Origin of the sequence: Bianquea renquensis (assembly GCF_014384895.1) — a bacterium.
GTDB lineage: Bacteria > Bacillota > Clostridia > Lachnospirales > Bianqueaceae > Bianquea > Bianquea renquensis.
Genome location: NZ_JACRSQ010000008.1, coordinates 1 through 115,343 on the forward strand (window position 1 = coordinate 1; position 115,343 = coordinate 115,343).

Annotated in this window: 123 protein-coding genes, 1 tRNA gene and 1 other annotated feature (1 of these 125 running past the window's edge); of the genes, 113 read left to right on the forward strand and 11 right to left on the reverse strand. The window is 51.2% G+C overall.

Annotated features, from left to right (window positions below; all coding sequences use genetic code 11):
- Positions 1-141: helix-turn-helix domain-containing protein (locus H8730_RS17575; RefSeq protein ID WP_249289791.1), on the reverse strand; the 141-nt coding region annotated here is incomplete at its 3' end.
- 245 nt (positions 142-386) lie between these two features.
- Here H8730_RS17575 and rpmG point away from each other — a divergent pair.
- The 14 genes from rpmG (at position 387) to H8730_RS06815 (ending at position 17,723) form a co-directional block, all read left to right on the forward strand.
- Positions 387-551 carry a 50S ribosomal protein L33 gene (gene rpmG / locus H8730_RS06750; RefSeq protein ID WP_283243887.1) on the forward strand — a complete coding sequence of 55 codons (165 nt, stop codon included), beginning with the start codon at positions 387-389 and terminating at the stop codon, positions 549-551.
- 53 nt (positions 552-604) lie between these two features.
- Positions 605-790 (forward strand): preprotein translocase subunit SecE, encoded by a 186-nt coding sequence (gene secE, locus H8730_RS06755; protein WP_177714826.1) that lies wholly within the window; start codon positions 605-607, stop codon positions 788-790.
- A 3-nt stretch (positions 791-793) separates the two neighbouring features.
- The gene (gene nusG, locus H8730_RS06760; protein WP_177714824.1) at positions 794-1,321 is read left to right on the forward strand and encodes a transcription termination/antitermination protein NusG; all 528 of its coding nucleotides are present in this window, start codon (positions 794-796) and stop codon (positions 1,319-1,321) included.
- Positions 1,322-1,351: 30 nt separating this feature from the next.
- Positions 1,352-1,777, forward strand: a complete 426-nt coding sequence (rplK, locus tag H8730_RS06765) for a 50S ribosomal protein L11 (RefSeq protein ID WP_177714822.1) — start codon at positions 1,352-1,354, stop codon at positions 1,775-1,777.
- A gap of 113 nt (positions 1,778-1,890) precedes the next feature.
- Positions 1,891-2,586, forward strand: coding sequence for a 50S ribosomal protein L1 (gene rplA, locus H8730_RS06770; RefSeq protein ID WP_177714820.1), 696 nt, complete (start codon positions 1,891-1,893; stop codon positions 2,584-2,586).
- Between the two features lie 78 nt (positions 2,587-2,664).
- Positions 2,665-2,806: a sequence feature (ribosomal protein L10 leader region), on the forward strand.
- Between the two features lie 86 nt (positions 2,807-2,892).
- Positions 2,893-3,432 (forward strand): 50S ribosomal protein L10, encoded by a 540-nt coding sequence (gene rplJ / locus H8730_RS06775; protein ID WP_177714818.1) that lies wholly within the window; start codon positions 2,893-2,895, stop codon positions 3,430-3,432.
- A 59-nt stretch (positions 3,433-3,491) separates the two neighbouring features.
- A complete protein-coding gene (gene rplL, locus H8730_RS06780; RefSeq protein WP_177714816.1) occupies positions 3,492-3,863 on the forward strand; it encodes a 50S ribosomal protein L7/L12 in 372 nt (123 codons plus the stop codon).
- Between the two features lie 566 nt (positions 3,864-4,429).
- Positions 4,430-8,308 (forward strand): DNA-directed RNA polymerase subunit beta, encoded by a 3,879-nt coding sequence (gene rpoB, locus H8730_RS06785; protein ID WP_177714814.1) that lies wholly within the window; start codon positions 4,430-4,432, stop codon positions 8,306-8,308.
- 20 nt (positions 8,309-8,328) lie between these two features.
- Positions 8,329-12,012, forward strand: a complete 3,684-nt coding sequence (rpoC, locus tag H8730_RS06790) for a DNA-directed RNA polymerase subunit beta' (protein WP_177714812.1) — start codon at positions 8,329-8,331, stop codon at positions 12,010-12,012.
- Positions 12,013-12,230: 218 nt separating this feature from the next.
- Positions 12,231-12,644 (forward strand): 30S ribosomal protein S12, encoded by a 414-nt coding sequence (gene rpsL, locus H8730_RS06795; RefSeq protein ID WP_177714810.1) that lies wholly within the window; start codon positions 12,231-12,233, stop codon positions 12,642-12,644.
- Positions 12,645-12,788: 144 nt separating this feature from the next.
- Positions 12,789-13,259 carry a 30S ribosomal protein S7 gene (gene rpsG, locus H8730_RS06800; protein ID WP_177714808.1) on the forward strand — a complete coding sequence of 157 codons (471 nt, stop codon included), beginning with the start codon at positions 12,789-12,791 and terminating at the stop codon, positions 13,257-13,259.
- 20 nt (positions 13,260-13,279) lie between these two features.
- A complete protein-coding gene (gene fusA, locus H8730_RS06805; RefSeq protein ID WP_283243890.1) occupies positions 13,280-15,367 on the forward strand; it encodes an elongation factor G in 2,088 nt (695 codons plus the stop codon).
- Between the two features lie 137 nt (positions 15,368-15,504).
- Positions 15,505-16,698, forward strand: a complete 1,194-nt coding sequence (tuf, locus tag H8730_RS06810) for an elongation factor Tu (RefSeq protein ID WP_177714806.1) — start codon at positions 15,505-15,507, stop codon at positions 16,696-16,698.
- A 140-nt stretch (positions 16,699-16,838) separates the two neighbouring features.
- Positions 16,839-17,723: a dihydrodipicolinate synthase family protein gene (locus H8730_RS06815; protein ID WP_177714804.1), complete on the forward strand. Its 885-nt coding sequence runs from the start codon at positions 16,839-16,841 to the stop codon at positions 17,721-17,723.
- A 23-nt stretch (positions 17,724-17,746) separates the two neighbouring features.
- Here H8730_RS06815 and H8730_RS06820 read toward each other — a convergent pair whose 3' ends face one another.
- Both H8730_RS06820 and H8730_RS06825 read right to left on the reverse strand, forming a co-directional pair.
- A complete protein-coding gene (locus H8730_RS06820) occupies positions 17,747-18,550 on the reverse strand; it encodes an amidohydrolase family protein (RefSeq protein WP_177714802.1) in 804 nt (267 codons plus the stop codon).
- A gap of 24 nt (positions 18,551-18,574) precedes the next feature.
- Complete coding sequence (locus H8730_RS06825; RefSeq protein ID WP_177714800.1) at positions 18,575-19,405, reverse strand: DUF368 domain-containing protein; 831 nt, start codon at positions 19,403-19,405, stop codon at positions 18,575-18,577.
- A 446-nt stretch (positions 19,406-19,851) separates the two neighbouring features.
- Between H8730_RS06825 and rpsJ the strand changes: the two genes are divergently transcribed.
- From rpsJ to H8730_RS07020, 39 genes are all read left to right on the forward strand, one after another.
- Positions 19,852-20,169, forward strand: a complete 318-nt coding sequence (rpsJ, locus tag H8730_RS06830; protein WP_177714798.1) for a 30S ribosomal protein S10 — start codon at positions 19,852-19,854, stop codon at positions 20,167-20,169.
- A gap of 245 nt (positions 20,170-20,414) precedes the next feature.
- Positions 20,415-21,047 (forward strand): 50S ribosomal protein L3, encoded by a 633-nt coding sequence (gene rplC / locus H8730_RS06835; protein WP_177714796.1) that lies wholly within the window; start codon positions 20,415-20,417, stop codon positions 21,045-21,047.
- A 24-nt stretch (positions 21,048-21,071) separates the two neighbouring features.
- Positions 21,072-21,692 (forward strand): 50S ribosomal protein L4, encoded by a 621-nt coding sequence (gene rplD / locus H8730_RS06840; protein ID WP_177714794.1) that lies wholly within the window; start codon positions 21,072-21,074, stop codon positions 21,690-21,692.
- Positions 21,692-21,991, forward strand: coding sequence for a 50S ribosomal protein L23 (gene rplW / locus H8730_RS06845; protein WP_177714792.1), 300 nt, complete (start codon positions 21,692-21,694; stop codon positions 21,989-21,991). The genes rplD and rplW overlap by 1 nt, the downstream gene beginning before the upstream one ends.
- A 33-nt stretch (positions 21,992-22,024) precedes the next feature.
- Positions 22,025-22,864, forward strand: a complete 840-nt coding sequence (gene rplB, locus H8730_RS06850) for a 50S ribosomal protein L2 (protein ID WP_177714790.1) — start codon at positions 22,025-22,027, stop codon at positions 22,862-22,864.
- Between the two features lie 14 nt (positions 22,865-22,878).
- The gene (gene rpsS / locus H8730_RS06855; protein ID WP_177714788.1) at positions 22,879-23,160 is read left to right on the forward strand and encodes a 30S ribosomal protein S19; all 282 of its coding nucleotides are present in this window, start codon (positions 22,879-22,881) and stop codon (positions 23,158-23,160) included.
- A gap of 30 nt (positions 23,161-23,190) precedes the next feature.
- A complete protein-coding gene (gene rplV / locus H8730_RS06860; RefSeq protein WP_177714786.1) occupies positions 23,191-23,592 on the forward strand; it encodes a 50S ribosomal protein L22 in 402 nt (133 codons plus the stop codon).
- Positions 23,593-23,603: 11 nt separating this feature from the next.
- Positions 23,604-24,263: a 30S ribosomal protein S3 gene (gene rpsC / locus H8730_RS06865; protein ID WP_177714785.1), complete on the forward strand. Its 660-nt coding sequence runs from the start codon at positions 23,604-23,606 to the stop codon at positions 24,261-24,263.
- Positions 24,263-24,703, forward strand: coding sequence for a 50S ribosomal protein L16 (gene rplP, locus H8730_RS06870; RefSeq protein ID WP_177714783.1), 441 nt, complete (start codon positions 24,263-24,265; stop codon positions 24,701-24,703). The genes rpsC and rplP overlap by 1 nt, the downstream gene beginning before the upstream one ends.
- 33 nt (positions 24,704-24,736) lie before the next feature.
- The gene (rpmC, locus tag H8730_RS06875) at positions 24,737-24,940 is read left to right on the forward strand and encodes a 50S ribosomal protein L29 (protein WP_177714781.1); all 204 of its coding nucleotides are present in this window, start codon (positions 24,737-24,739) and stop codon (positions 24,938-24,940) included.
- A gap of 20 nt (positions 24,941-24,960) precedes the next feature.
- The gene (gene rpsQ / locus H8730_RS06880; protein ID WP_177714779.1) at positions 24,961-25,218 is read left to right on the forward strand and encodes a 30S ribosomal protein S17; all 258 of its coding nucleotides are present in this window, start codon (positions 24,961-24,963) and stop codon (positions 25,216-25,218) included.
- A 14-nt stretch (positions 25,219-25,232) separates the two neighbouring features.
- On the forward strand, positions 25,233-25,601 hold the full coding sequence (gene rplN, locus H8730_RS06885) for a 50S ribosomal protein L14 (RefSeq protein ID WP_177714777.1): 369 nt from the start codon (positions 25,233-25,235) through the stop codon (positions 25,599-25,601).
- Positions 25,602-25,616: 15 nt separating this feature from the next.
- Complete coding sequence (gene rplX / locus H8730_RS06890) at positions 25,617-25,952, forward strand: 50S ribosomal protein L24 (protein WP_249289597.1); 336 nt, start codon at positions 25,617-25,619, stop codon at positions 25,950-25,952.
- A 29-nt stretch (positions 25,953-25,981) separates the two neighbouring features.
- Complete coding sequence (rplE, locus tag H8730_RS06895) at positions 25,982-26,524, forward strand: 50S ribosomal protein L5 (protein ID WP_488153847.1); 543 nt, start codon at positions 25,982-25,984, stop codon at positions 26,522-26,524.
- 25 nt (positions 26,525-26,549) lie between these two features.
- Positions 26,550-26,744 carry a type Z 30S ribosomal protein S14 gene (locus H8730_RS06900; RefSeq protein WP_177714773.1) on the forward strand — a complete coding sequence of 65 codons (195 nt, stop codon included), beginning with the start codon at positions 26,550-26,552 and terminating at the stop codon, positions 26,742-26,744.
- Positions 26,745-26,781: 37 nt separating this feature from the next.
- Positions 26,782-27,183 carry a 30S ribosomal protein S8 gene (rpsH, locus tag H8730_RS06905; protein WP_177714771.1) on the forward strand — a complete coding sequence of 134 codons (402 nt, stop codon included), beginning with the start codon at positions 26,782-26,784 and terminating at the stop codon, positions 27,181-27,183.
- A gap of 35 nt (positions 27,184-27,218) precedes the next feature.
- Positions 27,219-27,758: a 50S ribosomal protein L6 gene (gene rplF / locus H8730_RS06910; RefSeq protein ID WP_177714769.1), complete on the forward strand. Its 540-nt coding sequence runs from the start codon at positions 27,219-27,221 to the stop codon at positions 27,756-27,758.
- An 18-nt stretch (positions 27,759-27,776) separates the two neighbouring features.
- Positions 27,777-28,145, forward strand: a complete 369-nt coding sequence (gene rplR, locus H8730_RS06915; RefSeq protein WP_177714767.1) for a 50S ribosomal protein L18 — start codon at positions 27,777-27,779, stop codon at positions 28,143-28,145.
- 18 nt (positions 28,146-28,163) lie between these two features.
- On the forward strand, positions 28,164-28,676 hold the full coding sequence (rpsE, locus tag H8730_RS06920; RefSeq protein ID WP_177714765.1) for a 30S ribosomal protein S5: 513 nt from the start codon (positions 28,164-28,166) through the stop codon (positions 28,674-28,676).
- Between the two features lie 13 nt (positions 28,677-28,689).
- The gene (gene rpmD, locus H8730_RS06925; protein WP_177714763.1) at positions 28,690-28,875 is read left to right on the forward strand and encodes a 50S ribosomal protein L30; all 186 of its coding nucleotides are present in this window, start codon (positions 28,690-28,692) and stop codon (positions 28,873-28,875) included.
- Between the two features lie 12 nt (positions 28,876-28,887).
- Positions 28,888-29,328: a 50S ribosomal protein L15 gene (rplO, locus tag H8730_RS06930; protein ID WP_177714761.1), complete on the forward strand. Its 441-nt coding sequence runs from the start codon at positions 28,888-28,890 to the stop codon at positions 29,326-29,328.
- Between the two features lie 35 nt (positions 29,329-29,363).
- Positions 29,364-30,626 (forward strand): preprotein translocase subunit SecY, encoded by a 1,263-nt coding sequence (gene secY, locus H8730_RS06935; protein ID WP_177714759.1) that lies wholly within the window; start codon positions 29,364-29,366, stop codon positions 30,624-30,626.
- A gap of 29 nt (positions 30,627-30,655) precedes the next feature.
- Positions 30,656-31,288: an adenylate kinase gene (locus H8730_RS06940; RefSeq protein ID WP_177714757.1), complete on the forward strand. Its 633-nt coding sequence runs from the start codon at positions 30,656-30,658 to the stop codon at positions 31,286-31,288.
- 1 nt (position 31,289) lies between these two features.
- Positions 31,290-32,042: a type I methionyl aminopeptidase gene (gene map / locus H8730_RS06945; protein WP_177714755.1), complete on the forward strand. Its 753-nt coding sequence runs from the start codon at positions 31,290-31,292 to the stop codon at positions 32,040-32,042.
- Between the two features lie 28 nt (positions 32,043-32,070).
- Complete coding sequence (gene infA / locus H8730_RS06950; protein ID WP_177714753.1) at positions 32,071-32,289, forward strand: translation initiation factor IF-1; 219 nt, start codon at positions 32,071-32,073, stop codon at positions 32,287-32,289.
- A 40-nt stretch (positions 32,290-32,329) separates the two neighbouring features.
- Positions 32,330-32,443 carry a 50S ribosomal protein L36 gene (gene rpmJ, locus H8730_RS06955; protein ID WP_177714751.1) on the forward strand — a complete coding sequence of 38 codons (114 nt, stop codon included), beginning with the start codon at positions 32,330-32,332 and terminating at the stop codon, positions 32,441-32,443.
- 307 nt (positions 32,444-32,750) lie between these two features.
- Positions 32,751-33,119 (forward strand): 30S ribosomal protein S13, encoded by a 369-nt coding sequence (rpsM, locus tag H8730_RS06960; RefSeq protein ID WP_177714749.1) that lies wholly within the window; start codon positions 32,751-32,753, stop codon positions 33,117-33,119.
- Between the two features lie 16 nt (positions 33,120-33,135).
- Positions 33,136-33,537 carry a 30S ribosomal protein S11 gene (rpsK, locus tag H8730_RS06965; RefSeq protein ID WP_177714747.1) on the forward strand — a complete coding sequence of 134 codons (402 nt, stop codon included), beginning with the start codon at positions 33,136-33,138 and terminating at the stop codon, positions 33,535-33,537.
- 22 nt (positions 33,538-33,559) lie between these two features.
- On the forward strand, positions 33,560-34,186 hold the full coding sequence (gene rpsD, locus H8730_RS06970) for a 30S ribosomal protein S4 (protein WP_177714745.1): 627 nt from the start codon (positions 33,560-33,562) through the stop codon (positions 34,184-34,186).
- Between the two features lie 28 nt (positions 34,187-34,214).
- Complete coding sequence (locus H8730_RS06975; protein WP_177714735.1) at positions 34,215-35,174, forward strand: DNA-directed RNA polymerase subunit alpha; 960 nt, start codon at positions 34,215-34,217, stop codon at positions 35,172-35,174.
- Between the two features lie 171 nt (positions 35,175-35,345).
- Entirely contained in the window at positions 35,346-35,882 is a 537-nt protein-coding gene (locus H8730_RS06980; protein WP_177714733.1) for a bL17 family ribosomal protein, read from the forward strand.
- A 95-nt stretch (positions 35,883-35,977) separates the two neighbouring features.
- Positions 35,978-36,829 carry an energy-coupling factor transporter ATPase gene (locus H8730_RS06985; protein ID WP_177714731.1) on the forward strand — a complete coding sequence of 284 codons (852 nt, stop codon included), beginning with the start codon at positions 35,978-35,980 and terminating at the stop codon, positions 36,827-36,829.
- Positions 36,814-37,662 (forward strand): energy-coupling factor transporter ATPase, encoded by an 849-nt coding sequence (locus H8730_RS06990; RefSeq protein WP_177714729.1) that lies wholly within the window; start codon positions 36,814-36,816, stop codon positions 37,660-37,662. Before H8730_RS06985 ends, H8730_RS06990 begins: the two co-directional genes overlap by 16 nt.
- A gap of 10 nt (positions 37,663-37,672) precedes the next feature.
- On the forward strand, positions 37,673-38,503 hold the full coding sequence (locus H8730_RS06995; protein ID WP_177714727.1) for an energy-coupling factor transporter transmembrane component T family protein: 831 nt from the start codon (positions 37,673-37,675) through the stop codon (positions 38,501-38,503).
- 12 nt (positions 38,504-38,515) lie between these two features.
- Positions 38,516-39,268: a tRNA pseudouridine(38-40) synthase TruA gene (gene truA / locus H8730_RS07000; RefSeq protein WP_177714725.1), complete on the forward strand. Its 753-nt coding sequence runs from the start codon at positions 38,516-38,518 to the stop codon at positions 39,266-39,268.
- A gap of 424 nt (positions 39,269-39,692) precedes the next feature.
- Positions 39,693-40,061 (forward strand): immunoglobulin-like domain-containing protein, encoded by a 369-nt coding sequence (locus H8730_RS07005; protein WP_177714723.1) that lies wholly within the window; start codon positions 39,693-39,695, stop codon positions 40,059-40,061.
- Between the two features lie 188 nt (positions 40,062-40,249).
- The gene (rplM, locus tag H8730_RS07010; protein WP_177714721.1) at positions 40,250-40,684 is read left to right on the forward strand and encodes a 50S ribosomal protein L13; all 435 of its coding nucleotides are present in this window, start codon (positions 40,250-40,252) and stop codon (positions 40,682-40,684) included.
- A 23-nt stretch (positions 40,685-40,707) separates the two neighbouring features.
- On the forward strand, positions 40,708-41,100 hold the full coding sequence (gene rpsI / locus H8730_RS07015) for a 30S ribosomal protein S9 (RefSeq protein WP_177714719.1): 393 nt from the start codon (positions 40,708-40,710) through the stop codon (positions 41,098-41,100).
- Positions 41,101-41,266: 166 nt separating this feature from the next.
- Positions 41,267-43,075, forward strand: a complete 1,809-nt coding sequence (locus tag H8730_RS07020) for a hypothetical protein (RefSeq protein WP_177714717.1) — start codon at positions 41,267-41,269, stop codon at positions 43,073-43,075.
- A 58-nt stretch (positions 43,076-43,133) separates the two neighbouring features.
- Here the strand turns inward: H8730_RS07020 and H8730_RS07025 are convergent, their stop codons facing one another.
- Positions 43,134-43,877, reverse strand: a complete 744-nt coding sequence (locus H8730_RS07025; protein ID WP_177714715.1) for an SDR family NAD(P)-dependent oxidoreductase — start codon at positions 43,875-43,877, stop codon at positions 43,134-43,136.
- A gap of 185 nt (positions 43,878-44,062) precedes the next feature.
- Between H8730_RS07025 and H8730_RS07030 the strand changes: the two genes are divergently transcribed.
- The 10 genes from H8730_RS07030 (at position 44,063) to H8730_RS07075 (ending at position 55,255) form a co-directional block, all read left to right on the forward strand.
- Complete coding sequence (locus H8730_RS07030) at positions 44,063-45,196, forward strand: LCP family protein (RefSeq protein ID WP_177714713.1); 1,134 nt, start codon at positions 44,063-44,065, stop codon at positions 45,194-45,196.
- Between the two features lie 18 nt (positions 45,197-45,214).
- Positions 45,215-46,105: a YitT family protein gene (locus tag H8730_RS07035; protein ID WP_177714711.1), complete on the forward strand. Its 891-nt coding sequence runs from the start codon at positions 45,215-45,217 to the stop codon at positions 46,103-46,105.
- Positions 46,106-46,277: 172 nt separating this feature from the next.
- Positions 46,278-47,390: an ABC transporter ATP-binding protein gene (locus H8730_RS07040; protein WP_177714709.1), complete on the forward strand. Its 1,113-nt coding sequence runs from the start codon at positions 46,278-46,280 to the stop codon at positions 47,388-47,390.
- A gap of 230 nt (positions 47,391-47,620) precedes the next feature.
- A complete protein-coding gene (locus H8730_RS07045; RefSeq protein ID WP_177714706.1) occupies positions 47,621-48,718 on the forward strand; it encodes a PucR family transcriptional regulator in 1,098 nt (365 codons plus the stop codon).
- 32 nt (positions 48,719-48,750) lie between these two features.
- The gene (gene ftsE, locus H8730_RS07050; protein WP_177714704.1) at positions 48,751-49,437 is read left to right on the forward strand and encodes a cell division ATP-binding protein FtsE; all 687 of its coding nucleotides are present in this window, start codon (positions 48,751-48,753) and stop codon (positions 49,435-49,437) included.
- The gene (ftsX, locus tag H8730_RS07055; protein ID WP_177714702.1) at positions 49,427-50,344 is read left to right on the forward strand and encodes a permease-like cell division protein FtsX; all 918 of its coding nucleotides are present in this window, start codon (positions 49,427-49,429) and stop codon (positions 50,342-50,344) included. Before ftsE ends, ftsX begins: the two co-directional genes overlap by 11 nt.
- An 83-nt stretch (positions 50,345-50,427) precedes the next feature.
- Entirely contained in the window at positions 50,428-51,702 is a 1,275-nt protein-coding gene (locus H8730_RS17855) for a peptidoglycan DD-metalloendopeptidase family protein (protein ID WP_177714700.1), read from the forward strand.
- Between the two features lie 284 nt (positions 51,703-51,986).
- Positions 51,987-53,222: a S41 family peptidase gene (locus H8730_RS07065; protein WP_177719574.1), complete on the forward strand. Its 1,236-nt coding sequence runs from the start codon at positions 51,987-51,989 to the stop codon at positions 53,220-53,222.
- 14 nt (positions 53,223-53,236) lie between these two features.
- Positions 53,237-54,115 (forward strand): hypothetical protein, encoded by an 879-nt coding sequence (locus H8730_RS07070; RefSeq protein WP_177719575.1) that lies wholly within the window; start codon positions 53,237-53,239, stop codon positions 54,113-54,115.
- A 168-nt stretch (positions 54,116-54,283) separates the two neighbouring features.
- Positions 54,284-55,255, forward strand: a complete 972-nt coding sequence (locus H8730_RS07075) for an LCP family glycopolymer transferase (protein WP_177719576.1) — start codon at positions 54,284-54,286, stop codon at positions 55,253-55,255.
- Here H8730_RS07075 and H8730_RS07080 read toward each other — a convergent pair.
- Positions 55,252-56,064 (reverse strand): L,D-transpeptidase family protein, encoded by an 813-nt coding sequence (locus tag H8730_RS07080; RefSeq protein ID WP_249289598.1) that lies wholly within the window; start codon positions 56,062-56,064, stop codon positions 55,252-55,254. The two genes, H8730_RS07075 and H8730_RS07080, sit on opposite strands and share 4 nt — an antisense overlap.
- A 53-nt stretch (positions 56,065-56,117) precedes the next feature.
- Here H8730_RS07080 and H8730_RS07085 point away from each other — a divergent pair, with 53 nt between their 5' ends.
- From H8730_RS07085 to H8730_RS07100, 4 genes are read left to right on the forward strand one after another with little or no spacing between them, the layout of a single operon-like run.
- Positions 56,118-58,016, forward strand: a complete 1,899-nt coding sequence (locus tag H8730_RS07085; RefSeq protein WP_177719577.1) for a B12-binding domain-containing radical SAM protein — start codon at positions 56,118-56,120, stop codon at positions 58,014-58,016.
- Positions 57,952-58,602 carry an endonuclease III gene (gene nth, locus H8730_RS07090; RefSeq protein WP_177719578.1) on the forward strand — a complete coding sequence of 217 codons (651 nt, stop codon included), beginning with the start codon at positions 57,952-57,954 and terminating at the stop codon, positions 58,600-58,602. Before H8730_RS07085 ends, nth begins: the two co-directional genes overlap by 65 nt.
- 3 nt (positions 58,603-58,605) lie before the next feature.
- Positions 58,606-59,889 (forward strand): M18 family aminopeptidase, encoded by a 1,284-nt coding sequence (locus H8730_RS07095; protein ID WP_177719579.1) that lies wholly within the window; start codon positions 58,606-58,608, stop codon positions 59,887-59,889.
- Positions 59,890-59,939: 50 nt separating this feature from the next.
- Complete coding sequence (locus tag H8730_RS07100) at positions 59,940-60,479, forward strand: DUF6106 family protein (RefSeq protein WP_177719580.1); 540 nt, start codon at positions 59,940-59,942, stop codon at positions 60,477-60,479.
- Positions 60,480-60,838: 359 nt separating this feature from the next.
- Here the strand turns inward: H8730_RS07100 and H8730_RS07105 are convergent, their stop codons facing one another.
- The 3 genes from H8730_RS07105 to H8730_RS07115 all read right to left on the reverse strand — a co-directional run bounded on the left by H8730_RS07105 (position 60,839) and on the right by H8730_RS07115 (position 61,971).
- Complete coding sequence (locus H8730_RS07105) at positions 60,839-61,345, reverse strand: hypothetical protein (protein ID WP_249289599.1); 507 nt, start codon at positions 61,343-61,345, stop codon at positions 60,839-60,841.
- A 92-nt stretch (positions 61,346-61,437) separates the two neighbouring features.
- Positions 61,438-61,668 (reverse strand): hypothetical protein, encoded by a 231-nt coding sequence (locus H8730_RS07110; protein WP_249289600.1) that lies wholly within the window; start codon positions 61,666-61,668, stop codon positions 61,438-61,440.
- A gap of 39 nt (positions 61,669-61,707) precedes the next feature.
- On the reverse strand, positions 61,708-61,971 hold the full coding sequence (locus H8730_RS07115; RefSeq protein WP_249289601.1) for a hypothetical protein: 264 nt from the start codon (positions 61,969-61,971) through the stop codon (positions 61,708-61,710).
- Positions 61,972-62,540: 569 nt separating this feature from the next.
- Here H8730_RS07115 and H8730_RS07120 point away from each other — a divergent pair.
- From H8730_RS07120 to H8730_RS07150, 7 genes are read left to right on the forward strand one after another with little or no spacing between them, the layout of a single operon-like run.
- Entirely contained in the window at positions 62,541-63,452 is a 912-nt protein-coding gene (locus tag H8730_RS07120) for a phosphate ABC transporter substrate-binding protein (protein ID WP_249289602.1), read from the forward strand.
- Positions 63,453-63,475: 23 nt separating this feature from the next.
- Positions 63,476-64,384 (forward strand): phosphate ABC transporter permease subunit PstC, encoded by a 909-nt coding sequence (gene pstC, locus H8730_RS07125; protein WP_177719498.1) that lies wholly within the window; start codon positions 63,476-63,478, stop codon positions 64,382-64,384.
- Positions 64,371-65,462 carry a phosphate ABC transporter permease PstA gene (gene pstA / locus H8730_RS07130; protein WP_249289603.1) on the forward strand — a complete coding sequence of 364 codons (1,092 nt, stop codon included), beginning with the start codon at positions 64,371-64,373 and terminating at the stop codon, positions 65,460-65,462. Before pstC ends, pstA begins: the two co-directional genes overlap by 14 nt.
- A gap of 27 nt (positions 65,463-65,489) precedes the next feature.
- Complete coding sequence (gene pstB, locus H8730_RS07135; protein WP_177719499.1) at positions 65,490-66,239, forward strand: phosphate ABC transporter ATP-binding protein PstB; 750 nt, start codon at positions 65,490-65,492, stop codon at positions 66,237-66,239.
- Between the two features lie 3 nt (positions 66,240-66,242).
- Positions 66,243-66,926, forward strand: coding sequence for a phosphate signaling complex protein PhoU (phoU, locus tag H8730_RS07140; RefSeq protein ID WP_177719500.1), 684 nt, complete (start codon positions 66,243-66,245; stop codon positions 66,924-66,926).
- A 39-nt stretch (positions 66,927-66,965) separates the two neighbouring features.
- On the forward strand, positions 66,966-67,679 hold the full coding sequence (locus H8730_RS07145) for a response regulator (RefSeq protein WP_177719501.1): 714 nt from the start codon (positions 66,966-66,968) through the stop codon (positions 67,677-67,679).
- Between the two features lie 24 nt (positions 67,680-67,703).
- Positions 67,704-69,485 carry an ATP-binding protein gene (locus tag H8730_RS07150; protein ID WP_177719502.1) on the forward strand — a complete coding sequence of 594 codons (1,782 nt, stop codon included), beginning with the start codon at positions 67,704-67,706 and terminating at the stop codon, positions 69,483-69,485.
- A gap of 40 nt (positions 69,486-69,525) precedes the next feature.
- Here the strand turns inward: H8730_RS07150 and H8730_RS07155 are convergent, their stop codons facing one another.
- The gene (locus H8730_RS07155) at positions 69,526-70,677 is read right to left on the reverse strand and encodes a uroporphyrinogen decarboxylase family protein (RefSeq protein ID WP_249289604.1); all 1,152 of its coding nucleotides are present in this window, start codon (positions 70,675-70,677) and stop codon (positions 69,526-69,528) included.
- Between the two features lie 231 nt (positions 70,678-70,908).
- Between H8730_RS07155 and H8730_RS07160 the strand changes: the two genes are divergently transcribed.
- The 15 genes from H8730_RS07160 to H8730_RS07230 all read left to right on the forward strand — a co-directional run bounded on the left by H8730_RS07160 (position 70,909) and on the right by H8730_RS07230 (position 86,104).
- Positions 70,909-71,769 (forward strand): AraC family transcriptional regulator, encoded by an 861-nt coding sequence (locus tag H8730_RS07160; protein ID WP_177719023.1) that lies wholly within the window; start codon positions 70,909-70,911, stop codon positions 71,767-71,769.
- Positions 71,770-71,807: 38 nt separating this feature from the next.
- Positions 71,808-71,889 (forward strand) — tRNA-Tyr (locus H8730_RS07165).
- A gap of 230 nt (positions 71,890-72,119) precedes the next feature.
- Positions 72,120-72,410 carry a hypothetical protein gene (locus tag H8730_RS07170; RefSeq protein WP_177719024.1) on the forward strand — a complete coding sequence of 97 codons (291 nt, stop codon included), beginning with the start codon at positions 72,120-72,122 and terminating at the stop codon, positions 72,408-72,410.
- Between the two features lie 141 nt (positions 72,411-72,551).
- Positions 72,552-73,682, forward strand: a complete 1,131-nt coding sequence (locus tag H8730_RS07175) for a hypothetical protein (RefSeq protein ID WP_177719025.1) — start codon at positions 72,552-72,554, stop codon at positions 73,680-73,682.
- 241 nt (positions 73,683-73,923) lie between these two features.
- Positions 73,924-74,664 carry an AzlC family ABC transporter permease gene (locus H8730_RS07180; RefSeq protein ID WP_177719026.1) on the forward strand — a complete coding sequence of 247 codons (741 nt, stop codon included), beginning with the start codon at positions 73,924-73,926 and terminating at the stop codon, positions 74,662-74,664.
- Entirely contained in the window at positions 74,661-74,981 is a 321-nt protein-coding gene (locus tag H8730_RS07185) for an AzlD domain-containing protein (RefSeq protein ID WP_177719027.1), read from the forward strand. Before H8730_RS07180 ends, H8730_RS07185 begins: the two co-directional genes overlap by 4 nt.
- A 67-nt stretch (positions 74,982-75,048) precedes the next feature.
- The gene (uppP, locus tag H8730_RS07190; protein ID WP_177719028.1) at positions 75,049-75,909 is read left to right on the forward strand and encodes an undecaprenyl-diphosphatase UppP; all 861 of its coding nucleotides are present in this window, start codon (positions 75,049-75,051) and stop codon (positions 75,907-75,909) included.
- A gap of 40 nt (positions 75,910-75,949) precedes the next feature.
- Positions 75,950-78,421 (forward strand): DNA translocase FtsK, encoded by a 2,472-nt coding sequence (locus H8730_RS07195; protein WP_249289605.1) that lies wholly within the window; start codon positions 75,950-75,952, stop codon positions 78,419-78,421.
- Positions 78,422-78,460: 39 nt separating this feature from the next.
- Positions 78,461-80,140, forward strand: coding sequence for a formate--tetrahydrofolate ligase (locus H8730_RS07200; RefSeq protein WP_249289606.1), 1,680 nt, complete (start codon positions 78,461-78,463; stop codon positions 80,138-80,140).
- A gap of 36 nt (positions 80,141-80,176) precedes the next feature.
- Positions 80,177-81,040, forward strand: a complete 864-nt coding sequence (folD, locus tag H8730_RS07205; protein WP_177718160.1) for a bifunctional methylenetetrahydrofolate dehydrogenase/methenyltetrahydrofolate cyclohydrolase FolD — start codon at positions 80,177-80,179, stop codon at positions 81,038-81,040.
- Between the two features lie 17 nt (positions 81,041-81,057).
- Complete coding sequence (gene rimO, locus H8730_RS07210) at positions 81,058-82,419, forward strand: 30S ribosomal protein S12 methylthiotransferase RimO (RefSeq protein WP_346726564.1); 1,362 nt, start codon at positions 81,058-81,060, stop codon at positions 82,417-82,419.
- Complete coding sequence (gene pgsA, locus H8730_RS07215; protein WP_177718182.1) at positions 82,403-82,948, forward strand: CDP-diacylglycerol--glycerol-3-phosphate 3-phosphatidyltransferase; 546 nt, start codon at positions 82,403-82,405, stop codon at positions 82,946-82,948. The genes rimO and pgsA overlap by 17 nt, the downstream gene beginning before the upstream one ends.
- 83 nt (positions 82,949-83,031) lie before the next feature.
- On the forward strand, positions 83,032-84,273 hold the full coding sequence (locus H8730_RS07220) for a competence/damage-inducible protein A (RefSeq protein ID WP_177718184.1): 1,242 nt from the start codon (positions 83,032-83,034) through the stop codon (positions 84,271-84,273).
- 248 nt (positions 84,274-84,521) lie between these two features.
- Complete coding sequence (gene recA / locus H8730_RS07225) at positions 84,522-85,580, forward strand: recombinase RecA (protein ID WP_430385378.1); 1,059 nt, start codon at positions 84,522-84,524, stop codon at positions 85,578-85,580.
- Between the two features lie 14 nt (positions 85,581-85,594).
- Entirely contained in the window at positions 85,595-86,104 is a 510-nt protein-coding gene (locus H8730_RS07230) for a regulatory protein RecX (protein WP_177718166.1), read from the forward strand.
- A gap of 161 nt (positions 86,105-86,265) precedes the next feature.
- On the opposite strand, the gene H8730_RS07235 is transcribed toward H8730_RS07230, so the two are convergent.
- Positions 86,266-87,162: a LysR family transcriptional regulator gene (locus H8730_RS07235; protein ID WP_177718168.1), complete on the reverse strand. Its 897-nt coding sequence runs from the start codon at positions 87,160-87,162 to the stop codon at positions 86,266-86,268.
- Between the two features lie 129 nt (positions 87,163-87,291).
- Here H8730_RS07235 and H8730_RS07240 point away from each other — a divergent pair, with 129 nt between their 5' ends.
- From H8730_RS07240 to H8730_RS07325, 17 genes are all read left to right on the forward strand, one after another.
- Positions 87,292-87,810 carry a flavodoxin gene (locus tag H8730_RS07240; RefSeq protein ID WP_177718170.1) on the forward strand — a complete coding sequence of 173 codons (519 nt, stop codon included), beginning with the start codon at positions 87,292-87,294 and terminating at the stop codon, positions 87,808-87,810.
- Positions 87,807-88,214 (forward strand): cupin domain-containing protein, encoded by a 408-nt coding sequence (locus H8730_RS07245; protein WP_177718172.1) that lies wholly within the window; start codon positions 87,807-87,809, stop codon positions 88,212-88,214. The genes H8730_RS07240 and H8730_RS07245 overlap by 4 nt, the downstream gene beginning before the upstream one ends.
- Before the next feature lie 364 nt (positions 88,215-88,578).
- Positions 88,579-89,466, forward strand: a complete 888-nt coding sequence (locus H8730_RS07255; RefSeq protein ID WP_177718174.1) for an aldo/keto reductase — start codon at positions 88,579-88,581, stop codon at positions 89,464-89,466.
- A gap of 27 nt (positions 89,467-89,493) precedes the next feature.
- Entirely contained in the window at positions 89,494-90,483 is a 990-nt protein-coding gene (locus tag H8730_RS07260; protein WP_177718176.1) for an alpha/beta hydrolase, read from the forward strand.
- 56 nt (positions 90,484-90,539) lie between these two features.
- A complete protein-coding gene (locus H8730_RS07265) occupies positions 90,540-91,217 on the forward strand; it encodes a flavodoxin (protein WP_177718178.1) in 678 nt (225 codons plus the stop codon).
- Between the two features lie 290 nt (positions 91,218-91,507).
- A complete protein-coding gene (locus tag H8730_RS07270) occupies positions 91,508-93,880 on the forward strand; it encodes a winged helix-turn-helix domain-containing protein (protein WP_249289608.1) in 2,373 nt (790 codons plus the stop codon).
- Positions 93,881-93,933: 53 nt separating this feature from the next.
- Positions 93,934-100,392 (forward strand): MBG domain-containing protein, encoded by a 6,459-nt coding sequence (locus H8730_RS07275; protein ID WP_249289609.1) that lies wholly within the window; start codon positions 93,934-93,936, stop codon positions 100,390-100,392.
- Positions 100,393-100,467: 75 nt separating this feature from the next.
- A complete protein-coding gene (locus H8730_RS07280) occupies positions 100,468-101,499 on the forward strand; it encodes a hypothetical protein (protein ID WP_249289610.1) in 1,032 nt (343 codons plus the stop codon).
- A gap of 329 nt (positions 101,500-101,828) precedes the next feature.
- Positions 101,829-103,370: a ribonuclease Y gene (rny, locus tag H8730_RS07285; protein WP_177716027.1), complete on the forward strand. Its 1,542-nt coding sequence runs from the start codon at positions 101,829-101,831 to the stop codon at positions 103,368-103,370.
- Positions 103,371-103,382: 12 nt separating this feature from the next.
- Positions 103,383-103,643: a stage V sporulation protein S gene (locus tag H8730_RS07290; RefSeq protein WP_177716025.1), complete on the forward strand. Its 261-nt coding sequence runs from the start codon at positions 103,383-103,385 to the stop codon at positions 103,641-103,643.
- A 114-nt stretch (positions 103,644-103,757) separates the two neighbouring features.
- Positions 103,758-105,188 carry an adenylosuccinate lyase gene (purB, locus tag H8730_RS07295; protein ID WP_249289611.1) on the forward strand — a complete coding sequence of 477 codons (1,431 nt, stop codon included), beginning with the start codon at positions 103,758-103,760 and terminating at the stop codon, positions 105,186-105,188.
- Between the two features lie 24 nt (positions 105,189-105,212).
- Positions 105,213-106,016, forward strand: coding sequence for a pyrroline-5-carboxylate reductase (gene proC / locus H8730_RS07300; RefSeq protein ID WP_249289612.1), 804 nt, complete (start codon positions 105,213-105,215; stop codon positions 106,014-106,016).
- A gap of 48 nt (positions 106,017-106,064) precedes the next feature.
- The gene (locus H8730_RS07305; RefSeq protein WP_177716018.1) at positions 106,065-106,592 is read left to right on the forward strand and encodes an NUDIX hydrolase; all 528 of its coding nucleotides are present in this window, start codon (positions 106,065-106,067) and stop codon (positions 106,590-106,592) included.
- An 89-nt stretch (positions 106,593-106,681) separates the two neighbouring features.
- The gene (locus tag H8730_RS07310; protein WP_177716016.1) at positions 106,682-107,332 is read left to right on the forward strand and encodes a stage II sporulation protein M; all 651 of its coding nucleotides are present in this window, start codon (positions 106,682-106,684) and stop codon (positions 107,330-107,332) included.
- Between the two features lie 13 nt (positions 107,333-107,345).
- Positions 107,346-107,624, forward strand: coding sequence for a YabP/YqfC family sporulation protein (locus tag H8730_RS07315; protein WP_177716015.1), 279 nt, complete (start codon positions 107,346-107,348; stop codon positions 107,622-107,624).
- A gap of 44 nt (positions 107,625-107,668) precedes the next feature.
- Positions 107,669-108,922 (forward strand): sporulation protein YqfD, encoded by a 1,254-nt coding sequence (locus H8730_RS07320; RefSeq protein WP_177716013.1) that lies wholly within the window; start codon positions 107,669-107,671, stop codon positions 108,920-108,922.
- 11 nt (positions 108,923-108,933) lie between these two features.
- Positions 108,934-109,077: a TnpV protein gene (locus H8730_RS07325; protein WP_430385374.1), complete on the forward strand. Its 144-nt coding sequence runs from the start codon at positions 108,934-108,936 to the stop codon at positions 109,075-109,077.
- A 139-nt stretch (positions 109,078-109,216) separates the two neighbouring features.
- Here the strand turns inward: H8730_RS07325 and H8730_RS07330 are convergent, their stop codons facing one another.
- Positions 109,217-109,489, reverse strand: a complete 273-nt coding sequence (locus H8730_RS07330) for a DUF6429 family protein (RefSeq protein ID WP_177716009.1) — start codon at positions 109,487-109,489, stop codon at positions 109,217-109,219.
- A 340-nt stretch (positions 109,490-109,829) separates the two neighbouring features.
- Between H8730_RS07330 and H8730_RS07335 the strand changes: the two genes are divergently transcribed.
- The 7 genes in view from H8730_RS07335 to H8730_RS07365 are tightly spaced (at most 60 nt apart) and all read left to right on the forward strand, a layout consistent with a single transcriptional unit that may run on beyond the window.
- Positions 109,830-110,831 carry a PhoH family protein gene (locus tag H8730_RS07335; protein ID WP_177716007.1) on the forward strand — a complete coding sequence of 334 codons (1,002 nt, stop codon included), beginning with the start codon at positions 109,830-109,832 and terminating at the stop codon, positions 110,829-110,831.
- Entirely contained in the window at positions 110,828-111,328 is a 501-nt protein-coding gene (gene ybeY / locus H8730_RS07340) for an rRNA maturation RNase YbeY (protein WP_177716005.1), read from the forward strand. The genes H8730_RS07335 and ybeY overlap by 4 nt, the downstream gene beginning before the upstream one ends.
- Before the next feature lie 13 nt (positions 111,329-111,341).
- Positions 111,342-112,499, forward strand: a complete 1,158-nt coding sequence (locus H8730_RS07345; protein WP_177716003.1) for a DUF3048 domain-containing protein — start codon at positions 111,342-111,344, stop codon at positions 112,497-112,499.
- Entirely contained in the window at positions 112,496-112,903 is a 408-nt protein-coding gene (locus tag H8730_RS07350; protein WP_430385375.1) for a cytidine deaminase, read from the forward strand. Before H8730_RS07345 ends, H8730_RS07350 begins: the two co-directional genes overlap by 4 nt.
- A 29-nt stretch (positions 112,904-112,932) precedes the next feature.
- On the forward strand, positions 112,933-114,525 hold the full coding sequence (locus H8730_RS07355) for a putative polysaccharide biosynthesis protein (RefSeq protein ID WP_177716001.1): 1,593 nt from the start codon (positions 112,933-112,935) through the stop codon (positions 114,523-114,525).
- 60 nt (positions 114,526-114,585) lie between these two features.
- Positions 114,586-115,011, forward strand: a complete 426-nt coding sequence (locus tag H8730_RS07360; RefSeq protein WP_177715999.1) for a hypothetical protein — start codon at positions 114,586-114,588, stop codon at positions 115,009-115,011.
- A gap of 30 nt (positions 115,012-115,041) precedes the next feature.
- Positions 115,042-115,343: the 5' end (the start) of an AEC family transporter gene (locus H8730_RS07365; protein WP_177715997.1), read on the forward strand. It continues 628 nt past the right edge of the window; 302 of the gene's 930 nt are visible here — the first part of the coding sequence; its start codon is at positions 115,042-115,044; its stop codon lies beyond the right edge, outside the window.

The window sequence follows — 115,343 nt, forward strand, 5'->3', positions numbered from 1 at the left end:
GTAAGAGATGGTGGTGGGGTCTTTCTGGACGAGTTGGGAAATGGCCTTGAAGGTCATGCGCTTTCCGAGGCAGTCCTCAATCACCTTGCGCTCCTCCAAAGTAAGATGTTTGTTTTTTCTTGGGTTCGATTTTTTAGCCATATGTGTGGCCTCCTTTCTGAGAAATAATTTCCCAGATTCAATTCAACCACAAATGACGTATCAAAGTAAATCCCATTTTAAATCCCACTGTGGCACTTACTTTGGGAATTTACATATAAAAAATAAAATCGTAGATTTTCCTCCATCCTATTGACTTTTACGGGCAACTGTGCTAAAGTAAATGAGTAAATCTAAGGGTTCTTTTTTTTTGTGCTTTTTTGCAAGCCCTTGTTTGAAACAAACCAATGGAGGTGGAAGTTGTGCGTACCAGGATTACCTTAGAATGCACAGAGTGTAAACAGCGGAACTATAACACGACGAAAGACAAAAAGACACACCCCGACAGAATGGAAACCAAGAAATACTGCCGTTTCTGTCAGCGCCACACCCTTCACAAAGAAACCCGGTAAGGGTCCGGAGGAAGGGAGCTTTGGATCCCGAGAATGAGGAGGAATAAAGAGCTATGTTCAGCTTAAAAGAGCTTAAGAGCGAGTGGAAGAAGATTGTCTGGCCCGGAAAGAAGGAACTTGCTCAAAAGACGGGCATCGTCATCATCGTGTGCGCTATTTTTACTGCCATTATCAGCGTTTATGACCTGGTTTTCTTCAAGATTCGAACCTTGCTGGAAAATTTATTAATTAAGAAGTAGGGGATGAGCACAGTGGCAGAAGAAGCAAAGTGGTATGTGGTGCACACCTATTCCGGTTATGAAAATAAGGTTAAGGCCAACATCGAGAAGCTGGTCGGCAATCGAGGTATGCAGGATCAGATTTTTGAGGTAGCGGTCCCTCTGGAAGACTGCGTGGAAGATAAGAATGGCAAGCAGGTTGTCGTGCAGAGAAAAGTATTTCCCGGTTATGTGCTGGTCAATATGATTATGAATGACAATACCTGGTATGTCGTGCGCAACACCCGCGGCGTGACAGGGTTTGTGGGGCCAGGTTCCAAACCGGTCGCTTTATCGGAGGAAGAAGTCAACAAGCTCGGTATTCAGCTTCAGAAATCCAAAATCGACGTGGAGCTCGGAGAAACGGTTCAGGTTATCGATGGACCCTTTGAAGGCTCCGTAGGAAATGTAACAGAGATTCTCGAGCCCACAGAAACCGTGATCGTCACGCTGTCCATATTCGGGCGGGAGACTCCGGTGGAGCTGAGCTCAACACAAATCAAAAAGATTTAGTCGTTTCATACTTTGGAGGTGTAACGTAACATGGCAAAGAAAATCACAGGATATATTAAGTTGCAGATCCCGGCTGGCAAAGCGACCCCAGCTCCTCCGGTAGGTCCTGCTCTGGGTCAGCACGGTGTCAATATCCAAGCGTTTACAAAGGAATTCAATGCGAGAACGGCCAATGAAGCGGGCATGATCATCCCCGTCGTCATTACCGTTTATCAGGACAGAAGCTTTACATTTGTCACCAAGACTCCCCCGGCAGCAATGCTGATCAAGAAAGCTTGCAATATCAAGTCCGGTTCCGGAAGCCCGAAGGCGAAGAAGGTCGCTGTTCTGAAGAAGGCGCAGCTGAAGGAAATTGCGGAACTGAAAATGCCGGATCTCAATGCCGCCAGCCTCGAGGCAGCAATGAGCATGATCGCAGGGACGGCCAGAAGCATGGGCGTGACGGTAGAAGAATAGTCGTTTGTAGAAAATACACTCAGAATTGGGACAAGGATGCCGCTGATCCGAATCCCGTGCAACAAAAATTGTGGGAGGGAAACTCCCCGCTACGACCACAAGGAGGTTACGTTATGAAAAGAGGTAAGAAATATCTGGCTGCGGTCAAGGAATATGATAAGGCCGCGCAGTACGCTCCCGCAGAGGCCATCGAGAATGTGTTGAAGATGGCCAGTGCGAAGTTTGATGAGACCGTAGAAGTACACGTGAGATTGGGAGTTGACGGACGTCACGCCGATCAGCAAGTCCGCGGAGCTGTCGTTTTGCCCCATGGAACAGGCAAAACCGTTCGAGTCCTTGTCTTTGCAAAAGGTGACAAGGCCAAGGAAGCGGAGGAAGCTGGCGCTGATTTTGTTGGAGCCGAGGATCTCGTCTCCAAGATCCAGGGCGAAGGCTGGTTTGATTTTGATGTTGTCGTGGCAACTCCGGATATGATGGGCGTTGTAGGACGTCTGGGCCGTGTTCTTGGACCGAAGGGATTGATGCCGAATCCGAAGTCCGGTACCGTGACGATGGATGTAACCCGCGCCATCTCTGAAATCAAAGCTGGTAAGGTTGAGTATCGGCTGGACAAGACGAACATCATACACGTGCCGGTTGGAAAGGTGTCGTTCGGCAAAGACAAGCTGGTCGACAATTTCCGCACTCTGATTGGTGCAATTATAAAAGCGAAGCCATCCGCCGCCAAGGGTCAATACCTGCGCAGCATCTCCATGAGCTCCACCATGGGACCTGGCGTTAAGATCAACCCTCTTCGCGCGGAGGAATAAGGGTGGCGTAGAGCAGAATCAGAAATTTTAGCTTGACACAGGACAGTCTCTTTGGTATAATAGGCAATGTCTTGTGTGATCAATTCAATAAGACAGCCGGAGACAGCAGGTGGCGATGTGCCGTAACAGAGAAGGGCCTGCCGAGGTGAATTGTTTCTTTTGAAGAAGTTTTGTCAAGAGAGTAAAAGCCCTTCCGCGGAAGGGCTTTTGTTATCCTATAGGAAAGTCTTCCGCAAGGCAGACTTTTTATAGCGAGATTCGTCGCGAGAGAGCATCCGGTAGTATCGTTCCAGGAGGTGAATGAAAGTGCCAAAGATCGAAGCAAAGCAGAAGGTTGTCAATGAGATCAAGGAAAAGCTTGAGAGGGCTAGTTCCGTCGTTTTGGTAGACGCCAGAGGGCTGACGGTAGAGCAGGACACGAAAATGCGTAAGGCTCTGCGCGAAGCAGGAGTGGACTACAAGGTCTATAAGAACACGATGGTAAACTTCGCCATCAAGGGAACAGAGTTCGAGGCTCTGGCTCCTCACTTGGAGGGGCCCACGTCCGTAGCAATCAGCTATGACGATGCCACCGCCGCAGCTAGAAATCTGGATTCCTTCGTCAACGATTTTGAACCTTTGGAATTCAAGGCTGGTGTTGTCGATAGCGTGTACTACGATGCATCGAATATCGTCAAGATTGCCAAGATTCCTCCGAGAGAAGAACTTCTCTCCAGACTGTTGGGCAGCTTCAAATCGCCCATGGCTTCCTTTGCCCGCGTGATCAACGAGATCGTCAAGAAAGGCGGAGAGGCAGCGCCCGCAGAAACCCCAGCAGAAGCAGCTGCGGAAGATTCTGCGGAGTAAACCCTTTACGGGGGTAAGCCCCCAATCTAACAGACAAATGACTATGGAGGTGTACTGTAATGGCTAAATTAAGCGTACAGGAGATCATTGACGCCGTCAAAGAACTGACGGTATTAGAATTGAATGAATTAGTAACCGCTGCGGAAGAGGCCTTTGGCGTTTCCGCTGCCGCCGGTGTAATGGTAGCGGCGGGACCGGCTGCCGCTGTTGAGGAGGAGAAGACCGAGTTTGATGTTGAGCTGACCGATGCAGGCGCTCAGAAGATCAAGGTTATCAAGGTCGTCCGCGAAGTGACGGGTCTTGGCTTGAAGGAAGCGAAAGATTTCGTTGAGGCTGTTCCGAAAGTCCTCAAGGAAGCCCTTCCGAAGGAAGAAGCTGACGAGCTGAAGGCGAAGCTGGAAGAGGCTGGCGCCAAAGTTACCATTAAATAATCAACGGAGCAGGAACAGAAAACTCTATGCGGGTGGGTTAAACCATCTGTGTAGAGTTTTTTTTACCTCCAGGAAGCGGACGCAATTTGAGTTCGCGAAGCGAACTTATTTACCTCCAGTAAGCCGCGAAGCGGATAAAATTTGAAGAACCGAAGGTTCTTCCAAAGTTCGCGAAGCGAACTTATTTACCTCCAGCAGAACAGACAAGCAAAAAGAGCGAGAGGAAATAAAATCCTGCTCGCTCTTTCATTTTCGTGACAAAGAAAAAAGAGATATATAGTAAAATAAAGCTCGCAATCAAGCAAAAAGAAGTAGAATCTTCCAAATAAAGGGACAAAACTTCGATAAAACACCTTGACATATGAAGAAAAACATGATAATATTATAAATTGCATCATATTGTCTATTTTTATATTCTCTAATATGATACCATAAACCAAGATAAAAATCAAGATCTATTCAAAAAGTTGTGTAAAGCCTCCAAATCCTGGAAAAAATGGGATAGAAAGGCTTTTCACTGCTGTTTAATATCGGTCTACAAATCTGTCAAGGGGTGAAACGTATTTATGGAAAAAAATCGGATCCATCCGCAGAAATTCGGAAACCGGATTAGGATGACGTACGCCAGAGAAAAGGAAGTTCTCGGCATGCCGAATCTCCTGGATGTTCAAAAGGACTCTTACAAGTGGTTCATCGACGAAGGGCTCAGGGAAGTCTTTGAGGACATCAATCCGATCACGGATTTTAGCGGCAATTTGTCTCTGGAATTTATTGATTTCAATTTGACCGGGGACCCGAAGTACACCATTGAGGAAGCGAAGGAGAGAGACGCCACATATTCAGCGCCGTTGAAAGTCAAAGTCCGACTGACCAACGAGGAGACAAAGGAGAAGCAGGAACATGAGATCTTCATGGGCGACTTCCCTTTGATGACGGAGACAGGAACTTTTATCATTAACGGAGCTGAGCGAGTTATCGTCAGCCAGTTAGTACGCTCCCCCGGCATTTACTATGCAAAGACCATTGACAAGACAGGTAAGCCCCTCTTTTCATCAACTGTGATCCCCAACAGAGGGGCATGGTTAGAATATGAGACGGATTCCAACGATATTTTTTACGTCCGTGTAGACCGGACGCGTAAGATACCGGTAACAGTTCTGATTCGCGCCCTAGGGGTTGGCACTGACTCCGAGATTCTTGAACTGTTCGGAGAGGATCCCAAGCTTTTGGCTACGATTGAGAGAGACAACTCCAAATCCGTTGAGGAAGGGTTAATCGAGATCTATAAGCGCATACGCCCAGGCGAGCCGCCGACGGTGGAGAGCTCACAGAGCCTATTATACTCCATGTTCTACGATAATAAACGGTATAATCTGGCAAGAGTCGGACGCTATAAATTTAACAAAAAACTAGCGCTGCGAAATCGCGTCAATGGCTTGACATTGGCTGAGGATGTGGTGGATGCTTCCACAGGAGAGCTCCTTGCCACCGCCGGCACCAGAATCGACATGTCTCTTGCCGACACGATTCAGAACGCGGGTATCTCCTATATATGGGTTACGAAAGAGGACCAAAAGATTAAGATTCTCAGCAACCTGGCTGTGGATATTCACGCCCATCTGGACCTGACCGAGGAGGAACTTTATGAGGCGGGGATCGGAGAGCTGGTTTACTATCCCGTTCTAGAAGAAATTCTGGATATGCAGCTGGAATGGAATGAGTTGAAGGCGATGTTGAAGAAGGAGTCCTACCGGTTAGTTCCGCGGCATATCACCTTCGAAGACATTATGGCCTCTATCAACTATAATCTCCATTTGGACTACGGGATTGGAAATGTGGACGACATTGACCACCTGGGCAACCGCCGGATTCGCTGCGTAGGAGAGCTTTTGCAGAATCAATTCCGCATTGGACTGGCCCGTTTGGAGCGCGTTGTGCGGGAGCGCATGACGACCCAAGATCTGGAAGTGGTGACGCCCCAGGCGCTTATCAACATTCGCCCCGTTACGGCGGCAGTCAAGGAGTTCTTTGGAAGCTCACAGCTGTCGCAGTTTATGGACCAGAATAACCCGCTGGCTGAGTTGACGCACAAGAGGCGTCTGTCAGCCCTTGGACCGGGCGGCCTCTCCCGTGAACGGGCTGGGTTTGAAGTTCGAGACGTCCATCACTCCCATTATGGAAGAATGTGCCCTATTGAGACGCCAGAAGGTCCCAATATCGGATTGATCAACTCATTGGCCACCTACGCCCGCATCAATAAATATGGATTTATCGAGGCGCCTTACCGAAAGATCGACAAATCAGGCGATGTCCCCGTTGTAACCGATGAAGTTGTCTATATTACAGCGGACGAAGAAGAAAATTACCGCGTTGCCCAGGCCAATGAGGCGCTGGACAGTGAAGGACATTTCAAGAAACAGCGCGTTACAGGGCGTTACCGCGATGACAATATTGAGATGGACGACATGGAGATCGACTTGATGGACGTGTCGCCTAAGCAGGTATTCTCCGTTGCCACGTCCCTGATTCCTTTCCTCGAAAATGACGATGCGAACCGGGCTCTGATGGGTTCCAACATGCAGCGCCAGGCGGTTCCTCTTCTCGTGACGGAAGCGCCTGTCGTGGGAACCGGTATGGAATACAAGTCAGCGGTGGACTCTGGCTCCTGTATCTTAGCTAAACATGCGGGGGTTGTGGAATCCGTGTCCGCTGTGAAAATTGTGATCCGCTGCGACGATGGCACGAAGGACACGTATAAATTGTTAAAGTTTAAAAGGCAAAACCAGAGCACTTGCTTTAACCAGAGACCTCTTGTCCGAAAGGGCCAGCGGGTTGAAGAGGGCGAGGCCATCTCCGATGGGCCGTCAACCGACAACGGCGAGCTTTCTTTGGGAAAGAACGCCCTGATCGGTTTTATGACCTGGGAGGGATATAACTATGAGGACGCAGTTTTGCTGAGTGAGCGGCTTGTGGCGGAGGATGTCTATACGTCTCTTCACATAGAAGAATACGAGACAGAGGCACGGGATACGAAGCTCGGACCGGAGGAGATCACACGGGATATCCCCAATGTGGGCGACGACGCTCTGAAAGATTTGGACGAGCGCGGAATCATCCGCATCGGTGCGGAGGTTCATGCGGGCGATATCCTTGTGGGAAAGGTGACCCCAAAGGGTGAGACGGAACTAACAGCGGAGGAGCGTCTTCTCCGGGCAATATTTGGAGAAAAAGCCAGAGAGGTCCGAGACACGTCCCTGCGGGTTCCCCACGGTGAAGAGGGAATCATCGTGGATATGAAGATCTTCACGAGAGAAAATGGGGATGAGATGTCACCGGGCGTCAATCAGCTGGTTCGCGTGTATATCGCCCATAAGAGAAAGATCTCCGTCGGTGACAAGATGGCTGGACGTCACGGGAATAAGGGTGTCGTATCCAGAATTCTTCCCGTGGAGGATATGCCGTTTCTACCAAATGGCCGACCCCTGGATATCGTTTTGAATCCTCTGGGCGTTCCCTCGCGTATGAATATTGGGCAGGTCCTTGAGGTTCACTTAGGGCTTGCGGCGAAAGCACTCGGCATCCGCATTGCGACTCCTGTCTTTGATGGCGCCAATGAGTTTGACATCATGGATACCCTTGAGATGGCGGATGACTATGTCAATAAGTCCTGGGATGAATTTGTGGATAAGTATCATGATATTCTGCATCCGGACGTCGTCGAATATCTCCATGAGAACTACGATAACAGGGAAGAATGGGCGGGCGTTCCCATCAACCGAAACGGAAAAATTCCCCTTCGAGATGGCCGGACGGGAGAATACTTTGATAATCACGTCACGGTGGGCTATATGTACTATCTAAAATTGCATCACCTGGTTGACGATAAGATCCATGCCCGCTCGACGGGACCGTACTCTCTGGTTACACAGCAGCCGCTGGGTGGAAAAGCGCAGTTCGGCGGTCAGCGCTTCGGAGAGATGGAAGTGTGGGCGTTGGAAGCCTATGGAGCGGCATACACTCTCCAAGAGATTTTGACGGTGAAGTCCGACGACATTGTGGGGCGAGTCAAAACCTACGAGGCCATTGTCAAGGGTGAGAACATTCCGGAGCCCGGTGTGCCAGAATCCTTTAAGGTTCTACTCAAAGAATTGCAGTCTCTGGGGCTGGATATCCGCGTGTTGACGGAAGACGCCCAGGAGGTCGAGATTCAAGAGGATATCGACGATGAGGTACAGGAGCTGAATGTCAACCTGGAAGGCCTGGAAGACGTGGATCATGCACCTGGTTACGCGGGAGGCGACGCCCCGGCGGATGATTTTGATTCGGATTTGGATGATTTGGCATTGGAAGAGCTAGATTTTGAGAATCCAAATTTTGAGGATTCGGGATTCCAGATAGCCGATGCGGATTCGTTGGATGAGTCGCTATTTGAGGATGAAAAATAAGAAAGGGGCGCTGCTTCGCTATGGCTGTAAACACCAGCGATAAATCGATACAATTTGACGCGATCAAAATTGGCCTTGCTTCACCTGAAAAGATCCGCGAGTGGTCCCACGGGGAAGTGAAAAAGCCGGAGACAATCAACTACAGAACATTGAAGCCGGAGCGCGACGGTTTATTCTGTGAGCGCATTTTTGGCCCCAACAAGGACTGGGAATGCCACTGTGGCAAGTATAAGAGAATCCGCTATAAAGGCGTTATCTGTGACCGGTGCGGCGTCGAGGTCACCAAGTCGAAAGTCCGGCGCGAGCGGATGGGACATATTGAGCTGGCGGCTCCCGTATCCCATATCTGGTACTTTAAAGGGATTCCCAGCCGGATGGGACTCATCCTGGATATTCCGCCCCGTGCGCTGGAAAAAGTGCTTTACTTTGCCTCGTACATCGTCCTCGATGCAAAAGATACAGGTCTTGCCCATAAGCAGCTTCTGACGGAGAGAGAATACCGGGAAGCCTATGATAAATATGGAGACGGATTCCGAGCCGGGATGGGGGCGGAGGCGATCAAAGAACTGCTGGAAGCCATCGACCTGGAAAAAGAGACGGCCATGCTGAAGGAAGAGTTGGCCAATACCTCCGGGCAGAAGAGAATCCGAATCATCAAGCGGTTGGAAGTACTGGAGTCTTTCTTGCAATCGGGAAACCGGCCTGAGTGGATGATCCTGGACGCGGTGCCGGTTATTCCTCCGGACCTGCGCCCAATGGTACAGCTGGACGGCGGCCGGTTCGCCACGTCGGACCTGAACGATCTGTACCGCCGGGTCATCAACCGAAATAACCGTCTCCGCCGGCTGCTGAATCTTGGCGCCCCGGATATCATTGTGCGCAATGAAAAGCGGATGCTGCAGGAAGCAGTTGACGCTCTTATTGACAACGGCCGCCGCGGCCGCCCGGTGACGGGACCTGGCAATCGCGCCTTGAAATCCCTGTCCGACATGCTGCGCGGTAAGCAGGGGCGGTTCCGGCAAAATCTACTGGGCAAACGTGTTGACTATTCTGGGCGGTCCGTTATCGTCGTAGGCCCGGAGCTTAAGATCTATCAGTGCGGTCTGCCGAAGGAAATGGCCATCGAATTGTTTAAACCCTTTGTCATGAAGAAGCTGGTCGAAAAAGAGCTGGCCCACAATATCAAGTCGGCGAAGCGGATGGTGGAGCGCCTTCAGTCTGAGGTATGGGACGTACTGGAGGATGTCATCAAAGAACATCCGGTTATGTTAAACCGCGCCCCAACACTGCATCGTCTGGGAATTCAGGCCTTTGAACCGACGCTGGTCGAGGGCAAAGCCATCAAGCTTCATCCCCTGGTCTGTACCGCGTATAACGCAGACTTTGACGGAGACCAGATGGCAGTTCACGTTCCGCTGTCGGTGGAAGCGCAGGCGGAGTGCCGTTTCATGTTGCTATCCACCAACAACCTGTTAAAGCCGTCGGATGGCGCTCCGGTTACGGTTCCGTCCCAGGATATGGTATTAGGGATCTATTATCTCACCATGGAGAGGGAGACGGACAAGGGGAGCGGCCGCATGTTCAAGGATAAGAATGAGGCCATCCTCGCCTACGACAATGGAGAGCTGACCCTGCACGCCCCGGTTACCATCCGCCGGACGATCATGGTAGAGGGAGTCAAAGTCACGGGAATGTTGAAGACCACAGTGGGAAGAATCATTCTGAATGAGCGGATTCCCCAGGATCTGGGCTATGTGGAGCGGGATATCAAGCGGCCGGAGAGTTTCATAGACTATGAGGTCAACTTCCTGGTGGGTAAAAAACAGTTACAGAAGATACTGCAGAAGTGTATCGATGTCCACGGTATCACAGAAACAGCTACGATCCTGGATGATATCAAATCACTGGGATTCCGGTATTCCACGAAGGGCGCGATTACAGTTTCCGTATCGGATATGGTGGTTCCGGAAAAGAAACCGGAATTGATTTCAGCGGCGGAAAAAGAAGTTGAGCGGACGCTGAAAAACTTTAAACGAGGATTCCTCACGGACGAGGAGCGCCATGACCGGATTATCAACATCTGGACAGAGACAATCCGCAAGATTACCGACATGCTGTTGGATGGATTGGGCAAAGACAATAACATCTTTATGATGGTGGATTCCGGAGCCCGAGGATCCAATGACCAGTTGAAACAGTTGGCTGGAATGCGGGGCCTTATGGCGAATCCATCGGGAGACATCATTGAGCTGCCGATCAAGTCCAATTTCCGAGAGGGCCTTGATGTGCTGGAGTACTTTATTTCAGCCCATGGAGCGAGAAAGGGGCTGGCGGATACTGCGCTGCGCACAGCTGACTCTGGATATCTGACCAGACGTCTGGTGGATGTATCCCAGGATATTATCATCCGCGCGGAGGACTGCTGCCACGACCATGAAAAGCCAGAGGGTGTATGGGTAGCGGCCTTTATGGATGGAGATGAGGTTATTGAGCCTCTGGAAGAGAGAATCACGGGCCGTTGGTCCATCGATGAGATTCGCCATCCGGAGACGGGGGAAGTCCTGGTGGAAGAGGACACCATGATCACGGTGCGGCAGGCGCAAAAGATCATTGACGCGGGAATTAAAAAGGTTCACATCCGAAACATGTTGAGCTGTAAACAGAAGTTAGGCGTCTGCGCCAAATGCTACGGCGCCGATATGTCCACCGGCCGCCCTGTCCGTATGGGAGAAGCAGTGGGAATTGTTGCTGCACAGTCCATCGGAGAGCCTGGCACGCAGCTGACCATGCGGACCTTCCACACCGGCGGTATCGCGGGCGATGATATCACCCAAGGTCTTCCCCGTGTGCAGGAGCTCTTTGAAGCCAGAAAACCCCGCGGTCTCGCCATTATTTCTGAGTTTGGCGGCGAGATTACGGAGAACATGACCCGCAAAAAACGGGAAATCGTCGTGACGAACCCGGAGACAAAGGAATCGAAAGCCTACATGATTCCCTACGGCGCACGCCTCAAAGTCAGAGACGGACAGTTTGTGGAAGCGGGTGACGAGTTAACGGAAGGTTCCGTCAATCCCCACGACATTCTAAAGATCAAAGGGCTTGAAGCGGTCCAGGATTATCTGATTCAGGAAGTCCAGCGAGTGTACCGTTTGCAGGGCGTTGATATCAACGACAAGCATGTGGAAATCATCGTGCGGCAGATGCTGAAACGAATCAAAATAGAGGAAAACGGCGGGACCAATCTGCTGCCCGGCAGCCTGGTGGATTACCTGGAATTTGAGGAAAAGAACGCGGAAGCCATAGAAAATGGTTTGGAACCGGCAAAGGGCGAGCGGATTCTGCTGGGAATCACGAAGGCATCCCTGGCGACGGATTCCTTCTTGTCGGCGGCCTCCTTCCAGGAGACAACCAGGGTTTTGACGGAGGCGGCGATCAAGGGCAAGGTCGATCCTCTTGTGGGATTGAAAGAAAATGTCATTATTGGTAAACTGATACCGGCCGGAACAGGAATGAGCCAGTATCAGCGCGCGGAATTTGTCAAGAGCGTCGATGACGCGGACCTATATCCTCCCATCCAGGAGGAGAAGGAACCGGTCAAGCTGCCCGAATTTGATGATGTAGATGACGCCTTTGACGACGAGCTGGCGGATGAACTGGATGAGTATATGGAGGATGATGGGGAGGAATCCGATCTCTTCACGTAATTTGTCAAAATAATCGTTGACAAATGAAACCCATCATGATATACTGGATCAGTATGCGATATGGCTAGACGGATGAAAACCGGAGGATATCCGGTTTTTTTCCAGTAGAGGATTCGGGTGTCAAAAGCGCCTGCGATGCTGTCCGCATGCGATATTTGCGATTTATTGCCGCTGCAACACGACAATGGACGCTCAAAATCTAGACAGGAGGTGCAAGTATGCCTACTTTTAACCAATTGGTAAGAAAGGGAAGACAAGTCGCGGAAAAGAAGTCCACTGCTCCCGCTCTGCAGAAGGGATGGAACTCTTTGCAGAAGAGAAGCACAGATCTCTCCGCTCCCCAGAAACGCGGTGTTTGTACGGCTGTTAAGACGGATACGCCCAAGAAGCCGAACTCGGCTTTGCGCAAGATCGCCCGTGTGCGTTTGAGCAATGGTATTGAAGTGACGGCGTATATTCCGGGTGAGGGCCATAACCTTCAGGAACACAGCGTTGTGCTGATCCGTGGCGGCCGTGTCAAGGATATGCCTGGTGTTCGTTATCATATCGTCCGCGGTACGTTGGATACGGCTGGCGTTGCCAATCGCAAGCAGGCCCGTTCTAAGTACGGTGCCAAGCGCCCGAAGAAATAAGTCTTATCCCTGTTTTCAAAAGTATGTGCTTAGTACCTACGTCCAAACTCATGTTGCAGTGTTTTGATCGAGGCTGTACTTTGCACGACACACAGACGAAGTGAGTACCGATGATTTAATTGATTGATTAAGGAGGGAAGAATCGTGCCTAGAAGAGGACATATCACCAAAAGAGAAGTACTGCCAGATCCTTTATATAACAGCAAGGTTGTGACCAAGTTGGTGAACAACATCATGCTGGATGGTAAAAAGGGAGTTGCGCAGAAAATCGTGTATGGCGCCTTTGACCGGATCGCGGAAAAGACTGGCAAGGATGCTCTTGAGGTTTTCGAAGCAGCGATGAACAATATCATGCCTGTCTTAGAAGTTAAGGCAAGGCGAGTCGGCGGTGCAACCTATCAGGTCCCGATGGAGGTGCGGCCGGAGCGCCGCCAGACATTAGGTCTGCGCTGGTTGACACTGTATGCAAGAAACCGTGGCGAGAAGACCATGGAAGAAAGATTAGCCAATGAGCTTATGGATGCGGCCAACAATACAGGTGCTTCTGTCAAGAAGAAGGAAGATACCCACAAGATGGCGGAGGCCAACAAGGCATTTGCTCATTTCCGCTGGTAGTTTAAGAGGAGGAACAAACATTGCCTAGAGAATATTCGCTCCAGGACACGCGTAATATTGGGATTATGGCGCACATTGACGCCGGTAAGACCACGCTGACGGAACGTATTCTGTTCTATACCGGTAAGACCCATAAGATCGGCGATACCCATGAAGGAACCGCCCAGATGGACTGGATGGAGCAGGAGCAGGAGCGCGGTATCACCATTACGTCCGCTGCGACCACCTGTTTTTGGAAGGAAAACCGCATCAATATCATTGATACGCCGGGACACGTTGATTTTACCGTTGAGGTAGAGCGCTCCCTGCGCGTTTTGGACGGAGCGGTGGGTGTCTTCTGTGCCAAAGGCGGCGTGGAGCCACAGTCTGAAAATGTGTGGCGCCAGGCTGACCAATACCACGTTCCCAGGATGGCCTTCGTCAATAAGATGGACATCATGGGAGCTAACTTTTACAATGCCGTACAGATGATGAAAGACCGTCTGAATGCCAATGCGGTTCCGATTCAGCTGCCGATTGGCAAGGAAGACGAATTTAAGGGCGTCGTTGATTTGATGACCATGAAGGCTTTCATTTACAATGACGACCTCGGCGAAGATATCACAGAAACGGACATTCCGGAGGATATGCAGGAGATGGCGGAAGAGTACCACAATGCCATGATTGAATCCATCTGTGAGACCGATGATGAGCTGATGATGCTCTATCTGGAGGGGGAGGAGATCTCCCTTGACCAGTTGAAAGAGACTCTGCGAAAAGGCGTGTGCAACGTACAGATCATCCCTGTGCTCTGTGGAACAGCCTATCGCAATAAGGGTGTTCAGAAGTTGCTGGACGCGGTTATCGAGTATATGCCCTCTCCGCTGGACATCCCCCCTATCGAGGGAACGCTGCCGGATTCTGAGGCGACAGATGTGCGCCATGCGTCGGATGAAGAGCCGTTTTCGGCTCTGGCGTTCAAGATCATGGTGGACCCCTTTGTCGGGAAGCTGGCCTTCTTCCGGGTTTATTCCGGAACCATCAATTCCGGCTCCTATGTCTTGAACTCGACGAAGAACAAAAAGGAAAGAATCGGTCGAATCCTTCAGATGCACGCCAACAAGAGGCAGGAGCTGGACAAGGTATACTCCGGGGACATCGCAGCGGCCGTCGGCCTGAAGGTGACCACCACAGGCGACACTCTGTGCGATGAACAGCATCCCATCATCCTGGAGTCCATGGTATTCCCGGAACCCGTTATCTCCGTGGCCATCGAGCCAAAAACCAAGGCAGGGCAGGAAAAGATGGGCATTGCGCTGGCGAAGCTGGCTGAGGAGGATCCCACCTTTAAGACCTACACCAATCCTGAGACGGGTCAGACGATCATCTCCGGTATGGGTGAGCTTCACCTGGAGATCATCGTGGACCGTCTCCTGCGTGAGTTCAAGGTGGAGGCCAATGTCGGTGCTCCTCAGGTCGCCTACAAAGAGGCGATCACCAAGGAGGTTGACGTGGAGGGCAAATTCGTCAGACAGTCTGGTGGCCGCGGACAGTATGGTCACTGTAGAGTCCGTTTCTCCCCCACAGACGCCAACGCGGAGAATCTGTATGAGTTCGTCAACGCCATCGTCGGCGGCGCGATTCCAAAGGAATATATTCCCGCAGTCGACAGCGGTATTCAGGAAGCGATGCAGAGTGGAATTTTGGCCGGATATCCGGTTCTTGGTATCAAGGCGGAACTGTACGACGGTTCTTACCACGATGTCGACTCCTCCGAGATGGCCTTCAAGATCGCAGGCTCTATGGCCTTCAAGGAGGCCATGCGCAAAGGCGCTCCGATTTTGCTGGAGCCCATCATGCGCGTGGACGTCACTGTGCCCGAGGATTATATGGGAGACGTCATCGGAGATATCAATTCCCGCCGTGGACGGATTGAGGGGATGGAAGCGGTCAACGGCGCCCAGATCATTCACGGGTTTGTGCCGCTGTCCGATATGTTTGGGTATGCCACAGACCTGCGCTCCAAGACCCAGGGTCGCGGTGTGTACTCGATGTTCTTCGATCACTATGATCCCGTGCCCAAGAGCGTTCAGGAGAAAATTCTGTCGAATAAGGGGAAGGAAGATTGATTCATCGCCCTGCAAGCTAATTCTTTTCATATTTTTTAGAAAAACACTTGCAAAAACCCATGGTTTTCACTATAATGAAACAAGACGCAGTCTATTTGAACCAGTATCGCGAATAATTATTAAGGAGGAATTCAATAATGTCCAAAGCTAAATACGAAAGAACCAAACCCCATGTTAACATTGGCACCATTGGTCACGTTGACCATGGCAAGACCACGTTGACGGCGGCGATCACCTACACGCTCCACCAGAGATTGGGCACCGGCGAAGCGGTCGCTTTTGATAACATCGACAAGGCTCCGGAAGAGAGAGAGCGTGGAATCACGATTTCCACAGCGCACGTTGAGTATGAGACTGAGAAGCGCCACTACGCCCATGTCGACTGCCCCGGCCATGCCGACTACGTTAAGAACATGATCACGGGTGCTGCCCAGATGGACGGTGCCATCCTGGTCGTAGCAGCCACCGATGGCCCTATGGCCCAGACGAGAGAGCACATCCTGCTTTCCCGCCAGGTTGGCGTTCCCTATATCGTCGTTTTCATGAATAAGTGCGATATGGTTGACGATGAAGAACTTCTTGAACTGGTTGAGATGGAGATCCGTGAACTTCTGTCCAGCTATGACTTCCCGGGCGATGACATTCCGGTTATCCAGGGTTCCGCTCTGCAGGCTCTGAATGATCCCACCGGCCCCTGGGGCGACAAGATCATGGAGCTCATGGACGCCGTAGATGAGTATATCCCGGCTCCTGTCAGAGACACCGACAAGCCTTTCCTTATGCCTGTTGAGGATGTATTCTCCATCACCGGTCGCGGTACCGTTGCGACAGGCCGTGTTGAGCGTGGGGTTCTGCATGTATCCGATGAGGTGCAGCTGGTTGGTCTTCACAGCGAGTCCAAGAAGTATGTTGTGACAGGTATCGAAATGTTCCACAAGCTGTTGGATGAGGCCCAAGCCGGCGATAACATCGGTGCGCTTCTCCGCGGTATTCAGAGAACGGAGATCGAGAGAGGGCAGGTTCTGGCGAAGCCCGGTTCCGTTACACCTCACCACAAGATCAAGGGTCAGGTTTACGTTCTGAAGAAGGAAGAGGGCGGACGTCACACTCCGTTCCTGACCAACTATCGTCCTCAGTTCTATTTCAGAACCACCGACGTTACGGGTGTCATCACGCTTCCCGAGGGAGTGGAAATGTGCATGCCTGGCGATAACGTTGAGATGGGCATCGAGCTGATCTACCCCGTCGCGATGGAAAAAGGACTTCGGTTCTCCATCCGTGAAGGCGGACGTACAGTTGGTGCTGGTTCCATCACGGAAATCATTGAATAAGCACAGTAAAAGCTGCCTTTGGAGAGGGGCATATCCTCTCCAAGGGCAGCTTTTTGTCTTATAGGAAAATCCAAAGAACCGAAGAGACTTCCAAAGTTCGCATTCCGCGAACTTTTCGTATAAGAAAGGAACAAGGAGAAATGAAGACACAATTTTACAGGGGGATTCTTCCAGCGCTTGTCACGCCACTTGAGGACACTGGCGCGCTTCGGGAGCAGGCCACGCGAGATCTTATGGAATGGGAGCTGCAACAGGGGGCGGATGGCTTTTACATTTGCGGCGGTACAGGTGAGGGGCTTGTCCTCCAAAAGCACACGCGTATGGCGATGTGTGAAGTATGTGTTGACCAGATTCACGGCCGCGCGCCGGTCATCGATCATATTGCCGCTATGAATGCCGGTGATAGCATTGAGCTAGCCAAACACGCGGAGAAAGCTGGAGTCGATGCAGTCGCCTCCATTCCTCCATTTTATTTTGCCTACTCGGAAGAGGATATCTACCAGTATTACAAGGCCCTGGCTGCTGCGGTGGATATCCCTGTCATGGTTTATTTTTTGCCGAGCGGCGGCGTCTCCATGTCGCCGGAGTTGATTGCCCGGATCTTTACGATAGAGAACGTCACAGCGGTCAAGTGGTCTAGCTCCGACTATTTTCAGATGATACGGTTGCTGGATATGACGAACGGCGAGATTAACCTCATCAACGGGCCGGATGAAACACTGCTCTGCGGACTGGCGGCGGGAGCCCACGCGGGCATCGGATCCACATACAATATCATGTTGCCAGATTTCAAAGCCATGTACACCGCATTTCAAGAGGGCAGGATGGAGGAGGCGAGGGCGATTCAGTACCGCATTAGCCGGATCATTGCGGTTCTGTGCCAGTACAAAGTCATCCCTTCCGTCAAACAGCTCCTTGAGGTAAAAGGGTTTCCTGTGGGAAACGCTACCTTTCCCATGCGGCGGTTCACCGAGGGAGAAGCGAGACAACTGTTGGAGGATGTCCAGCAATGCGGATGGCGGTGACGCTCAGCCACAGGGACACGGTATCACAGGGAAAGCTTTAACAACGACGCGGCGTTGCGCCACAGAATCGCATCTTGATCCTCATTGGACAAGGGGAGAGAGCAGAGGGAATCTACATCCAGCTTCTGGCTGTGCCAGGGAGAATCGGTTGCGAACAATATTTTATCAGCGCCGTGAGCGGCCACGATGCGGAGAAAATCATCCGGTGGGATCTGATGATTCAGACAGTAGGCGGCATCCAGATAGACAGGCGCCCCGGCGAGATCACGGATGACATCCTCCTGATACTGATATCCGCCCATATGGGCGAGAACGATGGGCGCGCCCTCGAAATGAGGGAGAAAACGCAAAACCCGCTGGGGGGTGCAATGATGGATATCCGGATATCCAATGTCCAAGCCGGCGTGAAAGACGAGAATCAGATTTTCCTCGAAAATTGCCTCATACATGGGATATAAGCGCTCTTCATCCACATAAAAATTTTGATAGTCGGGATGGAGCTTGATCCCCTTTAGGCCGTCTCGGGCAATCTGTCGTATCTCATCCCGCCAGTGCTCACTGTCTGGGTGAAAGCTGCCGAAGGAGATAAACTCAGGGTTGTCTTCCGCCACCGCAAGGGCAAACCGATGAACGTTGGCAAATTGCTTTGGCTTCGTTACAATGTGCAAAAGGACGCTTTTATCGATGCCGCCCTCAAGCATTGACGCTTTGAGATCCGCGGCAGTGCCGCCGCGGTACGGCGTCGCATGAGAGCGCTCTGCAAGAGACTGTATGGCGGGACCTGCGATGGCATCAGGGAAAATATGAGTGTGAAAATCGATGATCAACGATATCACTTCTTTCCTAGAGAATTAAGACGCCGATTTGTCCCGGCCGAGGATGAGGGCGAGGAAAAAACCGACGATGAACGTAATGACAGACACAATAACGGAAGGGACGTTGACGCCGCTGGCGTAGGTCGCAGGATCAGCCGCGATGGAGTAGAGGGAGCCGATGATCAAACCGAGGATTGCAAAATATGTTACGGAATACGCCTTCTCCATGAGGATGGAGATGAGTTTGCTGATCAGGAGAACGCCGATGACAATTCCGATTCCTAGAGACAGCAGAAGCGGAATATTGAAAGTGTTAAGCGCCTTCAGGACAGAGGGGTAGATGCCAAGGAGGACAAGGACAAACGATCCGCTGATCCCTGGAATTACCATGGCGGCAGCCGCTACGGCACCGGCGCCCAGAAAGATGGCTGCGTTTGTGACGGACATCTCCGCAAAGTTGGCAGAGGCCCCCGGGTCCTTCAACAGGGAAAAGAGGACCACCACGGCAAAGGCAATAACAGCAGGGATGATGTATGTGGGTTTAATTCCTTTGTAACTAGCCTTGCGGTAGATCAAGGGAATGCTTCCGGCAACTAGGCCGACAAAAAAATAATTCGTCGGAAAGGAATAGGTTTTGTAACAGAATTCGAGAAGGTGGCTAAGGGCCAATATGCCTACCACAGCCCCCAGTCCGATGGGTAGCAGGTATAGAAAACTTTTCTTAAAGTCGGTGAACAGAGAATTGATGGAGGAGATCAGACGGTCAAAGATCCCCAGGATGACCGCGATGGTTCCACCGCTCACACCAGGAATAATGTTTGCCACCCCGACAAAGATCCCCTTAATAAAATTGAGCAAAAAATTCATGAATCAGCCTCTTTTCTGTGTCAAAATAAATTTTAGTAATGCGCCATTATCATATCACAGACAGGCTAAGATTTCAAGAAAACCCAGAAAATTTCGGTCCAGGAGAATCTGCGATAAATTTGTATGAAAAAACAGCAAAAAACCTGAGAAAAAGCTTGATTTTTTTGCAAGACTATAGTATACTGGTAAATGTTGTGGCATTGATAGTGTAGATCCGGGAGGTTGCATCAGAATGCTATCCGAGATAGGTTCTGAGGGATTTCCGGGGAGCGAATGTCAAGTTCAAGAAACTGACGGCAAGGTCACTGTACAATCTATCGAACGTTGTGGATATTCGAGTTTGCTTGTTTATAAGAATAGGACACACACGGGTAAGTGTACAGTCGCTAGTTTGTCGTACGACTCCCCCATATGGGAACATAGTGCGAAAAGGAGGCTGTTTTTTTATGGCAAACCAAAAGATCAGAATTAGTTTAAAGGCATATGATCATCAGCTGATTGATCAGTCTGCTCAGAAGATTGTCGAGACGGCGAAGAGAACCGGGGCACAGGTCAGTGGACCGATTCCTATGCCGACACGCAAAGAGGTCGTGACGATTCTCCGCGCGGTACACAAATACAAGGATTCCAGAGAGCAGTTTGAGCAGAGAACCCACAAGAGACTGATCGACATCCTGATGCCGACCAATAAGACGGTGGAAGCGCTGATGCGCCTTGATCTGCCTGCTGGCGTTGATATCAAAGTCGACGTTAAGAACAACTAAGTCGCGATATAGGGCGGCTAAAATCGTATGCCGCGCCAAGGAGCAGTATAAACAAGCAAAAAGTAGAAGGTTATTCAAGTTGATATAAATCAACGCCCGGCATGAACAAGAGTCCGCTGCCGGGGGCGCCTGCTGATCGAGAATCCAGCGATAGGCGGCAGGCACTAATGACCTAGGATGACCCCCTAAACAAGCTTTCTGAGACGAAGGCAAGGGTCCGCTGTAGATTATTAGGAGGTGTAGGTATGAAGAAAGCCATCATGGCCAAAAAGATCGGAATGACGCAGATTTTCGATCAGGAAACTGGCGACATGATTCCGGTAACCGTATTGGAAGCCGGCCCCTGCGTGGTGACGCAGGTCAAGACTGTGGAACACGATGGATATAGCGCCATCCAGGTTGGATTTGGCGAAATCCGTGAGAAACTTGTCAATAAACCTTTGAAAGGGCATTTTGACAAAGCGGGAGTGGAATATAAGAGACATCTTGAAGAATTCCGCATCGACGGCGCGGAGGACTACGCGGTCGGAAGCGAGATCAAAGCGGATGTGTTTGAAGTTGGAGACAAGGTCGATGTGACAGGTATCTCCAAAGGTAAGGGATATCAAGGCGCGATCAAGCGCCATGGCTTCTCCAGAGGACCGATGGAACACGGTTCCAAGTATCACCGTCATGCTGGTTCCATGGGTGCTGCCACGTCCCCTGGGCGAGTTTTCAAAGGAAAGAAGCTGCCCGGACATATGGGCAATGTACAGATCACCGTTCAGAACCTGGAAATCGTGAGAGTGGATGCGGAGCAGAATTTGCTGTTGGTAAAGGGTTCTGTGCCGGGACCGAAGAAAGCTGTCATCACCATTTTTGACAGTGTGAAGGCGTAAGCTTGAAAGGAGGTAAAGAATCACATGGCGAAAGTAGCTTTATATAATATGGACGGCAAAGAGTGCGGACAGATCGAACTGAAAGATGAGATCTTCAATGTGGAGGTCAACACTGTGGTCATGCACGAAGTTGTGGTAGCACATCTTGCGAATCGCCGTCAGGGCACTCAGAGTGCAAAAACCCGCGCTGAAGTTCGGGGCGGTGGAAGAAAGCCGTACCGTCAGAAGGGAACGGGACGAGCTCGTCAGGGAAGTATCCGTTCTCCCCAGTGGGTCGGCGGCGGTGTCGTTTTCGCGCCCAAACCGAGAGATTATTCCAAGAAGGTCAACAAGAAGGTTCGCAGGATCGCCCTGAAGTCTGCCCTCACATCCAGAGTGCAGGAAGATAAGCTGATCGTTCTGGAAAACCTGAATCTTGAGGAGATCAAGACGAAGGCGATGGTGGGCGTGTTGAATAACTTCAACGTGGAGAAGGCATTGGTCGTTCTCGACGGGGACAATCAGAACGTTGTCCTTTCCGCCCGCAATATTCCCAATGTCAAGACGGTTCGCGCGGATATGCTGAACGTTTATGACATTCTGAAGTATGAGACCTTTGTCGCTACGAAGGACGCTGTAGCGAAGATTGAGGAGGTATACGCATAATGGCTGATATTAAATATTATGACGTATTGTTAAAGCCCGTGGTGACAGAAAAAAGTATGAGACTCATGGGTGAGAAGAAATATACGTTCCTAGTGCATCCGGAGGCGAACAAGATCCAGATCCGCGAGGCGGTGGAAAAAATGTTCGAGGGCGCCAAGGTTGCGAAGGTGAACACCATGAATATTCAGGGAAAGAAGAGACGCAGAGGCATGACCGTTGGCCGGACAGCGAAGAAAAAGAAGGCCATCGTCACGCTGACGGAAGACAGCAAAGATATCGAATTCTTCGAGGGAATGTAATCGATAGTTATTTCTTGAAAAGGAGTGAATGGAATGGCGATCAAAACCTACAAGCCATATACCCCTTCCAGACGAAACATGACCAGCTCTGCTTTTGACGAAGTGACCAAAAGCACGCCGGAAAAGTCTCTGGTTGTACGGGTTAAAAATAACGCGGGCCGCAATAACAATGGCAAGATCACAGTGCGTCACCGCGGCGGTGGAAGCAAGACCAAATATCGTATCATTGATTTCAAGAGAAATAAAGATGGAGTGCCTGCAAAAGTAGCGGGAATCGAGTACGATCCCAATCGCAGCGCTAACATCGCGCTCCTGCACTACGCAGACGGCGAGAAGCGGTATATTCTGGCGCCCCTTGGCCTGAAGGACGGGGACATTCTCATGAGCGGGGAGAATGCGGAGATTAAAGTCGGCAACTGCCTGCCGCTCAAGAATATTCCGGTGGGCTCCAACATTCACAATATTGAGCTGGTTCCGGGCAAAGGTGGACAGATGGTTCGCTCCGCTGGAAATGTTGCGCAGCTCATGGCCAAGGAAGGGAAATATGCGACGCTTCGTCTTCCCTCCGGCGAGATGAGACTGGTTCCCATCAACTGCCGCGCCACCATCGGCCAGGTCGGAAACGCAGATCATGAACTGATTAAGATCGGTAAAGCAGGCCGCAAGCGCCATATGGGCATTCGCCCGACAGTCCGCGGTTCGGTTATGAACCCCAACGACCATCCTCATGGCGGTGGTGAGGGGCGTTCCCCCATCGGCCGTCCGAGTCCCATGACCCCGTGGGGCAAGCCAGCTCTCGGGTATAAGACTCGCAACAAGAAGAAGAAGTCCAACAAATATATTGTGCGCAGCCGCGCGATGAACAAGAAATAAAGGAGGAAAGACCTATGGCGCGTTCTTTAAAGAAAGGTCCCTTCGCGGACGACCATCTGCTGAAGAAAATCGATGCGTATAATGCGTCTGGAGATAAACAGGTCATCAAGACCTGGTCCCGCAGATCCACTATTTTCCCGAGTTTTGTCGGACACACCATTGCGGTTCACGATGGAAGAAAACATGTCCCGGTGTATGTGACGGAGGACATGGTAGGACACAAACTTGGAGAGTTCGTCTTGACAAGAACTTACCGTGGACACGGCAAAGATGAAAAGAAAGGCAAAGTACGTTAATCCAAGTACTCTTGAAAGGAGGATCCCAACATGGCAAAAGGTCATAGAAGTCAGATTAAGAGAGAGCGCAATGCGCAGAAGGATCTGAGGCCGAGAGCAAAAGTATCCTACGCTAGAATCTCACCCTCCAAAGCGAAGATCGTTTTGGATACCATAAAAGGCAAAGATATTCGTCTTGCCTCCGCAATACTGGCGGCGACTCCGAGAGAAGGCGCCCGCATCATCGAGAAGGTGCTGGACTCCGCTGTAGCCAACGCAGAGTATGCATCGGCTGAGCGTGATATGGATATCGACGTTTCCAAACTCTACGTGCAGGAAGCGTACGCCAATCAGGGCTCTGTCATGAAGAGAATTCGCCCTCGCGCACAGGGTCGTGCCGATCGAATCCTTAAGAAGACAAGTCATATCACGATTATTCTGAATGAGAGATAAGGAGGAAGCCCATGGGACAGAAAGTAAATCCCCACGGCCTTAGGGTCGGCATCATCAAAGACTGGGGCGCAAAATGGTACGCCGACGATAAACAGTTCGGCGATCTGTTGGTGGAAGACAATAAAATTCGCAAATATCTGAAAGATAAGTTGTATGCGTCGGGCATCTCCAAGATTGATATCGAGAGAGCCTCCAACCGCATCAAGGTTACAATCTACACTGCGAAACCCGGTATTGTAATCGGTAAGGGCGGAGCCGCCATCGAGACGTTGAAGGCAGAAGTTCAGGCGCTGACAGAATACAAAGTGGCGCTGAATATTATGGAGATCAAACGCCCGGAGCGCGATGCACAGCTGACAGCTGAGAATATCGCACAGCAGTTGGAAAATCGTATCTCCTTCCGCCGTGCCATGAAGCAAGCCATGGGCCGTACCATGAAGGCCGGCGCAAAGGGAATCAAGACCATGGTGGCAGGCCGTGTTGGCGGAGCCGAGATCGCGAGGACAGAGTCCTACAGTGAGGGAAATATCCCGTTGCAGACCCTTCGCGCGGACATCGATTATGGATTCGCTGAAGCAAATACCGCCTATGGAAAGATCGGCGTGAAAGTATGGATCAATAATGGAGAGATTCTTCCTGTGAAAGAAAATAAGGAAGGGAGCGAGCAATAATGTTAATGCCCAAAAGAGTGAAATATCGTAAGCAATTCCGCGGCACCATGTCCGGAAAAGCGCTCCGTGGCAACCGTATCAATTACGGAGACTACGGTTTGATCTCCCTTGAGCCAGCCTGGATTACCTCGAATCAGATCGAGGCAGCCCGTGTTGCCATGACCCGTTATATCAAGCGTGGCGGTCAGGTGTGGATCAAGATTTTCCCCGATAAGCCTGTGACAGCGAAGCCGGCGGAGACTCGAATGGGTTCCGGTAAAGGCTCTCCGGAATACTGGGTGGCGGTCGTAAAGCCAGGCCGTGTTATGTTTGAAATCGCCGGTGTGACCGAGGATATAGCAAAAGAAGCGCTTCGCCTTGCCATGCATAAACTTCCTGTCAAGTGTCGGATTGCCTCTCGTGCAGAATTGGATGCGGAGCTGGATGCTGCCGAGCAATGATGCCGGACAAATGGATGAGGATGGTGAATAGAGTTGAAGAAAACTAATTATTTAGACGAATTGAGAGCAAAAAATACGGAGCAATTGGAAATGGAATTGGTTTCCGCAAAGAAAGAGCTTTTCAATCTCCGTTTTCAGAATGCCACCAATCAGTTAAATAACACGGCCCGGATCAAGGAAGTCAGAAAGAATATCGCCAGGATCCAGACCGTACTTACGCAGAAGGCTGCGCAGTAGGCGGAAAAGGAGGAAGTATCGTGGAAGAAAGAAATATGAGAAAAACCATGGTTGGCGTTGTTTCCAGCGATAAGATGGACAAGACGATTGTTGTATCCGTTGTGGATAACGTCAAGCATCCTGTATATAAGAAGATCGTCAAGAAGACCTACAAATTGAAGGCCCATGATGAGAAGAATGAGTGCCGCATCGGAGACCGTGTCCGCGTTATGGAGACTAGACCTCTGTCCAAGGACAAAAGATGGCGGTTGGTCGAGATCGTAGAAAAAGCGAAATAAGGAGGTAGTCAGCCATGATACAGCAGGAAAGTAGGCTGAAAGTTGCAGATAATACCGGTGCAAGGGAACTGCTCTGCATTCGGGTTCTGGGAGGCTCTACCCGCAGGTATGCATCCGTTGGTGATGTGATCATCGCTTCGGTCAAAGATGCAACACCAGGCGGCGTTGTAAAGAAAGGCGATGTGGTTCGCGCCGTTGTTGTACGGACAAAGAGACCTGTTCGCCGTAAAAATGGTTCCTATATCAGGTTTGATGAAAATGCAGCCGTTATCATTAAAGAAGACCAAAACCCCAGAGGAACCCGTATTTTTGGCCCAGTCGCCAGAGAGCTTCGCGAGAAGAAGTTCATGAGAATTCTATCTCTGGCCCCGGAAGTACTCTAATAGGAGGTGCCGCAAGTGTCGAAATTGAAGATTAAGAAGGGCGATACCGTCCGCGTAATCGCCGGCAAAGATAAAGGAAAAGAAGGAAAAATCCTCGTTGTGGATAGAAAGACGGACCGCGTTATCGTAGAGGGCGTCAATATGGCTACAAAGCATGTAAAACCCCGCGGAGGAGTCCAGCAGGGGGGAATCGTTCACCAGGAAGCTCCTATTCATGTGTCCAACGTGATGTACCTGCATGAGGGCAAACCCACCAGGCTGGGAATCAAGTCTGAGGTCAAAGTTGTCGACGGCAAAGAAGTGACGGTTCGGTCCAGATTCGTGAAATCCACAGGCGACGTGATTGACTAAAGACGGAAGAGCCTTAAAAGGAGGTAAATATAGTGAGCAGAATGAAAGACTTCTATCTAAGCGAAGTAGTTCCAGCGATGATCAAGAAATTCCAATATAAGAATCCTATGGAAGTGCCGAAGCTTGAAAAGATTGTAATCAACATGGGCGTGGGGGAGGCAAGAGAAAATCCCAAGGCTCTGGAGAGTGCCGTATCCGATATGACGATCATCTCCGGACAGAAACCCATCATCACCAAGGCAAAAAAGTCCATTGCGAACTTCAAACTTCGTGAGGGAATGCCCATTGGCTGTAAAGTCACCCTTCGCGGACCCAAGATGTACGATTTTGCGGACCGCCTGATCAGCCTGGCGCTGCCCCGTGTCCGCGATTTCCGCGGAGTGAACGCCAACGCCTTCGATGGCAGGGGAAATTACGCTCTTGGAATCAAGGAGCAGCTGATCTTTCCGGAAATCTCCTATGACAAGATTGATAAGGTCAGAGGAATGGATGTTATCTTTGTAACCACCGCCAAAACAGACGAAGAGGCGAGAGAACTGCTGACCCTTCTGGGAATGCCCTTCGCGAAGTAATCAGCATAAGTTAGGGAGGTTAATAATGGCTAAGAAATCCATGAAAATAAAGCAGCAGCGCCAGAATGCAAAGCCGAAATTCTCCACACGGGCTTATACTCGCTGCAAGATCTGCGGACGCCCTCATTCTGTCCTTAGGAAATACGGAATCTGCCGTATCTGCTTCCGGGAATTAGCATATAAAGGCGAAATCCCAGGTGTAAAGAAAGCCAGCTGGTAAGGCCTGGCGTCGAATGTAAAAAAAGGAGGTCAATCCAATGACGATGAGCGATCCTATTGCCGATATGCTGACTCGTATCCGGAACGGAAATGTCGCAAAGCACGACACTGTGGATGTTCCGGCATCCAAGATGAAGCAGGCGATTGCTGATATTCTGGTAAGAGAAGGATATATAAAGAAATATGAAGTCGTAAGCGACGGAAATGTGAAGAATCTTCGTATCTATATGAAATATGGGAAAGACAAGAGCGAGAAGGTCATCACCGGTATCAAAAGAATTTCTAAGCCCGGGCTGCGGGTGTATGCTGGAAAAGATGATATGCCAAGAGTGCTTGGCGGTTTGGGAACTGCTATTATTTCAACCAACAAGGGTATCGTGACCGACAAGGAAGCAAGAGCGATGAACGTCGGCGGCGAAGTGCTGGCTTTTGTTTGGTAGTCTAAGGGCGGAAATTTTTTAGGAGGTGTAACACCATGTCTCGAATCGGGAGAATGCCCGTACAAATTCCTGCCGGTGTGGAAGTCAAAATCGCGGAGGGCAATGTGGTTACGGTCAAAGGGCCAAAGGGAACTCTGGAAAAACAATTGCCGCAGGAAATGAGCATTACACAGGAAGAGGGAGCGATCATCGTGAAGCGCCCCAACGATTTGAAGAAATTTAAATCGCTGCACGGCTTGACGAGAAGCTTAATAAATAATATGGTCATCGGAGTGACGGACGGCTTCGAGAAGACGCTGGAGATCAACGGCGTTGGATACAGAGCGCAGAAGCAAGGAAAGAAGTTGGTTCTATCTCTGGGATATTCCCACCCGGTGGAAATGGAAGATCCGGATGGATTGGAAGCCGTTGTGGATGGACAGAACAAGATCATCGTCCGAGGGATTGACAAGGAAAAAGTCGGTCAGTATGCGGCGGAGATTCGCTTCAAGCGCCAGCCTGAACCTTATAAAGGAAAGGGTATCAAGTACTCGGATGAAGTGATTCGCCGCAAAGAAGGAAAGACCGGTAAATAATAAAGGGGTGAAGTCCAAATGATTAAAAAACCTTCCAGCAGTAAAAATCGTGCGATTAAGCACTACAGATTGCGCAAGGATCTCAATGGGACGGCAGATCGCCCCCGTTTGAGCGTGTATCGCAGCAATCTTCATATGTATGCACAGCTGATTGATGATGTTCAGGGGTGCACCTTGGCCAGCGCGTCCACCGTGGAAAAGGAAGTGCGTCAGAATCTAGACTGCACATCCGATGTAAACGCTGCCAAGGCAGTTGGCGAGCTGATTGCAAAGCGGGCATTGGAAAAGGGAATTACAAGCGTTATTTTTGACCGCGGCGGATTCCTGTATCATGGAAAAATTCAGGCTTTGGCCGATGCTGCCAGAGAAGCCGGTTTGCAATTCTAAAGGATAGGAGGCAGGTTCATGAAAAAGGAAAAGATTGATCCCAATTCTCTGGGTGAATTACAGTCCAAGGTCGTCACCATCAAGCGCGTCACCAAAGTTGTAAAAGGCGGCCGGAATTTCCGTTTTACGGCCCTGGTGGTCGTGGGCGATGGAAATGGCCATATTGGATTCGGACTTGGGAAGGCAATGGAAATTCCGGAAGCCATCCGCAAGGGCGAGGAAGCCGCGAAGAAAGATATGATTGCGGTGGCCAGAAACGATGTGGATTCGATTCCCCATGACATCGTCGGCAAGTTCGGGAGCGCCCAGGTGCTGCTGAAGTCTGCGGCCGAGGGAACCGGCGTTATCGCTGGCGGACCGGCGCGTGCGGTGCTGGAACTCTGCGGGATTCGCAATGTCCGTACGAAGTCGCTGGGATCCAATAACAAGAACAATGTTGTGGCCGCTACCTTTGAGGGGCTTCGCGGCATCAAGACGCCGGAAGAAGTGGCGCAGATCCGCGGCAAGTCTGTAGCGGAAATTATAGGGTGAGGAGGGCTTTTATATGGCACAGCTTAAGATTACGTTGGCGAAATCAACCATAGGAGCCATTCCCAAGCACAAGAAGACAGCGATTGCCCTTGGTCTTACCAAGACGCAGAAGACGGTGATCAAGCCGGATAACGCTGCCATTCGTGGTATGATTCGTTCCATTGAACATCTCGTGAAAGTTGAAGAAATTCAGGATTAAGGAGGCGCACCAATGAATTTACAAGATTTAAAGCCGGCTGAAGGCTCAAAGCGAAGCGCATTCCGCGTCGGCAGAGGCCACGGTTCCGGAAACGGAAAGACCGCGGGCCGCGGCCACAAGGGACAGAAAGCTCGTTCCGGCGGCGGCGTCCGTCCTGGTTTTGAAGGCGGCCAGATGCCGTTGTATAGGCGGATCCCAAAGCGGGGATTCACCAATCGCAATTCCAAAGAGATTATCGCGATTAATGTTGACCGCTTGAATTGCTTTGATGATGGAGCTGAAGTAACGATTGAAGCCCTCCAGGCGGCGGGCATCATCAAAAACCCTATGGATGGAGTCAAGCTTTTGGGGAATGGCGATCTTACCAAAAAGCTGAGTGTCAAGGTCAACGGGTACAGCCAGAGCGCAAAAGAGAAAATTGAGGCGGCAGGCGGTACAGCAGAACTAGTATAATGCTTTGCCAAATTGGTTAGAGGAGGGCGGTTGATTTGTTTAAATCCGTAAGAGATGCTTTTAAAATTCCGGATCTGCGGCGAAGGATTTTGTATACGCTGTTGATGCTGGCTATCGTCCGCATCGGATCCGTTATGCCAAGCCCTTTGATCGAAGCTGACGCAATTCAAGAGTATTTTAGTCAGGCGAGCGGTGTCATGGCTCTGTTTGATGCCATGTCCGGCGGCGCCTTTAGCCAGATGAATTTGTTTGCTATGGGTATCACGCCGTATATCAATTCGTCCATTATTATAAGCCTTCTGACCATTGCGATTCCACGCCTGGAAGAGCTGCAGAAGGATGGGGAGTCAGGGCGAAAGAAGATTGCGCAGTATACCCGCTATCTGACGGTTGTGTTGGCGTTAGTTCAAGCTTTCGGCATATCCTACAGCCTGCGCTCGGTATTTTCGGATGCGTTTCCGACAGCGTGGTCGATTATCCTATCCATCGCTGTGTTTACAGCAGGAACGGCTTTTGTCATGTGGGTCGGAGAGAATATCACCTCCAAAGGTATCGGAAATGGAATCTCCCTGATTATCTTTATCAACATCCTATCCCGGATTCCATCTACAATATCCACCCTGGGAAGTCAGGAAAATAAATGGATGATCGTGATCATCGTCATCGCTGCGGTCATTATCACTGCCTTCGTCGTAGCGCTACAGTTGGCGGAGCGCCGGATTCCCGTACAGTATGCGAAGAAAGTTCAAGGAAGAAAGACCTATGGCGGGCAGTCGACGCATATCCCGATCAAAGTCAACCTGGCAGGTGTGATTCCCATCATCTTTGCCATCTCGCTGTTGAGTTTCCCCCAGATCATCACAGGGTTCGTAACGGCGACTCCTACTGGATGGTGGGCGACGGTGCTTCGGTATTTGAGCACTTCGCACCCGGTTGGCGCTTGTCTGTATGTGTTGCTCATCATTTTCTTCACCTATTTCTACTCTTCGATCACCTTCAACCCCATGGAGATCGCGGAGAATATGAAGAAGAGCGGAGGCTTCATCCCTGGAATCCGTCCGGGAAAGCCAACGTATGACTATCTGAAAAAGGTATCAAAGTATGTGATTTTCATTGGCGCCATCGGATTGGCCATCGTGGCCAGCTTGCCGGTGATCATGTCCGCTGTCACCAATATCGACGGCCTCAACATCGGCGGCTCATCGCTCTTGATCGTTGTCGGCGTTGCGCTGGAGACGGTGAAAGCGGTAGAAAGCCAGATGGTCATGCGCCATTATAAAGGCTTTTTGAGCAAATAGACCTGGTCTGTATGAAAGGAGCCAATGGATTGAAACTTATATTATTGGGCGCCCCAGGCGCCGGCAAAGGAACGCAGGCTTCACGTCTGGCGGAGCTCTACGCCATCCCCCATATATCCACCGGAGATATCTTCCGAGCTAACCTGAAGGAAGAGACGCCTTTAGGGCTAAAGGCGAAGGAGTATATGGATCAGGGGTTGCTGGTGCCAGACGAATTGACGGTGGATCTCGTCATGGATCGACTGAAGAAGGATGACTGCGCAGGAGGCTATATACTGGATGGATTTCCAAGAACGATCGTACAGGCAACGGCCTTGGATGAAAAAGAAGAGGTGGATGCGGCGATCAATGTGGAGGTCCCAGATGTGTCGATTATCCGGCGCATGGCTGGACGTCGCGTGTGTCCCGCCTGCGGAGAGCCCTATCATACGGAATACAAGATACCGTCCCGGGACGGAGTCTGCGACCGCTGCGGCGCAGAGCTGATCATCCGAAAGGATGATGAGGCGGAGACGGTCAGGAAGCGGTTGACGGTCTATCATGATCAGACAGCTCCTCTGATTTCTCACTATGAGGCGGCAGGTAAGCTTATCACCGTCGATGGAACTGAGTCGGTAGAAGCGGTCACAGAGGCCATCGTAAAGGCTCTGAAGGAGCGGTAGAATGGCGATAGCAGTCAAGAACCCGGAGGCAATCGAGAAGATGCGAAGAGCATGCCGCATCGTGGCTCTGGTCCATAAGACGATGGAGCAGGAGATACGGCCGGGTATTTCAACCGCCTATTTGGACCGGGTTGCGGAGGAAGTGATCCGTTCGGAGAAAGCAACGCCCTCCTTTAAGGGATACAGAGGATTTCCTGGAGCCATCTGCGCGTCCGTGGACGATGAGGTGATTCACGGCATTCCCAGCGAGAAAAGGGTTCTGCATGAGGGCAGTATCATCAGCATTGATGTGGGAGCCTATATCGACGGATACCACGGCGATGGCGCGAGGACCTTTCCGGTTGGCGTGATTTCTGACGAGGCAAGGGCATTGATTGAAGGGACGAGAGAAAGTTTCTTCGAGGGTATGAAGTATGCCAAAGATGGGAATCATTTACATGAAATATCGGCGGCCATCCAGAAAAAGGCAGAGAGCTATGGATACGGAGTTGTTCGGGAGTTCGTCGGTCATGGCGTCGGCAAGAAGCTGCACGAGGACCCGTCGATTCCGAACTTCAAGCCAATTGGGCGTGGGCCGAGGCTCGTGGCGGGCATGACCCTTGCAGTGGAGCCTATGATCAATGCGGGGCGTCCGGAAGTGCGGGTACTGGAAGATGATTGGACGACCGTTACCCGCGATGGCTCATTATCGGCTCATTATGAAAATACCATTTTAATAACCAAGACAGGATATGAGATTCTGACCAAGCTTTAGCGGTCAGCAAGGGTAGGAGGTTTAAGATTTGTCGAAAAGTGATGTTGTAGAGTTTGAAGGAACCGTAGTGGAAAAGCTGCCCAATGCCATGTTTTTGGTGGAGTTAGAAAATGGTCATCAGGTTTTGAGTCATATCAGCGGAAAGCTACGGATGAATTTCATTAAAATATTACCGGGAGATAAAGTGACCATTGAATTATCCCCCTATGATTTGACGAAGGGCCGCATTATCTGGCGTGCGAAATAGCAGCAAGGCGCGCTGCGGGATTTAGAAAGGAGCGACTAGGATGAAGGTTCGTTCATCAGTAAAGCCAATTTGCGAAAAATGCAAGGTAATCAAGAGAAAAGGCAAGATCATGATTATCTGTGAAAATCCGAAGCACAAACAAAAGCAGGGTTGATCGCGCGTAGATTTGTATCATAATCCCACGAGATTCCGGCGGTGGAGAGCGATGCTTTGTGCATATTCGCCGGGTTTGGCGGAAGGCAGATGGCAAAAATTTGCTTGCAAAACCGGAAATTCTGCGATATAATTAAACTTCGGGAAACTATATTTTGACGCGGCTGCAATGAAAGCGTTTGGCAAACGCCCATTGCTGATGGAAATACAATCGGTGGATTCCCCACGGGATTCATCAACCAGGCTGTAGCCAAGGGCAAGGTCTGGCAGGTTTTTAGGAAGTAGAAATCTAGGAGGTGCACGATTACATGGCACGTATTGCTGGTGTAGATTTACCCAACGAGAAGCGAGTTGAGATTGGCCTTACCTACATTTATGGTATCGGTCGCGCCAGTTCCAATCGTATCTTACAGGAAGCCGGTATCAACCCTGATACCCGTGTGCGCGATCTGACGGACGACGAGACGAACAAGATTCGTGAGATCATCGAGGCCACACAGGTTGTCGAAGGTGATTTGCGCAGAGAGACGGCTCTCAACATTAAGAGATTGACGGAAATCGGATGCTATCGCGGCATTCGTCACAGAAAGAGCCTTCCCGTTCGCGGTCAGAATACGAAAACCAATGCTCGGACTCGCAAAGGACCAAAGAGAACCGTGGCCAATAAGAAGAAATAAGTAGGAGGTCAGGAAGTTGGCAGCTAAGAAAGTAGCGAAGAAAACAACGACGCGTCGCCGTGTCCGCAAGAATGTGGATAAGGGACAGGCGCATATTCAGTCTACGTTTAATAATACAATCGTAACGCTCACCGATACGGCGGGCAACGCCCTTTCCTGGGCAAGCGCCGGCGGTCTGGGATTCCGTGGATCCCGCAAGAATACCCCCTATGCCGCACAGATGGCCGCGGAGACAGCCGCCAAGGCTGCTATGGAGCATGGCCTGAAGTCTGTCGAAGTCATGGTGAAGGGACCGGGAGCTGGCCGTGAAGCCGCCATTCGCGCTCTTCAGGCAGCCGGATTGGAAGTAACCATGATCAAGGATGTGACGCCCGTTCCCCACAACGGCTGCCGTCCTCCGAAGCGCAGAAGAGTGTAATCTCAGGAGGTGAAATAAGACTATGGCTAGATATTCAGGACCGGTATGCAGACTATGCCGGAGAGAAGGACAGAAATTATTTTTGAAGGGTGACCGCTGCTACACAGGCAAATGCTCCGTCGATCGCCGCACCTATGCGCCCGGTATGCATGGACAGAATCGCAAGAAGCAGTCCGAGTACGGATTGCAGCTCCGTGAGAAGCAGAAGGCAAAGCGCATTTACGGCATTTTGGAGACGCAGTTCCACAATTATTTTGAGAAGGCGTCACAGCAAAAGGGAATCACAGGTGAGAACCTGCTGCGCCTGTTGGAGATCCGTCTGGATAACGTCGTCTACCGCGCAGGGTTTGGGCGCTCACGCACAGAGGCGCGTCAGGTGGTGCGCCACAACCATATCGAAGTCAACGGAAAAAAGGTAAACATTCCCTCCTATCAGGTCAAGGTCGGGGATGTGATCACGATCAAGGAGCAGTCCAAGGGGATTCAAAGATTCAAGGATATCTTTGAGACGGCATCCTCCAGAACCGCCCCCCAGTGGATGGATGTGAACTTTGATCAGGCTCAGATCACCGTTACTGCGCTGCCAGCGCGTGATCAGATCGATATCCCGGTTGAAGAGACACTTATCGTCGAGTTGTATTCTAAATAATAGAAAGAGTTAGTGAAGGAGGGCCCCTGTGTTAGAATTTGAGAAACCACGCATAGAAGTGATGGATATCAGTGAGGACGGTACCTACGGCAAGTTTGTTGTTGAGCCTTTAGAGAGGGGTTATGGTACCACATTAGGAAATTCTCTGCGCAGGATTATGCTGTCTTCTCTGCCCGGCGCGGCCGTTTCCAGCATCAAGATCGAGGGAGTTCTGCACGAATTCTCGACAGTTCCTGGTGTCAAGGAGGACGTGTCGGAAATCATTCTGAACCTGAAGAACCTTGCGATAAAATGTCACGGGGAAAGCAATGAAGCTCGCAACGCTTATATTGAATTTGAGGGCGAGGGAGTCATTCATGCTGGGGATATTAAAGTAGACCAGGATATTGAAATCATCAATCCGGACCTTGTCATTGCAACGCTCAGCGGAGGTACGGATTCCAGATTGTTCATGGAGATGAGCGTCACGAAAGGGCGGGGCTATGTGGGCGCCGACAAGAACAAGAGTGACGACCAATCCATCGGGATCATACCCATCGATTCACTCTATACTCCGGTACAGCGGGTCAACTTTATTGTTGAGAATACTCGAGTCGGACAGATTACCGACTTCGATAAGTTGACGATGGAAGTGTGGACCAACGGCACGCTGCAGCCCGATGAAGCGGTGAGTCTGGCGGCAAAGGTATTGAACGATCATTTGGCATTGTTTATCGATTTGTCTGATAGTGCGAAGAACGCAGAAATCATGGTGGAGAAGGAAGAGGATCAGAAGGAGAAGGTTTTGGAGATGACCATCGAAGAGCTGGATCTTTCGGTTCGCTCCTACAACTGCCTGAAGAGAGCGGGAATCAACACAGTAGAGGATTTGACAAACCGGACGGAAGAGGAAATGATGAAGGTCCGAAATCTCGGCAGAAAATCCCTGGATGAGGTGCTGGGCAAACTGGAAGAGCTTGGGTTGGCGCTGAAACCGGGCGATGACTGATCAGGAGTTGGCAGGACATAGCGTCCATAATAGGTAAAGGGGCTTTATTCCCGCGGGGATAGAGCGACGGCGTCTGCGGCTGCCTGTAGTGGAGCATGGCAGATACCGGGGACCGCGTCAAATCTTTATAGGCCGCGGTCTTTTAGTGGAATACGGACTAGGAGGTTCATTATGGCTGGATATAGAAAGCTTGGCAGGACATCGTCCCAGCGCAAGGCGCTGCTTCGGAACCAGGTTACAAATCTGCTTTACAGAGGGAGAATCACGACGACGGTGACGAAGGCCAAGGAGATTCGCAAGATTGCAGAACATCTGATTACGCTTGCCGTGCGGGAGAAGGATAATTTTGAGACCGTTACGGTGACCCAGAAGGTGCCGAAGAAGACGGCGGACGGAAGACGCGTGAAGGAGACTGTGGATGGCAAGAAAGTGACGGTCTACGAGGAAATCACAAAGACCATCAAGAAAGACAAGCCCTCCCGTCTGCATGCGAGACGGCAGATGCTGAAGGTCTTCTATCCTGTCACGGAGGCGCCGGCCGATGGGGTCAAGATGAGAACCCAGAGCAAAAAGGTGGATATGGCGGCGAAGATGTTTGATGAGATAGCGCCCAAGTATGAGAACCGCAAAGGCGGATATACCCGCATCATCAAGGTCGGCCCTAGAAAAGGCGATGGCGCGGAAGTTGCCATCATTGAGTTGGTATAAGAGCTATTGTAGCTGGGAGACGAAACTAGGTTAGGCGCTTGTCTAACCTTTTTCTATATCTGAATATGAAATGCGGAGCGGGAGGAGGAGCGCCAATGGATATGGTGCGGTCAGAGGGCTTGATGCATGAGTATGCGGTCCGAGGAGATGACGGCGAGGTCACCCAGCGAATCCGTGCGCTGGATCATGTCGATCTCTCAGTGCAGGCGGGCGAGTTTATCGCGGTTTTGGGACACAATGGTTCCGGCAAATCCACCTTTGCGAAGCATGTCAACGCGCTTTTGTTCCCCGATGGGGGTACGCTCTGGGTTGATGGGATGGACACAAAAGAGGAAGATCGAGTGTGGGAGATCCGGCAAAAGGCTGGGATGGTGTTCCAGAATCCTGATAACCAGATCATTGCCTCCGTGGTGGAGGAGGATGTGGCCTTTGGACCGGAGAATCTCGGGGTGGAACCCACTAAGATCCGCACGGATGTGGAGGATTCTCTGCGTGCTGTCAATATGCTGGATTACCGCAGCCATTCCCCGAATAAGCTCTCCGGCGGCCAAAAGCAACGGGTTGCCATTGCCGGTGTTTTAGCCATGAAGCCGAAATGCATTGTGCTGGACGAGCCGACCGCTATGTTGGATCCCTCCGGACGGCAGGAAGTTATGCGGACGATACAGCGGCTGAACAAGGAGGACAATATTACCATCCTGCATATCACCCATTATATGGAGGAAGCGGTGCAGGCCGACAGGGTTGTCGTCATGGACCACGGAAAGGTAGTCCTGAACGGAACGCCTCGGGAGGTATTCTCACAGGTGGAAACCATAAAGGAAATTGGGCTGGATGTACCGCAGATGACAGAATTGGCCTACCGTCTGCGCCAGGAGGGACTGGAAGTTCCAGCTGACATTTTAACAGTCGAGGAAATGGTGGATGCGCTATGTCGATTGAAGTAAGAGACGTCAGCTACGTCTATGAGGAGGGCTCCCCCCACAGCAAAGCGGCGTTGGACCATGTGAGTCTGACCATCGAAAAGGGAGAGTTCATCGGAATCATTGGACACACGGGGTCTGGAAAATCAACACTGATTCAGCATTTGAACGGACTTTTAAAGCCCTCCCACGGTGAGATCCTATATGACGATGTCAATATATTAGAACATAAGGAGAATTTGAGACAGCTCCGGCAAAAAGTTGGACTGGTCTTTCAATATCCGGAGCATCAGCTCTTTGAGATGACCATCTGGAAGGACGTGGCCTTCGGCCCGACCAATATGCGGTTGCCGCAGGACGAAATCAACCGGCGGGTAGAAAATGCGCTGTCCATGGTGGGGATCAGCTCTGATTTCTACCAGAAATCACCCTTTGAGTTATCCGGCGGTCAAAAGCGCAGAGTTGCTATTGCCGGGGTGCTGGCCATGGAGCCGGACTATCTGATTTTGGACGAGCCAACGGCGGGCTTGGACCCGATGGGCCGAGACGCTATCTTGGGGAAGGTCATGGAGTTGCACAGGGAACTGGGCATGACGGTGGTGCTTGTGTCCCACAGTATGGAGGACGTGGCGCGGTATGTCAACCGGATTATAGTCATGGACGAGGGGACAGTCAAATTTGACGGGGAGCCGAGGGCGGTATTCTCTCACAGGGATGAACTGGAAGCCATGGGGTTGGGGGTACCGCAGGTGACCAAACTGGGGAGCTTGCTGCAAAACCGTGGGTTTCGGATGGAGGATACAGTCCTGACGGTTGACCAGATGGTCGGGCAGATTCGCGCAAATTTCCAAAGTTAGGGGGAATACGATGCTTCGAGATATTACCATTGGGCAGTACTATCCCGTGGATTCTGTGATCCATCGACTGGACCCCCGCACGAAGATCATCGGCACCATTGTCTATATCATAGCGCTGTTTTTGGTGAAAAACCTTCTCGGCTTTGGCATTGCGATCATCGCTCTGGCGGCATTGATTTCCCTATCCAAGGTGCCCTTTCGCTATATTGTGCGCGGTCTCAAAACGATTGTCATCATTTTGCTATTTACGGTGCTGCTTAATATGTTCTTGACCAAGGGAGATCCGCTGATCCATTTCTGGATCTTTACGATCACACGGCAGGGGATCTATACGGCGGGATTTATGGGCCTTCGGTTGATTTTGCTCATCATCGGCTCATCGCTCATGACCTTGACGACAACGCCGATTCAGCTCACGGACGGAATTGAAAGCCTTTTGAGGCCTCTGAAAAAGATCAAAGTTCCCGCCCACGACATTGCGATGATGATGAGCATTGCCCTGCGCTTTATCCCAATCCTGTTGGAGGAGACGGATAAGATCATGAAAGCGCAGATGGCGAGAGGTGCCGACTTTGAGAGCGGCAATCTTCTGCAGAGAGCGAAGAGCATGGTTCCCATTCTCGTTCCACTCTTCATCTCCGCCTTTCGCCGGGCCGATGAATTGGCCACGGCTATGGAGGCCCGGTGTTATCGTGGGGATGTGGGAAGGACACGGATGAAGGAACTGCACTATGGGCGCCGGGATGCGGTCGCATACCTGATTTTGTTGCTGTTTGTGGGAGGTCTCTATGCGTCCCGGTATTTACCGGCCGTTTCCCAGTTGCTCCACATGATTTTATAGAGGGTGAGAATCGTGCGGCGAATATGTATCACCATCAGCTATGATGGAACGGAGTATGCGGGGTGGCAGCGGCAGCACAACGCTCTCGGCATTCAACAGGTTTTAGAGGATACCTTGGAGGCTTTGTTTGGCCGGTCTGCTCACGTGGTGGCGTCGGGCCGAACCGACACAGGGGTACACGCATGGGGGCAGGTGGCGTCCTTTGATTTGGAGCACGAGATCGCGCCAGGCCAGCTGAAAAAGGCGATGAATTCAAGACTGCCCGATGATATTCGGGTTATGGATGCATCGGAAGTGGGATTGGACTTCCATCCGCGATTTGATGCGAAGGAAAAGACCTACTGTTATTCCGTCTACTGCGGGGATACAATGCCTCCCCTGTACAGGCGGTATATGGTGCTGGAGAGTAGGCCTTTAGATCGAGACCGCATCCGGGAGGCTCTGGCGCTCCTGGTGGGCCGCCATGACTTCAAAGCGTTTCAATCCACAGGTAGCCCGACCAATACGACAATTCGAACCTTATATGGCGCGGAGATGAAGGTGGACCCCGCGGATCCCCATATCCTTCGGTTTTATTTTACAGGGGATGGATTCCTGTACAACATGGTGCGCATTATGGCCGGGACGTTGCTCCAGGTTGGATATGGAAGGTTCCTGCCCGGACAGGTTGAGCAAGCGCTGCGGACAGGGAGGCGCGAGCTGGCAGGCCCTACAGCGCCGGCCCATGGATTGGCGCTAATGTCGGTGCGCTATCCGGGTCGATAAGGGAAGACTCTCGTTTGATCCCCTGTCAGCCGAAATATGACAAGAGCCAATGGGAATGTAAAAAAACAGCCAGCAAAAAACGGAGAAATCCAGAAAAGGGTTCCTCCGTTTTTTGCGGCGTATTGGGTCTGTGGAAAAAATCAGGGAGTCATCTATGGGGCAGAAGGTCATAGCTTTTGAACATATCGACAGTATTGATATGGATGTATTGACTATTATATTAAAATTGTTTATAATAGAAAAAGATAAAAGTGGTATCGTGATATTGCTTTATAAATAGTAGAAATGAACAAAACACACTGTATAAATGGGTAAGAGTGGAGGTGGTCCTATTAGAAAAAGATGGACGTTCTCAATCATCACAATTTTGATAATAGTAAGTATTTGTATTGTCATAGGCGTTGTAGGGCGAAATAGCTCCAAGGTGTTACATCCGTCGAACTATGAAATATACACGGCTGACACGATTAAAATGGAGGCAGAAGAACAGGCATACTCTAGTAACATTGCATCGATTAAAACGATTGTAACGTCCAGTGTAGAATTGGGTTATGGGATGGACTTTGAACTGGAGTTCTGTAAGGATGGCAGGTGGTATACCATGGAGATGAAAGATACCTCCTTTATTTCGCTCACCGGTATCATCGCCGCCGGCACGCCTCACGAGATTGACTATCACATCCACGACCACTACCGGACGCCCCTCAAGGCGGGGAGGTATCGTATTGTGCAAGAATTCAGTTCTGAAGAGCTGGGAATCTGCTATTGCGCAGCCGAATTTGTTATCCAGTGATAAACAGGATTCTTGCGGGAAAATAAGTTAGAAAAAATCCTTGACTTACCACGAATCTTGTAATATAATATATGCGTTATGCACCTCGGATAATCTTGGTGCCATATGCTATGCGAAGGAATTAATCCACTAGCCCCGGATTCCGATTTCGAGCTGTATAGTAAATACTAAGGAGTGACGATAGTTCCATGAAAACGTATATGCCCAGCGCAAAAAATATCGATAGAAAGTGGTATATTGTTGATGCAACAGGACAGACGTTAGGACGCCTTGCTTCCCAGGTGGCTTCTGTGCTGCGCGGTAAGAACAAACCACAGTTTACACCCTTCATGGATATGGGGGACTTTGTGATTATTATCAACGCGGATAAAGTGAAACTGACAGGCAAAAAGCTGGAGCAGAAAGTATATTCTACACATACGGGACAGCCCGGCGGCTTGAAGGAGACCAAATATAAACTGATGATGCAGACGAAGCCCGAATTGGTTGTCAAGAAAGCCATCAAGGGGATGCTGCCCAAGAATTCTTTAGGCAGAGACATGATCAAAAAACTCAAGGTATACGCCGGAGGCGAGCACAATCATCAGGCGCAGAAACCAGAAGTTTTAGAGATTAAGGCTTAAGGAAAGGAAGGAGAGCGTAAGTTATGGCGAATATACAGTATTATGGCACAGGGAGAAGAAAATCCAGCGTGGCCAGAGTATTTTTGAGACCCGGAACGGGCAAGATTACAATCAACAAGCGCGATATCGACGATTATTTTGGGATGGAAACGCTCAAGACCATCGTGCGTCAGCCTTTAGCGGCGACAGAGAGTGTCGACAAATTCGACGCAATGATCACCGTGCGCGGTGGCGGATTCACCGGCCAAGCCGGCGCGATCAAACATGGTATCGCAAGGGCGCTCCTGCAGGCGGATGCAGAGTTCCGCCCTGTTCTGAAGAGAGCGGGGTATCTGACTCGTGATCCCAGAATGAAGGAGAGAAAGAAGTACGGACTGAAGGCCGCCCGCCGTGCGCCGCAGTTCTCCAAGAGATAAGGACGCGATTGGAATTTCGAGTTTGCGTGAAGCAAACTTGTGGAATGAGGGACAAAGGGGAAGACGCCTTTGTCCTTTTTCTATTCAGGAAAGATGTGACAATATATTACAGAGAACTGAGAAAATCAGCACGAATCGACAGGTTCGCACAGAAGGAGGCTGAGATATGGAAAGACCCATTACAGTGCATCCGAGGCGTAAACGAATCCTCGTCATCCTGGGGATCACACTGGCGGGGATTCTGGCAGCGGCGGTGATGGCGGTCATGATCCTCTATATCTATGTCCGCAAACATGAATTCTCATATCAGTATAGGGAAGTGGATATTGAAGAATATCTGAAAGAAACAGGCATTGAGGCTCTGTCGCTGGATATGGAGAGCCAGACGATCACCGTAGCGCTGCCGGAGGATGCGTTCAATACGGCGATAAATCAATTTCTGGAGGAGCAGGGGAAATCTTTGGATGGCGTTTCAATACTCCACATGGTATTTCGCCAGGCGGATGGCCGCGTGTATATGCAGATCAAGAAGGATGGGCTTATACTGCCTGTGGCGGCGAAGGTGACCATGGCGGTGGAGGGAGAGGCGCTTCAGTTAGGCCTTCAGGATTTCGTTTTGGGGACCATGGAATGGAGGCTTCCCAAGAAATTTTTACAGGGGCAGATGCAGTGGAGTATACCACTGGATGAACTTCCAGGGCCGGATTGGGTTTCCTTGACAGGTCTCAGCTGGGACGAGGAGGAAATCCGAGCACAGATGAAAATCGATATACCCAAGCTGATATCAATTTTTCAGGGGTTTTTATCGGGGATTGAAGAGAACTATCTAGATATGATGCTGGCCAAGGAGGATCACGGGGCGCTGCTGGATCGAATTCAGGCGATCTATGGCGGAGCGGCCATGACGGGAGACGATGCACTGGCGATCCTACAGGACTTTTTTCATACGCAATCTCAACTATTTCCCATGCTCTCTATATTAGATGAGGCCACGTCGGAACAGATTCTACAGAGATATGCATATTTAGTTCGTCCAGGGACTGATTATCAAGCATATTCAGAGCTTCGCGCCGAGCTGTCATTGCAGATGAAAGCCACGGTGGCAGGGTATGTTGAACGAGGACTGTATTCTATGCTCGGCAAGACAGTGGGAGAGCCGCTAACCCTCTATTCCATCAAGGGGACTCCCTATGATCCCTCCTATGGAACGCTGTACAATCTTGAGACAGTGCTTGCCGCAAATCCGGTGGAAGATCGGTATAAACCCATGTTGGAAGGGATGCGGCTGTATTATCGAATCGAGGATGGCAGCTGTAGCGTTTTGACAGAAGCCAACAGCGAGGGCCAAATTCTGGTTGTCTCCAATGGGAGTTATGTCGTCGTCAGCGAGGAAGAGGCGGATTCACAGTTCCCCTATCGGGAGGAGGAGGCCAGCGTTGCCCAGATCCTGCCCCGGGGGGATGCCACTAGGCAAGAAATTGAAGCGTCTGCGGCTGCCAGTCTTGGAATCGGAGATATCAAAACGCGATATATCGCAGCTTCCGAAGACAGTGCCTTTGGCGTCTTCACCGACGGTATGTCCCACACTCTCATGGCAGCCACCCTGGAGCAGATAGACGGAAGCTGGCAACTGAAAGACTCCGATGTTACAGAGTATTGGGCGTATAATCGGGACAACCCTGATTTCAATGCGAGCGTCTTCCCTCTGAATACAGTCAATGATGTCAGCATCAAGTCCATCTCTCAGGCTGGGCAGAGCGCGGTTCTGACCAAAGCGAGAGCCAGCGGCTACGCGTCGGGCAAGGACACCATCCAGTTTTCCTGCTTTATTGGTTCCCATATTTATGTCAGCTTCTCAGGAGGCGGTGAGTGTGTGATCCACGTCAACTCATTGGGAGTGCTGGATGATTGTACCTCAGTGGAGGATGCAAGAGCAAACTGGAGCTTGCCGCCATTTCTAACAGTGCAACCGTAAAGCTCTGCTGCGAAATTTCTATAATGGAATACCCCGTATACCGCTCTGGGCATACGGGTTACAGAAAACAACCATCCATCGTGATGATTTGGCCATTGATGTAGGAGCTGTCAGGGCTCGCAAGGAAGGTTAAGAGGGCAGCGGCCTCCTCAGCGGTTCCAAAGCGTCCCACCCCGATGGCCTCTTCCAGTTCGTGGCGTTCTCCTTCCGCAAGGGATTGGTTCATGGCCGTATCGATACAGCCGAAGGCCGCGGCGTTGACCCGAATGCCCGAGGGAGCTAGTTCTCTCGCCAGTGCCTGAGTGAAGGCGTTAACCGCGCCTTTGGAGGCGGAATAGGCAACCTCACAGGAAGCCCCCCGCACGCCCCAGATCGAGGAGACATTTAGGATCGTTCCCTCATGGGCTTGAACCATAGGAGCGATAGCCAGTTTCGAACAGATATAGACGGATTTTAGATTGACATTCAGCACCTGATCCCAGGCATCCTCCGGCATATCCTGAAGAAGGCCTGAGTAGGAGATTCCGGCGTTGTTCACTAGGACATGGAGGCGTGGAACCCGAGTATAGATTTCCTTGCGAAAAGCCTCCTCCATTGAGGGATAGTCCGATACGTCAGCGGCAATCACGTGGCAGGGAACGCGGTAGCAATCCTGTATCTGCGCCTGGAGCTCATATAGTGCAGTCCCCGGGGGACGGCCGTTAATAAATACCTGATAGCCCTGCCGGGCAAAGGATAGTGCGGCCGCCCGGCCGATTCCCCTGGAGGAACCGGTGATTAACACTGCGGGGTACGAGTTCATAGGGATCCTCCTTTCCAATACATATCAATAATATTCACAACGAATGATGCTATTGTATCAGATTTCGCACCAAAAAGAAATACAAATTTTATTGATTTGTAATGAAAACATAAAAGACATATGGTACACTAAGAGATGCATGAACGCGGCATTGGCCCGCACGGAAAAAAGAGGGAGAAAGAGGAATGAGCAAAAGAAGAAAAAGGTTGACGCCTAGTCAGAAGGTATTACGAGTTTTGGTATTTGTTCTGCTTCCCTGTGTCATCGTCGGAGTTGCAGGGGTGGGGATTTACGCAGCTCTGAACCCAGGAGGAGACTCCTCAGGGGACATAGCCCAGGAATCGTCGAGAGAGATGAGCTCTGGCGTGCAGCCCAGTCAGTCGGAGTCCAGAGAGACGTCAGAGGAATCCAGCTTAAGTCAAGAAGAGAGAGAGTTTCTGGAATGGATGGGGCAGAAGCCCAATCAGGAGAATGTCACCGCCCTGCTAATTGGAATGGACCTGGAGGAAGTCCACACGGACGTCATCATGCTCTGCAATTTCAATAAAGAGACAAAGACGACATCCATCATCTCCATTCCCAGGGACACGTATATCAAGCTGACAGACGAAGAGTACAAAGAACTGCGCAAACTAAACAAATATGCATATCGGGAGATGAAGCTCACAGAACTCCACGCCTTTGCGTACGGGGACCACGCCACCGATTGGACCGTGGACATGGTAGAAAAGATTTTGGATATCGACGTGGATTTCTATGTCTCCGTCAACTTCGAAGGGTTTCGACAAGTGGTGGATGCCATCGGCGGCGTGGAGTTCGACGTGCCGAAGACGATTACCACGTGGAACGACGATTACCAGCGGAATGTCACGGTAGAGGCCGGTCCGCAGGTGTTGGACGGCGAGCAGGCGGAAGCCGTAGTCCGACACCGCAAAACATATTCTGAAGCTGATCTACAGCGGGTCCAAGTTCAACAGGAGTTTATGAAGGCCGCTGCGAAACAGCTGCTTCAGGGAAAGAACATCTTAAAGATTCCCGAACTGATTCGAATTTGTTATAAATATGTGAATACGGACCTAGGGGTAGGGGATATACTAAAATATGCCGCTATCGCTGGGGATGTGGACCTGGACAACCTGGTGACGGGGACCCTGCCAGGTGGGACAGAGGATGTGGGCGACCGCAACTATTTTGTCATGGACAGTGCGAAAACAAAGGAATTGATGGCCAGCATTTTTACCCCCAGCAAGTATCAGGAGTGGCAGCAACAGAATTCTTCTGACAGCGCCGGCTCTTCAGAGGATTCAAGGGTGCGATAATCGCGAGAAGGTGGAGAAATGGCAAAAGACCGGAAACGAGCTGCCAGCAGGGGGAAAGCTGTGCTGGATATGGGAAAGATCACCGCTGGGACTTTCCTTCTGGCCGCGGCATTGAATATTTTCTTTGAGCCCCACGGCATCATTACGGGGGGAGTCACGGGCATCGGAATCCTCCTTAAGGAACTCTCTGAGCGGTTTTTGCCGGTCTCGATCCCACTGTATCTTTCCAATTTTGTCATCAACATTCCACTTTTAATCATTGCACTTGTCATAAAGGGCAGAGCTTTCCTTGGAAGAACGTGTGTTGCAACGATTCTGCTCTCCTTGTTTTTATTTTTGACACAGAAATGGGCCTATGATTCCGGGGATATGATCCTAAATATCCTGTACGGTGGAATCTTGAGTGGAGCGGGTATCGGCTTAGTTTTTACGGCTTCCGCAACAACGGGCGGCACGGACCTTATCGCTGCAATCATCAGCCATTATCACAGTCATCTTTCCATACCCTATTTGCTGTTCTTTGTCGACGCGGTTATTGTTCTAAGCGGCATTTTTGTCTTTGATGTCTCGAAAGCCATGTACGCTGTGGTGGGCATCTTTCTGACTTCCCACATGGCAAACCGAGTCATGGAGGGGTTCCACTATTCCAAAGCCATTTTCATCATCTCCGACTGCTGGGAGGTATTGGCAGATACCATATTAAAAGAATTACAGCGCGGTGTGACGGGCTTATCCAGCCAGGGGATGTACACTCGAAAGGACAGGAAGATGTTGTTTTGTGTAGTTTCCTCGAAAGAAATTGTTCGAATCAAGGAAATTGTTGCACAAAAAGACGCCGGAGCGTTTCTTATTGTGACAGATGTTCGGGAAGTGTTCGGCGAGGGCTTTGTTGAATACAGCAATTCCTGAGGCAATTCTTGGATAAAATTGCAACTATTCTAAGAAAATGCATAGTTTGTATGCAAAGTAACCAAATTGTAAAATACGGATTTGTCTATTTAATCAATAGCCGAAAAGTGAAAAATGGTGTATTATTTGTAATAGAGTTTTAACAATGAAAATTTTTAAGGAGGCTGTTCCAATGGCTAGTTTGCAGTTAAAGAACATTAAAAAGACCTATGGCAACGGTATTACAGCGGTCAATGACTTTAATCTTGATATTGAAGATAAAGAATTTATCATCTTTGTAGGTCCGTCAGGATGTGGTAAGTCCACAACGCTTCGTATGATCGCAGGGTTGGAGGAAATTACAGAAGGTGAGCTGTATATTGGCGATAAATTGATGAACGATGTTGCGCCCAAGGATCGAGACATCGCCATGGTTTTCCAGAACTACGCTCTGTATCCCCATATGACCGTGTATGACAACATGGCCTTCGGCTTGAAATTGCGCAAGACGCCGAAAGCTGAAATTGAAGCCAAAGTTAAGGAAGCAGCCAGAATTCTTGAGATTGAGCATCTTCTTGACAGAAAACCGAAAGCTCTTTCCGGTGGACAGAGACAGCGTGTTGCGATGGGCCGTGCCATTGTCCGTGAACCTAAGGTATTCCTCATGGATGAACCTCTCTCCAACTTGGATGCGAAACTCCGTGTCCAGATGCGTGTTGAGATCGCAAAGCTGCATCAGAGACTGCAGGCGACGATCATCTATGTTACCCATGACCAGGTTGAGGCTATGACCCTTGGAACAAGGATCGTCGTTATGAAAGACGGCATCATGCAGCAGGTTGACTCTCCTGTTAAGCTATACAATGAACCCCAGAATCTGTTTGTCGCAGGTTTCATTGGCTCTCCCCAGATGAACTTCATCGACGCAGTTGCCCAGAAGGAAGGCAGCGATGTATACCTGGCGTTCCACGGTCAGAAGGTAAAATTGCCTGCTGAGAAGGCGAAGACCGTTGAGGATGGCGGTTACATAGGCAAGGAAGTGATTATGGGTATCCGCCCTGAGGATATTCATGAGACAGAAGCTGCGCTGAAGCAGTTTGCTGACTCCTCCATCGTAGCCGATGTAAACGTGACAGAGCTTCTCGGAGCGGAGATGCACCTGTACCTGTCCATTGAGGACACAGACTTGATCGCCACAGTGAATCCTCGTATTCAGGTTAAGTCCGGCGACCGCCTGAAGCTGGCGATGGATCCTTCTAGAATCCACGTGTTTGACAAGGAAACGGAACTCACCATCACCAACTGAGAAATAGCCGCAAAAACATCGTCAAAATAGATAAATTGTGGACTATAAAAGAAAAAGAAGAGGGAAAAACAAACAAAAATGTATTTTCTCTCTTTTTTTTTTTCCCAAAATGCGATATAGTATAGATACGCACAAGTTTTAACCATAATAACTTGAATCAATGCGGAAAGTCCGGTTTAAGCCAATATAGACAATATATCAAAACAGAAGGCATAGGAGAGTGGACATTTATGATTTCAAACCAGATTCTTCAGAGCACCATTGATGGCCTCAAAGGCATCACCAAGCGGGACATCACCGTTATGGACGTTGAAGGAAGCGTTTTAGCAACGACGGAAGATATTGATATCGGAAGCCAGGTCCCTACCGTTCCCGATCTTATTCACTCTAAGGCAGAGAGCATGTTGATTCAGGGATATCAGTATTTTAAAGTGTTCGATGAGCATACCGTAGAATATGTCGTGTCGATCAAGGGAGAAGACGAAGACGTTTACAAAGTGGGGAAGATTACGGCTTTTCAGATTCAAAATCTTTTGGTTGCGTATAAAGAGCGGTTTGACAAGGATAACTTCATTAAGAATTTGCTGCTGGACAACATGCTGTTGGTTGACATCTATACGAGAGCGAAGAAGCTTCATATCGAAAATAATATCAATCGGATTGTATTTTTGATTGAGTCCAACAACGACCGGGATACCAATAGCTCTGTCATGGATATCATCCGCAGTCTGTTTCCTGCCAAAACCAGAGATTTCATCACGGCGGTGGATGAGAACAATATTATCCTGGTGAAGGATGTCAGCGAAGATTCTCAGCGCGGCGTTATGGAGAAGACGGCTAAGAGCATCGTCGATACGCTGAGCAGTGAAGCCATGGGCCGGGTGCGGGTCGCGCTGGGGTCGGTTGTCAACGATCTGAAAGATATCTCTCGCTCTTACAAGGAAGCGAAGATGGCGTTGGAGGTCGGAAAGATCTTTTATGAAGATAAGTTGATTATCAATTACAACCGTCTCGGCATCGGCCGCCTGATCTACCAGCTGCCGCTATCCCTCTGCAAGATGTACATCGATGAGATCTTTAAGGATATCAAGGTTGGCGATTTTGATGAGGAGACGCTGAACACCATAAATAAATTCTTTGAGAACAGTTTGAATGTCTCCGAGACATCGAGACAGCTGTATATCCATCGAAATACGCTGGTATACCGGCTGGACAAGCTCCAGAAGAACACGGGGCTGGATATTCGCACTTTTGAGGATGCCATTACGTTTAAGATCGCGCTGATGGTGGCGAAGTATATGAATTATATGGAGAAGAGCGGATATTGATCCGCCTTGGCTTTGAATAGGAGAGACTTGTTTTGATTGAGTTGAGCAATGTGAGCAAAATATATGACAATGATGTAACGGGAGTCAAAGAACTTAATTTGACAATTCAAGATGGCGAATTTGTCTTTCTCGTCGGGGAGAGCGGTTCCGGAAAAAGCACGCTGTTAAAGCTGCTGATGAAGGAGCTCGACCCGACGGAAGGCGCGATCACCATAGACGGCGAGGACGTGACGCATCTAAAGAGAAAAAATGTATCAGCGCTCCGCCGCAGAATGGGGATCGTCTTTCAGGATTACCGCCTTCTCACGAAAAAGACTGTGTATGAAAATGTGGCCTTTGCGCTGGAAGTTATCGAGGAGTCCAGTCGAAAGATTCGGCGCAGTGTACCGTTGGCTTTAAATATGGTAGGACTTGCGCACAAATCGAAATACTTGCCCGGCGAGATTTCAGGGGGCGAGCAGCAGAGGACGGCGATTGCAAGGGCAATTGTCAACAATCCTCCGATTTTGCTGGCCGATGAGCCCACCGGCAATCTGGACCCTAAGAATTCAAAAGAGATTATTGAGCTGATTGAACGAATCAACAAGAGGGGAACGACGGTTATCATCGCGACCCATGATCGAGCCATCGTCGATACGATGCAGAAGCGGGTGATCCATCTGGAGAAGGGTGAGATTGTCCGAGATTCTGAAAAAGGCGGGTACGACGATGAGGATTAGAACGATAAAAGTATGTCTAAAAGATGGCTGTAAGGGGATTCTCAGGAATGGCCTTATGTCCTTGGCGTCCATCGGGACCATTGCTGCCTGCCTGTTTATTCTCGGACTTACATTTTGCATCGTCCGCAATGTTCAGCAATTTACAAACGATCTTGGAAATTCCCTGGGGATTGTTGTGTTTTTGAAGGAGGGCGTTACAGAGGAGCAAGGCAGAAACCTGGCGGAAGAGCTGAATGCCAGGGATGAGGTGAAGGGCGCCCGGTACATATCGCCCGACGAGGCGTGGATGAACTTTAAACAGACGCTGGAGAAGGAGACGGGGCTAAATTCCGATATCCTCAGCGAGCTGGACCAGGATAACCCGCTGGCGAATTGTGCAAACATTGAAGTCTATCTATACGATGCACAGTCGCAGGCGAGTTTTGTCGAGTATCTGGAGACAAGCTCCGATGTGCGGAGCGTCAAGTATTCCAATGAGGCGGCGGATATGCTATCTTCCTTCAGCAAATTGGTTACCTATGTGGGATTGGCCCTGATCGCCATCCTGGTTTTCATTGCGGTGTTGCTCATTGTCAATACGATTAAACTCTCCGTGTACATCCGCCGCTATGAGATCAATATTATGAAATATATCGGGGCACGGGATTCTTTTGTCAAGCTTCCCTTTATTGTGGAAGGCGTAATTATCGGGCTGATCGGGGCCGTCGTGCCTGGATGTCTGATTTATTTTGCGTATTACTACGTGGTGGAGATTATCAATGAGCGATTCTCATCGGTCAGCTATCTATTTAATTTTCTCAGCGTCAATACCATTATGCAGACGCTGATCCCTCTATTTTTGATCTTAGGGGTCTTGGTGGGAATCATCGGCAGCTCAATTTCAATCCGAAAACATTTGAAGGTATAACAGGTTAACTCGGGGATGACTTGTACTCTGTGGCTGAGCCGCGGAATGAGTGGGCATTGTAAACGAAAGTGGAGGGACACAACGTGAAAAAAAGACTACGATCCTTTGCCACCCTTGGTATTGTGGCACTTCTGTTGGCGGTTATCGCGCTGTCACCGGTTTTAGCTGATGAAGTGGATGATCTAAAAGGACAGCAGAGCGACATCCAGAATGAGCAGGAGAATACCCAGGATCAGTTAGCGAAGACGCAGCAGAAGATTGACGAAGTCAATGCGACAGTACAAAAGCTTGATGAACAGATTGTGGAATATAGCATGGAGATCGACCGGCTGACGCAGGAGATTACCGATCAGGAAGCGCTCCTGGTTAAGACGCAGGAGGAGCTGGAAGAGGCGAAGAAGGAAGAGACACGATATTATGCCGCTCTGAAACAGCGGATTCAGATGATGTATGAGACTGGCGATGTGAACTACATAGAGGTCTTGCTTCGCGCAGAGAGTGTGTCCGATTTCTTTACCCGCATGGAATACACGAAACAGCTGGTGGAATACGACCGCAGCATTATGGACAATCTTGTGGAATCCAGAGAGGCGGTTGAGGAGAAGGAAACCCTGATCGAGGAGACGAAGGCAGGGCTTGAGGCTGATAAGCAGGAACAGGAAGTGCAGAAAGCCAATCTGGAAGCATCCAAGGAACAGAAGTCGGTAGAACTCTCTTCCTTAAAGAAAAATGAGGACGAGCTCACTGCATACATAGCCGAATTGGACAAGCAGGAGGCTGAGATTGAGGCGCAGATTAAAGCGGCGGAGGAAGAACTGCGGCGCCAAGAGGAAGAGCGGAAGCGTCAAGAGGAGGAAGAGAGGAGGCGCCAAGAAGAGGAGGAGCGGCGCCGGCAAGAAGAACAAAATAGCTCGAGCCAGCCCCAGGAACCAAGCACTGAGGAGCCAAGCGGCGGGGGAACTACATCGAACAGCACGCTGTCATGGCCGCTTCCTGGATATACCCGCGTCTCCTCTGGATATGGGGATCGAGAACATCCCATCTATGGAGGACAGCGCTTCCACACGGGTCTGGATATTCCGGCTCCTCAAGGGACGAGCATCAAGGCGGCGGCGGGGGGAACGGTTATCACATCCCAGTACAACAGAAGCTACGGGTACTATGTGGTCATCAGCCACGGAAATGGGCTATCAACTCTGTATGCCCACTGCTCGCAGCTGTTCGTCTCCGTTGGGGATACGGTGTCGCAGGGAGAGACCATAGCAGCGGTTGGCAGTACGGGAGATTCAACGGGAAATCATCTCCATTTTGAGGTGCGGGTCAACGGATCTCATACGAATCCCTGGAACTACGTATAAGAGCATGGATACCGGGGCAACCGCCTTCTGAAAAAAACACCCGCAGGGTGTTTTTTTCATCTGGGAAAACCGCCGCAAGGCGGACATAATCTAAAGTTTGCGGAACGCAAACTTTTTCATCCAAAAGGAAAAACCGCCGCAAGGCGGATATAATCTAAAGTTTGCGGAACGCAAACTTTTTCATGGAACAGGGCATAATGAATACCATGGTTGAATAGCCTGTAAGAAAGAGAACGTACCGATCAACGGAATGTTCGCGATTTGATGGAAATGGGAGGCGCGGCATGTTTTGGAATAAAGAGAATCGAGAGGATACAAAATCATTTATCTCCGGATTTGTGTGTGGGCTTTTGCTTATGGGGGCTGTTGTATTTGGGGTATTCGCATATACGCACAGTTATCTGTTGACGGCGATGAAATCCGATGGCTTGACGGTAAAGCAAGCACTTCAGCTGGTCAAGAAAGCGGATGCCATTGTGCGGACACTGGATAGCTTGTATTTAGGGGAATATGACACGGAGGCGCTTCTGGACGGGGCGTACGAAGGTATGGCGGAGGCGGTTGGCGATCCCTACACGCGGTATTACACACAAGAACAGTATGAAAAATTTCAGGTAAGCACCACAGGGACCTACGGGGGACTTGGCGTCACCATCGTAAAAAATGACGCAACTGGGCGAATCCGCGTAGTAAGCGTCTATGAAGGCGGTCCGAGCGAGGCTGCTGGGGTACAGCAAGGCGATGAGTTTATGAAAGTGGAGGGGGAGGATGTGACCGGTCTAACGACAGATGAGTTGGCGGCCAAATTAAAAGGGCCCATCGATACGGCGGTGACAATCACCTTCTATCGCCCGGCAACGGATTCGGAAGTGGAGATTGAGATCACACGCAAGAAAATAGAAGTGCCCACTGTCGAGCATGAGATGTTGGAGGATGGCGTCGGGTACATTGCCATCTCAAGCTTTGATGAGATCACGCCCAACCAATTCGATGCAGCGTTGGAAGAACTACGAGGGCAAGGCTTGCGAGGTCTGATCCTTGACCTTCGGGACAACCTGGGGGGACGAGTCGACGCTGTTGAAAAAATTGCGGATGCTCTGCTTCCGGAGGGGATCATAACCTACACCGTGGACAAAAACGGAGAGAAGATAACATACAATTCTGACGCAGAACATTCCCTGGGACTTCCACTGACGGTGTTAGTCAATGAAAATTCAGCCAGCGCCTCTGAGATTTTAGCCGGCGCCATTCAGGATCACGGTGTTGGGACCCTGGTTGGCACAAGAACCTACGGCAAAGGGCTGGTACAGCGGACAGTGCCCTTTCAGGATGACACAGCACTAAAAGTTACCATGGCCAAATACTATACCCCCAATGGCAACTACATCCACGGTGTCGGAATTGAGCCGGACATCGTGATCGATCTGCCTACCGGCGTCAGCTATCAGTCTCTGGCATCTCACCAGGAGGATATCCAATTTCTGACAGCCTATGAGGCGCTACAGACCATGCTGGATTAAGCTGGAGAGATGGGATGGATTTAAGTCAGATCCTGTACCTTTGTCTCCATGGAGCGGCGAAGAATTGTTTGAACCCTATATTTTGGATTGCAGTCTTAGTCTGCTGGCAGCTATATAGAAAAAATGGCGCGAGCGCAGCATTCGCCCGCCGAATCACACTGTACTCCGCCTTGGAGGGGGTGGTGGCTGGACTTGTGGCCGTGTCCGTCATGGTCGTGCTCGGCCTGTCGATTCAACCGGGGATCTATCTGATCCTCCTATTTCCTGTCGCCCTTCTGCTCTCCCTAATTCATCCTCGATTTCTCTGCTTTTCCTACAGTGCCGCCCTTATAACCGCAGTATCGCGGATTCTGCATCCCTGGCTGAATTTGCAGGCAGATGCCGCGGGCCTGATGGCCGTCATTGCCGTGTTACATTTTATGGAGGCGATTTTGGTTCTAGTAGGCGGAGACCGTCAAAAGCAGGCGATCCTGGCAGAAACCGATTTAGGACTTCGTCCAGGATGGAGCATGAATCGCTACTGGCCTGTGTCGCTGGGCTTGCTGCTTGTGACGGCAAGCGGAATGAAGGCGGCGCGGATGCCAGAGTGGTGGCCGCTGCTGGCGGGAGGGGAAAGTCTAATCTACGGATTGTTACCCATGACCGCCATGTTAGGCTATTCCAATCTTGCGGTGAAGCACTCTCCCAGGATGAAATGCCTGCGGAGCGGGGGAAAGCTTGTGGCGTACGGTGGAATTCTACTGTTGCTAAGCTTGTGGCAAAATGGAAACAGCATAAGGGAGGGAGTGGGACTTCTCTTTCAGGTGCTAGGACACGAGTGGATTCTCCAATCCGAAGAACGCGCAGAAAAAAATTTGGCTGCACCGCTGTTAAAGCGGATTCAGGGCAGATGAGAGAAGAAATATTTGATTTTTACATAAGAGTATGATATACTGGACGAAATACGATGGAACATGATTTCGCCGCGGACCAATCAGGCATTTGATTCGCCAGATCCGCGGCGTATTTACGGGTGTGCCGACGGGCACATGTCCATACAGATTCAGGTAAGGAGAATGTCGATGAGCAAAAAGATGTCCAAGAAAAAGAAGAAAAAAGTCTTGATTATATCCTGTTTTTCCGTTATCATGCTCTGCATAGTTGGGGTTGGGGGCATGGTGTTAAAGGCCATGATTGATGTCAATACTGCAATGGGCACTATGTACGCGCCTGTCAAAACGGACAACCTTCGAGTGGATTCAGGTGACTCAGGTGAGATCACCCATGATGATTTGATCAAGGCTCAAAAACCATTTTCTGTTCTGTTGCTGGGTACCGATACGGGGGATTTTGGCAGGACAGAGACAAGAGGGCGGAGCGATACGATTATCGTCTGCACCATCAATCCGGGGGAAGGCTCCGTGAAAATGTTGAGCATTCCCAGAGATACCAGGACAGAAATTGTGGGTAGAGGGACGATGGACAAGATCAACCATGCCTACGCCTTTGGCGGCGCTGAGATGAGCATCAACACCGTGCAGAAATTCCTGGGGATCCCCATTGACGCCTATGCGGTTGTGAATTTTGCGGGATTTCAGAAGATCGTGGATGCGGTTGGGGGGATCACCGTCGAGAATACACTGGACTTTTCCATTGACGGATATTCTTTCACAAAAGGAACTACGGAGCTGGACGGGGCCAGAGCTTTGGCGTACTGTAGGATGCGCTACGATGATCCCAATGGAGATTTTGGCCGCAGCGAGAGACAGCGGCAAGTCATTGTTGCCATCGCCAAAAAGGCCTTGTCCTTCAACAGCGTGGCCAACTATAAGCAGATTCTCGATTCCGTGGCCGACAGCGTCCTGACCGACATGGACTTTGAAACGCTGCTGAGCCTGGCTACCAATTACAGCCAGTGCGTGAATAATGTGACCCAACTTCCGACGCTCAAGGGACAGGGGACGAAGATCGATGGGATCTACTATTATATCGCGGACGAAGCGGCTCTGGCGGAGACGGTAGCTGAGCTGAAGGCCCATCTGGAGATTGATTAGGGCAGGAGGCTTTGATCAAATATACTCTCGGCGGGATGGATAATCACCATCGTCCCGTCTGGGACCATACGATACAACCATTCGGCATCTTTGTCAAGCAAACGGATACATCCGTGGCTGGCAGGGGCGCCGATTTTATCTTCCTCAGCCTTGATGATGTTGCCATCTTCATCCCGGGGTACACTGTGAAACAGGTATTGTTTGTGGATGCGAATCCAATAGCGGGCGCCTTCCTGAAAACGGGGAGAGTAGAAGTCGTCCCCTCTTTCCTGAAGTGTAAACGTCCCCATGATAGTGGGGGATTCTTCCGTCCCGCCGGAGCAAGGCATGACGCGGCTGAGATTTCCATTGGTCCAGATCCGAACTTCCTGAACGTCGCTCAGCAGAACTTCAACCCAAAGACTGGGCATCGGGGAAGAGAGGGTCGAAAAATTACTACTCACAGTATATGTATGGCCATCGGCATTGCGGATGGTTCCCTCTAGCCGGTAGGACGTTCCAGGGGAGAGAAGGTCGTACGGATAGAAGCGCACGCTGTCCTCGTCCAGCTGTGTTTCACCATCGATCTTCACTCCGTCCCCATCTTGCAGCGTCAGGGTCGCGCCTTTGGCCGGAGATGTTGTCACAATCTGCAAAATTGGATAGAGCAGCACATCGTTTGTCCCATCTGCTGGAAGGATGCTCGGGGAATCAGAGGAGGGCTTTGTCGTGGCGGGAAGGCTCTGCGTCCAGGGAAATACCTGGTAGGCTATGATACAAAATGTCAGTAAAATGAGCCAGGAAAGAAGTTTTTTCGCTCTTGAAACCATAATGTCCTCCGTCAGCAGGCTTTTCTTTTATTGTATGACGGAGAATAAGAAATATGACCGATCCAGTGGGACAGAGAATACGGGTCAAAGTTATCGAAAGGACCGAATCACAGATGAAGACATTGCTGGCCACGCTCAATGCGAAGTACACCCACACCTCCCTGGCGTTAAATTGTCTGTCCTCCTATGTCCGCAAGCGGGGGTGGGAGGTGGAGAGAGAAGAGTATACGATTAATCAGCCACGAGATGGGATCGTGCGGGAACTATGTCTGAAATCGCCGGATATCTTGGGTATGTCCCTCTATATATGGAACATTGAAAAGAGTCTTTCGATTTTGTCGGATATACACCTCCTTCTGCCGGAGACCATCTTAATACTGGGAGGGCCAGAAGCGTCCGATGGTTTGCTGGAATCCTTGCCGGAAACCTTGCAGTCCTGTGCCATTCTTGTGAGGGGAGAGGGGGAGGAATCTCTATGCCAGGTTTTAAAGGCGCTGGACCTGCCATCGGGCTGCCGCGACGGAGGAGCGTGGTCGAGGGAAGCGCTGGATGGCTTGAAGTCTGTGGCAGGAATCAGCTTTTTTTGTAAAGGAAGTCTGATCCACATGCCAGAGCAGGCGCCTTTAGCGCTAGACTCTCTCTCGTTTCCCTATGGGAAAGAGGAATTGACGGCGCAGAAGGATGGAAAAATCTTCTACTATGAGGCGTCCCGCGGATGCCCTTTCCGATGCGGATATTGTTTGTCATCCCTGGAAAAGACGCTCCGCTATAAGCCCCTCGCCATGGTGCTGGAGGAATTGTCCGTCTTTTTGGAAGCAGGCGTTCGGCAAGTAAAGTTCGTCGACCGAACGTTCAATTGTGACAAAGCCTTCGCAATGGGGATCTGGAAGTTCTTAATCGAGAAGGATAATCATACGACAAATTTCCATTTTGAAGCGTCGGCGGATCTCCTGGATGAGGATATGTTGAATTTGCTAGAACAAGCGCGCCCCGGCCTCTTTCAGCTGGAAATCGGTATTCAGTCAACCAAGAAAGAGACGCTGGAGGCTGTAAACCGGCACACCAATGTGGCGCAGGCGTTCAAGGCGATCCGCAGGATTTTAGAGGCAGGAAATATTCATGTGCATCTGGATCTGATCGCAGGGCTGCCGCTGGAGGGGTATGAGGATTTTCAGCGCTCTTTCAATGATGTGTATGCCCTTGGGCCGCATCAGTTGCAGTTAGGTTTTTTAAAGCTTCTTCGCGGAACCATGTTGGAAAGAGAAAAGGGGCGATGGGGATTGAAAGCTAGCGCCGCCGCTCCCTATGAAGTTTTGGAGACGGATTCCATGCCGTTTGCGGATTTCTGCCGGCTCAAAAATGTGGAAGAGATGGTGGAAGGATACTACAATCGGGGACAGTTCCGATATTCTCTGGCTTGGGCGCAGACAGTTTTCCCTACCGCTTTTGCCCTCTATGAAGCGCTGGGACAGTATTGGAGAGAGCGGATCGAGGGGAGCAGGCAGGTTCGCTTCACCGAGTATTACACGATTTTCCGGGAGTGCATGGCGGACTACATGTCAGATGGGCAGAGAACCCGTCTGGACTGGCTGTTGAAGTTGGACCTGTACTGCCGGGATAAGGCTAAGAGCCTGCCGGATTGGATGGCGGGGCTTGACGTAAACAAAACCTATGAGGAAGAAATCCGGCGTTTCTACCGGCGATTGCCGTGCCCGGACGGCTCTCCAAGTCCCGTGAGACCATCGGACCCCCGCACGCATCTGGAGATTCTGCCCTTTGACCCGTCAGGGCAAGGGGAAAGGGCGGTTGTGTTGCTGCTGTACCGCCAGCGTGACCTCTGGGGTAACGCTCGGCAAGTTTGGATACCATGGAAGGAGTTTATAGACGATGACAAAGAAAACGGAGCGTATTCTTCAAGGGCTGCGAGAGGCATACCCAGACGTGCGCTGTGAGCTGAATTTTGAGACGCCCTTACAGCTTCTGACAGCGACAGTCCTCTCCGCCCAGACCACGGACCGGCAGGTCAATAAAGTGACAGAAGTTCTGTTCCGGGATTGCCCAGGACTGGAAGCATTGTTGGCTTTGTCGGAGGAAGAGATTGCCCAATATATCCACACCCTGGGATTCTATAATACGAAGGCTAGGAACCTGTTTAGGCTATTTCGGCAGCTGGCGGATCAATTTGGGGGAGAAGTTCCAAGGACCATGGAAGAGTTGACCACTCTTCCGGGGGTTGGCAGAAAGACTGCCAACGTGGTCATGTCCAACGCCTTCGGCATACCGGCCATTGCGGTGGATACCCATGTATTTCGGGTCTCGAACCGAATTGGGCTGGCCAATGCCACAACGGTTGAGGAGACGGAAAAGCAACTGCAAAAGGCGATCCGTAAGGATCTGTGGTCTTTAAGCCATCACCTTTTGATTTTTCATGGGAGGCGCTGTTGTAGTGCGAGAGGACCAAAATGTGAGGAATGTGGTATTTCGCAGGACTGCCGGCAACGGCAGGACGAGATGACGGGAAGAGGAGAGGAGCGGTAGTCGATGCATTCATTGATGAATTTTTTACAGGGATCCCCCAATGCCATGTTTGCAGTTCACAATATGGCGAAGCAGCTGCTGGACGGCGGGTACGAAGAATTGCCGTTGCGGGGAGCATGGACGGTCCACTGGGGAGGTCGGTATTTCGTTAGAATTAATGATTCTGCGCTGATCGCCTTTGCTTTGCCGGAACAGATGCCCGATGAGGACTGTCCCTTTTATCGGATTATATCCGCGCACACGGATCAACCATGCCTGCGAATCAAGCCCTCCCCTCAGATGAAGGTGCAGGGGTATGGTAAGTTGAACGCCGAAGTCTATGGAGGGCCGATTTATTCCACCTGGTTGGATCGCCCCTTATCTCTGGCTGGGCGGTTGACCCTGCGGAGCAAAGACCCCTTTTACCCAGAAGTGCGGCTCATCGATTTTCAGGAGCCAATTCTGATTATTCCCAATATGGCGATCCATCTCAATCGCGAGGTCAACAGCGGTTACGCATTGAATCCTCAGGTGGATCTGCTTCCGGTGGGAGCCTGTGTATCAGAATTGGAGACGGAATCGGATTTCTTTTGGGATGCTGTCAAGTCTCAGTTTGGAATTTCGCCGGCCCAAATTCTCGACTTTGATCTCTTTACCTATGTGACGGAGCCGCCACAGCTAGTGGGATTTGAGAGAGAGTTTCTATCGGCGTCCAGGCTGGATGATCTATCCCTTGTCTGGGCTGGAGTGTCTGCGCTTATGGAGGCGACGCCTCAAACGGGGGTTAATGTACTGGCGGCCCTGGATCATGAGGAAGTGGGCAGCCGGACGCCTCAAGGAGCCGCATCAGCTATGTTCGGGATGATCATGGAAAAAATGTCGGCGGCTCTGGGGAGAATTCGGACAGAGTATATGGACGACTTGGTGGGCTCCTTTATGATCTCGGCGGATGTGGCCCATGCGGTCCATCCCAACCATCCAGAGAAACATGACCCTGTCTGCCGCCCGGTTCTCAATGGTGGGCCGGTCATCAAGCTGGCGGCGGGGCAAAGCTATATGACCCAGAGCAACGAGTATGCAGTCTATCAGTCGATCTGTGAGGATTTGCACATTCCAGTGCAGAAATTTGTCAACCGTTCCGATATGCGGGGCGGCTCCACTCTAGGGCCTGTCATGGCAGCCAATTTTCCGTGTCGCATTCTGGATATGGGGATTCCCATACTATCTATGCATTCGGCACGGGAACTGATGGGCGTGCAAGACTTCAAATTTACAAAAAGTTCATTTATAGGGTTTTACAACCTCTAGAAAGTGTGCTACAATAAAAGAAATGACGTCCTACAGAAAGGGAGAACGAAATGGATAATACATTTATTGAACAGATGGTGAAACAGGAAAATAAGTCGAAAAATATTCTCATAAAAATTGGACTCATCGTGTTGGCCATTGTGCTCAGTATCGCAGGGCTTTTTATTCTTAAGACCTTCTTCCCCGTCGTCTTTGTTGTCATTTGTTTTGGCACGTGGTTTTTGATCCGCCGAATCGATAAGGAATATGAGTATATTTATACCGATGGTAATTTGGATATCGATTGTATCTATCACCGCAGCATGCGGAAGAGAATGGTATCGCTGGACTGCAAATTGTTCCAAATCATTGCCCGGGCGGATGAGCCGCAGTATCAGGCGAAGTTCAATGCGAAATATGATAAGGTCTTGAACGCGGGCAGCGGCGCCGTCAATTCCAAGACATTTATCGGGATCGCAAAGAAGGATGAGAAGACTTTGAAGTTGATCTTTGAGCCAGACGAGCGAATTTTAGAAAGTATGAAGAAGTATATACCTCGAACGCTAGTCTGGAAAAAACCCATTTCTGACAGCCTGAAAGACGTCCGGTAGAGCTGGAGCACGACAGTAACGAGGGTGTCCTAAAAGTATGAATTCAAGCGTTCATACATTTGGGACACCTTTTTGAGTCTTTCTGTACATGAGAATTGGTCTTTACTAGAGGGAAAATACAACAGTATCCGCCAACTCCTGGAGGAGTATGAGAGGGAACAGGAAAATAGCAGCTACGGCAGCAGTGAACGTCTGAAAGCGGCTTCCCGTAAACGGAACAGTGGGCACAGCGTATTTCCCAGTGCTATATAATGCAGTGGCTGAATGCTCAATAGAGGGCATTCAGCCCAGTCATTACCATAGAAGATCAGTGTTTACAGATTTTATCCACACTCTTGACGGACGATGCTCTAGATGCATCAGTCATTGTGAATCGATAGATTTTGTCTACGATACGGGAGTCTATACCGACATGTCCTTTGCTTCCAGTTGCCGCGTCGGCTGGCTCGCCATATCTGGTGGAGAGTTGGGTTGCCATTGCACGCCGGAGGCGATCGAAGCAGGCAAGCCCCGGCGTGCATTTTTCTACCGGTTGTCACACAGGATCGCACCCCTCCGCCATAAACGGGGGGATTTGGGTTGCTGTTGCACGCCGGGGACGGTCGAAGCAGGCAAGCCCCGGCGTGCATTTTTCTACCGGTTGCCACACAGGATCGCACATCCCCGCCATAACCGGGGGAGAGTTGGATTACCATTGCACGCCGGAGGCGTTCAAAATAGGCAAGCCCCGGCGTGCATTTTTCTACCGGTTGCCATACAGGATCGCACCCCCCGCCATAACCGGAGGAGATATGGATTGCTATTGCACGCCGGAGGCGTTCAAAATAGGCAAGCCCCGGCGTGCATTTTTCTACCGGTCGCCACACAGGATCACACATCCCCGCCATAACCGGAGGAGAATTGGATTGCTGTTGCACGCCGGAGGCGTTCAAAACAGGCAAGCCCGGCGTGCATTTTTTTACCGGTTGTTACATAGGGTCGCCCCCCTGCCATAACCGGAAGAGAATTGGATTGCTATTGCACGCCGGAGGCGTTCAAAATAGGCAAGCCCCGGCGTGCATTTTTCTACCGGTTGCCATACAGGATCGCACCCCCCGCCATAACCGGGGGAGATATGGATTGTCATTGCACGCCGGAGGCGTTCAAAATAGGCAAGCCCCGGCGTGCATTTTTCTGCCGGTTGCCACACAGGATCGCACATCCCCGCCATAACCGGGGGAGAGTTGGATTACCATTGCACGCCGGAGGCGTTCAAAATAGGCAAGCCCGGCGTGCATTTTTCTACCGGTTGCCATACAGGATCGCACCCCCCGCCATAACCGGAGGAGATATGGATTGCTATTGCACGCCGAAGGCGGTCAAAGCAGGCAAGCCCCGGCGTGCATTTTTCTACCGGTTGCCATACAGGATCGCACCCCCCGCCATAACTGGAAGAAATATGGATTGTCATTGCACGCCGGAGGCGGTCGAAGCAGGCAAGCCCGGCGTGCATTTTCTACCGGTCGCCACACAGGATCGCACACCCCCGCCATAACCGGGGGAGATATGGATTGCCATTGCACGCCGGAGAGGGTCGAAGCAGGCAAGCCCGGCGTGCATTTTTCTACCGGTTGTCACATAGGGTCGCACCCCTCGCCATAACCGGAAGAGAATTGGATTGCCATTGCACGCCGGAGAGGGTCGAAGCAGGCAAGCCCGGCGTGCATTTTTCTACCGGCTGCCACACCCCGCCTCCTCCGGCACAAGACTGCTTGCAATCATCCATTATATCATTAATAGAGCATTGGCAAGCTAATCCCAACAATGCTATCTAGCTAAGGAAATAAAAGTTTTCCACAAAGAAGCGGATGTCACTTCCTATGAATTCATACTTTTGGGCTCCCCTCGTTTTTCATATGCAGACCTGGTCCTAAAGGCGGCCATAAGGGGACTTGATATAAGCTTTCGGAATGCGAACTTTTTTACATAGACTTTACATAGACATGATACTCGTTTTACATTCAGGTGCTATGATGATATCCGTAAAAGAAAAGCAATCAATCTATATTGGAGGAATTGACAATGAAAAAAATAATGGCGTGTGCCATGATTCTGACGCTGTCCCTATCATTGATGGCATGTGGTGGAAACGGGGACAATAGCAGTCAGGCGAATAGCAGCAAACAAGAAAACAGTAGCAAACAGGAAGAGAGCAGCCAGGAAACCAGCGGCCAGGAAACCAGCAGCACAACGGCGAAGATCACTGGAACAGCAACAGGAAGCGGGTCCACGTCGGTAGAACCCATCATACAGCAGCTTAAGGATGAATTTGAGGCGAAGAATCCAGGGACCACCATTGAATATGAGGGAAACAGCTCTGGCTCTGGAATTACGGCGGCCAACGAGAACGTCAGCATGTTCGGATGCGCCTCCCGAGAATTGAAGGAGGAGGAGAAAGCCTTCGGCATGACGGTGGAAACCTTTGCCTATGATGGAATTGCCGCTATCGTTCACCCGGACAACACGGTTTCCGACATTTCCATGGAGGATCTCAAAAAGATTTACACCGGCGAAGTCACCAATTGGAAGGAACTCGGCGGAAATGACGCCCCCATCGTCGTCGTATCCAGAGAAAATGGATCTGGAACAAAATCAGCCTTTGAAGAGCTAGTGGGCTTTGAGGATGCCCTTGTCTCCGACGCCACCATTGCAGAGGGAAATGGCAATGTGCAGTCCACAGTGGCCAGCAATCCCAACGCCATTGGCTATGTATCCTTTACCTACATTGACGAGACAGTAAAAGCCCTGACAGTGGAGGGCGTGGAGGCAACGGACGCGAATGTAAAAAACAGCACATACAAGATTTCTCGTCCCTTCCTGATCTTCTGGCATGAGGAAAATATGAATGAGGTGGCGAAAGCCTTCGTCGAGTTTATGATGAGTGCGGAAGGACAGGCCATCGTCGCGGAAAAAGCAATCCCCGTAACGGACTAAGGGACGGAGGAGAGGAGGAAGAAATGGGTCAGCAGCATCGAAATGAAAAGATTGCCAAAATCTTCTTCCTTATTACAGGGTTAATCGCGGTTGCAAGCGTTCTGCTCATTACATTCTTCGTATTTTTTCAGGGCTTGCAGCCCTTTTTCCCATTTAATAAGGAAGGGCGGTATAGTTTTTGGAAATTCATCAGTGGCCTCCAGTGGAAACCCAATGATGAGGTGGCAAAAGCCTCCTATGGGATTTTATACATGATCGTGGGTTCCCTATTTTCCACTTTAGGAGCTGTCATTTTGGCGGTCCCCATTGGCATTTTAACAGCCGTGTACATAGCGGAGTTAGCGCCTCGATTTGTGGTCAAAATCTTGCAGCCGGCGGTGGAGCTTTTGTCGGGGATTCCCTCCGTTTTATTTGGCGTGTTCGGATTAGGATTTATCGTTCCCATCATTATGAAGACATCTCCATATGCCAGGGGACAATCCTTGCTGGCGGTTATTCTTGTCTTGGCGGTCATGATTCTGCCCATTATCGTGTCTCTGTCGGTAACAGCGTTGCAGGCTGTGCCCCATGCGTACCGCGAAGGGTCTTACGCTCTGGGGGCATCCAAAATCCATACGATTTTTCATCTTGTCATTCCCGCAGCGAGGTCCGGTTTGTTGGCGGGGATCGTGCTGGGGACTGGCCGTGGAATCGGGGAGACGATGGCAGTCATGATGGTGGCGGGAAATTCGGGGGGAGGGATCCCCACATCCCTCTGGCAGCAGATCCGTCCACTGACGGTCAATATTGCCATGGAGATGGGGTATTCCAGTGGCCTGCACCAGGAAATGCTGTTTGCAACGGCCGTCATCCTATTCTTGTTTATTTTCGGGATTAACCTGATTCTGACCAAAATTACAGCGAAATTGGGTGATGTGGATGTCAAATTTTAAAATCAAAAATCGAGTGAAGGACGGAGCGCTGCGCGGGCTAATCTATCTGTGTACCGGTCTGACTGTTGGAAGTCTTCTTCTCATACTGGGCTATATCTTTGTAAAAGGTGTGCCGGGACTGAGCGTGGACTTTTTCATCCGAGACTTCAATGATAAGACAGCCTATGTGACATTGCAGGAGACGGACGACCTGGGGGTGCAGGTAGAGGCGAGGGACGATGGATTTTATATTACCTCCATGGAGAAAGGCTCACCCTTCGCCTCGGCGGTGAATCAAAACGGAGACCGCCAGAAGTTGACGAAGGGAGATCAGATTGTTTCCATTGGAGACACAAAGCTGACAGCAGAGAACTGTGGGGATTTGAACGCCTTACTGCCGGACACGGGGCAGGTTCAGGCGAAGGTAGTCAGGGTAGGAGGCGGGATCTTTCCTTTGCTGGTGACAACGCTGATGATCATAGGCCTTTCCCTGCTCATTGCCCTGCCCATCGGCATTTCCGCCGCCGTCTATTTGAATGAATATGCCAAACCGGGAAAGATACTGCGCAGCATCCGGTTCTGCATTGAAATCTTGGCAGGGATTCCATCCATCATCTATGGCCTCTTTGGAATGCTGCTATTCGTGCGGTTTATGGGGATGGGTTTTTCCGTTCTTGCTGGAGCGTGTACAGTGGCGATTATTCTGCTGCCCACGATTATCCGGACGACGGAGGAAACGCTCAAGACGGTCCCTGAGAGCTACAGGGAAGGCTCCTTGGGGCTGGGGGCGACGAAGATACAGACGATCGTAAAGATTGTGATTCCCGCCTCCGCGCCGGGCATTTTGACGGCTGTGATTCTCTGTATCGGGCGGATTATCGGGGAATCGGCGGCATTGCTTTTCACATCCGGGACACAGGCAAGAATTCCAGGAAATCTGTTGGAGTCCGGGGCATCGCTTACGGTGCAAGCCTATCTTGCGGCGAAAGAAAAGGGGGACCTTTCCATGGCCTGTTCCATCGGTGTGGTGGTCATCCTCGTTGTGATCCTGCTCAACTTTTTATCCCGAAAAGTCGGAAAACTCATGACAAAGTTCTGAGAGTCTTGTATAATGGAGAGGTATAGCATGGATAAATTTATTGTGGAGTCAATGAATTTTTATTATGGCGATTTTCATGCTCTAAAAAATATTAATATGAAGCTGGCTGGCAATCGGATTACAGCGTTTATTGGGCCGTCGGGTTGTGGAAAGTCCACCTTTTTAAAGACTCTCAATCGCATGAATGATCTGGTGGAGGGAAGCCGTGTGGAGGGGACGATTCTTCTCGACGGGGACGATATCTATCGAGAGATGGATCTCATCGATCTGCGAACAAAGGTGGGCATGGTCTTCCAGAAACCCAACCCCTTTCCCATGAGCATTTACGATAATATTGCCTACGGCCCTCGCGTCCACGGGATCAAGAAGAAGGCGGAGCTGGACGCATTGGTGGAGACGAGCCTCCGACAGGCGGCCATCTGGGAGGAAGTGAAGGACGACCTAAAGAAAAGCGCGCTGAGTCTATCTGGCGGACAGCAGCAGCGTTTATGCATCGCCCGGGCGTTGGCGACGAAACCGGAAGTTCTGCTCATGGATGAGCCCACCTCTGCGCTGGACCCCATCTCTACGTTGAAGATTGAGGATCTCATTCTGGAGCTGAAGCAGGAGTATACAATCCTGATTGTGACGCACAATATGCAGCAGGCAGCCAGAGTATCGGATTATACAGCCTTTTTCTTGTTGGGGGATGTGGTCGAGTACGGCGATACGGAGACGCTGTTTAGCACTCCGGCCAACAAGAAGACGGAAGACTACATTACAGGCAGGTTCGGATAATAGGTGGAGAAGAAGGGAGCGGGCAGTGACATGAATCTGCGGATCGAATATCGGGAAGAAATGAAGGGCCTTCAGAAGGATATCGCGCGAATGGGAGCGATCATCGAAAAGGCGCTGGATAATGTGATGAAAGCCATGGTCAGTCAGGACGAGGAGCTGGCACGGCAGACCATAACCATGGATGACGACGTGGACGCCATGGAGGCGAGCATCGAGAAGCGCTGCATTCACTTGCTCCTGCGACAGTCGCCGGCGGCAGGAGAACTGCGCGACGTGCTTTCCATTTTAAAGATCATTACGGATCTGGAGCGGATTGGCGATCACTGTGAGGACATCTGCGAATGGATCTTGAAGATCAACCCTCCCATGTTGCCTTCCAGTGTGAAGCAATTGCCGGAGATTGCACAGAAGGTTAAGGAGATGCTCAAGGCCACCATCGATAGTTTTGTCGAGCGGGACGCGGCCAAAGCCATGGAGGTATGCCGCTGGGACGACGCAGTGGATGAGCTGTACGATCAGTTGATTCTGGACCAGGAGAAGGAGATGCGGGAAAAGCCTGAATATGTGCATAACGGCGTTGTCATGATCTCCATCGCCAAATATCTGGAGAGGATGGCGGATCATGCCACCAACATATGCGAGTGGATTCTGTACGATGTAACAGGCAGACATGAGATCTACAATTAAATATAAAAAAATGACCGCAGCAAGCCGGGAGGGAGCCCATTGGAGTTTACAAACATTTTAGTGGTGGATGATGAGGAAAACATTTTAGAATTGCTCATCTATAATCTAGAAAAGAATGGATACCATGTGTATTCCAGCGATACAGGGGAAAAAGCACTGCAAATTTTGAATGAATACAGCATTGACCTGGCGGTCTTGGATCTGATGCTGCCTGGGATCGATGGCCTGGAAATATTAAAATATATTCGCGGAAATGAAAGATTAAAGGATCTCCCTGTCATCCTATTGACGGCTAAAAACGAAGAGGTCCATAAAGTGATTGGGCTGGAGCTGGGAGCAGACGACTATATGGGGAAGCCCTTTGGGGTGAGCGAGCTACTTGCGCGAATCAAAGCTCTTCTCCGGCGAATTCATTTAGATCGGGATTATAACAAAACAGGCGACAGCCAGGAAGAGAAGATTCACGTTCGCGATCTGGTTATCAATAAATCGACACATCAAATTATCCGCGATTCCAAAGTGATGGATATGCCGCTGAAGGAATTTCAGCTTTTATATTTGTTGGCTTCCAATCCGGAACGAGTCTTTACGCGGGATTATCTTTTGGAAAAGCTGTGGGGATACGACTATATCGGAGAGACGCGTACGGTTGATGTACACATTCGCAATATACGGAAAAAGTTAGAGACAGAAGGCTACGGCGCCTATATAAAGACCATCCGTGGCCTTGGCTATAAATTTATTCGGGAATAAACGTACTATAAAGGATGTGGGGGAATGAGGCGAAAGCTGCTGGTATCCTATATCATGCTGGTGATATGCCTGCTCAGCGTCAGCACATTAGCGTTTTACAGCAAAACCCAGGAGCTATACATGGATACGCTGGCGGCTGATATGGAGAAGCAGGGAGAACTGTTGATCAGAATCCTTCAGGAGGAAAGCCCCTCTGAGTCTGGGCTGCAAGACCTGGTGCGGGATTATGGGGATCTTCTGGACTGCCGGATCACCATCATCGCTGGGGACGGCCGGGTGATGGCGGATTCTCTGGAGGACCCCCAGAGAATGGAAAATCACGGGGATCGGGAGGAAGTCAAACTTGCGTTGGAGGGAAAGACGGGAAGTAGCCTGCGCGAATCAACAGTTCAAGGGGAACAGCTATACTATTATGCGCTTCCCTTTACCGATCAGGGAGAGAACCGTGCCCTGCGCTTTTCTGTCTCGACCAGCGCGGTCAAGGGGCTGGGGCTGCAATATATGGCAGTCGGCATTGTGATCATGGCCGTGGGTGTCGTCATTTCCATTTTCCTGTATATAATATTCATCCGGCATTTGACGGAACCTCTTCAAGAGCTGATGCAGAGCGCGCAGCAAATTACAGATGGGGATTACGGCGTGACGATCCGCAATTATTCGGAAGAAGAGTATGCCAAGGTGAGCCAGGCATTTCAGCATATGCTTAGGGAGCTAAATCGGAATCTCCAGGACCTGAGAGAGCGAAATCTGGAGCTGGAAGCTGTGCTCAACAGCGATATCAATGGAATCCTAGCGTTGGATCTCTCCGGCAATGTCATACTGTACAATGAACAGGTGAAAGATTTATTGTCCATCTCCAGCGAATCGCTCCAGGGAAAGAGCTTATACCAGCTTGTTCGCCATGATGACCTGTATCGTGTGGCGGAGCACGCCATGGCAAAACAGCAATTTCGCAGGGTAGACGCAGAATTCGAGCAAAACGGCAGCCGGCGGATCTATCGGATCTACGCCAATCCCATCCGCCCACGCGATTCGAAGGAGTCCATTGGACTTCTCATGGTGATCGAGGATATTACCAATGTCATCCGCCTGGAAAATGTCCGGAAGGATTTTGTGTCCAACGTAACCCATGAGCTAAAGACGCCTCTCACCTCGATTCGGGGATTCATTGATACCCTGAAACAGGGGGCGGTGGAGGATAGGGCTGTGGCCTACCGATTTCTTGACATCATCGAGATGGAATCGGATCGTTTGTACCGGTTGATTCAGGATATTCTGTATCTGTCGGAGATTGAAAATCGACCGGGGGAGGAGGAAGCGCTGGAGGAGGTTTCCGTGGAGGAGATCGCAGCCCAAGTGCTGGAAGTGCTGGACAGCAAGATCAGCCAGAAGAATCTGGATATTTTCTGGGAGGTTCAACAGGACGTGAAGGTTCGGTGTGAGCCGGATAAGCTGAAACAGCTGCTCATGAATCTGGTGGATAACGCCGTCAAATATACGGAAGAGGGCTCGATTACCATACGGGCCTGGAAAGCACAGGGAAATAGTATGATCCAGGTGCAGGACACGGGGATTGGAATCGCCAAGGAGCATCTGGAGCGGATCTTTGAGAGATTCTACCGCGTGGATAAGGGGCGGTCCAGAAAAATGGGGGGCACTGGCTTAGGCCTATCCATTGCAAAGCATGTGGTGGAGCGATATGGTGGAGAGTTGCAGGTCAGCAGCGAGGTAGGGAAAGGAAGCTCATTTACGGCTCGATTCCCCGCTCCGGTCGATGAGAATAAAAAACCGTCGGATTCCAAATAAAAAAGTCCGCCGTGAGGCGGACTAATTTCACATGGCAGGATCAGGCATACTCCAGCATCCGTTTGCGATAATGCAGATAGTTCTCAAAGCTGACTTCTTCAGGAACGCCGTGGTCACAGGTGGGAATATAGCCGCCCCTGCGTTTCATAGCGGGCATGATGCGCTCCACCTCCCGGTCGATGGCTTCCTTGCTGTGGGCTAGAATTCGCTTATCGAATCCACCGGAGATCAGAAGGTCCGGGTGTTCTCGGCCAGTGCGCACCACGTCGCAGCCGGAGGCTGCCTCAAAGGGCGCCAGCAAGTCCATCCCGATGCCGGCGTAAAGGTCGATGACATCATCCGAGCGTCCATCGGTGTCCAGCTCCACATGGAGCCTGCGGGATGGATCCAGCTGCCGGCGCTTCGTGTTTTGGATGAGCTGCTGGTAATAGGGAAATAGAAACTCTCGAATCATATCCTGGGAGATGAGGCTGCCATGGTTGTAGCAGATGTCCTCGTCGAAGGCAAGGGAGTCCAAAGTGACAAATTCTTGGTGCTTAGCGATGACCGCGTCAGCCAAATCGAACCAGGCCCGCATACAGGAATGAACCAGGTTGGGATTGTCGTAGAACATGTACAGGAGGCCGAGTGGCCCCATGAGGCTTCGCAGATACATATAGCCCCCTACCATGGTCTGGCATAGGACCTGTCCCTCGCCTGCGGCCTGTTGCGCTTTGGCCATATCCGCAGACAGCGACTCATAGCGCGCCGGAGCGGCGGGGTCCATCCGCCAGAGACAATTCTCCTCCCACGTTTTCTCATCTTTGACCGGGTGATCCAGGTATTCCGGCATAAAGCCATCCCGTCGATTCTTAAAGTACAGCACATGGCGTCCAGCCCAGTCCTGGACCACTTCATGCTCTCCGCGGTCTTCCAGAACCTTCACTTCAAAGGGAGGACAGAAGGCCGCTTCACATCCGCCCAGACCGCCCAGGTTAAACCGTCCAGGAGGATCAAAGCCAAAGAGAGCGTCAAGCTCTTCCTGGGTACAGGTTTCCTTGATATATCCTTCTCGCTTCCAGCGGTCGAGAACATAGTATCCAAATTCCTTCTGATAGATGCCGGCATCCGGCTTGTGCTCATAAAAATCCCGCATTTTTTTTGCGCCCGACGACATAGCGTTCCGGGGCACACAGGCATGGATTCCATCCATTAGACTCATACCTCCCTTGTTATCTGTGCTTTTGCGCCTCACGGCGGACCCTCTTATAGGATAAATAAGTTCGCTTTGCGAACTTTGGAAGAACCTTCGGTTCTTCGGAATTATGTCCGCCTCACGGCGGACCTTCTTATAGGAAAGAGTATATTGCCTTTTGGCGGTTTTCGCTATATAATGATGTTATAAAAATATGGAGATTTGTGAGATCCTGTGGAGGTGGACTCGATGGCGGAGCGATTGTTGAAAGAGGTCTATTTGCCGGATATTGCCCTTGGGGATAGCCGTGTATTATTCTGTGGCGTGGAGCAATGTATTCCGAGAACCGATACGCTGCCCCATATCCGTTCACATTTTCTTATGGTGTTTATCGTCTCCGGGAAGGGAATCTTTCGCAACCCCACGGCCACATACCATTTAGGGGCCGGTGCAACCTTTTGTGTATTTCCTGGCGAATTGGTGTTCTATAAGGAAGACGCGGAGGACCCTTGGACCTATTACTGGATAGGATTTAGTGGCGGAGAAGTCCTCCAGATACTCCATCGGGCATCCATCTCACCCCATCGGCCTGTCCATATTGCCAACGATATTCGAGAGTTGGAGGCGCTCTATGCGTCGGTTGTCTCCTACAGCACCCGTTTGGATTTTAGTGTCAAGTTGAAGATTCAGTCACTGCTGTATGATATCCTGTACCACTATGCGAGATCCGTAGCCAGCCCCGATGCGCTGGCGGCCATCAGCACCAATTGCTCCCAGCACATTGTCTGTGCTGTGGACTATATCAAGTCACATTATCAGACAGAATTGTCGGTTGCGGAAGTTGCCAGGGCCGTTGGCATTTCCCGCGAGTATTTTTGTATGCTTTTTAAACGGCAATTTTCGATCTCTCCGGTTCGGTACATACGAGAGTACCGGCTGAAAACGGCTTCCATGCTGCTGCTGACGACCCGGGATTCCATCGCGGTCATTGCAGAGAAGGTCGGCTTTCACGATTATAATTATTTCACCAATCAGTTTACGAGGCATTTCGGGGTCAGTCCCACTGGCTACCGGAAAGCGGGATTGGACATTAGCATAAAAAGCCCTTGACAAGGGATGCGACATGTGATACACTGTCGAATTGTACCGGGGGGATTCCCGAGTGGCCAAAGGGGACAGACTGTAAATCTGCTGGCAGTGCCTTCGGAGGTTCGAATCCTCCTCCCCCCATTTGTAAAAACATGTGTGAACTCAATTGCGCAGATGGCAGACACCTCTTTGGTGTCTTTATTTTCCCCTATAGAAAAGTCCGCCGTGAGGATACTCTATGTACAATGGTGGATATCAAGAATGATTAAAATGTACAGAAAGATGAATTAGAATCACAGTGTTGTGTTTTTTATTTTGGAATGCTATACTGTAGGAAAGATTCTATAGTTACGGAAGAGGGGGAATGGAAAATGCAAAAAGAGGAACTGATCCAAAAATTTAACGAATTGGGGATCGAGGATATGGCGGAAGTCACAGAGTTAAACGAACTGAGAGGCGATTTCATTAACTTAGAGTACAATCTGCCAAGTGGGCAGAGGATTAAGCTCTGGGACGATTCAAAGCTGTATTATGGGGCGGAGATTTGTAAGAAGAATAGTGAGCGCTGTTATGGATTGGCTGCTGACGATCGGTATCTTTTGGTTTGTGAATATGGAGATGGCGGGTCAGATGCCGAGATCGTTCTTTTAAAACGGCTATAAGCATAGCTTTGGCAGCTGTCGTCATAAGGGATAGCCCAAAATGGATGAGCCAGTCTGCTTTCTGTAGACTGGCCCGCTCTATTTTGGAGGCCGCCCTACGTCCTTATAGGCTACTAAAGAGAGTCCGAGGAGGAAATAGAGATGAAAAAGGCTCGAAAACTAATGGCGTTATGGCCCGCTCTAGCTCTGCTCTTTACCTCGTCTGCATGTTTTTTCCCATCCGATATGAGTTCGTCTCTTCCTGAAATCAACAACCCTTACGTAGCTGTAATTTCCGATGTTCAAACACATAGTTCCAACAGCGAGAACGTAAGGTATTCACAGCTTGAGAATCTTGACCAGGTAGACGCGGATATTCTCGTGATCGAGAAGCCCATATCGGAATTGGTTTCACGAAAATTTCAATTAAAAAATTTAGTGGATAGAGGAACAATGATCTATTTGGCGGAGCCTGGACTTGATCTTAACTCTGTGACAGGACTCTTCCCAGACGCTCCTTTAAAAAGTGTAGAAGATGAGGGCGTTGCTAAAAATACAGCCGTTTACATTACGAGAGAGAATGGTATGTATGTTTATGGGACGAACAGTGCATGTGAGGGAGTTAGCGTTGACCCAATTGAAGAGGCGGTTCATGCGTATTGGCAAGTCAGTGAAGCATCGAGGAGTCAATCGATTGTCCCTTGCGCATTACAAGAATATGTCACAGTCTTAAGCGGGAAAACTTTTACGGTGTACGATGGAAATCACCACCCGGAAAAACTTTATGCAAAAGTGACCCGCTCAGCCTTGATTGCTTGTGAAAAGAAGCTGACAAGCGGAGAATATATTTGGAGTGTAAAAAATTCGACAACGTGTACATCCCTTCACAACAGTGTGGTAATTGAAGGAACGGGTAGTTATATAAAAGTAGGATTCAATGCTCAAACGCTTGTGGACTACGCAGCGCTGCCGACAAATGCTGGAAACGGGAATGTCTCTGTCAATTTAAGCGCCAGTGGAATGCGCTTATTATGGTCGTTTCCACAATCTGGCCAGACGTATAAAAATCTATTATATAGCGATAATGCAGTGGAATGGTATGGAAAAGACGGATGTGAATATGGAGAAAATGCGTTTCTTAAACAAGACCCTGGAATACTAGCAATGACTCCTACAAAGAGCCTCAAGATTCAAATCCATGAGTATGGATTTGCTAGGCCCTTAGTTGTCGATCCCTATCATCCCCTTCATATAGAATCGCCGCACTGGCCGGTCACGTATACTCTAGGGTAACAGTGGTACTATAAAAACGCCTCCTGTTAAGTAAAAAGGAGAGTGGATCCAAGAGACAGCTGAAAGGGCTTGATGTCTGTGAAGAGCAGGCGGCAAGCCCTTACGCTATGCCTTAATGCGCCATTTTTGCAATACTCCATGCCTCCCACGCTGTCAAGGCGTGGTGCGATTGACAGAAAGGGGCGGATGGAGTATAATATTTCCGCATGTTTGCATGAATATTAACAGATCGGAGGGTCCCATGCTCCTGACTACATATACAAAGACTCAGCTAAAAGAAGGACTTGCCCTAGGTATGCCCATTGCTCTGGGGTATATTTCCGTATCCTTTGCCTTCGGAATGATGGCGGCTGGGGGCAACCTGCCCATTTGGTCTGCCGTGCTGATTTCCATGACCAATCTAACCTCAGCCGGGCAGCTGGCGGGCACGCAATTATTGATAGCAGGGGCGCCATATATTGAGATTGCCATGACCACTTTCGTCATCAACATTCGCTATTTTTTGATGTCGCTTTCTCTGTCGCAGAAGCTGAGGGCGGACACGGGTATCCTAAAACGGATGGGAATGGCAATTGGGATTACGGATGAAATTTTTGCCGTGGCATCTGGCAGGAAAGAGGTCACGCCAGCGTTCATGGCGGGGCTTATCGCGCTGCCATATCTGGGATGGGCATTGGGAACCCTGGTGGGGGCTACAGCCAGCTATCTACTGCCCCAGGCACTGCGGGATGCTTTGGGAATCGCGATTTATGGGATGTTTCTCGCAATTATCGTGCCGCCGTGCCGAAAGAGCTGGTCCTGCCTCGCCGTTGTGTTGACGGCGGTGGTATGCTCCTGCCTTTTTCATTACATGCCGCTTCTCTGCCAGGTGCCAGCTGGCTGGCGCATCATCATCTGTGCTGTGGCTGCGGCGGGAATGGGGGCTATAGTTTTTCCTATCCATCCGCCGGATGAAAAAACGGAAGGAGAGGCCGCGCCATGAATTATCCGCGTATTCTAATTGCAACTTTTATAATGGCCCTTGTCACCTATTTAATCAGGGCGATCCCGCTCCTACTCTTTCGAAAGAAAATCAAAAATATCTATGTGCAATCCTTTTTGTATTATGTGCCCTACGCGGTGCTGGGGGCCATGACATTTCCCGACATATTGCAGTCAACGGGAACTCTGGCGGCGGGAGTTGCCGGCTTCCTCGTGGCTCTGGTGTTGGCTTGGAAGAACAAAGGCCTTCTCACCGTCGCTCTATCAGCGACAGCCGTCGCCTTTGTGACGGAACGGCTGCTGTATTACCTGGGATGACATGTTTACAAATGGCGGGAACTGTGATAAAATGATAAAGAGTAAAAGGGATTGAAAGGACGGAAAAATGGAACAATTATCGTGGATTCATGCAATTATCATGGGAATTGTACAGGGACTGACAGAATTTTTGCCGGTCAGCAGCTCTGGACATCTTGTATTGGCAAAGTTCATGATCGGAGCGGATGCCAGCTTAAATACGTCCGCTTTATTTGAAATATTGCTTCATGTTGGCACATTGGCGGCGGTATGTGTCGTATATTTTCGAGATGTGGTGCTGCTGATCAAGGAAGGCTTGTTGCTGATCCGGGATGGGGTTTTGTGGCTGGTCCACGGCGGCAAGCGGAAATTTGAAATGTACAGAGATCGCAAGATGGTATTGCTGGTCATCGTGGCTTCGATTCCCACAGCTATCTTGGGACTTGTCATGCAGAAATTCTTGGAGGACCTGTTCCTCAGCTCAGTGATGGCAGTGGGATTTGCCCTTCTCCTCACGGGTGGAATGCTGCTGGCATCTGCTAAGATCCCCGCGGGCAAAAAGAGACTGGAGAAGGCAAGCTATCGGGATGCGGTTGTCATCGGTTTGTTTCAGGGTGTGGCGACGATTCCTGGCATCTCCCGGTCCGGTTCCACGATTGTGGGCGGTATGCTCTGCGGCTTTGACCGCGAGTTTGCCATCCGGTTTTCGTTTCTGATTTCGATGCCCGCCATAGGGGGAGCTGCGATACTAAAACTATCCAGTGTATCCGGGGCAGACCTGGAGCTCAACTGGTTCCCCTATTTATTAGGCGCCATTGTCGCCGCGATTGTGGGATATGCCTGTATTCGGGGGCTTCTTGCAATCCTCAAGCGGAATAAGTTTCATTACTTTGGATTTTATTGTTTAGCTGTTGGACTGCTGGCCGTCGTCTGGGGGTTCCTCCACTAGGTAACGGCGAGACTACGGGGACGAGCGAGGGGGAGCCGCCATGGCGCAAAAGAAAAGGTCGACAAAGAAAAAAAAGCCTGCCAATACACAGAGAAAGAAACAGCCCAAAAGTCCGCTGAGGACGGAAGTTCAATATTTACTCATTTTTTTAGGGATGGTTCTGGTGACCATGGGGGTATTTCTTCACACCTCCATGGGGGCCTTTGGGCGGGTTCTCTATGAAGTCTTTATTGGCCTGTTTGGGTTTAGCGCGTATCTGATCTGTATTTATATGATTGTTGTAATGGGAATGTGGATGCTGGGGAAGCTGGACAGCCGACGAAAAGTGAAGGCCGTGACGGCTTTTTTCAGTATTTTGTTGGTTAGTATTTTTCTACATGTGTTCAATGTCGGAAGCGCAACTGAACTGATGGACTTATATCATAAGGCGACGCCAAAGACGGGCGGTTTGATTGGCGGCCTTCTGGGAACAGGTCTTCTCAAAATTTTGGGCAAGACGGGAAGCATCATTTTGCTGTCGGGACTGGCGATTATCTGCCTCGTGATTTTGACAGAGCGGTCTGCGCTAAAAGCGGCGGGCAAGGCAACCGGCCGCGCGGCGGACTCCGCCAGAAAAATGCGCGACCGGCAGAAAGAAAAGCACTCTCTGCGTATGCAGAGACAGGAAACGCCGCCCATACCGGAGGAGGATCCATCGCAATCGGATCCCATCGTAGTCCGGGGAGTGGGAATTGAGCCCTCCTTGGAGCACAAAAAGCCGACAAAGAAAAGAAAGCGGGAAGCGAGGGCGCCCATCGAAGATGGTACTGTCGATATTCCGCTGTTAGAAAACGATCCATACCGGCAGCGCAAGAAAAAGACTGAAGCGCAGGGCTTGCCAGAGTCAGAATCAAAGTATGTATCTGAGCCGGAAGAGGATGCGATACCTTTCTTGGAAGAAGAGTGGGAACTGGAGCCTTTGATCCCGGAGACTCCCGCTCCGGCCCCTGCACCAAAGCCAGCGCCATCTTCAGGGCGGAACCGGCAGCCTTTGACTGAACCATCACAGAACGGCACAGCCGGTTTTGCGGAACAGGGACAGTATCAGTTTCCGCCCATCGACCTGCTGAGTCTCCCCAAACAGGAGGTCGGTGGAAGCTCCAAGGCGGAACTGATGAAGAGTGCACAGATTTTGGAGCAATCCCTGATGAGCTTTGGCGTGGAGGCGAAAGTTGTGCAGGTCAACCGGGGACCTGCCGTGACGCGGTATGAGCTGCAGCCGAAACAGGGGGTCAAAGTGAGCCGGATCGTAAATCTGGCAGACGATATTGCGCTGAATCTGGCCGCATCGGGAATCCGCATTGAAGCGCCCATTCCGGGAAAAAGTGCTGTGGGCATTGAGGTGCCAAATAAAGAAGCCGCTTCCGTCAGTCTGCGGGAGGTCATCGAAAGTGATGTCTTTAAAAAGTTCCCCTCCAAATTAGCCTTTGGGTTAGGAAAGGATATCGACGGTGAGGTGCGCGTCGCAGATATCGCGAAGATGCCGCACCTTCTCATCGCAGGCGCTACTGGTTCTGGCAAGAGTGTCTGTATCAATTCCCTGATTATCAGCCTATTATATAAAGCGGACCCGAAAGAGGTGAAGCTGATTCTGGTTGATCCCAAGGTCGTCGAGCTCTCGGTTTACAATGGTATACCGCATCTTTTGATACCCGTGGTCAATGATCCGAAAAAAGCAGCGGCCTCCCTCAATTGGGCGGTACAGGAGATGACACAGCGATACCGGAAATTTGCGGATATGAACGTCCGGGATATCCGAGGATACAACACTGCGGTCAAGGAGCAGCCGGAGCTGGAATTAGAGACGTTGCCCCAGATCGTTATCATTATCGACGAGCTGGCGGATTTGATGATGGTTGCGTCGAAAGAGGTGGAAGAAGCCATATGCAGGCTGGCGCAGATGGCGCGGGCGGCGGGGTTACACCTTGTGATCGCGACTCAGAGGCCCTCAGTGGACGTCATCACAGGCCTGATCAAAGCCAATATTCCATCCCGCCTGGCCTTTGCCGTTTCGTCCGGCACAGACTCCAGGACGATCCTGGACATGGTCGGCGCGGAAAAACTGTTGGGAAAAGGCGACATGCTGTTCTGCCCAATGGGGGCGTCGAAGCCAACGCGAATTCAGGGCGCTTTTGTCTCCGACAAAGAGGTGGAGACCATTGTGGCGGCGGTGAGAGTCAACGCGTCGTACGATGAAGACCTCATTGAAACAGTCAGCGGCGGCAGCGTGGGCGGCACGACAGGCGAGGATGACGAGCTGGATGAGATTTTGCCAGAAGCGATCTCGTTTGTCGTGGATAAGCAAAAGGCCTCCATCAGTATGCTACAGCGGGCTTTTCGAATTGGATTCAACCGAGCGGCGCGGCTAATGGAGGCCATGTATGCCAGGGGAATTGTGGGGCCGGACGAGGGAAGCAAGCCCAGAAAAGTTTTGATCACGAGAGAAGAACTTGAAAGCGATGGAGAAGAATAAATTAATAAATGCCGCCAGTGCGGCAATATGGAGGTAGCGATGGGCACAGTCAAAAGCGACATTGAGATTGCCAGAGAGGCAACGATGCTCCCAATACGTGACGTGGCGGCACAATTGGGGATTCAGGAAGAGTATCTGGAAAGCTATGGGCGGTATAAGGCAAAGCTATCACAAAAGCTGTGGGATCAAATCAAGGACAGGCCGGATGGTAAGCTTGTCCTGGTGACGGCCATCAATCCAACGCCGGCCGGTGAGGGAAAAACCACCACGACGGTGGGGCTGGGGCAGGCCATGGGAAAACTGGGAAAAAAGGCCATTATTGCGCTGCGGGAGCCCTCGCTTGGCCCTTGTATGGGCGTAAAAGGAGGAGCCGCCGGCGGCGGATATTCCCAGATTGTCCCCATGGAAGAGATCAATCTCCACTTTACAGGCGATATCCACGCTGTCAGTACAGCACACAACCTTCTTTCGGCGATGATCGATAATCATCTCCAGCAGGGAAATGCCCTTGGGTTAGACCCGCGCCGGATCACGTGGAAGCGGGTGGTCGATTTGAATGACCGGGCACTGCGCAATATCGTGGTAGGCCTGGGGGGCACTTCACAGGGCGTGCCGCGGGAAGACGGCTTTATGATTTCTGTTGCCTCCGAGATTATGGCGATCCTCTGCCTGGCGGATGACCTGCTCGATCTAAAAGAGCGCCTTGGCCGGATCATCGTGGGATATACGTATGAGGGCAAGCCCGTGACGGCCAAAGACTTAAAGGCCCACGGAGCAATGGCGGCGCTGTTAAAAGACGCCATCAGCCCCAATCTTGTTCAGACTCTGGAGAATACACCGTGTATCATCCACGGAGGGCCTTTCGCCAATATTGCCCATGGCTGCAATAGCCTGAGGGCGACCCGGTACGCATTAAAGCTTGCTGATTTGGTTATAACGGAAGCGGGATTTGGCGCGGATCTGGGGGCTGAAAAATTTTTAGATATCAAATGCCGCATCGGAAACTTGAAACCGTCCGCTATTGTGTTGGTTGCAACGGTCCGCGCGCTGAAGTACAATGGAGGAGTCCCCAAAGCGGACCTAGGGCGGGAGAATCTACAGGCGCTGGCGGATGGGTTTGTGAATCTACAGGCGCATATTGAAAATCTTCAAAAATATCACGTGCCGGTGGTGGTAACGTTAAATTCCTTTCTGTCTGACACAGAGGCAGAAATTTCCTATGTGGAAGAGCGCTGTCGCGCCATGGGATGCGCTTTTGCGCTATCAAAAGTATGGGAAAAGGGCGGTGAAGGTGGCATCGAACTGGCGCAGGAGCTGCTGAGGACACTGGAAGAGAAGCCTTCTAACTACCGTCCACTGTACCCAGATTCCATGCCCCTTGCTCAAAAGATTGAGACCATTGCGAAAGAGATCTATGGCGCCGCCGCCGTCAACTTTGAAGCCGGCGTCGGCAGGCAACTCAAAAAATTAGAAGAGCTGGGATTTGGCTCTTTCCCCGTCTGCATTGCCAAGACCCAGTACTCTCTGTCGGATGACCCGAAGAGATTGGGACGGCCTTCCGGCTTTACCATCTCGATCCGGCAAGTGACCGTGTCAGCGGGCGCAGGGTTCGTCGTTGCGCTGGCAGGGGATATTATGACAATGCCAGGTCTGCCGAAGGTACCTGCGGCGGAAACGATCGATGTCGATGGGGATGGCAATATAACGGGCTTGTTTTAGATGTTAGCGCGGTTGCGCTGAAATGGAGGATGACAAATGGAAACACAGATACTCGACGGAAAGCAGACAGCCCGCGAGATACGCAGCGAGCTGAAGGAACAGATTCAGGACTGTATCAGGAAAGGGATGCCAGCACCGTGTCTGGCGGTCATATTGGTAGGCCATGATGAGGCGTCCAAAGTGTATGTCAACAATAAAGAGAAGGCGTGTGGGTGGATTGGAATGAAATCCCTTGTCTGCCGGATGCCTGCGGAGACGACACAGGAGGAGCTGTTGGCCAAGGTACAGGAGCTCAATGAAGATCCGGGGGTCAATGGAATCCTGGTCCAGCTGCCCCTTCCCAGACATCTGGACGCGGATCTTGTCATTAACGCGATCGACCCCGCCAAGGATGTGGATGGATTTCATCCTGTCAATGCGGGAAAATTGTCTATAGGGCACAGGGATGCCTTCGTGTCCTGCACTCCGGCGGGAGTTGTGCAGTTGTTGAAACGGGCAGGGGTCGAGATTGCATCCAAGCATTGCGTCATCGCAGGCCGGAGCAATATAGTGGGAAAACCGTTGGCGCTCCTGATGCTCCGGGAGAACGCCACCGTGACCGTCTGCCACTCCAAAACCAAGGATCTATCCGAGCTGACGAGACAGGCTGACATCTTCATCGCAGCTGTAGGGCGCCCGAAAATGTTTGGGCCGGAGGACATCCGGGAAGGAGCCGTCGTCGTTGATGTGGGGATGCACCGGCTTGAGGATGGGCTCTGTGGCGACGTGGATTATGAAGCCTGCATGGGAAGGGCCTCCTATATGACGCCAGTGCCCGGCGGCGTCGGTCCCATGACCATCGCAATGCTGCTTTCCAATTGCGTGCAGGCGTACAAAGCGCAGTTGGGCACTCGATCATGAAAGGAGACCTGGACGGTTTGAGCAGGCAGATATCCTTTGTATCCCTGGGCTGCGATAAAAATACGGTGGACAGTGAGATTATGATAAGCCTTCTAGCAGAGAGGGGATACGCGCTGACGAAGGACGATGAGAAAGCGGACGTCATTATTGTCAATACCTGTGGTTTCATCCAGGATGCGAAGGAAGAATCGATTCAGACGATTATCGAAATGGGAGGATATAAAGAGGTAGGCGCCTGTAAAGCGCTGATTGTGACGGGATGTCTGGCGCAGCGGTACGCGGATGAGATCTTCCAGGAGATGCCGGAAGTGGATGCCGTCGTCGGCACGGGCAGCTATGAATCCATCGTGGACGTGGTGGATGCCGTTCTCAGCAAAAAAGAAGAGAAGCTTCGGTGCGTCGAGAAGATCGAGGAAAGGGATTTGTCCTATCACAAGCGGACCATCACGACGCCCGGCTATTATGAGTACCTAAAAATCGCGGAGGGCTGTGATAATCACTGCACCTATTGTATTATCCCGAAGCTTCGAGGGCGGTATCGAAGCCGCAGGCCGGAGGATATCCTGCGGGAGGCGGAGGATCTCGCAAGGTCAGGGGTTGTGGAGGTCATGATCGTAGCCCAGGATATCACCAAGTATGGGCGGGATCTGCCGGAGCTAGCTACGCTTTCAGGACTGCTGCGCCAACTGTGCGAAATCGAAGAGCTGTCGTGGATTCGCCTGCTATATTGCTACCCGGAGGATATTACCGATGAATTAATCGAGATCATGGCGCAGGAAGATAAAATTCTGCCCTATATCGACATGCCCATCCAACACTGTAGCAACTCCATTCTCAGACGCATGGGGCGGCGGCATACAAAGGAAATACTTCTTGAGCGGATCCAGCGCCTCCGCCAGCGGATTCCCGAGATCTGTATTCGAACCACATTGATCACCGGATTTCCGGGGGAGACGGAGGACGAATTCGAGGAAATGTGCGACTTTGTCCGGGAAGTCCGGTTTGACCGGCTAGGTGTTTTCGCCTACTCCCAGGAGGAAAATACTCCGGCGGCGGAGTTTGCGGATCAGATACCGGAGGCGGAGAAGCAGAGGCGCAAAGAGCAGCTGATGGAGATTCAGCGCTCCATAAGCGAAGCGAAGTCTAATGAATTCATTGGACAGAAAATGAAGGTATTGGTCGAAGGGCAGATTCCGGGAGAAGAGGGATATGTCTATAGTACCCGGACATACCGGGACGCGCCGGACATTGATGGGTTTTTATTTTTGAAGGCGACGCGGTCTCTGTTATCTGGGGAAGTGGTGGACTGTGAAGTAACGGGAGCTAGCGAATACGATCTGATAGGAGAGATGCTTGATGAAGATGAATATTGCGAATAAATTGACGATTCTTCGTGTCTGTCTTGTTCCCGTGTTCGTGGTTGTCTTTATGACGAACCTATTGCCAGCCCCCTGGAACCGGTATATCGCCTTTTTGATCTTTGCCTTTGCGTCGTACACGGATCATTTGGATGGCCATCTGGCCCGAAGCCGAGGCCTGGTGACTAATTTTGGAAAGTTTATGGACCCCCTGGCCGACAAATTGCTGGTCGTTTCCGCCTTGATATGTTTTGTCGAGACAGGGGAGATGGCGGCGTGGATTGTCATCATTCTGGTGGCCAGAGAATTTATTATCAGTGGATTCCGCCTTGTGGCTGCCGCTCAGGGGGTTGTCATCGCGGCGGGGATATGGGGAAAGGCTAAGACGGTGGTACAGATGGTGATGACGCTTGCCGTGATTCTAGGCCTTCCCTATGGCTGGTATGGCGTTATCGTTGCGATTCTAACCTATGCCTCCGTGGCGTTGACTATCATCTCGGTGGTAGACTATATCTGGAAGAATCGTTCTGTCTTGAAAGAGGCAGACTAAGAGCGAGTATTGGGCGTGGATGCGCCGGAATGGAGGAAAAAATGAAAGCGCCGAAGGAAGTTGAGGAAAAAGAAAAGACGCAGCTGACAGCAGAGATTATCGCCATCGGGACGGAGATTCTGCTCGGGGATATCGTCAACACGAATGCGTCCTATCTGGCAAGAGAATTGGCGGCATTGGGGATCAACACGTATCACCAGCAGGTTGTAGGGGATAATCCGCAGCGGGTGCTGGAAGCCTTTGAGGAGGCGTATACGAGGGCCAATCTCGTGTTGACCACAGGAGGACTCGGGCCAACCACGGATGATCTATCGAAAGAGATGGGAGCGAGGTATTTCGGTGTGGGGCTAAAGGAGGACCCTCGCGCGAGACAAAACATTGAGGACATCTTGACGAAGCGCAAGAGGGAGATCACGCCCAACAACTGGAAGCAGGCGATGCTGCCCGAGGGAGCGGAACCCCTATACAATGAAAATGGAACGGCACCGGGCTTTATCCTGGAGATGTCAGGGAAGATGCTGATCATGATGCCAGGTCCGCCATCTGAGATGAAGCCCATGTTCGACAAGCAGGTGAAACCATTTTTGGCGGCCCGCTCCAGTGCGGTCATGGTGTCCAGGACGCTGCACCTCTGTGGAGTTGGAGAATCTTTTGTCGAGCATGAGCTAAAACCCATGATGGATGCCATGACAAATCCCACTTTGGCGCCCTACGCGAAGACCGGATATGTGGATCTGCGAATCACGGCCAAGGCTCAGTCCCAGGAGGAAGCGGCCGGCATGATTCATCCTGTGGAGGAGGATATCCGAAAGCGATTTGGATCCTATGTGTTCGGCGCAGATGGGGACACGCTAGAGGGGGCATTGGGACAGCTGCTGCTTGATCATAATCTCAAGATCGCCACGGCGGAATCCTGCACGGGTGGACTGCTGGCAGGCCGGCTCGTCAACTATCCAGGCATCTCAGGGGCATTTGAGCAGGGCTTCATCACGTACTCAAATGAAGCAAAACAAAAATATCTCGGGGTTTCGGAGGAAACATTGCGCCTCCACGGTGCGGTCAGTTGGCAGACTGCTTGTGAGATGGCGAGGGGGGCTGCGGAAGCTTCAGGCGCGGATGTGGCTCTCTCTGTGACGGGGATCGCCGGGCCGGAGGGCGGAACCCCAGAAAAACCGGTGGGTCTGGTCTATATTGGCATGTATCTCTTAGGGGATATTTCGTATCAGGAGTGCAACTATCGAAAAGACCGCCAGGGGAATCGGGAGAATACAGTGGTCCAGGCCATCAACATGCTGAGAATTGCGCTTCTGGAAAAATTTCAATAAGATAGCAACCTTTTATGAATAACTGCGATAATATAGATAGAGTTGAAAATTTCCGCCATCAAGACGGATTTTTTCGTATAGGAAAGTACACGGAAGGCGGACCTGATGGAAAGGTTGCCGGAGGCAAACTTTTGTAGCACTATCTTGACAAACAGGAGAAAATCCTGTATTATAAGTGAAGAGCGAATAAATGTTCGCACCTCAACCCAATACCAGGGAAAGAGTCAATGCCGCTCGCAGCAGAAAGGATGGACAAGATGGGATTAGATGAACGCCAGAAGGCTTTAGATGCCGCTATTGCAAAGATTCAGAAGGATTATGGGCAGGGCTCGATTATGAAATTGGGCGATTCCATGAACAATATGGACGTGGAGGTGATTCCCACAGGGGCCCTCAGCCTGGATATCGCTCTCGGGGTTGGCGGAATCCCCCGCGGCCGAATCGTTGAGATTTATGGGCCGGAATCCAGCGGTAAGACCACCGTGGCATTGCATATGGTAGCCATGGCGCAGCAGATGGGAGGAATTGCGGGTTTCATCGACGCGGAACATGCGTTGGACCCTAAATATGCGAGGAATCTGGGGGTCGATATTGACAACCTCTACATATCGCAGCCGGATAACGGGGAACAGGCGCTGGAGATCGCGGAGACTATGGTGCGCTCAGGCGCCATGGATATCGTGATCGTGGACTCCGTCGCAGCGCTGGTCCCCAAGGCGGAAATCGATGGGGAGATGGGGGACTCCCATGTGGGGTTGCAGGCGCGCCTCATGTCCCAGGCGCTGAGGAAGCTGACCGGAGCGATCAACAAGTCCAAATGCGTCGTTGTGTTTATCAATCAGCTCCGCGAGAAGGTAGGCGTCATGTTTGGAAATCCCGAGACGACGACGGGTGGACGCGCGCTGAAATTCTATGCATCTGTCCGGCTGGATGTACGCCGTATCGAGACGTTGAAACAGAACAATGAGTTCGTCGGAAACCGGACGAGGGTGAAAGTCGTCAAAAATAAAGTGGCGCCTCCTTTCAAGGAAGCGGAGTTCGACATTATGTACGGAAAGGGCATATCCCGGGCGGGCGATATCCTGGATCTGGCGGCAAAAGAGGATATCATCAACAAGAGCGGCGCGTGGTATAACTATAATGATGCGCGGCTGGGGCAAGGGCGCGAGAACGTGAAGATATACTTGCAGGAGAATCCAGAGCTTCTCAGCGAAGTCGAGGCGAAAGTCCGCGAGAAGTACGGCTTCCAGCCAGCCAAGGGAGGAGAGACACAGGAGACTCCATCGCAGCAGTCCTTGACAGAGTAAGGCCGTTGGCGGGAATGAGAAAGAATAAGGAGCCGGCTGTCTTCGCATCACAGCGGGAGAAGGAAGAGCACTATCGAAATAAAGCACTAGGGTACCTGGGGTATCGGATGCGAAGCGAGAGGGAAATGAGGGAGTATCTCCACCGACTGGGGTGTGATGAGGACACCGGCGCGCAGATCCTATGTTTTTTGCGGGAATATGGGTTTGTCGATGATCAGCGGTTTGCGCAGTGCATGGTTCATGACAACACAACGGTCCGGCATCTCAGCACCCGCGATATCGTCGGAAAGCTGCAACAGAAGGGAATCAGCCGCGACGATATTCAGCGTATTCTCCAGGAGAACCCTGTAGACGAGGAGGCGCAGGCGCGTGCGGTGTTTGAGAAAAGGTGCAGAGCGATGAAAGCTCTGGATGTTGACAAGCTGTACCGCTACATGGTAGGAAAGGGATTTTCCTATGACATAGTTCGAAGGCTGCTCAGGGAGCAGAATTCAGAGGCCGCGCCGCAGGAATCCATCGAATGAACGGCAGCAACGGCACAATATGTGCAACGGCACAACATGTGCCGTTTGTTATTTCAAAAATCCGCCGAAGGGCGGGGTAAAAGAGTTCGCGGAAGGGAGAGACTTCGCAGGGAAGTTATCTCCCTTCCGCTTTTGAATCCGCCCGAAACTGTTTCAATATTTCAAGCTTTATGCGTTAGGTTCTCCGCCGCCTTAACAAACCTTAGCACATCCTCCGGCGCATGAAGGCTGTAGAGTAATCCATACGGAATGCTGTAATCCCAATTGACCGGAATGGAGATAAGACCGGGGTGAACCTCCTGCCAACATTCAATCGTAAGCAGAACATTGCCGGTTTCCGCACAGCGGTTAAATACGGATACATCATAAAACGGAGGGGTATCCTCAATATGAATCAGAGGGTGATTTTTTTGCAAATCATTGCGTATGAAATCATTTACGCCGGAATCTCCCGCGCTTACCATCATCAAGGTTTCGCCGTACAGATCTTGTATATCGATACGGCTTTTCGATGCAAGCGGGTGTTCTCTAGATACCGCGATCATCTTTTTGTATCTGCCAAGTGGTAGAAAGCGACATAGGGATAGCCACGCTTTGGAATCACAGACGCCAATCAAGAAATCAAATTTTTCTCCCAATTTTTTGATTTCCGACAAAATGCCCTTGTGGTTATCTTCAAAAGGAACAAGGTGTAGCTTGTAGTCAGGAAAACTTTGATTGATGCGATACCACAAATCCATAAAAGGTTTTGCGGGATTGAGCAGAGACGTGCCCACGCAGAAGGTGGTGTCATAGGTGTGCGTGGCAGCATTTGCAGCGGCAATGGACTTTTTTGAGTAATCGATCATGAACTTTGCGTCCCGATAGATGACGTCCCCTGCCGGTGTCACATGTACGCCTGCCGGAGTTCGCTCTATCAGCTTTAAATTCAGATGGCTTTCCAGCGCATTCATCTGCTTCATAACGGCAGTCGGCGAAATATACAGATGTTCTGCCGCTTTGGTAAAGCTGCCATAGTCACAAACCGCTATAAAAGTATCAAGCATAGGATTATACATATTGTACCTCCGAATGCAAATGTTATCATCGTATAAACTTTAAGTTTATACGATGATAACATATCGGAGATTCCGTGTCAAGATGCTTCGTGCTAGACTGTTAGCAGAAAGCAGGACGGAGGGTCTAAAATGTCAAAAAAACTGATTGCTTTTTATTCAAGAGCAGATGAGAACTATGTAAACGGATTGATTAAAACATTGGAAGTCGGCAATACAGAGATTGTGGCAGGCATGATCAAAGAGTTGACAGGCGCTGATGTAGTTAAGATTGAGCAGATGGAGCCTTATGCAAGGGATTACAACGAATGTATCGCACAGGCGCAGGCTGACCAGCGTCAGAACGCCCGCCCCGAACTGAGAAATTGCCCTGAGACGATTTCGGAATACGATGTGATTTATTTAGGGTATCCAAACTATTGGAGCACGATGCCCATGGCTGTATTTACTTTTCTGGAACATTTTGATTTCAGCGGCAAGACAATCAAACCTTTCTGTACCCATGAAGGCAGCGGTATGGGCAGCAGCGTCAGCGACATCAAAAAACTGTGCCCTACCGCAAAGGTCGAAAAAGGACTTGCCATCCAAGGCGGCAGTGTAAGGCGGGCCAGAAAGGATATTGAAAAATGGAGCAAGGAGGGTTCGCTGTGAGTGTGAAGGAAATGAGCGTATTCCCCATGGGAGGCGCAAACGAAGCTTTTGCGCAGTATTTTATCGGGCAGAGCTATCTGAATATGCTCTCGACAGAGCAGGTCGCCGTCGGAAATGTGACGTTTGAGCCGAAATGCCGCAATAACTGGCATATCCATCATGCAAATACGGGTGGTGGTCAGATGTTGCTTGTCACCGCAGGGGAAGGATGGTATCAGGAATGGGGCAAACCGGCACAAAAGCTAAAAGCCGGGGATGTTGTTCACATTCCGGCAGGTGTAAAGCACTGGCACGGTGCGGCCCGTGACTCATGGTTTCAGCATTTAGCAGTTGAAGTGCCGGGTGAAAATTGCAGGACGGAATGGTGCGAACCTGTGTCCGATAGGGAATACGGAAAATTATAAGGAAAGCGGAGGAACTGGGAATAGCAGAATGAATTGCCCATAAGGATTTTTACTTTATCCTGACAGCGGCAGACACTGAAAAAGCAAGCCTCACCCGTACTCTGGAAGCATTCCGAGGCTTTACAGAGGATTGCCTTGACGGGGCGAGAGAAGCAGGCATTATCTACGGTGTCGGCGCTTGGAAGGCTGGGGAGATAAAAGCCACTCCCGCTTATGATGAAGCCTACGAAATGGGGAAAACCATATAGAGGAGGGGCGTGAACATTGCAAAAAATGTAATGCTTTGGGCAGGCGCTGGTCAGACCGGTACTGCCACTTACGACTATGGCGATTTGAAACTAAAAGCATAACGGAGGATTGTAGTATGGAGTATGTAACATTGGCAAATGGTGTGAAAATGCCGATTTTAGGCTATGGTGTATATCAGGTAACAAAAGAAGAATGTGAGCGCTGCGTACTTGACGCCTTAAAGGTGGGGTACAGACATATCGACACGGCGCAGTCGTATTTTAACGAGGAGGAAGTCGGCTCCGCTATTGAAAAGTCAGGTGTACCGAGAGATGAGATTTACCTTACCACCAAGGTTTGGATCGAACATTATGGCTATGAGCAGGCAAAGGCTTCCGTGGAGGAGTCACTTCGCAAGCTGAGGACAGAGTATCTTGATTTAGTTTTGCTGCATCAACCGTTCTCCGATGCTTACGGAGCGTGGAAGGCACTGGAAGAACTGTATGATGAGGGAAAAATCCGTGCAATCGGCATTTCAAATTTTTATGCCGACCGTATGGTGGATTTTGCGGCATTTAACCGAATTAAGCCTATGGTCAATCAGATGGAAACGCATATTTTTAATCAGCAGAAGAATTTAAAAGAGTGGGCTGACAAGTACGATATCCGTCTGGAAGCATGGGCGCCCTTCGGGGAAGGCCGCGGGGGCACATTTGACAACCCTGTCATATCGCAAATCGGTGAAAAATACGGAAAAACAGCAGCACAGGTTATGCTGCGTTGGAATATTCAGCGTGGGGTCGTTGTGATTCCGAAGTCAACACATATAGAGCGCATGGAAGAAAACTTTGCGGTCTTTGATTTTGTGCTGTCAGATGAGGATATGACGGCTATTGCGGCTCTTGATAAGAATGAAAGCTCGTTCTTTTCTCATCAGGACCCGTCTATGGTCGAGTGGTTTGTCAACATGGTGGAGGAGAGAAAAAAGCAGCAGGGCTGTGCCAAGGAGAAGAAAAATTGGTAAGCTAGCTAAACGGAGGTAACAGCGAGAATGGGATTGAATTTAGCACAAGAATGGGATAAAACCTTCCCTAAAAGCAACAAGGTGAGCCATTGCAAGGTAATATTTTGCAATCGATATGGAATACTCCTTGCAGCAGACCTCTATACACCGAAACATGCACAGGGCAAGCTTCCGGCAATTGCGGTAAGCGGACCTTTCGGCGCAGTTAAGGAACAGGCTTCCGGGTTGTATGCACAGACGATGGCAGAGCGAGGATTTCTTGCGATCGCTTTTGACCCGTCATTCACGGGTGAAAGCGGCGGTGAACCGAGGTATATGGCTTCTCCTGATATCAATACCGAGGATTTTCAGGCGGCGGTTGATTTTTTGTCTGTACAGGACAAGGTTGACTCCGAAAGAATCGGCATCATCGGTATCTGCGGTTGGGGCGGTCTTGCTCTGAATGCAGCGGCGATTGATACCAGAATTAAAGCCACTGTAACCTCAACCATGTACGATATGAGCCGTGTCAACGCGAAGGGTTACTTTGATTCAGAGGATAGTGAAGTGGCTCGCTATGAGAAACGAAAGGCATTGAACGCCCAGCGCACCAAAGAGTATCGGGCAGGGACTTATGTGCGTGGCGGCGGTGTTGTGGATCCGTTGCCTGAAGACGCACCGTTCTTTGTAAAAGACTATTACGAGTACTATAAAACGGAGCGTGGGTATCACAAGCGTTCTCTCAACTCCAATGAGGGCTGGAATATTACAGGCTGTATGTCCTTTCTGAATATGCCGATTTTGCAGTACAGCAATGAAATTCGCAGTGCAGTGCTGATGATTCACGGAGAAAAAGCACATTCCTGTTACTTCAGTAAGGATGCTTTTTCCGATATGATGAGGGATAACGCGTATACGGATAACAAAGAGCTGATGCTGATTCCCGGTGCAGTGCATACCGACCTGTATGACGGCGGCGAAAAAAGCGCAATTCCCTTTGACAAAATGGAACGGTTTTTCGAAGCGAATCTGAAATAGAAGGAAGGACCGGCAAAGGAGACAGAGTATGTATTAGATGAAGGAGGTCATTCCCTATGAGAAAACGTGAATTTTTACTGATTACAATGTGTATCCTGATTGTCAGTATGCTGGCCGGATGCGGCCAAGCGGAAAGCCAGACACAGTCGAATACAACAACAGAATCGGAGAACGAATCCAGCGCAGCTACAACAGAAGGAGACAGCACCGAAACAAGCAGCGAGACGGAAACAGATGGCGATGGAACGGAGGGGAAAACCCTTGTGGTGTATTTTTCAGCTACCGGCAATACAGGGCGTGTAGCAGAAGTGATTGCCGAGACGACAGGCGGAGAATTGTTCGAGCTGGAGCCGGTTGATCCTTATACCGATGAGGATTTGAATTACAACGATGATAATAGCCGTGTGTCCCAGGAATACGCCGATGAAAGCCTGCGGAATGTGGAGCTGGTGGCCGACACCGTAGATGATTGGCAGGATGTGGAGAGAGTCTATATCGGTTACCCCGTGTGGTGGGGGATCGCAGCATGGCCGGTGAACACTTTTGTGGAAGCCAATGATTTTACGGGAAAGACGGTCATTCCCTTCTGTACATCGGCAAGTTCTGGTTTAGGAGACAGCGGTGAACTGCTGGCAGAGCTGGCCGGAACCGGTGACTGGCAGGAAGGTATGCGGTTCCGCTCCAGTGTTTCAGAAGAAGATGTGGTGACCTGGGTGGAGAGCCTGGGAGTATAAATAAATAAGCGATCCATGTAGAAGACATGATTCAGGAGTGAGTCATGTCTTTTTTAGCAATAGAGAAAAAATATTTAAGACAGCCTAAAACTCCCCAGTTGGGGAGTGGACATATTTTTGTCAATCCACTATACTATATAGTATCCTGCATCTAACTGGCATAGGCAGTTTTTTCCTTCTATGTCGGCCAGAGCGGCTTTCTGCGCGTTTAATCCTGATGATGCAAAAAAGAACATAATGTCTAATGGCGTATCATGAAATATATTGAAGTAGGGAGGCGTTTCCGCCTTATGGATCAAGACTATACAGCCCCACATAAGGCCCTGCAAAAACTGAAAGCGGCCCGCAAGCTGTGTCATACTGTGTACCTGTATGGCGCTACCGGCTACGGGAAGACGGAGCTGGTGAAACAGTATCTGTCCAACCGGCGCTATGGTTACCTGTCCTGCGCAGACGGGGATTGGGATGCCGCGGCATTCCCCGCGCCAAAGACGCTGGAAGAAGGAGGCCCCTGCAGCGTGGTGGTCATTGACGACCTTCACCGGCTGAAGAACAAAGAAAAGCAGAGGGACATTCTCTCCCTGATGAAACGGAAAGATGTCTGGCTCATCTTAATCAGTCGCAGCCAGGTTCCACCATGGCTTCTGACTGCCTATATGCAGACCGGCTTTTTGGTCATCCCGGAGGAAGATCTTCGGCTGAAGGAAGCGGAGGCCGCCGCTCTTTTGGCCCGGTTCGGTGCCGGGGCAACACAGAAAGAGCTGGCCCGAATGGTGGAAGATAGCCATGGCAACGCTTACACGTTAGGTCTTGCGGCCCGGCTCATGGCGGGCGGGGCCCGTCCGGGGCCGGAGCTTTGCCAAGCGGTCAGCCGCCTATTTTCGGATTACCTTGAAAGCGCAGTCTTTGTAGAGATGGAACCGGAGCTGCTGGAATTTCTCATGCAGGTCAGTGTGGTGGATGAATTTGATCTCCCTCTTGCGGAGATGATTACCGGCAGTCGCCATGCGGCCCGCCTGCTGAAAGAGGCGGCGGAGGCCGGAAACTTCTTGACGGAACAGGAGGGCGTCTACCGCCTGCGGCCTATTCTCTTAGAAAGCCTGCGCCGACGCATGGCGGTGTCCTGTGGAGAATCAGCTATCCGGGAATACTCCTATAACGCGGGGCTGTATTACGAAATGCAGGGGCGGATACCTAAGGCCCTTGCCATGTACGAGCGCAGCGGCTATACCAGCCGTATCCGGGAACTGCTGATCCGCAACGCAAGGTGCAATCCCGGTAATGGCCATTACTTTGAATTGAGAAAATATTATCTTCAGCTGAAACCGGCGGAGATCGAGGGAAATGTCATACTCATGGCGGCCATGAGCATGCTCTATTCCCTGCTGATGCAGCCGGAGGAAAGCGAAGCCTGGTATGAAAAGCTGGCAGCCTACGAAAAGACCGTCAGGGGTGGAGAGAAGCAGGAAGCGAAAAGCCGCCTTGCCTATCTGGACATTGCACTGCCTCATCGGGGTAGCCGGGGGATGCTCCACATCTTGAAGCATATTCCCTCTGTGCTGCTGGAGAGGGATAGCCTGCCGGAGCTTTCCGTCACCAGCAACCTGCCCTCCACCATGAACGGCGGCAAGGATTTCTGCCACTGGTCGAAATATGACCGGGAGCTGGCGGTCTCCGCAGGGAAACTGGTGGCGGGAATTTTGGGCCGCTATGGAAAAGGGCTGGTCAATGTGGCTCTGGGTGAAAGTCTGTATGAAAAGGGCGGGGATACCTATGAGGTGCTGTCCTTGCTGACCCGTGGGGAGATGGAAACCCTGGGCGGCGGCATGGCGGAGATAGCTTTCGCCGCCGTGGGCATCCAGATACGGCTGTATCTGCTGAATGGCGACATGGAAACCGCCCAAATGCAGCTTGCTTCTTTCGAGAAACGGGTGCGGCAGGAAAACGCGCTTCAGCTTTTGCCGAATATGGAGGCATTGAAATGCCGTCTGGCGCTGTACAGGGGTGACAGGGAAGCCGTCCGCCGCTTTATGGAGACCGCCCCGGATGAGGACCAGGAGTTCTGCGTCCTGGAGCGCTACCGCTACCTGACGAAGGTGCGGTGCTATCTTTCCACCGGCGACCATCTGAAAGCCCTGGCATTATTGGAAAGAATGCGCTATTACGCCAGACAATGCCAGCGTACCTACATCCACATGGAGACGGAACTGCTGACGGCGGTGACACGCTACCGGCAGGGAGAGGAATGGAAAGAGGCGTTTCAGGCGGTGTTGCGGGAAGCCTGCGGATACCGGTTCCTGCGCTTCATTTCGGAGGAAGGTCCTGCGGTGAATGACCTGCTGCGTCAGGTGAAAAAGGAATGTCAGGTCGATGAGCAGCTCGACAGCGAGTGGATGCAACGGCTATTGCAGGAGTCCGAGCGCATGGCGGTGCGCTACCCGGCCTACTTGAAACGGCAGCTTTCGGCCACACTGGACTTTTCGGAAAATGCCCTGGCGATCCTGCGGCTCCAGGCGGAGGGCCTGTCCGTGACCAAGATCGCCCAGCGTCTGTCCATGAAATCGGAAACGGTGAAATACCACATCTCGGAAAACTACCGTAAGCTGGGTGTCAGCGGCAAAGCGGACGCCATGCTGACGGCCCGCAGCCTGAATCTACTGTAAAAGCTCCAGATAGCGGGCTAGGAATGAAATAGGGAAAAGGAGAAATTAAAGCGATGAAAAGAGGAAAGGCAAAGCGCCTGTTGAGTTTGGCCATGGCGCTGTTGATGGTGCTGAGCGTTGTACCGGGGAACAGCCTAACCCTGACCGTTTATGCAGAGGTGCCACTGACAGCAGGGACGCCATATTACTTACAAAAAATGGACACCAAGTGCAGTGCCACCTGCTATTTTTCTTATGATACGACCACTGACAGCACCAGCTGTAAATGTGCGCCCGGGACGCAGGTCACTGTAAAAATTACTGTGACGCCCAACAGCGGCTATGAATTCAACCGGATTGAAATCAGAGAGGGCTTCTCTGCCACGTCGGGGAATGATTTGAGCGAAGCGGCTCAACTGAAACCGGTTGACGGGGAAGATATGACCTGGACATTTACAATGCCTGAGCAACCGAGTAATAATTATGCGGTTCTACATGTCATCTGCACGGAGATTCCGCCCGCTCCCGTGGTGACCTTGACCTCTACGGCGACCGAGATAGAATATGATACCAACAATGTGAGATTTAACGCCACTGTAACCGACAAGGGCACGGAATTAAAGAGTGGAAGCGTGCAGTTTTATCTGAATGGTGAAAAGGCGGGGGACCCGGTCTCCTATGCGGCGAGTTCCTATTATGAGGGCTACACCGGATTTTACAAGGTCCTTTCGACCACGGATGTGGAAGGAACCCTGCGGATGGGGGAGAATACGGTTTACGCGGAGTATAACCATACAGATGGCACGACGGTTGCAGTCTCCGATCCGGTAACGGTCAAGCTTGTAAAGCAGGATATTACCGGCATATTGAGCAAAGGAACAACAATAGATACGGTGTATTATACCGGAGAGTATCGGTGGATTGCAATGATTGGATGGCTGGCGTCTGATTATTGGAAGGAGAGAATCAACGCCGACAGCTTTGTTATAACGGCTACAAAGGACGGACAGCCTACTGATCCGCAGTGGACGGAAATGGAGGGAACCACTTTCAATTTTGTGGCAAAGGACGTGGGAGTGTATGAGTATACCGCCTCAATTAAGGATACCGACCGTCATTACTGCGGATCGATTACAACGCAGGGTGAGATTGTGGGAAGTCAGGCGTATACTATAACGTACGAGGTTGACGGAGGATGGATCAACAGCGGGGAAGTGACCGGTTACAGTGCTGGCATAGGTGCAGACCTGCCGTCGGATGTAACAAAGGATGGGTTCACATTCGGTGGCTGGTATGAGGATAAAAACTTTAGCGGTACGCCCGTGACGGAAATCGGCGCTGCGGAGACCGGTGATAAAATCTACTATGCCAAGTGGCTGTCCGTTGAGAGGAAGGTGGTCTCTGTTAGCACAGGAGAGGAGGCCCCTGTTATATATAGCTTTTCTGCGGACGGCGAACACACCACCGCCGCCGCGGCTTTGATAGCGGCCTGGGATTATGCGTCGGAAAACAGTACGGAGAGCACCCCGGCTACGGTGACCCTGCTGATGGACGTAGATTTGGGCAGCACTACCCCCATCACGATGCACAGTGGCAACATCAACTTTGAGGGCGGAACGCATATCCTCTCCGGCACCTTTAAGGGTTCCAGCGCCCCTATTTGCGTCCTTGGCGGAACGCTGAAAATCAATAGCGGCACGGTGCAAAACAAGGCAACCACCGGAGGCTGCGGCGTAGGCGCAGTGCGAAATACGCTGGACAGCACGGTGGAGATTGCCGGCGGCACCATCAGCGGGTACCATGGCGTATATGCGGGTGAGGGTGCAGTTTTGCGTATGACCGACGGCGAAGTCAATGGCACCACATACAACGGTGTGGAGGTGGCCGGGGGAACCGCCGACATCTCCGGTGGCACCATCTCCGGCACATACCATGGCGTCGAGGTTGGGTTCACCAATGTGGGGGGAACCGTCAACATCAGCGGCAATGTGACGATTACATCCGCCCTAGTTGGAGCTGGCGTTTTCGTAGGACAATACGGAAAGGCGACGATTTCCGGTGGGACCATCACTTCCACCAACAGCAACGGCATGGGGTTGGAAGCGGTGAATGGCAGCAATGTCACCCTTACCGGCGGAACTTTTACCGGAGGCCAGTATGGCTACAGCGTGTGCCGTGATTCAGCACCGGCAACCGTGGCGGAATTGCTGGCAGACGGATATTGGTACTACGACAGTACCGGCACGGCAGTGCCTGAATCCCATGTGCAGAGTGGTACCTTAGCGGCGACAGCTGGCTACGGCACTGTCACGGTGAAGATGCTTCCCATACCGGTGGCGGCCGTCACTATCGGCGAGGGCGGGAGCGCGGTAACTACCACCTATGGCTATGCCGAGGGCGGCACTTACCCCACCCCTGCCGATGCACTGGCGGCGGCATGGACGCAGGCCAATCAGGCAGACTCCCCCGCTACTGTAACCCTGCTGCGGCATGTGACGGTTACCCAATCTTTAAATGTACTCGGCGACGTCACTCTAGAGGGCGGCGAATATACCCTTACGTATTCTGGTATTTTTTACCCAATTGAGGTGGAAAGCAAGGGCAAATTTACATTAGCCAGCGGGACAATCAAGGCTTCCGGCGGCCCCAATACCCATGCAATCTATGGGACAAGTGGTACGATTTCCATCACCGGCGGCACCGTGGAAACAACCGAGAAGAATGGGCTTGGCGTATATTCCAACAGCTGTGAAGTGACAATTTCCGGCGGCAGTGTTATCGGCGGTGTCAGCGGCATACTCGCAAATGGCGGGACAGTCACCATCAATGGCTCCGCCAGTGTTTCCGGAGCAACATCCGAGACAACATATGGTGTGCAGGCTATTTCAGGAGCTACAGTCACCATTTACGGCGGGACAGTCACAGGCAGTTCACGGGGCGTCGATGCGATGAACTCCACTGTCCACGTCCACGGCGGCGAGATGAAAGGCACAGGGGCTGTTGGTACTGGTATGAAAACTCAGGACAGTACTGTCACCGTCACCAATGGCACATTCATCGGAGGCATATGTGGTTTGAACGCCGATGGCGGCACCTGTAAGCTCAGCGGCGGTGTGTATCAGGGCGGTATTTATGGTGTGCTAAACAGCACATCCGGCGCGGTCAAGGACCTGCTGGACACCACTCAGGATGGCAAGCACTTTGCCTATTATAAGGGTAACACGGTGAGCGCGGCGAATCTCATCACCACCGGGCTGGACGGCACCGGACTGTCCGGCACCGTCGCCGTGGGCGAATGTACTCACAGCTACCGTTATGCGGACAATCAGAACGGCACCCACACCGGAACCTGCGTGGTCTGCAGCACAGTGGGACAGGCGGAAGCTCACACCTGGAGAGAATGGATGGAAGACAGCGAAAACGGCGGTTATTACCACGAGTGTACCGGTTGCGGTGCAGCGGAATACGCTGTGGTTTCCGTAACCCCCACTGGCGGCGAGACCGATTATTATACCAATATCACTGCGGCCTGGACGGAAGCCCAGGCGGCGGAATCCGCCACCGTCACCTTGCTGGCGAGTGTGGATTTGGGCGGCGGAACCCTCACTGTGGCAAGCGGCGACAATATCACTCTGACCAGCGAAAAGAACACTGACGGTAACGGCTACACCCTTTCCGGCAGTGACGGTAGAGGGGTCATTTATGTGGATGGTGGCAGCTTTACCCTGAAAAGCGGCACCATCAGCGGCGACAGCTGTGGCGTAAACACGAGCGGCAACCGTGACAATGACATCACGGTTACCGGGGGCACTATCACCGTAAATGCCTCGAGCTCCACCATCGTTTGCGCTCTGAGAGTAGAAGGCGGAAGCGTTACCATCAGGGGCGGCGATTTCGGCACCAGCAGCCCAAACACCAACAGCTACGGTGTGCTGGTGAACGGCGAAGCCGCGGTCACTATCAGCGGCGGCACTTTCTCCGGCGGTCATAACGCCATATTCACAGACGTTGGAACCGTCGGCGAACTGTTGGCGAAGGGCTATGCCTACAGGAATAAGACCAATGCCGAATGGGAGTACGATACCAGCACCCCAGGCCTGCCCAGCGGCACTTATACCGTGGTGAACATCCCGGTGGAAATCACCCAGCAGCCCAAGGACACGGACATCACCTATGGTGAGGACGCCACCGTATCCATCGAAGCGGAGGCTTTTGACACAGACAAGACGATCTCCTATCAATGGTACCTGGACACAGGCTTATCAGTTAAACCGGTTGCGACGGGTGCGAGCTTGAAACTTAGCGGTCTGGACGCAGGCGAATATGGAGACTACTACTGTGAAGTCACCTGCGATGGCTATACCCTGGAGAGTCGATTTGTCACCGTGTCGGTCAAAAAGGCCATCATCGACAAACTGGATCTGGTTGTCACCGCGCCCGAGGCTGGGTCGGCACCTCAAGACAGCATAGCGCCAGGGGAAGGCTATACCGGAACAGTCCAATGGGAGCCGGAAGTGAACAAATACGGCTATAATACGGCCTACACTGCCACCTTGGTCTTGACGCCGGACAGCAACCACCAGTTTGCCGATGCAATCACTGGTGTTGACGGCTGGACGGTGACAAATACCAACGGCGTTCTCACGCTGGAAAAGACTTTTCCGGCAACCCGTCTGGAAAAGCTGACAGCTGTAACAAACGCGCCTACAGGCAAGAAGCTGGACGTTTACCATGGGGAGGCTGCCGAGGCTGCCGCGGAGCTGCCCTCCACCGTCACCTACACCACGGAGAGCGGGGGCAACGTGACCGTGGGAATCAGCTGGACTTGTGAGGATTACGACCCTACGGGAGAGGCAGTGAACACCTTTACATGGAAGGTAAAGGATGGCGAATTGGCGGATTATGATTCGACTGATGTAGCTGTATCCGGCACCATTACTGTTACCAATGCCGCTGCTCTGGATGTGATCAACACAGGTGTGGACAGGAGAATCACCTATGCCGGAATCACCTATGATGTAAGCGAAATGTTTGCTATCGACGAGAACGCGGGCGAATCCAGCTACACCATCACGGGCGGCACCGGAGCGGGCACCCTGGAAGGCTCTGTTCTGACGGTCACCAGGGCCGGAACGATTACAATTAAGCTGACCACTGCCGCCTCTGGCGCCTACGCCAAGGGAGAGGCCCGCGCTACCCTGACCGTAAACAAGGGAAGTGGCTCCGGAACCGTGACCATCGAAGACTGGACTTACGGCGGCAGCGCGGGCGAGCCCGTCCCTGCCAGCGCTACCAACGGCACGGACAGCATGGAATATTGGTATGAATCCATTGATGGGAACTACGGCAGCGAAAACGCGCCCACTGAAACGGGCTGCTACCGGGTGACCGCCACTTTCGGAGAAACGGATCTGTACAAAGAGACTACCGCCGTCGCGGAGTTTACCATCGAACCCAAGCCGCTAACCAGTGCGATGATTTCTATTTCCATGGACGACGCGGTGTTCAATGGCGGCGTGAAAACGCCGGACATTGCCGTGAGGGATGGGGATAAGACACTGGTACCGGGAATGGATTACACGGTCAGCGGTGATACCAGTGCCACCGGCGCGGGCACCTACACCATCGCGGTGCAAGGCACGGGCAACTATACCGGCACAGCCGAAAAGACCTGGACGGTCACCAAGGCGGATATGAGCGTTTCCGCGGAGGATGTGAAGGCAACCTACGATGGAACGGCTTACAGAATCGCTGTGAAAGCGCCGGAGGGCGCGGTCATCACCTACAGCACTGATGGCGAGAACTACGTCACCGAAACGCCGGTTTACATCGGCGCAGGAGTCTACATCGTGCATTATCAGGTCACCAAAGCCAACTATAACACCGTGACCGGCTCTGCGGCCGTAATCATTACAGCGCGCCCGATCACCATAACTGCGGAGGATCAGAGTAAGACCTATGGTGACAACGACCCGGCTTACACATGGAAGATTGTAAGCGGCGACTTAGTTTCCGGCGATCGCTTGACCGGCATTGCTGTAACCCGTACGGACAGTGGCGAGGACGCCGGCAGCTATGTCATCACAGCAACCCAGGAGACAGGGGCTAACCCGAACTATGAGATCGAGTTTGTGGATGGCGAGCTGACCATTGAACGGAGGGAAATTTCGGACGCCATGGTGGAGCTGGGCAGCGAGCTGATTGCAGACGGCAAAACCCAGACACAGGAGATTCAGAGCGTCACCGTGACAAACCGCAAAGGTGAGACGATGGAAGTGACCTATGATGTGACGGGCAGCACTGGCAGGGAACCGGGGGCTTATCGCATGACCATTACCGGAACTGGAAATTTCATCGGAACGATTACCTACAGCTTTGTCATCGCACCGGCTGCGCCAGACAACACAGCGGCCGGCACTTCACCGCGGACCGGCGATGACAGCAGGCTTTGGCTGTGGTTTGCGCTGATGCTTGTATCCTGCACAAGCATGGTTCGAATCACGAGATGCAGTAAACGGAAAAAACGAGGGTAACTCCCGCTGCGGATATGCAGCCGGAGAGATTGAGGGGGCTGTCGCTGAACTGCGTTTTCAGGACAGCCCCCTTTTTTGCACGCCGGCGAGGCGGGCAACGGCAGGGAGCGGCGTGCAAAAGGAGGCAAAATCCCCGCGGGCAGAGTGGAGCCGGCCAAACCGGCGGAGAAAGGGGAAGAAAAATGCACGCCGGCGAGGCGGGCAAAGGCAGGAGCCAGCGTGCAAAGGGAGGCAAAATCCCCGCCGGCAGAGTGGAGCCGGCCAAACCGGCGGAGAAAGGGGAAGAAAAATGCACGCCGGCGAGGCGGGCAACGGCAGGAGCCAGCGTGCAAAAGGAGGCAAAATCCCCGCGGGCAGAGTCGAAACGGCCAAACCGGCGGAGAAAGGAGAAGAAAAATGCACGCCGGCGAGGTGAGCAACGGCAGAGGCCAGCGTGCAAAGGGAGGCAAATTTCCCGCCGGCAGAGTGGAGCCGGCCAAGCCGGCGGAGAAAGGGGAAGAAAAATGCACGCTGGCAAGGCGAGCAAAGGCAGGAGGCCAGCGTGCAAAGGGAGGCAAATTTCCCGCCGGCAGAGTGGAGCCGGCCAAGCCGGCGGAGAAAGGGGAAGAAAAATGCACGCTGGCAAGGCGAGCAAAGGCAGAGGCCAGCGTGCAAAAGGAGGCAAAATCCCCGCGGGTAGAGTGGAAACGGCCAAACCGGCGGAGAAAGGGGAAGAAAATGCACGCCGGCGAGGCGAGCAAAGGCAGGAGCCAGCGTGCAAAGGGAGGCAAATTTCCCGCCGGCAGAGTGGAGCCGGCCAAACCGGCGGAGAAAGGGGAAGAAAAATGCACGCTGGCGAGGCGAGCAAAGGCAGGTGTCAGCGTGCAAAGGGAGGTAAAATCCCCGCCAACAGAGTCGAGCCGGCGAAGAAAGGGAAAAAAATGCACGCCGGCGAGGCGGGCAACGGCAGGGAGCCAGCGTGCAAAGGTAGGCAAATTTCCCGCCGGTAGGCAGTCTTCCAATATATGTAGGGGCAGGACGATTCTTTTCCCGACAGTCCCTTTCGTCTGTCGAGAGGTGGATATAATTCCTGAGAATCGAAGGTTCTATTATTTTGGCTCAGAATAAAGTTAATGCTTGACAGATATGATGGAAAGTTATAAAATTTATATGTTGGTGTCAAAGATCTGAGGTCAACAGTAGGTGAAGAATCAACCAACAAAGTGGCAGACCGTAAAGGACAAGAGAAGCAGTGGAGAAGCGTATACGCCATCCGCGCCATTGGGAAGCAGGCTTGAAACGCCGGCGGATTCCCCAGGAGGGAGTATACTCTATGAGTAGCCATAGACCGCTTACACAGCGATGACGGCGGACTGATTCGTTCAGACACGGAGAAAGGCCTGCTATATGAATAGCGAAGCGAACCATGAAAATTCAAAAGGAGGTGTTATCGTCAGATGGAATACATCATCATAGCAATCGTAGCAGTTGCATTGATTGTCGCAGCATTTTTTGCCGGAATCCAGTACCGCAAGAAAGTTGGAGAGGCACAGATCGGCGCTGCGGAAACCAAAGCGAGAGAAATAATTGACGATGCTCTAAAATCTGCGGATGCAAAGAAGCGGGAAGTCCTTCTGGAAGCTAAGGAAGAAGCTCTGCGCATGAAAAACGATCTAGAGAAAGAGGTCAAGGAGCGGAGAGGCGAGGTCCAGCGACAGGAAAAGCGAGTCGTTCAGAAAGAGGAAACTTTGGAGCGAAAAGGAGAGACGCTGGAGAGAAAGGAACAGCAGATCAACAAGCGAGCGGAAGAGCTGGACAGAAAGAACAGGGAAATATCGGAGATCCACGATCAGAAGCTGGCAGAGCTGGAGAAGATATCCGGATTGACGACAGAGCAAGCGAAGGAACAGCTGCTCCATTCCGTTGAGGAAGACGTAAAACACGAGATGGCTGTCATGCTCAAGGAAGCCGAGACGAAAACCAAGGAAGAAGCGACGAAGAAAGCGCGGGAAATTTTGACGGGAGCGATCCAGCGGTGTGCCGCTGACCATGTGGCGGAATCGACGGTATCGGTGGTGCCGCTGCCCAATGACGAGATGAAAGGCAGAATCATCGGGAGAGAGGGCCGCAACATTCGAGCGCTGGAAACGCTCACCGGCATCGATCTGATCATTGACGACACGCCAGAAGCTGTTATCCTATCGGGATTTGATCCCATACGGAGAGAGATAGCCAGAATCACCCTTGAAAAGTTAATCGTAGACGGGCGGATTCATCCGGCCCGCATTGAAGAGATGGTCAATAAGGCTACCAAGGAAGTGGAAAATAAGATTCGGGAAGAAGGGGAGGCCGCCACGTTTGAGACCAATGTACACGGACTCCATCCTGAATTGATCCGTCTTCTAGGCAAGTTAAAATATCGGACAAGCTATGGACAGAATGTGCTGAAGCACTCCATCGAGGTATCCCATCTATCGGGGCTTATCGCAGGGGAGCTCGGCATCGACGTGCGTATGGCCAAGCGAGCGGGGCTGTTGCATGATGTCGGAAAGGCCGTGGACCACGAGATGGAAGGCTCCCATGTGACCATCGGGGCCCAACTCCTGAAGAAATATCGGGAATCCAGGGTCGTCATCAACGCGCTGGAGGCACACCACGGCGATGTGGAGCCAGAGAGCTTGATCGCTGTCATCGTGCAGGCGGCGGATTCGATCTCCGCAGCCAGGCCCGGCGCGAGACGGGAGACGCTCGAGAACTATATTACCCGTCTTGAAAAATTGGAAGCCATTGCAAATGAGTTCAAGGGCGTCGAAAAGACGTTTGCGATTCAGGCTGGCCGGGAGCTCCGTCTCGTCGTCATGCCGGAGCAAGTCAATGACGATGAAATGAGAATTTTGGCCAGGGATGTGGTAAAGCGCATTGAGAATGAGCTGGAGTATCCAGGACAGATCAAAGTCAATATCATTCGGGAGACTCGAGCGGTTGAATATGCGAAGTAAGGGGGGACTCCCGTGGAAGTATTGAAAGTGTCGTCACACTCCAACGCGAATTCGGTTGCGGGCGCTATCGCGAATATCATTCGCGGAGGCAGCGGCGCTGAGATTCAAGTCGTAGGGGCGGGTGCGCTGAACCAGGCGATGAAGGCGATTATCATCGCCAGGGGATATGTGGCGCCGTCCGGGTTTGACCTGATGTGTACGCCGGCGTTCACGGAAATCGAAATCAACGGCGAGGAGAGAACGGCGATCAAATTGATCGTGCAGTCGAAATAGGCGGCGAGAACCGGGGAAGGTAAGTGAATCCATTTGCCAGCCCCGGTTTTTTCAAAGCGATCGAGGATTTGGCGGCTAAGCCAAATTGTAAAATCTAGAAAGAAGGAACCGAATATGCATACAACATACGAAACGCCCTTTAATTCCCGATATGCTAGCGACGAAATGCAATATTTGTTTTCCCCGGACAAAAAATTCAAAACCTGGCGAAAGCTGTGGATCGCCCTTGCGCAGGCGGAAAAAGAGTTGGGGCTGCCCATCACGCAAGAGCAGATTGACGATCTGATCGACCACGCGGAGGAGATCAATTACGGCGTAGCGCAGGAGCGGGAGAAGGAGGTCCGCCATGATGTAATGGCCCATGTATACGCCTATGGGCAGCAGGCGGAAAAGGCAAAGCCGATTATCCACCTTGGGGCGACAAGCTGCTATGTGGGAGACAATACGGACCTTATTATCATGTTTGAAGCGCTGGAGCTGATACGCAAAAAACTTGTAGCCGTCATGGCAAAGCTGTCAGATTTCGCGCTGGCCTACAAGGATATGCCCACTCTAGGGTTTACCCACTATCAGCCAGCCCAGCTGACCACGGTAGGGAAACGCGCCTGCCTATGGCTGGAGGAGCTTTGGATGGATTACCGCGAACTCACCCACATTCTCTCCGACAAAAGGCTGCGGGGGGCAAAGGGGACCACGGGAACGCAGGCCAGTTTCATGGAGCTGTTTGAGGGGGACACGGACAAGGTCAAGCAGCTAGATGCACTGGTGGCGGAGAAGATGGGCTATGCGCACACCTTTCCCGTGACGGGACAGACCTATCCGCGCAAATTTGACACCATATGTTTAAATGCGTTAGGTTTGATCGCGCAGTCCTGCTATAAATTTGCAGGCGATCTCCGGCTCCTGCAAAATCTGAAGGAGATGGAGGAGCCCTTTGAGAAAGGCCAGATTGGCTCATCCGCCATGGCCTATAAGCGCAACCCCATGCGCAGCGAGCGGATCTGTTCCTTGGCGCGGTATGTCATGGTCAGCGAGTTGAACCCGGCCATGACGGCGTCCACACAGTGGTTTGAGCGCACGCTGGACGATTCTGCGAATAAGCGGATTGCTGTATCGGAGAGCTTCCTGGCCGTGGATGGAATCCTGCAGATCATGCTCAATGTCACAGGGGGGCTGGTTGTATATCCAAAGGTGATTCGCAGCCGCGTTATGAGCGAGCTGCCCTTTATGGCGACAGAGATGATCCTCATGGAGGAGGTCAAGCGCGGCGGAGACCGGCAGGAGCTTCACGAGAGGATACGAGTCCACGCAATGGAGGCGGCGAGGCAGGTTAAGATGGAAGGCAAGAGCAACGATCTGCTGGAGAGGATTATAGCCGATCCGTACTTCAAGATGACGGAAGAAGAGCTGAGAGCTGCGATTAAGCCGGAAAATTTCATTGGCCGGGCACCTCAGCAGGTGACGGAGTTTCTGGAGGAGTATATTCAACCGATCTTGAAAGAGCATCAGGATGACATTAGGCTGGATGCCCAGCTGACAGTTTAGCTGAATCGAAAGTGGGAGGTAAACATGGAGCGAGTCATAGGGTTTATCGGTGCGGGCAATATGGGAGGAGCTCTCCTCGGAGGATTGGCAAGGGAAGGGTTGCAGAATACAGTGCTAGTGTTTGACGTATCAGAGCAGGCCTTAGCCAATGCGGTTAGCTTGGGCGCGGAAGGGGCATCTTCGGCGGCGGAGGTTGCGATGAAAGCGGATATCATCGTCCTTGCGGTCAAGCCGCAGTTTTATCCGGATGTTCTGCCGCAGGTACAGGGGAATCTGCGCAAAACGGCGATGGTGATCAGTCTGGCTCCAGGATACGATATCGCGGCGTTGAAGAAGGTGCTGGGACAGGAGCAAAGAATCGTGCGTGCCATGCCCAATACACCGGCTTTGCTGGGCGAGGGAATGACCTCGGTAGCTTTTTCAGAGGATTCCTATGAGGTGGAAGAGAAGGAGGCAGTTCTCCAAATATTCCGGAAGGCGGGTAAGGCTGTGGAGATACGGGAGGCATTGATGGACGCCGCGATGGCAGCGGCAAGCTGTTCGCCTGCCTTTGCGTATCTGTTCATAGAGGCGCTGGGAGATGCGGCGACCGCCATGGGAGTGCCGAGGGCACTCTCCTATGAGATGGCGGCACAATCCCTGTTGGGAGCAGCTAAGATGGTCCTGGAGACGGGAAAGCATCCAGGGGAGTTAAAGGACATGGTGTGCTCACCGGGAGGAACGACGATCCAGGGGGTGATCGCGCTGGAAAAGGCCGGCTTTCGTGCAGCCGTCATGGAGGCGGCGAAAGCAACCTTGGATCGCGCTCAGGAGATGAAACAATCATAAGGTGAAGTATCAAGTAGGCGCCGCTGAAGCGGCAGGATGGAGGTAGAAATGGAGTTTGAGACGATCACCAGCGAATCGATGTTTCAGGGCAAAATATTAGATGTATATAAAGATACGATCCGCTTTGCCAACGGGCACGAGGCCGTGCGAGAGATCATTCGGCACCGCGGAGCTGCCGCAGTGGTACCGCTTACGGAAAATGGAGAAGTGATTCTCGTGGAACAATTCCGTTACGCTGTGCAGAAAGATACTCTCGAGATTCCGGCGGGACTTATAGAGACAGGCGAGGAGCCTTTAACCTGTGCAAAGCGGGAATTAGAGGAGGAAACAGGGTACCGCGCAGGCGAGGTGGAATTTCTATTCGACTTCTATTCCTCCCCAGGATACTGTACAGAAAAGATCTCAATTTATCTTGCTAAGAATTTGATTCCTTCCCAGCAGCATTTGGATGATGACGAATTTGTGACGATTCAAAGCTATCCGCTGGAGGATGCCATCGAGATGATTCGGGAAGGAAAGATCACGGACGGGAAAACCATAGCTGCGCTTATGGCGGTGTACGCCACAGAGAAGTAAAGAATCAGTCCATTGTATCCATGCATAAATCGTAAACTCCCTTCATATTCTGTAGTACTGAAAGACAATACAGAGGAGGGAGTTTTTTCATGGAAATTACATCAGGAGCCTATCGCAATCAACTTCCGAAGAGACGGTATCACAGTGGACGGTATAAAAAGAGTCGGGGATCCTCGGGCCGGGAAAAAAGTGCGGCCATGCGCAGCAGCTTCTATTTACTCATCCTCTGGGCCGCTGGCGCGCTTGTAGGCGTACTGTTTGCTTCCGCGCTGGGGGAGGAGAGCAGGGAAAGCCTCAACTCTTTTATTCAGATTGGGGCACAGAACATGGCTTCCGGCCAGGTTCAGGGGTTTAGCTATTTCCTAAATCGGACATGGTCATATGGTAAATATATGGTTGTGCTATGGGCATGTGGTTTTATCCCTTATGGATGGATCGGTGTCCTGCTTCTCATAGCGGGACGAGGCTTTTTCTATGGATTTGCACAGGCGGTTCTCATTCTTGGGTATGGCGCCAAAGGAATCGGAATGGGACTTATGGGTTACTTCCCGCACAATCTGCTGCTACTGCCCATGATTCTATTTGTGGGGCAGCTTGTGATGCAGGCTGTGTGGAAGGGAAAAAGCCGGTATTATTTCATCGTGCTAGGAATTGGACTTCTGGCCGCTGTCTGCGCAGCTGCCATTGAGGCCTATCTGACGCCTGTTTTGCTGCAATGGATGATGAAAGGTTGGACATAAAAGGAGGAGTTCTATGGGGAAGAAACAAGAAAAAATACTGGATCGACTCCATCTTCCCCGAGAGGTATTTTTGAATATCCCCTTGCTGGAAATGGAGGGCCTTGGTAGGCTTCGCCTGGAGAATTATAAGAGTATATTGGAGTTTACCAGTACTTGTCTGCGAGTCCAGACAGAACAAGGCGTTTTCTGCTTTCAGGGATTCAACATTTTCATCCGATATGTCAACAGCCAAGAGATTTTTATAGAGGGAACAATTCGTTCCATATGCATTGAGGAGGAAGCACACGAGTAGTCATGCTTCCTGGCCGGTCCGATAACGGCGGAATGGAGGGCACTATGAAGGGAAAAACCGGGCGCTACCTGCGAGGATCGGTCCGTATCCGGGTCAAGGGCCTTTATTTGTCACGCTTTCTCAACCTGATTACACAGAAAGGCATTGAATACTGGGACGTCTGCCAAACAGGGGGCTATCTGGAGGTCAGTTTTGCGGCGAAGGCATTTAAAGATGTGGCATACTGTGCCAAAAAATCGGGAAATCGGATCAAGGTGTTGGACAAAAAAGGGGTTCCGTTTCTCATGTTTCGGTATCGCAAGCGCAAACTATTTTGCATTGGCATTCTCGCTGCTCTGGCCATCATAATGGTCCTCTCCAATTTCCTCTGGACCATTACCATTGATGGAAATACGACTCTGACTAAATTGGAAGTGCTGGAAAGATTGGAATCCTTCGGGGTTCGAGAGGGCATGTGGAAATGGTCCTTGAACTGTTATCAGGTCAAAGAGAAGATGCTGACGAAATACTCCGACCTGGGCTGGCTCTCGCTGACCATCCGGGGAAGCACATTGGAGGTGCGGCTGTCGGAAGCGGTTGAGACGCCGGATATAGTCCAGAAGGGAGAGCCGAAGGACCTGGTGTCGGATCGGACGTGCATCATCTATAGCATTGTGACAAGAAGTGGAGTTCCCAAAGTAAAAAAAGGGGACGTGGTGCAGGAGGGCGATCTATTGATCGCAGGGACACAGGAGATTGTAGGCGATGACGGGTCCGTGACGGCATATGACTATGTGGAAGCGGATGGGGACGTATTGGGAAAATGTCAGTACGAGCTGGAGAGCTCAGTGGCAAGGGATTACATCCAGAGGCAGTATTATGAAAAAGAGAAAACAGGACTCTACATAGCGTCAAACGCCAAACGAACCATGATCTTTAAGCCCATCAAAAATTTCACCTATTATGATACGGTGGAAGAAGAGCTCTTCGCCGGAGCGACGGACTTTCTTTCGAAGCTCCCCTTTGTGCCTGATTTTTCTATTTGGAAGCGGACGTACCTCGGGTATGAGCCGAGCCGCGCGCAGTATTCCGACGAAGAGATGCAGAGCATCCTAGAAGAAGATTTGGCGAGACAGGAGACCGCGCTGTTGCATAACAAAAATTCTGTCATTCTGGATCGGCAGGTGGAGATGGCTCCCACCCAGGAGGGGATGCGAGGCGTACTGCGGCTGACGGTCATGGAAAAAATAGGGAAGGAACAGCCCGTCGAGAGAATGCCAGATCCAGTCCCACCTCAGGACGAGTCAGGGCAACCCTGACATCCCCAATCTTGAATTACCACCGTCACCGAATTATCGAATCGGCTATGGCAAAGCAGGAAGGTGTAACCGAAGCCTTGAATGCCACAGATCAGATGGAATGGGTATGCCGGAAAAACAGCATCCACAGCCGTGCAGAAGTTATATATGCTTAATGGAAAATGCCCGTTATCGGCTTTATGACTGATAACGGGCATAAACTTTTCCCACTTCAAAGGCTGCTTATTAACGGCTGTTTATCTTCCAATACCCTTTTCTGTCAGAGCCGATGCGTTCGATAAAGCCTGCCAAATGTCACCTCCAATCCTCAATACCGTACTTTTCCATCAGCTTCTTTGCATAGTCAATGCCGGTTTCTGTAATATAAACGGACTTTGTTCGAGAAGGGTGGCTGCCTTGCCTGATATAGTCCTCATCATCTAAGCCGTTCAAAATATCAAAATTGTACCCTTTCCAAGCGTAAAAATCCTCCCCGTTGAAAAATCTATCCTTTTCCGAAAAACGGGACAGGTACATCAGCATCATCGTCAGCTCTTTCATCGCTTCATCAGCTTTTATTTTATCCATCGCTTTGTGTCCTCTCTATGTATTGTAACCTATTGTAACTCATATACTTCACAAGTATATTACTATTATCCTACGTTTCTTCTTGATTTGCAATATCCACACCGTTTTCCGGGTTGCCCCTTTTTTGTACCTGTTAAGAAAAAATAATAAATTTCTTGCAAGTTGCTCTTTAGAATTTTCGGAGGATATGCTACAATAGAAAAAGAGTTTCCAGAAATACTGCCTGAGCTGATTGAAACCGTGAGAATTCGTTAATCATAGAGAGAAAGAGGGAGCAGATGTGACGTCATTCATAATATTGACAGAGGCCAGAGGATAGTGACGATAGTAGGAGGATTCTATGGAGAATGAACAATATGTCAAAATCCCTGGGGATTATGTGGGAAATGTCTTCGGGAGCTTTGATGAGAATATAAAAGCCTTAGAAAAAAAGTTTGCTGTGAGCGTCATCAATCGCGGCGACGACATAATCGTGGCAGGCGAGCCAGAGGCAGTTGCAAAGGCGTCCGAGGTGCTGCAAAAGCTGACGGAGATTGCGGCCGGCGGGGAAGTGATCTCGCTGCAACATGTGAATTACTTATCGTCCCTATCGGACGAAGAGGCGAAGATCGATGTGACAGAGCTCATGAGCGACGTGGTGTGCTTCACAAGGCAGGGGAAGCCCATCCGCCCCAAAACTCTGGGTCAAAAGCGGTATGTGGATCTCATCCGGAAGGACATGCTCACCTTCGGCGTTGGCCCTGCCGGTACAGGAAAAACATACTTAGCCATGGCTATGGCGATACAAGCCTTTAAGAGTGGGGAGATAAACCGCATTATTCTGACGCGCCCGGCCATCGAAGCGGGGGAACGCCTCGGGTTTCTGCCGGGAGATCTGCAAAGCAAGATCGATCCCTATCTCCGGCCGCTATACGACGCTCTGTATGAGATCATGGGGGCGGAGAGCTTTGCCAAAAATATGGAGAAGGGAGCCATTGAGGTAGCCCCCCTGGCCTACATGCGAGGCCGCACCCTTGACAATTCCTTTATCGTGCTGGACGAAGCGCAGAATACAACTCAGGCGCAGATGAAGATGTTTCTGACCCGCCTCGGATTCAATTCCAAAGCGGTCATTACAGGGGACATGACGCAGATCGATCTGCCAGATGGCCAAAAGTCAGGTTTAAAGCAAGCGGTCCATATCCTTCGGGATGTGGAAGGGATCGGGATCATCCGTCTCAACAACAAAGACGTCGTCCGGCATCCGCTTGTCCAGCGGATCGTGGAAGCCTATGAAAAATATGACACACAGGCGAAGGAAGCGGTGGCCAGCGTGATTCCTTCAGAGAGGAGGAAGCGATGACGCTGTCCGTAAATTGGGAAAACGGTGAGGGCGCGGAGGATCAGCCATTGTGGGAATCGCGATTTAGGGAGGCGGTCCAGGCGGTATTGAAGGAGGAGGGACTTCTGGATATACCCGTGGAAGTAAGCCTGAGCGTCGTTGGACGGGAGGAGATCCATCGATTGAATCGCGAATTTCGGCAGGTTGACCGCCCGACAGATGTTTTATCCTTTCCGCTCCTTGATTTTCAGTCCAGCACTGTGCGGGATACGGTGGAGAACGGTGAAGTCAATCCGGAAAGCCAGGAGGTCTGTCTCGGGGATATCGTCATTTGTCAGGAGATTGCAGAGGAGCAGGCGAGAGAGTATGGGCACAGCCTGCGCAGAGAGATGAGTTTTTTGACCATTCACAGTATGCTCCATCTGCTGGGATATGATCATATGGAACCGGAAGAGGAAGCCGAGATGTGCCGAAAACAAGAGATGATTTTGCAGTCTTTGGGGATCGGCCGTGAATAATGGAGGGATCGTCATGAAACAAAAGGTGTTGCACAGCGCCGCTGTCCTGTTGCTGACCCTGTGCGTTGTGGTGGGGGGCTGTCAGTCCCGCCAGGAATCATCTGAGGATACGGCCGCTTCGACCGTGCAGGACAGCGTGGAGAGCAGTGTGCCGGAGGAATCTAGCGATTTGCTGCCCGAGTCGGAGCCGGAACCGGACTCTTCCGAGGAGGAGAGCAGCGAGGTGGAGCCTGTGATACCGGAAGGCTATGTGTACAGCCAATATACAGGCCTGCCCATTCCAGAGGAGACGGCGCGCCGGAAGCCTGTGGCCATCTCCATCAACAATCATCGCAAGGCCTCGCCACAGAGTGGCTTGCTGTATGCAGATATCATATACGAGGCGCCCGTTGAGGGGAATATGACTCGCTTTGTCGCTGTCTTCCAGGATTATGATCAGGTGGAAAAAATCGGTCCCGTCCGCAGCGCAAGGCGCTATTTCATTGATTTCGCCTTGGATCAGAGCGCGGTGTTGATTCATTTCGGGGAGGATACCAGCATCTCTAAGGTGTACAGTCAGGTGGGCTGCCCCCACATAAATGGCATCTCGTCCCTGGAAGAGGTGATGACATGGCGCAGCAAGGACCGAAAAGCACCTCACAATGTGTACACCAGCGGGGAGCGGCTGCTGGAAGCCATGGAGAGGGCAAAGATTGCCACGGAGCTTGAATCGGAAGTCGCGCCAGTGTTTTCCTTCCTGAAAGAGGAGGAGACGCCTTCCAGTGGGGAGCCGGTACAACATGTAGCGATCCCGTATCTTGTGTACAAGGATTACAATCAGACTGCGGAGTTTTTCTATGAGGCGGAGACGAAATCCTACGGCAGAGTTCAGTTTGATGAGCCTCAGACGGATTTGGAGACGGGAGAGCAGTTAAAATTCAAAAATGTCCTGATTCAGATAGCCGACGTCCATGAGAGAGGCGACGAGGCTGGGCACAAGGATATGGTATCCATCGGTGAGGGAAAGGGATATTATCTGACCAACGGCATTTGCCAACCGGTCACATGGAAAAAAGCGGATCAACAGACGCCAACTCACTGGTATGATGCGGAAGGTGAAGAGTTGTCGCTCAATCCGGGAAAAACTTGGATCAATGTCGTATCCCTGAGTCAGGAGATAACCTTGGAGTGATAGGCGTGAAGAACGAGGAATTGCTGGCAGCCGCCCGCGCGGCCATGGAGCATTCTTACAGCCCGTATTCAGGATTTCGAGTCGGAGCGGCCGTTTTGGCCCAGTCCGGCCGTATCTATTCCGGTTGCAATATCGAGAACGCTTCCTACGGGGCCACAATCTGCGCGGAGCGCTGCGCTATTTTCTCCGGCATTGCACAGGGAGAGCGCCGGTTCATCAAGTTGGCGGTGGTGAGTTCCGGCGACGGCTACCCGTGGCCTTGTGGAATCTGTAGACAGGTGATGCTGGAGTTTATGCCGCCTGAGGGCAGCATACTGTTAGAGGATAAAGGCAAAATTCTAGAGCTGGCGCTTGATGAGTTAATGCCCCATGGATTTACGAAAGAAGCTTTGTCCTCCGAGTGAGAGGGCGGGCGAGAGAAAGTAGGAATGGTATGAGCAGTAGTGCGAAGGATTTGGCGAAGCAGGGCGGGATTCTGGTTGCCGCTTCATTTATCGTCCGGTTTATCGGATTTTTCTATCGAATCCCCTTAACGAATTTGTGGGGAGACGCCGGCAACGATATGTATGCTATGGCATATCAGATCTATAACTTTTTTTATATCGTATCCGCTTTTGGCGTTCCCACCACGCTGTCCAAGATGCTGGGTGAGCGCATCGCTTTGAAAGAATATGCCAACGCGAGGCAGGTGTTTAAGGTCGCGCTTGTATTTGTCAGCAGCGTGGGTCTTATCTGTGCGCTGATTCTCTGGTTTGGCAATTCGTACATCGCTACGAAGATTTTTAACCTTCCCCAGGCGGCGCTGGCCATGCGCGCCCAGGCGCCCGCTGTGTTGATCGTCTCCGTGATGAGCGTTTTTCGGGGGCTGTTTCAGGGAATGAACAATATGAAGCCCACCGCCATATCCCAGACCATTGAGCAGATTGTGGACGCCTTGGTAGCGGTTACGCTGGCCTTCGCGTTGATGGAACCTTTGGGGATAAATTGGGCTGTCGCTGGAGGTATCAGTGGGACTGCGGCTGGAGGTTTGGCGGCCCTTGGGTTTATGATCATCTGTTTTTTCGCGTACCGAAAGAGAAGCAAGATTTTCTGTGCACCCCGCCAAGAGATTACGGAGCGCAATTCCGATATTCTGCGCCAAATGATTTCCATCATCGTCCCCGTCGTACTTGCGTCGGCTATATTTAGCATCAAGAGTATGATTGATTCCAGTATGTTTATCAAGCTGATGAGCTGGAAGGGGTATGAGCAGGAGGCGATCTCGAATATGAGGGGCATCTATCAGGGCAAGTTCATCGTTCTGATTAACCTGCCCATCTCCATCGGCAACGCCATGGCCGCCGCCTCTGTGCCGAGCATCGCCCACTCCATCGCCATACGGGATCGGGCTGAGATCCAAAGCAAGGTCAACATGCTGATCAAGACGGTGCTTTTAATCTCGCTGCCAGCCGCCGTGGGACTCACGGTCATGGGAAAACCGCTGCTGCGGCTCATCTTTCCCAACGCGCACCAGGGCGGAGAGCTATTCTGGGCTGGCTCCATCGCCGTTGTCTTTTATTGCATTATCCACGTCTCGACGGGGATCTTGCAGGGAATCGGCAAGCTGAAAATACCTCTGCGAAATGCCATCATCGGAGTGCTGGTCACCTGTCTGACCAATGTGATTTCCATTATGGTGCTGGATTTGAAGATCTACTCCCTAGTGTTGAATATCGTGCTGTTCAGCGCAGTGTTAGCATTTTTGAATTTGCGCAGCGTGCTCAAGTTTTGCCATGTGAGGATCTCCTTCAAAAAGGCAGTGCTGAAACCTCTGATCAGTTCTCTGATCATGGGAATAATCTGTTTCATATTCTATGTTCTGCCCTTTACCTTGACAGGGTCCAACACCATTTCCTGCATCATCTCCGTAGGAATTGGCGCTTTGACCTACTTTACGGTGATGGTCAACATCGGAGGGCTGACGAAGCGGGATATGTCGACTCTGCCCGTAGGCGGACTCCTGAGAAAATTGAAAATTTTTCGATAGAGCTTCGCATAGAATCCCTTCTTTTTGTCCATACTGCTACTAAGAATAGGAGGAGTCAGTATGAGCACGAGGAGAAAGGTTTTGTGTATTGTGTTTACAACCGTTGCGGTTTTGATCATAATGGGTTCTGCATTTTACGGCTGGTACTATCTGTCGACAAGGGACAGCCGGCGGGAATCGCCCTTAGCTGAGGAGTCCGATCCTCAGCCGGTGCGGGAACCTTCGGAAGATCTGAGTGTTGATCTGTCCGCCAACGGAAATCCGGCTGGAGAATCAGAGATTGCACAGGAGAAATCATCCCAGAGGTATACCGTTCGAGAGTACGAAGGGCATATTGGAATATTTCTGGAAGACGGGACACTGCAATCCGAACTCAAAACTCCTGTGGAATTACTTCCAGAAATTGATCAGAAAAAGTTACAAGAGGGAATCGCCGTCAACACAGAAGAGGAGCTGATCCTGCTCATGGAGAGTTATACCGGGTGACGCTCTTAAAAGAGAGGATCGTACAGGACTGTGGATTTTTTTGTCACATTGAATGAAACTGTTATTTTATTTGCCATGGTATTGCTGGGATTTATGGCTGGCCGTCTCAAAATTGTGAGCACAGGCTTCTCCAAGGATATATCCCAGTTTTTGTTTTGTATCTGCGTGCCCGCCATGGTGATTGATGCGCTGCAACGTCCCTTTTCAAAGGAAATCCTGGGAACGGGGGCGGTGCTGATCGCAACCTGCGTGGGAATTATCGTGGCCTCCTATGGAATCGGCCGACTCATTGTGAGATGGGTGCCTGTGCTTCGAAAGGAAAAGTTGGTGTT

Coding starts and splice junctions, on each gene's coding strand:
- rpmG (WP_283243887.1), top strand. CDS start 387: ATGGAGGTGGAAGTTGTGCGTACCAGGATTACCTTAGAATGCACAGAG.
- secE (WP_177714826.1), top strand. CDS start 605: ATGTTCAGCTTAAAAGAGCTTAAGAGCGAGTGGAAGAAGATTGTCTGG.
- nusG (WP_177714824.1), top strand. CDS start 794: ATGAGCACAGTGGCAGAAGAAGCAAAGTGGTATGTGGTGCACACCTAT.
- rplK (WP_177714822.1), top strand. CDS start 1,352: ATGGCAAAGAAAATCACAGGATATATTAAGTTGCAGATCCCGGCTGGC.
- rplA (WP_177714820.1), top strand. CDS start 1,891: ATGAAAAGAGGTAAGAAATATCTGGCTGCGGTCAAGGAATATGATAAG.
- rplL (WP_177714816.1), top strand. CDS start 3,492: ATGGCTAAATTAAGCGTACAGGAGATCATTGACGCCGTCAAAGAACTG.
- rpoB (WP_177714814.1), top strand. CDS start 4,430: ATGGAAAAAAATCGGATCCATCCGCAGAAATTCGGAAACCGGATTAGG.
- rpoC (WP_177714812.1), top strand. CDS start 8,329: ATGGCTGTAAACACCAGCGATAAATCGATACAATTTGACGCGATCAAA.
- rpsL (WP_177714810.1), top strand. CDS start 12,231: ATGCCTACTTTTAACCAATTGGTAAGAAAGGGAAGACAAGTCGCGGAA.
- tuf (WP_177714806.1), top strand. CDS start 15,505: ATGTCCAAAGCTAAATACGAAAGAACCAAACCCCATGTTAACATTGGC.
- H8730_RS06815 (WP_177714804.1), top strand. CDS start 16,839: ATGAAGACACAATTTTACAGGGGGATTCTTCCAGCGCTTGTCACGCCA.
- H8730_RS06825 (WP_177714800.1), bottom strand. CDS start 19,405: ATGAATTTTTTGCTCAATTTTATTAAGGGGATCTTTGTCGGGGTGGCA.
- rpsJ (WP_177714798.1), top strand. CDS start 19,852: ATGGCAAACCAAAAGATCAGAATTAGTTTAAAGGCATATGATCATCAG.
- rplC (WP_177714796.1), top strand. CDS start 20,415: ATGAAGAAAGCCATCATGGCCAAAAAGATCGGAATGACGCAGATTTTC.
- rplD (WP_177714794.1), top strand. CDS start 21,072: ATGGCGAAAGTAGCTTTATATAATATGGACGGCAAAGAGTGCGGACAG.
- rplW (WP_177714792.1), top strand. CDS start 21,692: ATGGCTGATATTAAATATTATGACGTATTGTTAAAGCCCGTGGTGACA.
- rplB (WP_177714790.1), top strand. CDS start 22,025: ATGGCGATCAAAACCTACAAGCCATATACCCCTTCCAGACGAAACATG.
- rpsS (WP_177714788.1), top strand. CDS start 22,879: ATGGCGCGTTCTTTAAAGAAAGGTCCCTTCGCGGACGACCATCTGCTG.
- rplV (WP_177714786.1), top strand. CDS start 23,191: ATGGCAAAAGGTCATAGAAGTCAGATTAAGAGAGAGCGCAATGCGCAG.
- rpsC (WP_177714785.1), top strand. CDS start 23,604: ATGGGACAGAAAGTAAATCCCCACGGCCTTAGGGTCGGCATCATCAAA.
- rplP (WP_177714783.1), top strand. CDS start 24,263: ATGTTAATGCCCAAAAGAGTGAAATATCGTAAGCAATTCCGCGGCACC.
- rplN (WP_177714777.1), top strand. CDS start 25,233: ATGATACAGCAGGAAAGTAGGCTGAAAGTTGCAGATAATACCGGTGCA.
- H8730_RS06900 (WP_177714773.1), top strand. CDS start 26,550: ATGGCTAAGAAATCCATGAAAATAAAGCAGCAGCGCCAGAATGCAAAG.
- rpsH (WP_177714771.1), top strand. CDS start 26,782: ATGACGATGAGCGATCCTATTGCCGATATGCTGACTCGTATCCGGAAC.
- rplF (WP_177714769.1), top strand. CDS start 27,219: ATGTCTCGAATCGGGAGAATGCCCGTACAAATTCCTGCCGGTGTGGAA.
- rplR (WP_177714767.1), top strand. CDS start 27,777: ATGATTAAAAAACCTTCCAGCAGTAAAAATCGTGCGATTAAGCACTAC.
- rpsE (WP_177714765.1), top strand. CDS start 28,164: ATGAAAAAGGAAAAGATTGATCCCAATTCTCTGGGTGAATTACAGTCC.
- rpmD (WP_177714763.1), top strand. CDS start 28,690: ATGGCACAGCTTAAGATTACGTTGGCGAAATCAACCATAGGAGCCATT.
- rplO (WP_177714761.1), top strand. CDS start 28,888: ATGAATTTACAAGATTTAAAGCCGGCTGAAGGCTCAAAGCGAAGCGCA.
- map (WP_177714755.1), top strand. CDS start 31,290: ATGGCGATAGCAGTCAAGAACCCGGAGGCAATCGAGAAGATGCGAAGA.
- rpmJ (WP_177714751.1), top strand. CDS start 32,330: ATGAAGGTTCGTTCATCAGTAAAGCCAATTTGCGAAAAATGCAAGGTA.
- rpsM (WP_177714749.1), top strand. CDS start 32,751: ATGGCACGTATTGCTGGTGTAGATTTACCCAACGAGAAGCGAGTTGAG.
- rpsD (WP_177714745.1), top strand. CDS start 33,560: ATGGCTAGATATTCAGGACCGGTATGCAGACTATGCCGGAGAGAAGGA.
- H8730_RS06980 (WP_177714733.1), top strand. CDS start 35,346: ATGGCTGGATATAGAAAGCTTGGCAGGACATCGTCCCAGCGCAAGGCG.
- H8730_RS06985 (WP_177714731.1), top strand. CDS start 35,978: ATGGATATGGTGCGGTCAGAGGGCTTGATGCATGAGTATGCGGTCCGA.
- H8730_RS06990 (WP_177714729.1), top strand. CDS start 36,814: ATGTCGATTGAAGTAAGAGACGTCAGCTACGTCTATGAGGAGGGCTCC.
- H8730_RS06995 (WP_177714727.1), top strand. CDS start 37,673: ATGCTTCGAGATATTACCATTGGGCAGTACTATCCCGTGGATTCTGTG.
- rplM (WP_177714721.1), top strand. CDS start 40,250: ATGAAAACGTATATGCCCAGCGCAAAAAATATCGATAGAAAGTGGTAT.
- rpsI (WP_177714719.1), top strand. CDS start 40,708: ATGGCGAATATACAGTATTATGGCACAGGGAGAAGAAAATCCAGCGTG.
- H8730_RS07020 (WP_177714717.1), top strand. CDS start 41,267: ATGGAAAGACCCATTACAGTGCATCCGAGGCGTAAACGAATCCTCGTC.
- H8730_RS07025 (WP_177714715.1), bottom strand. CDS start 43,877: ATGAACTCGTACCCCGCAGTGTTAATCACCGGTTCCTCCAGGGGAATC.
- H8730_RS07030 (WP_177714713.1), top strand. CDS start 44,063: ATGAGCAAAAGAAGAAAAAGGTTGACGCCTAGTCAGAAGGTATTACGA.
- H8730_RS07035 (WP_177714711.1), top strand. CDS start 45,215: ATGGCAAAAGACCGGAAACGAGCTGCCAGCAGGGGGAAAGCTGTGCTG.
- H8730_RS07040 (WP_177714709.1), top strand. CDS start 46,278: ATGGCTAGTTTGCAGTTAAAGAACATTAAAAAGACCTATGGCAACGGT.
- H8730_RS07045 (WP_177714706.1), top strand. CDS start 47,621: ATGATTTCAAACCAGATTCTTCAGAGCACCATTGATGGCCTCAAAGGC.
- ftsX (WP_177714702.1), top strand. CDS start 49,427: ATGAGGATTAGAACGATAAAAGTATGTCTAAAAGATGGCTGTAAGGGG.
- H8730_RS07065 (WP_177719574.1), top strand. CDS start 51,987: ATGTTTTGGAATAAAGAGAATCGAGAGGATACAAAATCATTTATCTCC.
- H8730_RS07070 (WP_177719575.1), top strand. CDS start 53,237: ATGGATTTAAGTCAGATCCTGTACCTTTGTCTCCATGGAGCGGCGAAG.
- H8730_RS07075 (WP_177719576.1), top strand. CDS start 54,284: ATGAGCAAAAAGATGTCCAAGAAAAAGAAGAAAAAAGTCTTGATTATA.
- H8730_RS07080 (WP_249289598.1), bottom strand. CDS start 56,064: ATGGTTTCAAGAGCGAAAAAACTTCTTTCCTGGCTCATTTTACTGACA.
- H8730_RS07085 (WP_177719577.1), top strand. CDS start 56,118: ATGACCGATCCAGTGGGACAGAGAATACGGGTCAAAGTTATCGAAAGG.
- nth (WP_177719578.1), top strand. CDS start 57,952: ATGACAAAGAAAACGGAGCGTATTCTTCAAGGGCTGCGAGAGGCATAC.
- H8730_RS07095 (WP_177719579.1), top strand. CDS start 58,606: ATGCATTCATTGATGAATTTTTTACAGGGATCCCCCAATGCCATGTTT.
- H8730_RS07100 (WP_177719580.1), top strand. CDS start 59,940: ATGGATAATACATTTATTGAACAGATGGTGAAACAGGAAAATAAGTCG.
- H8730_RS07115 (WP_249289601.1), bottom strand. CDS start 61,971: ATGCACGCCGGGCTTGCCTGCTTCGACCGCCTCCGGCGTGCAATGACA.
- H8730_RS07120 (WP_249289602.1), top strand. CDS start 62,541: ATGAAAAAAATAATGGCGTGTGCCATGATTCTGACGCTGTCCCTATCA.
- pstC (WP_177719498.1), top strand. CDS start 63,476: ATGGGTCAGCAGCATCGAAATGAAAAGATTGCCAAAATCTTCTTCCTT.
- pstA (WP_249289603.1), top strand. CDS start 64,371: ATGTCAAATTTTAAAATCAAAAATCGAGTGAAGGACGGAGCGCTGCGC.
- pstB (WP_177719499.1), top strand. CDS start 65,490: ATGGATAAATTTATTGTGGAGTCAATGAATTTTTATTATGGCGATTTT.
- H8730_RS07150 (WP_177719502.1), top strand. CDS start 67,704: ATGAGGCGAAAGCTGCTGGTATCCTATATCATGCTGGTGATATGCCTG.
- H8730_RS07155 (WP_249289604.1), bottom strand. CDS start 70,677: ATGGATGGAATCCATGCCTGTGTGCCCCGGAACGCTATGTCGTCGGGC.
- H8730_RS07160 (WP_177719023.1), top strand. CDS start 70,909: ATGGCGGAGCGATTGTTGAAAGAGGTCTATTTGCCGGATATTGCCCTT.
- H8730_RS07170 (WP_177719024.1), top strand. CDS start 72,120: ATGCAAAAAGAGGAACTGATCCAAAAATTTAACGAATTGGGGATCGAG.
- H8730_RS07175 (WP_177719025.1), top strand. CDS start 72,552: ATGAAAAAGGCTCGAAAACTAATGGCGTTATGGCCCGCTCTAGCTCTG.
- H8730_RS07180 (WP_177719026.1), top strand. CDS start 73,924: ATGCTCCTGACTACATATACAAAGACTCAGCTAAAAGAAGGACTTGCC.
- H8730_RS07185 (WP_177719027.1), top strand. CDS start 74,661: ATGAATTATCCGCGTATTCTAATTGCAACTTTTATAATGGCCCTTGTC.
- uppP (WP_177719028.1), top strand. CDS start 75,049: ATGGAACAATTATCGTGGATTCATGCAATTATCATGGGAATTGTACAG.
- H8730_RS07195 (WP_249289605.1), top strand. CDS start 75,950: ATGGCGCAAAAGAAAAGGTCGACAAAGAAAAAAAAGCCTGCCAATACA.
- H8730_RS07200 (WP_249289606.1), top strand. CDS start 78,461: ATGGGCACAGTCAAAAGCGACATTGAGATTGCCAGAGAGGCAACGATG.
- folD (WP_177718160.1), top strand. CDS start 80,177: ATGGAAACACAGATACTCGACGGAAAGCAGACAGCCCGCGAGATACGC.
- pgsA (WP_177718182.1), top strand. CDS start 82,403: ATGAATATTGCGAATAAATTGACGATTCTTCGTGTCTGTCTTGTTCCC.
- recA (WP_430385378.1), top strand. CDS start 84,522: ATGGACAAGATGGGATTAGATGAACGCCAGAAGGCTTTAGATGCCGCT.
- H8730_RS07230 (WP_177718166.1), top strand. CDS start 85,595: ATGAGAAAGAATAAGGAGCCGGCTGTCTTCGCATCACAGCGGGAGAAG.
- H8730_RS07235 (WP_177718168.1), bottom strand. CDS start 87,162: ATGTATAATCCTATGCTTGATACTTTTATAGCGGTTTGTGACTATGGC.
- H8730_RS07240 (WP_177718170.1), top strand. CDS start 87,292: ATGTCAAAAAAACTGATTGCTTTTTATTCAAGAGCAGATGAGAACTAT.
- H8730_RS07255 (WP_177718174.1), top strand. CDS start 88,579: ATGGAGTATGTAACATTGGCAAATGGTGTGAAAATGCCGATTTTAGGC.
- H8730_RS07260 (WP_177718176.1), top strand. CDS start 89,494: ATGGGATTGAATTTAGCACAAGAATGGGATAAAACCTTCCCTAAAAGC.
- H8730_RS07265 (WP_177718178.1), top strand. CDS start 90,540: ATGAGAAAACGTGAATTTTTACTGATTACAATGTGTATCCTGATTGTC.
- H8730_RS07270 (WP_249289608.1), top strand. CDS start 91,508: ATGGATCAAGACTATACAGCCCCACATAAGGCCCTGCAAAAACTGAAA.
- H8730_RS07275 (WP_249289609.1), top strand. CDS start 93,934: ATGAAAAGAGGAAAGGCAAAGCGCCTGTTGAGTTTGGCCATGGCGCTG.
- rny (WP_177716027.1), top strand. CDS start 101,829: ATGGAATACATCATCATAGCAATCGTAGCAGTTGCATTGATTGTCGCA.
- purB (WP_249289611.1), top strand. CDS start 103,758: ATGCATACAACATACGAAACGCCCTTTAATTCCCGATATGCTAGCGAC.
- proC (WP_249289612.1), top strand. CDS start 105,213: ATGGAGCGAGTCATAGGGTTTATCGGTGCGGGCAATATGGGAGGAGCT.
- H8730_RS07305 (WP_177716018.1), top strand. CDS start 106,065: ATGGAGTTTGAGACGATCACCAGCGAATCGATGTTTCAGGGCAAAATA.
- H8730_RS07310 (WP_177716016.1), top strand. CDS start 106,682: ATGGAAATTACATCAGGAGCCTATCGCAATCAACTTCCGAAGAGACGG.
- H8730_RS07315 (WP_177716015.1), top strand. CDS start 107,346: ATGGGGAAGAAACAAGAAAAAATACTGGATCGACTCCATCTTCCCCGA.
- H8730_RS07320 (WP_177716013.1), top strand. CDS start 107,669: ATGAAGGGAAAAACCGGGCGCTACCTGCGAGGATCGGTCCGTATCCGG.
- H8730_RS07330 (WP_177716009.1), bottom strand. CDS start 109,489: ATGGATAAAATAAAAGCTGATGAAGCGATGAAAGAGCTGACGATGATG.
- H8730_RS07335 (WP_177716007.1), top strand. CDS start 109,830: ATGGAGAATGAACAATATGTCAAAATCCCTGGGGATTATGTGGGAAAT.
- ybeY (WP_177716005.1), top strand. CDS start 110,828: ATGACGCTGTCCGTAAATTGGGAAAACGGTGAGGGCGCGGAGGATCAG.
- H8730_RS07345 (WP_177716003.1), top strand. CDS start 111,342: ATGAAACAAAAGGTGTTGCACAGCGCCGCTGTCCTGTTGCTGACCCTG.
- H8730_RS07355 (WP_177716001.1), top strand. CDS start 112,933: ATGAGCAGTAGTGCGAAGGATTTGGCGAAGCAGGGCGGGATTCTGGTT.
- H8730_RS07360 (WP_177715999.1), top strand. CDS start 114,586: ATGAGCACGAGGAGAAAGGTTTTGTGTATTGTGTTTACAACCGTTGCG.